The sequence below is a fragment of the Paenibacillus sp. SER-28 genome (assembly GCF_052906305.1).
The window spans coordinates 1-115343 of sequence record NZ_JBRECM010000012.1 but is presented as its reverse complement, the minus strand read 5'-3'; the positions used below and the strand labels follow the sequence as shown (position 1 = coordinate 115343).

Genomic DNA, 115343 nt, shown 5'->3' with positions numbered 1-115343 from the left:
TCCCCGTGCCGGAAAATGGCGAGATCGTAAACCTGTCTGTAGGTCAGGCTGCTAATAAGCTGGATGAAGCAGATCGCAGCGTACGTAAAGACGTGTTTGCACGTTGGGAAGAGGCATGGACTCAGGTAGAGGACTATTGCGCGGATACATTGAATCATTTGGCAGGCTTTCGTCTGAAGCTATATGAAAAACGAGGCTGGACAGATGTGCTTAAGGAACCGTTGGAAATCAGCCGTATGTCTGCACAAACGCTAGATACGATGTGGCAGGTTATTAATGAAACAAAGCCTATTGTAGTCAAATACTTGGAGCGGAAAGCAAAGCTGCTGGGCTTAGAGAAGCTATCCTGGCATGACATTGAAGCTCCGCTGGGGACGTCAACTACTAAAATCCCTTACGACGATGCTGCTGTAACGATTGTTGAGCAATTCGGTAAATTTAGCTCGAGAATGGCTGACTTTGCCCAAATGGCTTTTGAGAAAAGCTGGATCGAAGCAGAGGATCGTCCAGGCAAACGTCCGGGTGGTTTCTGTACATCTCTGCGTCTGAGCAAAGAGACCCGTATTTTTATGACCTATGCCGGATCACCATCCAACGTTTCGACACTGGCCCATGAGCTCGGACACGGTTATCATCAGCATGTGATGAATGAATTGCACCCATTGAATCAAAACTATGCCATGAACGTAGCTGAGACGGCATCGACGCTGGCAGAACTAATTGTATCAGATGCTTTGCTGGAAGCTGCTGAGGGTCAGGAGAAGGTCGCTTTGTTGGAGGATAAAATTCAGCGTGGTGTAGCCTTCTTTATGAACATTCATGCTCGTTTCCTGTTTGAAACCCGTTTTTACGAGCTACGGAAAAAAGGAGTTGTAGGAGCGCAACAATTAAGCGAGTTGATGGAACAAGCGCAGCGTGAAGCGTTTAGTGGTGTCCTGGATGAGGCTCATCCTCATTTTTGGGCATCCAAGCTACATTTCTATATTACGAACACTCCTTTCTACAACTTCCCGTACACGTTCGGGTATATGTTCAGTGCAGGAATTTACGCTTTTGCGAAGGAAAATCCTGACGGCTTCGCCGACCAATATGATGCCTTGCTGCGTGATACGGGGCGCATGACAGTCGAAGAATTGGCTTCCAAGCACTTAGGTACCGATTTAACACAGGCTGACTTCTGGCGTAATGCTGCGCAAGTTACTGTTCAGGATATTGAGCAATTTTTACAAATGACAAAATAACGATTTACACTTTTGAAAGGTCTCCCATAAGGGAGGCCTTTTTTGTGATTTTTGCAGAAGATGATGAACAAAGTCGCAAAATGTCGAAGTGTAATTAACATTACCTTTTGGCGAAATTTAAAATGATGGATATACTTAGAAAATAGTTATAAATACCCAATTATGTTGGTTTTGATTGTAAGGTTAAAAATCTTCGCATATAATTGAGCCGTAAGACCTATTAAATATTTCTTGATAAGGTATATAGGAGGGTTTTTGTAATGGACGAAGTAGGTCAATTGTCGTTAGCAAGGCAGATGGATATCGTTTTAAAAGAACTGGATAATGAACTGGCGGGTTTGTCGTCAGGTATCGTATTTGTACAAATACGTAACAATGTAGTTGGGAAATTTGGGATTCGTCATAACCCACTTGCAGGTAAAGGGGGCACATTTGCAGCAGTAGAACCGGGGTTATCAGCAAAGCATCGGGAGGATTTTCGGCGTATGGCTCTAGAAACGCTAAATCATAAGCGTAGCTGGACTCATGGTGAGATTGCTTTCGATTTTGCCATTAGACAAGGAACGATTTTGGTAGATGCAACACTGGAGTCCAACTACAACATGGCGAATCTCATGATCCGCTACAACAAGCCTACATACCGAGCGGCTAATTCCGAATAATTCAATTAAAAAAAGTAAAGAAAAGGCGGCCTTCCTAAGGAAGACCGCCTTTGTTATATACCCGTTATAACACATTTTGGTAAATTACGATGAACGGAATGCTCATGTGGAATAATGACGCTTATTGACCTGAACGACCTGATAATTGCTGTTCGGCCAGCTGTACCAAGCGTTTAGTGATATAGCCTCCCAGAGAACCAGCTTCACGGGATGGCATGTCACCGTAGTAACCATCTGCCGGAATGGTGATGCCCAGCTCTTGTGCAGCTTCATATTTCAATTGTTGCAATGCGTTGTTGGCTTGAGGAACAACTAGGTTGTTACTGCGACGGCTTCTGCCTTGATTAGCTTCATTCATGTGTAGTCACCTCCTTCGGCTGTGATGAGGTTAGTATGCGACAGAGTTATGAAAATATGCGCCGAAGGAAGAAAAGTGACTAGAGGAAAATTACGGATATATGATATGAATTTGAGTTTTGAGATCGATGGATTGCTGAGGCTCCAAACGGATCAGTCCGGCTTCCCCGACAGGATCAGGTGAATTGGGCGCATCAGGCAGACATGTATAAGGCTCAATGCAAAGATACTGGTCGCATTCACCTTTGGTATATAAAACCCAATACTTATAATATTGCTCATCTGCTGTGTAGCGGATTTGATAACCGTCGTCACGAGTCAAAAGAGCTTCAGCAGGGCCTTCCGTTGCCCGCAGCAGAGTGTCTAGATTTGTTCCTTTCAGAGAAAGTCCCGAAGAGAGCTGTTCCAAGTCATCTAACGAAGTAATGATACCTGTAGGTAGCTGTTCAGCATCCTGCTCATATACGCCGTTCACAGGTAGCTGTAGGTGCCAGCGCTCAGGTTCTCCGTCCACCATAAACCAAGTGTGATATCCCAAGCCAAATGGGGCTGCTTTTTCACCCAAATTCGTTACGCGCAGCGTTTGACTTAATACAGCACCCTGCAAGCGATACGTCATCTCCAAACGTAAAGGAATGGGGAATTGTTCCATCCAGTGCGGATCACTTTCTGTTAAAAGCTCGGTAGTAACACTGCAACCTTCTTCATCCTCTTCAATATCACTGCAGCGCCAGGATTGATTACGATGCAGACCGTGTATATGATTGTCATTGGCTGTATTTCGATCGAACTGATATGGAACACCGTCAAACTCAAATTGTCCCTTGCGAATTCGGCCTGGAGGAATCAAAATGGGCAAGCCAAAATGATAAGGCTTTTGTAAATAGAAGGCCAATTCTTCCTCACCGGGCCGACGTACGATATCCCGGTCGAGCTTCAGATCACGCACTGAAATAATATTATTCCCGAGGCGAGGGATCATCGTAACTTCCAGTTCACCACTATGTAAAACATACGTGTCGTAACCGTTCCAGTGTTCTTTGGTCACTTGTTTCATATCCATGCTCCTTTGTCCACTATAATCGGTTGAAGCTTCGTGTCATTATGATAACAGATTTTTGGTCGTAGGGCACAATCGTCATTTGACAATAACATTATGCGGAATTATCATTAATGTAGTTTAGAAAGTAATGACATGGATAACGCGATGATGAGGACAAGTAAGCTTTCGCATAAGCTCTTCAGAAAGCCGGTGGTGGATGGGAACCGGTGAGCCTGCACTGCTGAATGGACCTTGGAGTGCCGTACAGAACAGGAATTTACTGTCCTCAGTATGACGGCCGATTGCTCCCCGTTAACGGAGCTTTAAGATTGCAGGCAGCCACGGAGCATAGCTCCGACAAGTAATAGGCTGACGGCAATGAATAAGGGTGGTACCACGGTCTCGCGTCCCTTGAGGATGCGGGGCCTTTTTGCGTTCTAATTTTGAAATACTGAGGAGGAAGAATATGAAAACTGTACTTTCAGGTATTCAGCCTAGCGGACAACTTACTTTGGGCAATTACATTGGTGCCATGAAAAACTTTGTCAAATTGCAAGAGGATCATCAATGTTACTTTATGGTCGTAGACCTTCATGCAATTACCGTACCACAGGAACCGGCTCAATTACGTGAGCAGTCGGAGGCGGTAGCAGCATTATTTATCGCAGCAGGTATTAACCCGGAGAAATCCAATGTCTTTTTACAATCCCATGTTCCTCAGCACGCTGAGTTGGGATGGTTGATGACAACACTGACGAATATGGGCGAGTTGGAACGTATGACTCAGTTTAAGGACAAAGCAGCAGGCAAGGACTCTGTAGGAGCAGGGCTGTTCGTATATCCATCGTTGATGGCAGCTGACATTTTGCTCTACAACGCGGATCTCGTCCCGGTAGGCGACGATCAGAAACAGCATCTGGAGCTGACACGCGATTTGGCGGGTCGCTTTAATCACCGTTATGGAGATTATTTTACTGTTCCTGAACCGTATATCCCTGAAGTAGGGGCGAGAATTATGTCCCTGGATGATGTGTCCAAAAAAATGAGCAAGAGCAATCCGAATGCAGGCAGCTTTATTGCGCTACTAGACGAACCGAAAGTCATACGCAAGAAAATCAGCCGCGCTACTACTGATTCCGGCAGTGAGGTTAGATATGATCCGGCCAATAAACCGGAAATTAGTAATCTGATGGGCATCTACAGCCAGTGTTCCGGTTTGTCACTCCAAGAAGTGCAGGATCGCTATGAAGGTCAAATGTACGGAACATTTAAAAAAGAACTGGCAGAGACCGTTGTAGCTATGCTTGAACCGATTCAGCAACGCTATCGCGACATCCGGGAATCCGGTGAGATTGGACGTATTTTGGCCCAATCCGCAGAGCGCGCACAAGAAGCGGCTGAAGTCACGTTGTCTGCGGTCAAAGAGCGCATGGGCTTTCTGCCACGTGTACGCTAAAGCATATTGAGACGAAACGGATTAGGCCTTTTAAAGGATTGGATTAGGAGCGGCGTTGTCGGGCTTTGACCACGAAACCCCAGCCGATATTGCCGACAGATAATAGTCCCAGTAGAATGGCAAGCCATGCGGAATAACTGATGGATATTGCGGCTGCGGTCAGCAGGACAATGGATGAAACGGCGAACCATAGGGATAAACCTTTGCTCATTGGTAAAAACCTCCAGTGTTCGAATGTTGAATTTCAGGAATAAGTAGTTGTAAGCGAGCCATAATAATCTTGCAAGCTTGCAATGAACCTCACTCACAAAGAACTGAAAGGAGATTCAAATATGAGCAGACGTCGTTCAAACAACCTGCAAGTACCGCAGGCCAACGCCGCTTTACAACAATTAAAATATGAGGCAGCTCAAGAACTTGGCATCACGATCCCTCAGGACGGTTACTTCGGTAATGTTGTTTCCCGCGAAACAGGTTCTCTTGGGGGATATATCACGAAAAAGCTGGTCCAACAAGCAGAACAATCCTTGTCGGGCAGCAGCCGTTTGCAGTAATACACATAAACACTCCATCTTGGAAGCTGTATTATGAGCAACTGTGATGAAGAAAATCCGGAGCGATCATGCTCCGGATTTTTTTACGCATGGCTTATCACCATTGTGAATCACGCAAGTCCGCTTCGTCAAGAGGGCGCTTTCATGAGATGTGATTTATTACACGAATGGCCAAAAAAACAGCAAGCTCCAGATGAAGGGAGACTTGCTGTCTGTTGTTCATACGGCTTGTTGTTAGCTTGTAGGCAGGTTTTAATTCGTATGCAGGGAAAGGCGTTTTTGCATCTTTTCGTCACTGAGCCATCCAATATAGCTGTTGATCAGTCCGAACTGCTTATCCATCGCGACCACAGCCACGAATGGATATTGTCTCCGGTGTCGATACCTGACGTCTCCCCATCGCACAATGTAGCCCCATTCCAGTTCTTCCACCTCGGCAACGGCAAAGGAGGAAAAATAGCGAAATGCCTGCACATCGCGATAGGATTTGGATGCTTCCACGGCAGGATGTGTGGATGGAATCGCATGTTTCGTCCAAAATAAATGTTTGCCATTTAATCCGCCAATGTCATAACTTCCATTCTGGTGGGCTTTTACCACATGCCATCGGTTCCATGATACGGTGGGAATGATATAATAGGTATCGCCCTCCTGGCGCTCGTCGTCCATATCACGTACCGCTTTTTTGGTCATGAAATGACTCCAGGTTCGCCAAATGTAATATAGACCAATAATAATGTACAGCGTAATAAATAAGGGAGCGGGTAGAATCAATCCGGTGACCCACAGCATAATCGCAGCAACATGGGTGCCAAAAATAAAGGGATCGAAAATATGGATGATATTCCAAGATATCCACTTGCTTGTAAACGGCCGGAATGCCTGTGTTCCGTACGTATTAAATAAATCTGTAAATACATGCAGGCAGACGGCAATTGTTACCCATAGTGCTACATGACCCGGGGGCACATCCCTGAAAATTAGGCAAATCAGACCCGTTATGGACAAGATCCATATCAACCAGAAGGGAATTGAATGCGACAGTCCACGGTGATTGCGAATGTAGGCTGCATTATTTTTCAACCGAAGCAAGGTGTCAAAATCCGGAGCTTGTGATCCTACGACTGTAGCGAGCAGTACGACTGCGGCCAACTTTGGATCTCCGGCGACGACAGGATCAGTGTAGGCCAGCCCGGCCAATCCGATTCCCATGACAAAGTGTGTGGCTGTATCCATATCTGTCGCTCCTTTTGTATTGTTTCCTGTACTTATTACTACCCAAATTTACTGTAAACGATCAGCAGGGGCAATTTGCCATCGGAATTGTGAACGTTTTGTGCGTTTTCTGTCAAACTTTTTAGGGTAGGTATATGATAAAATTTATATCGGAGTTCAACTTACTCCCGAATTCATACATCTCTAAGGGGGAGTTACTCACAATGGATAATATAAGTTATAAGACTTCTTCGGATGCGGCTACCTATTCTGTAAAATCTAAACCACCCGGCAAAGCGGGCACTTGGAAAGATTTTATTACAGTTACCAAGCCAGGCATCCTTCGTACCAATCTGGTTGCAGCCTTTGGTGGTTTTTGGTTAGCATCGCAATGGGACGTTGATTATATAAAGCTAATTCTTACACTTTTAGGTACAATGCTGGTTATGGCGTCTTCTTGTGTTTTTAATAACTATTTTGACCGTGAGCTGGATTTGAAAATGGAACGTACACGTAATCGCTCACTGCCAACAGGGCGTCTGACCCCTACAACGGTGTTGTCATACGCTATTATTTTGGGTGTTGTCGGGTTAGCTGTTCTATTCTTCTTCTCTGGTGTAAAGGCAGGATTACTGGGATTACTTGGTATGTTCGTTTACGTCGGTATTTATACACTTTGGTTAAAACGTTCGTCTACATGGAGCACATCCATCGGCGGTATTTCTGGTGCAATGCCTCCTGTGATTGGTTATGTGGCCGCTTCGGGTCGTATTGATATGGGCGCTTGGCTCTTATTCGCTCTCCTGTTCTTATGGCAGCCGCCTCACTTTTGGGCACTTGCTATTCGCAGAGTTGAGGAATATCGCGCAGCAGGATTTCCGTTGTTGCCAGTCGTAAAAGGTATCCATCGGACCAAGATTCAGATGATTCCTTATATTGTATTGCTGATTCCGGTACCCATCCTTATGTATGCTTATGGATATGCCGGTATAATTTTTATGATCGTGTCCGTGTTACTGTCCGTGCTGTGGGCATTCTATGCCTTTAAAGGTTTTACGATTAAGGAAGAAGAAACGGATTCCTGGGCAAAAAAAGTATTTTTCTTTTCCATTAACCATCTGACACTCAGCTTCTTGCTGATGATCGTCGATACGGTTCATAAGTTCTAATATTATTTTAGAGGCATTTTATAGTGCACCATATAGCTGTCCAACAGGCATGCAAGCGGCCTGAGGACAGCTTTTTTGTTATTTTCAAGACTAAAGAACAGGTGGCGGGTATATAATGTATTCTTCCAACCCTGCTTTTTCCAATTGAGCGATCACATATTCGTCTGGAGTGCCTTCTACGCCAGCGTATCCTTTGCGGGTATACATATGGCAGGCATCCGGAAAAGAGTCTGCAAGCACACCCCTTATTTTCTTCCCTGAGCTGTCATTGTCCATAAATAAATATATTTCGTCGTGCTTGGCCCGCTTGTGGAGGGATTCCAGTTTTATAGAGTTGAGTGTACCGAAGGTGCATAAAATGTGAACCTCCGGGTCAAGTAATCGGCGAAGTTTGCTGCGGTCATTTTTCCCTTCAACAATCACGGTTATCGCCATTTAAGCTCACCCCTTGTCTGATACATATGCTCGAAATTCCCCGGGAAATGAAGAATATGTGTATAGTGTAGCTCCAAATAGGGTTCTCATGCAAAAAATAACAAAACAGCCTGCCAGAAGTGGCAGGCATGGGTACAAGGGGCAACATGTTAGGGCAATTCAGACATTAAAACCAGCAAGTACGGAGAATGATGACGAGCAGAATATAAAGAACAAGAATGATGCCAGTTGAAGTTCCAAAAACAGAACAAGGGTTTACAGGATGACAGTGGCTCACAGGCTGCACCTCCCTTTGTTAGTGAATGTTCAGTCAAAATAGTCTATGTGGATAGGGGGATAGTGTACTGTGCATTTGCCCTCTGAAACGACATTTTGGGCTTTAAAGGTAGCATATTAGCATACCACTGCCCTCAGACTAGCTAGGAATGATAAGGTCCTGAGGCAGACAGTGGCGGCGTCGGAGATAATCGCTTAATAGGAACGAATAGCAGGCCAGCCATAAGAATTAGAAATGCGATGAAAAAAGGAGAAATGTGATCGGGTAGCTGACCTGCCAGTACAGGTCCGGCAAAGGAGCCGATAGATGTTGCAATAGACTGTAGTGCAAAGGTTTTGCCCAGTCGCGCTCCTCCAATTCGTATGAAAAGGGAGGCCAGCGCTGGGAAAATGATACCTTTGGCAGTTCCCAAAATAAAAAGTATAATGCCAATCGCCGCTTCGGGCGTGGTGGCGAGTGCGTAAAAACTTAGAGACATCAAAATAATGCCACAAAGTAGTCGCACCATTGGTGAATATTTGTTCAGAAACAGCAAGCTGAGCGTACAAAGTGCTCCCAAACTGATGATGGAAAAGAGCAATCCGGTGGACATCATGGAAGCAGAACCGTTATTCCGTAATGGAATTTCGTAAAATAAAATGCCTTGTGCACACGCTAAAACAAAAGGCAGGAGCAGGTAACGCCAATTGAATGGTAAGCGAGTCTTTTGTGCTCCGGATAGCGGAGTAGGTGTCGCATGACCATCAGATAATTGGGCCTGTGGAGCGGGTGCTGTTTTGGGCAAGGTGAAATAAGCCATAAGCCCCGTGACTACGAGAATGATGCCAAGGGAACTAAACGTCTCACTAAAGCCGAAACTGGCTACGATAAAAGCGCCGGCGGCTGGAGACAGGACAGAGGCCAACGTATGAACGACACCATGTCCCGACATATATTTGCCCTGCGTAACTGGATGATCGGATAGCTGTGCCAACATGGCTAGACAGGCCGGAGATAAAAAGGCTAACACAAAACCGCTAATCGCCCGAAGAAAAAGTAATTCCCACGGTGTGTGAATGTATGATTGAATGACAAGAATGATGCCTGCGGCTGTTAGGCTGAACATAATATATCGGCGGCTGCCGTGTTTGTCGACCTTGGGGCCGGCCATCAAATTACCAGGCAGATGAGTTAGGGAGTAAATTCCCATCATCCAGCCAATAAAAGTAGGTGCCGCACCCAAGGAGATAGCGAATGGTGTCAAAATAGGATATTGTGCATGCAGATCGAAAAAAGCAATGAATAAAAAGAGATACAGCCAGAGGGCTGTTTTCATGGGATGACCCCCTTCCCTAATGTAAACTTTCATGTTGCACGACGTATTGGCCCTTCCTAAGTTGTACGCTGGAGTGGACGAACATAGACCACTTTGTATGGACAAGAATTGAATAACAAGGTATGTACAAGAGCTAAGCTGACAGGGCATCACGTAATCATGTATAATTACAGAGACAATTTTGTGATTTGAATGATGTAGTTGAAAACGGGAGTGTAGCGAAATGGATAAGGGCGTCTGGACAGAGTTTTTGGAACATAATTGGCAGATCGTTCAGGATAACTGGCTGTATATATTAATTGGGCTTGTCCTACTGTTAGTCATATTAAAGATTGTAAGAACTCTCGTAAAATGGCTGATTGTCATTGTCGTCATTGCAGGCTTGCTTATCTACAGTGGCATTTCCTTTGAACAGGTCGGCAAGGTCGTTACTCAGGCAAAGGATGATGCGATTAACAAGGTTCAGAGCGAGGCTTTGAACATGATGATCAAAGAGGGACGGGATGCCCAATACACATCCAACGCGGATGGTACGTTTTCGGTAACCAGCTCCAACCTGGAAGTGAAAGGTCCATTTGATGGTGACAAGGTCAAGGTATGGTTTCAGGGGATGTCGCTGGGCGAGTGGAGTATGGGCGATACCGTCAAGAAATATATCGAAGGTGCGAAAGGCTCGGCTGTAACACAGTCGCCACAGTCGCCGTAGAGACAGGAGGAACACAATGAAACCATCCTGGCTGGAGCCTATTCTTCATTGGAATGGCGTGACGGTGTTTTTGATTGTCATTGTACTGCTGTCGTTGATTCAGGGCTGGAGACGAGGAGCTTCCAGATCTGTAGGGGCGCTGTTCAGTCTTATTGTGGATGGCATACTGACTGTGGCGGGTATTTTGTGCTCGCTCGGATTAGCCATGTGGCTTTCACCGAAGGTACAACAATGGCTGGCGGCTTACATGGAACATTTGCCTCAGCGAGAACTAAGTGGGATTGAGCAATTTTATTATACGTTGGTGGCGGGGTTAGAGGGGTTTCCGCTGCTACGGTTTGCCGTATTGTTCATGCTTAGTTATGCGATCGCCCAATTTGTACTACGTGCAATTTATGTGTTGATGGTAGGTGGCAAGTCAGATTCTTCTTTCCATGAGCATGAAAAAAAATCAGGCTTTTTCAGCAGGGTGGCAGGGGCTGGAATAGGTACTCTTATTGGTGGAGCACGCGCTATCATGGTTATAGCCCTGCTATTCATCGGCGTAAGTCTGTATCCAGACAGCGGGTTTAGCAGCTACGTCCAAGCTTCACCGATTTATAAGCAGGGAGCGCAATCGGTCATTGAGCCGTTATCCGGTACACTGATTAAGGATAAATTGCCCGTATTTACGCAGGCCGTTACCAAGGAATTAAACGGTATCCTGCAGCGTAAATACGAAATGATTGACCGGGAAATTCCGAACGATATCGTTCAGGCAGCGGCCAAGATTACAGAAGGGGCTAGCGGTGACGAGCAAAAAGCTAGAGCGTTGTATGAATGGGTAGGCACCCGTATTAGCTATGATTACAGTAAGGTGGAAGCCTATGAGCAACGTGGTGACTGGCATGAACAGACTCCTAGAGATACGTTTGATACACGTAAAGGAGTGTGCATTGATTATGCCCGCCTGTATGCGATGATGGCTCGTTCGCAGGGGCTACAGGTCAAGGTTGTAACAGGCCTTGGATACAACGGACAGGGAGGATACGGGTCCCATGCCTGGAATGAGGTATATTTGAGCGGACAGAATCAGTGGGTACCGCTAGACCCGACCTGGGCGCAAAGTGGGGACTGGTTTAATCCGCCTGGTTTTGCCCAAACACATATCAAGGATAAAGTGATTTAATAAGGAGTGGAAAAGGGCACATGAGAAAGATAGACAACGAGCAGGGAAAAGACAATGAGACGTCTGATCGAAAAAGATTCAGCTTTCGGATCAATTTGTTCTTTTTCAGCTCGTTCATTATATTTACGGTCATTATTGTAAGACTGGCGATACTTCAATTTGTAGATGGACCTCAGCTTAAGCAGCAGGAGGCCAGTAATGTTACCAAAAATGTACCGCTTACGCCGATTCGCGGAACGATTTACGATTCCACCGGGCAGAACAGACTGGCGTATTCTACACCTGTACAATCGCTGTATATCACGCTCTCCAAGAACTATAGTGACGGCATGGAGCAGTTGCGTAAGCCTGATAAAAAGCTGTTGCCTGAGCTGGAAAACATGACACAAAAGCTGGCAAATCGATTTGCCCAATATGGTAATAAAGATGAGCCCAAAATGACGGCAGAACAAATTATGGACGCTATGGATCGGAACTATCAGCGATTTAGCGGTTTTACGCCGCGTTTGATTAAAACGAATCTTAACAAAGATGAAGTTGCCTATTTTATGCAGCATAAAAGTGAGTTTCCGGGCGTAGATGTCGTAGAGGAAACGGTACGTCATTATGATCCTGATACGGTAGCTGTTCAAACGGTTGGCTACATTAAAAGCTATAAAAGTGCGCGTGAAACGTTGACTAAGTATAAGAATATTCAAAAATCTATGTCATCTGAAAATGATCCGGGTCTCATTTATATGGATAACGAATCTGTTGGCTTTGATGGACTGGAATTTCAATATCAGGAACAGTTACGAGGGAAAAATGGCTATAAAACAGTGCCGATTGATCCACGCAACATGCCAGAGGGGGTAGATTCTGTTACTCCTCCGCAAAAAGGAAATAATGTCTATTCTACGATTAACAAAGAAATTCAGGTTAAGACTGAAAATGCCATTATGGATCAATTGAGATGGCTCCATTCACACGCTGTATCTGGCAGGACTCATCCTTATGCAAAAACAGGCTTTGCTGTCGCGATGGAAGTGGATACTGGTAATGTGGTAGCCATGGCGAGCATGCCGGATTATGATGCGAATTACTGGCAAACGGGTACAATTTCCACAGATAAATATAAAGAGATTGAACATGTGTATCAAAACGCCACAATTAAGAACGTTGGCTCTGGCCAATCTGGACAGCACCCTGATTCTACTGTACTTCTCGGATCAACTATTAAACCGCTGTCCGTTCTTATTGGATTGGAAGAAGGACTGTTTACAACAAATACGTACTATCAAGATACAGGAGCGGCTTATTTCGGACGTAACAACTCCTCACGGGTACGCAACTCATCTGGTCATGTGTACGGTTCAATGGACCCGGCAACCGCTATTCGCCATTCCTCCAATGCCTTTATGGTCGATATGGTTGGCAAACGCTTATATAACAAATACATCAACAATGCCGCAGAAGACCAGGGTGTTAACGTATGGGATCGTTATATGAAGGAGTTTGGATTAGGTGTTTCTACTGGAGTAGACTTGCCCGGTGAGTTCCGGGGTTGGCGGGAGTACACGAGTAAATCAGAGTCAGCACTTTCTAAATTGGCATATGCATCCTTTGGTCAACAAGGTAAATATACACCTATGCAACTTGCCCAATACACAACGATGATTGCTACCAAGGGCAAACGGATGGAGCCGCATTTGGTCAGTCAAATTAAAGATACCAACGGTAATGTAGTTCAAACAATTAAGCCGAAGGTACTGAATGAAGTGAAATTTCCGGATGCTTATTGGAATGAAGTTATACGCGGGATGTCAACAGATGTCAGCGCATTTAAAGGTTTCCCTTACGACTTTGCTCGCAAAACGGGGACATCGCAGCAAAGTGTGGGCAGAGAACTAAAAGATAACGGGGTATTTATCGCCTTTGCACCACGCCAGAATCCCAAGCTGGCTGTAGCCGTTGTCATTCCTGAAGGAGGCTTCGGGGCTTGGAGTGCTGGACCTGTAGCACGCAAAATCTTTGATGCTTACGATGAAGTGTACGGTCTGGACGGTGTTCCAAAGAAAAAGGATGAAACAGCAACCGATCCTAATGCAATCAAACAGCCATAATCCTTTTATACGATGTCATTTCATGAAAGCTTCCCTTAGCCTTTGGGCTGAGGGAAGCTTTTTTATGTTTTTTCTACGTTTTCTTACAAAATTGTCATCTTAGAATTCATCGTTTATTGTTTTAGATATGGTAGGATCAGGGAATATGAAACCTATTGGAAGGAGTAATGCAGCTAATATGGACAGAAGAAGTTTAGATAAAAAGTTTTCATTCAAAAAGAAAAATCAAGAAGAGGATGAAGAGTCACGAAAAAAACGGACGGTTTTACGAACCAACCTACTGTTTTTTAGTGCTTTTGTGCTGTTTGCCCTGATCATTACCAGACTAGCTGTATTGCAGTTTGTACAATCGGACGAGCTGAAGAGTCAGCAGCAATCCGTAAATACGAAAAATGTCCCGTTAGTTCCGAGTCGCGGCACGATTTATGACTCCACAGGTACGGTTAAGCTGGCGTATTCGACTTCAGTACAGTCCTTGTATGTAACTTTATCTAAGGATTATAGCAAGCGTACGGAGAAAGATCGCAAGCCGGGGGAAAAGCTGCTCCCTGAGCTCAATGCATTTGCTGCCAAGCTTGCTGCCAAATTAAACGAACTGGGTCGTACCGAAGGAGAGCAGCTTAATGCAGAGGAAATAAAAAAGAGACTGGACCCGGACTATAATCAATATAGGGGATTTACCCCACGTTTGGTCAAATCCGACCTGAGTCGGGAGGAAATCGCTTATTTTCTGGAGCATCGGACAGAGTTCCCTGGTGTAGAGGTTGTAGAAGAAAGTGTTCGCCATTATGACCCGGATCGGGTGGCGGTACAAACGATTGGATATATGTACAAGTTCAAAGGAGCTCGAACGAACCGGCCCAAATATAAAGAGCTCTATGAAGCGAATTCGGAGGTTTTAAAACCGGCACAGGTTTATTCGGAAAGTGAAACGGTCGGATATGATGGCTTGGAGCTTCAGTACCAGGACGAGCTGAGAGGGAAAAACGGATATAAAACGTTAGAGGTCAATCCTCGCAGCATGCCGGAGGGCATTGAATCCATTACTCCTCCTGAAAAAGGACATCATTTATATTCCACCATCAACAAGGAAATTCAGCAGAAAACCGAACAGGCCATTATGGATCAGCTTCGCTGGCTTCATACTCATGCCGTATCGGGGAAGCTTCATCAAGACGCAACCACTGGCTTCGCTGTAGCGATGGAGGTAGAGACCGGAAATATCGTGGCAATGGCCAGTATGCCGGATTATGACTCTAATGTATGGAAAAGTGGAAGTACCTCACCTTCGATATATGACGAAATTCAGCATAAAATGGGAAATGGAACCATTAAATCCGTCCCTAGCGGTAAAGCAGGTCCACATCCAGAATCCTCGGTGCTTTTGGGTTCAACCATTAAACCGCTAACCGTGCTGATCGGGTTGAAGGAAAACCTGTTTTCTCCCGGACAAACTTATCTGGATACGGGAAGTGCGTACTACGGCAAAAATCGCTCCAGCCGGGTCGGGAATTCTAGCGGACATGTGTATGGTTCTTTGACACCTAGCAGGGCAATTGAGGTCTCGTCGAATACGTTTATGGTAGATATGATCGGCAAGCCAATGTATGACAAATACGGAAGTAATGCAGGGGTGCATCAGGGAATTGACGTATGGGACAAGTATATGAAGGAATTTGGATTAGGCGTACCGACAGAAGTAGATCTGCCGGGCGAGTGGGCAGGCAGACTTGAGTATACGAGCAAGCATGAAAGTGCGCTGACACGTTTGGTGCAGGCATCCTTTGGTCAGCAGGGAAAGTATACGGCGATGCAGTTAGCCCAGTATACAACTGTGCTGGCAACAAAGGGCAAGCGTATGCAGCCTCATTTGGTCAGCAAAATTGTAGATGATCAGGGGAATCTTGTACGTGAATTTAAGCCGAAGGTGCTGAATGAGGTCGCTTTTTCAGATACGCACTGGAATACAGTGATTCGAGGTATGGCTACGGATGTTAAAGCCTTTAATGGATTTCCTTATGATTATGCCCGTAAAACGGGGACTTCCGAGCAGGTGGTGGGACGTACGGTTAAAGATAACGGGGTGTTCATCGCTTTTGCTCCCCGTCAAAATCCGAAGCTGGCAGTAGCGGTCATCATTCCTGAAGGGGGCTTTGGTGCGACGAGCGCGGGACCGGTTGCGCGTAAAATATTTGATGCGTATGACGAAGTTTACGGGCTAGATGGTACTCCTAAAAAGCCTCTGGCAGCAAAGTGAGGACTTGAATTTTTTTGTGGGCTTCTCTTTTTCATGGTAAAATGTCGTTGGACATAAGGGACATACAGGAGGAAGAGAGACTATGGGAGAAAACCAATATAAATACAAACTGCTTGCGCTCGATATGGATGGAACTTTACTGAATGATAATCATGAAATTTCCTTGGAAACGATTAACTGGATTAACAAGGCGATTCAGGAAGGGATCCATGTATGCTTATCTACTGGACGTGCAGCGATGCATGCTCTGCCGTACGGTCAGCAACTCGGCCTGGAGACGCCAATGGTAACCGTAAACGGCAGTGAGGTGTGGAAATCACCCCACGAGTTGTGGCGCCGTTATTTACTTGATAAGGAGCTCGTTCGCAAGATGCACCAGATTGCTGTAGAAACAGGCTCCTGGTTCTGGGCGTACTCAACAGAGGAATTATATAACAGGGATCGTTGGCCGGATACATTGGACACACAGGAGTGGCTCAAATTCGGTTATAATACGGAAAATGACGAAATTCGCCACCAAATTTTGCTTAAACTTCAGGACATGGGTGGACTTGAAATTTCCAATTCTTCGATGACAAATCTGGAAATTAACCCGGCTGGTATATCCAAAGCCAGTGGAATCGCTGAAGTGTGCGATCTGCTTGGCATTACTCTGGAGCAGGTGGTTGCCGTTGGCGACAGTCTGAATGATCTGGCAGTGATTCAAGCGGTTGGACTGGGCGTAGCAATGGGGAATGCTCAGGATACGGTTAAAGAAGCCGCTGATGTGGTCGTGGCTTCAAACAATGACGACGGCATTGTAGAAGTGATCCGTGATTATGTGCTTGTGTAATGAAACGAATGATGCAGCAAGCAAGATGAATGAACGAGAAGGAGGAGGCCCATGGACGTTGTAGGCTGGATTGTTGTCATTGTGCTGTTCATTGTGGGCATGGCTGGGGCGGTATATCCCGTATTGCCGGGGGCGCTCGCCATCTATTTTGCATTTTTTGTATACGGCTGGTTTTTCTCGTTTGCTCCATACAATGCATTGTTTTGGATTATACAAACACTAATCGTTGTTGCGCTTTTTGTTGCAGATTATGCTGTGAATGCCTGGGGAGTCAAGCGATTTGGCGGCTCGCGTCTGTCGGCGATCCTCAGCACTGTCGGGATTATTATTGGTCCCTTCGTTATTCCGGCATTTGGTCTGATTTTGGGACCATTTATCGGCGCTGTGCTGGGTGAGTTAATTGGCAAAGCCCCGCTGGACCGAGCTATTAAAGTGGGCTTTGGCTCCGTATTAGGCCTTTTTACCAGCACCGTGATGAAAGTGATCTTGCAGCTTGCCATGATTATTGTATTCTTGATTTGGGTGTTATGACCCGAGATTCGTTTTCGTTTATTATGATTTGCAGAGACAGAATCGACATGCGGCTCCGCACCGGTGATGGCTCAGGCCATGACTGTTTGTGCGGGGCTTTTGCATGCGTGTGAACAGCAAGAAAGAAGGGAACGCATTTTGTCCAATAAAGAAACATTCCTTAAAGGTACGCTTATTTTAGCCGCTGCTGCCTTGGTGGCCAGAGTGCTTGGTCTGGTACAGCGTGTTCCATTGGAGCATCTGCTTGGTTCCGTTGGGAACGCCTCGTTTACCATTGCGAACAACGCTTATTTGATGCTGCTCACAGTGGCTACGGCCGGTATTCCAAGTACATTGAGCAAAATGGTTTCAGAACGTTATGCACTGGATCGGCCTTCGGAAGCACGACGTGTGTATCGTGCGGCTTTGATATTCGCGGCCGCAGCAGGCATTATCATTACAGCGCTACTGTATTTTGGAGCACCTTACTTTGCCGAGCATGTAGCAGGGGTTCCACAATCCGCTTTGGCCATTCAGGCTTTGGCACCAGCATTACTGCTGTTCCCTGCCATTGCCATGATGCGTGGATACTTCCAAGGGCGCGGTAATATGACCGCAGGCGGTATTTCACAAATTGTGGAGCAGGTTGCACGGGTAGCGACTGCTATTGTACTCGCTTTTATTATTTTGAAGCTGGGTTATGGAGATCGCGAGGTTGCGGCCGGGGCCTCCTTTGGAGGTGTCATGGGAAGTCTTGGCGCTCTAGCGGTCATGTTGTACTACACGGTGAAATTGCGCCGCCAGGATCGACAGGACCGCCAAGATCAATTCCAAGAGGAAAGCTCCGCGCTACCGATGATGCGCATTTACAAAGATATTTTCAAGCTTTCCATTCCCATTGTATTGTCGTCTCTGACAGTTCCGGCGGTCAACTTTATTGATACGTCGATTGTGGTGAGACTGCTATCAGGTCAAGTGGGATTGGATCAGGCGACTACTCAGTTGGGTTATCTAGGCTCTCGGGCACAGAGTGTGGCGGGAATTCCGCCGATTTTGGCCATTGCGCTCAGCCAATCGCTCATTCCGATCATTTCAGCGGCATTTGCCCGTAAGGATGAGCAGCATTTACAAAATCAGATGACGCTGGCCTTGCGTATCTCTATTTTGACTGGAATGCCAATTGTGCTAGCTTTATGTGTAACCGCCTATTCTATTAATGGTTTACTGTTTAGCTCGCTTGGAGGCAGCGGTATTATCGCTGTTCTGACACTCGGAACGATATTCCAGATTACGATGATGACTTCTAATTCGATATTGATCGGTATGGGCAAGCCACGTATTTCAATGGTTAATGTCATGGTCGGTATCGTCGTCAAGTTTGCAGCGAGCTGGCTGCTGGCTGGTTGGCTTGGGATTTACGGGATCATTGCCGCAACCGGATTATGTTTCCTCGTGATCACGTTGCTGAATTTACGTGTGCTTAAAGGGATCGTCTCCTTTTCCATCATGGGCCGTCGCTGGGCAGGGTTCTTAACCGCAGTCGTCGTCTCGGGAGCTATCGGATACGGTGTAAATGAAGCCTGTATTCTACTGGTGCATTTGATGCCTGCGCGTGTGGCCTTCTTGATCGCGTGCTGCATTGCAGGGGCAGCTGTACTGGTATGCTACTTGCTGTTGCTGGTTGTACTGCGCGTATTGCGCAGGGACGAGCTGGGCAACTACCCACGTATGTTGCAAAAGGTACTGCGTCCGTTAATGCGTCTACAGCGTGAGTCTACAGGACAACAAGGCTAAAGAGTCCTCCAGTCTATCAGTGGAAAGGTTGCAAGCTGTTATGGGCAACGTGGGCCATTGCTGTTTTTTGGATGCCATGGCGATGCTCATGGCGCATGGCAAATAACAGCGGTCGCCTTGGTTCGCTGAGATGCCCGAGTGTGGAGCCGTCCTGAAACCAGTCATAACGGGGGATTGGATCATAAGCTGTATCGGACCAGACGGCGTTCAGCTTCGGGCTGTACAGACGTTGTCCTGGCGGTAGCCATTCATGTGCTAAAAGCGTTGCACTTTCATCTGGAGAGTGCAGCGCTTTTTGTTCATTCGGGGTGAACAATCCGGGCCAATAGTCGCTGCGTGAACCCGTATGTGGCACACTGTTAGCGAATGCTGATACCTGGTCCAGCACCTGCTGATGGCCGAAGAGCATAGCATAGAGACTTTTGCCAAAGCCAATCCGCTCGTCCAAATGGCCGAAACGCTCCATCACTAGTCCAGCAAGTCCACCGTTCAGCCCAAGTGGAAATATAACCTGATTAAGTTGGAGCCAGTCATGCAAATAAAAGCCCGGCTTGTGTGTCACAAATTTTTGAAAATACGGATCTTTTATCACACGTCCTTCAATATAGTTTTGTTCATTAATGATGAGCGCCACAGTCAACAGAGAGCTATCCCGCCAAGCCCAAAAACGTTCCCAAAAGGGCTTCATGAATGGCGAAACGTGAAAATAAGGCAACAAATGAAAGCAACTCCGACCCAAATGACGGCTGTGCATGTAAAGTTGCAACTGCGGGTAAGCATCTTGAAAAATAAGGGCATTACAGCGCTCCAGTAGCCGATACAGCCATTCCTTTTCCTGTTCGCCAAACAGGTTGCCAATTAGTCCCCCTTTCAGATCGGTCATATTATAGCCGCCATTACGAGAAACCAGGTGGGCCAGTAATGCCCAGTGTAACTCCGGGTAGCCACGATAGCATTCAAGGTAAGCGGCCGTGCGGGTGACGTTGCTGCGATTCTCCTGTGCTGTATCATTTTTGATCCGCTCCAGCAGCTCACAGTCTGTTTCGCATAAGGGCATATTCAGAGAAGATGGACGCGTAGCGGGTCCGTTCACCAGCATTAACGCTTCAGCTTCATTCATAGCGGCCTGTGCTGTATGATAATCCCACGCTAGTTCACGCAAGGGGTAGCGTAATTTGTGGGATTCGGTCCAAGCCGCCCGTTTGCCCTCCCAAGCTTCCTCTGCAACACGGGGAACGGAACCCAGTAACTTTAGCCCTCCTTGAAGCTGTCGAGATGCTGTATGGAGCCATTCGGTAAAAGACATGACTAAATAACCTCCTTTCCAATTGCAAGCATCCCCGTATCCTGCCAAGTATGTTGGGTATGCTGTTAGGATGTCTTCGCTTATGTGGATTCTTAAGTATATCTTTAGTATGCCTCAATGAGAGGGCTTCCAATCGGCATGTGAGCAGAATGGGGGAGTGTGCAAAAGCTTCACTTGGCGTTACAATAGAAAGTGCAATCTTTTCAGCATAAAAAGAATTTAAGGAGGAATCATCCATGCAAAAAATCGTCTCTCATGAAGACTTTAATAAGGCAATATCTACTCCCGGCGTAACGGTGGCTGTATTTAAGGCGGACTGGTGTGGGGATTGTCATTTCATTGATCCGTTCATGCCTGATGTGGAACAACAATATGCAGATAAGCTTACATTAATTGAGATTGATGTAGAACAGGCCGAAAGCGTCAGTCAAGAGCAGAATGTATTGGGTATTCCTAGCTTTATCGCTTACAGTGAAGGCAGAGAACTGGTACGTCTGGTGAACAGACTGCGCAAATCCCGCGAGGAGATTGAGCAATTTTTGGATCGGGCTGTTGAAGTCCATGCGAGCTTGGCAAAATAATGAATGCTGTACATGCATGAAGGTTACAAAGTGAATTTTAAACATCAAGACATTCAGAAAGCCGCTTCCTTCTAAGGGGGCGGCTTTCTCACGGACACGTTCACATTTTGTCAACAAAGCTCGTATGTCAAGGAACGATATATCAGTTATAATTACTTTAAGTGATCATTTCACAACATATAAAGTGAATAAATATTATATTTGGAAGGATACGGGTGAATTTGAATAACAAAATTAGAATATTAAAATGGCTGGCACTCGTAACATGTATTGTCATGTTTTTGGCTACCTTCGGTGGAGGTGTCGTGACACGGACGGATTCAGGTCTTGGCTGTGGCCGGGAATTCCCGCTTTGCAATGGCAAGCTGGTTCCGGCACATACGATCGCATCCCTTATTGAGTTCTCTCATCGTTCCGTTAGTGCCATGGCCGGGATTCTTTCTATCGCCTCATTTGTTGGCTTTTTGCTGTTTATGAAGCATCGGAAGGATTTACAGCTATTCTCGCTGCTCACGCTCTTGTTTGTCATCATACAAGGTGCCATGGGGGCGTTGGCTGTCATTTTCTCCCAATCGGCTGCTGTCATGGGACTGCATTTTGGCTTTGCGCTTATCGCCTTTGCCAGTGCAACTATGATGACGCTGGGGGCCTGGCAGGAGCACGCGGACTCACGCCACACTCCGCGTCTGATTCCTGGGCGTGTCAGTCGGGGCTATCGCAACTTTATATGGCTATCGACGATCTATACCTATATTGCTGTCTATTCAGGGGCGTTGCTTAGTCACTCGGTCATCCAGAAGGTTGTAAATATTGGGGGCTTCATATCTCCACTGCTGCTTCATCAGATTTCAGCCGGTCTGCTGTTCGTCATTATCTTGGCTGTGGGTCACTACTCATACCGTTATCACCCGAATCACCGAGATATCCGTATATTGGGTGTCGTGTCGGTCTTGTTAATTTTGCTTCAAGTGGTGATTGGAATTATCTTGTTGTACGTCAACAGACCTGAAATCTATATGTTTATCGTGCTGGGACATATGCTGGTGATTGCATCGTTGTTCTCCGTTTTGGCTTATCTGAGCTATCGTGTATGGCAATTGTCACCGGACCGCAAGCTTGTTCCGACCCAAGCACAACGTACCTAAGCATTTCATAGATCATAGTGAAGCGGATTTTTGCCCAAGAGGCGTTTAAACACGTATAATAGCATATAAGAAACAAACCAGGCCCACGAGTTTCTCGAGGGCTTGATTTGCTTAGGAGGAGTCGTCCAGTTGATCTACCAGAATTTGCGCCAATTTATTGAAGCGCTGCGTAAAGAAAATCATCTTAAAATTATAGAGGCACCTGTCGATCCTTACTTGGAGCTGGCTGAGATTCATCGAAGAGTCATTGAGGAAGAAGGGCCGGCACTGCTGTTCACGAATGTAAAAGGAACCCCGTTTCCTGTAGCCAGTAATCTGTTTGGCACGAATCGCCGTGTAGATATGGCTTTTGGCCCGCGACCTGAGCAACTGATGGATGCGATTGTCGGAGCCACCAAAACATTGTTTCCACCTACACCCAAAGCATTGTGGAATGAACGTGGCCTGATTAAGGACATGCTAAAAGTAGGGCTAAAAACAGTATCTCACAGCGAGGCCCCTGTATTGGGAGTTCGCCGTACAGAGGCTCCGTTAGCGCCACTGCCTAAAGTGACCAGTTGGCATGAGGATGGAGGGCCGTTTATTACGCTTCCACTCGTGTATACCGAGAAGCCAGGTCAGCCCAAGGATCATAATCTGGGGATGTACCGCATTCAGATTTATGATGATCAGACGACGGGCATTCACTGGCAAATTCATAAAGGCGGCGGTTTCCATTATCATGAAGCGGAGCTGCGTAATGAGCCATTGCCTACGACGATTATCATTGGTGGCCCGCCTGCCCTGATTGCGTCTGCCATTGCTCCAGCACCGGAAAACTTGCCTGAGCTGCTGCTGGCTTCGCTTATTATGGGAGGCAAGCTGCCCATGACAGAAGATCCGCTTGGGGGTCACCGGATTCCAGCAGAAGCAGAATTTGCAATCAGCGGTTATGTGCCGCCTCATGAACGCCGTCCGGAAGGCCCGTTTGGTGATCATTTTGGATATTATTCATTACAGCATGATTTCCCTGTACTTCATGTCAAACATATGCATCACCGCAAGGATGCCATTTATCCGGCAACCATTGTAGGTAAGCCTCGGCAAGAAGACTACTATCTCGGTGAGTTTTTGCAACGTCTGCTGTCGCCTGCCTATCCGCTTGTGATGCCTTCCGTCAAGTCCCTGTGGGCATATGCGGAAACGGGCGTACATGCGCTGGCAGCGGCAGTCGTACGTGAAAGCTACTCCCGTGAAGCGCTTGTATCCGGTTTTACTATTTTGGGTCAAGGTCAATTATCGTTGACCAAGTTCCTGATGCTGACGGATCGAGTAATTGATTTATCTGACTTTAACCTGCTGCTGGAAACCATTCTGGAGCGATTTAATCCAGCAACGGATTTATTTATTTTCAATCACACGTCACACGATACACTCGATTACACAGGCCGCAAGCTGAATCATGGTAGTAAGGCGATCCTGATGGGGATAGGTGAGCCTGTACGTGAATTGCCTCGTGCTTATGAGGGAGGCGATCTGCCGGGAATTCGTGAAATTAAGCCCTATTGCGGAGGATGCCTCGTCGTATCGGGTGCGTCTTTTGAGCAGGAACCTGAGCTGGCGGCACGTGTTTTGGAGCGACTAGCAGCGGGTGAGCAAGAGTGGCCGCTCGTCTTTATTGTGGACGATGCCAAAGAAGTTGTTCGCTCTCAAGCCTCGTTCCTGTGGACGGTGTTCACACGCTTTAACCCGGCTACGGATATGTACGCGGACAGCGAAGTGCGTTTGCATCATCTGAACTATAAGCTGCCGATTGTAGTGGATGCGCGTATGAAGCCGGGGTATCCGGATGAGGTGTTACCGCGTGAGGATATTGTTAAGCTTGTAGATCAACGATGGACGAGTTATTTCGCTTGACGCCCTAATGAAACCTACAGCCGGATTTTACATTTATAAGGAGGCGTAAGCATGATACGCAAGCTACTGGGTGAGCCGCCACGTGTGAACAAGGGCATCTTGCTGGATGCCATGAATAGCATGTCAGATATGTTGAGCTTGCTGGAGCGGCAAATTCAGGCTGGTGGAGATCCGACCCACGATTTTCGGAAGGCGGATATTTTGACACGCGGTCTAATGTCATCTCTGGATGAACTGGAGCAGAGCCATCATGCTGCCGCCTTTTTCCGTATGAAAGTGAAAGCCGGATATGCTGAAGATATGAGCGAGGATGAAAAATCCGACTATGCATTATATGTTTTCTTTTATAAGGATGGGTTTGTGAGGGTATTCTCCATTTTAGATAAGCTGGGTAACTGGCTGAATGATCTGTGTGATTTAAAAACAGGGCAGTATAAGGCTCATTATTCGTATTTTACCGTGTTGCGGCAGCTCAAGTATCTCAAAATGCATCCTGTATTGACCGATAATTTAATTGATATCAAGGACACATACAACGATGCCATCAATCGGCTGCGTAAGCGTCGGAATACGGAGATACACTATATGAATACGGAAATGCAGGATGATCTCTGGCAACGACACCGAGCTTTGTATGGAAAAATCCAACTGGAGGACCTCGATCACCATTTGGAAGATTTGCAGCAGGGCTTGGAAATGGTGTGTCGGTCGCTGTCAAACGCCTTTACTTATACTGCGAAACAATGGGAGAACCGGGCAGTACGCCCAAAAATATGATAGAAAATATCCTTTGACAAAGCTATGTAAACTATCTATACTGAAACCTAGTTTCAGAAAAATGCTTGAATTATATTTTTTTATATAAACTTAACGGACAGCTAAAGCTGGAGTTTAACATATTTTTCTTATCCAGAGAGGTGGAGGGACTGGCCCGATGAAGCCCGGCAACCCGTTCTTTCCCGGTGTAATACACTGGGAGGGAACATGATGGTGCTAATTCCTACAAAACCGCTAGAGTTATAGCGATTTTGGCAGATGAGAAAAGGTTCGCAAGGTGGGGCCCTTTTCATTCTGTGAAAGGGGCTCTTTTTTGTATAAATAAATAGCGATTTTATACAATCCTGAGAGATGACAACTGGTTAAAAGGGTAAGGAAGAAGTGAAGGGGGTCGCAGCACGTTGATAGAGCTTAAGCAGTTAACCAAGCATTATGGCAAAGGTAACCGACGCGTTAATGCGCTGTCTGGGTTGAATCTTTCTATAAAGCGTGGAGAAATATTCGGGGTGATTGGTCACTCCGGGGCGGGGAAAAGTACATTGATCCGCTGTATTAATTTATTGGAACGCCCTACTTCAGGTGAAGTATGGGTAGACGGGGTAAACCTCACCACTGTGAGTCAATCCCAATTACAAATGCAGCGCCGAAAAATCGGAATGATTTTTCAGCATTTTAATTTGTTGTCCTCGGCGACGGTGTATGACAATATTGCATTTCCATTGCGGCTGGTAAACACGCCCAAGCAGAAGCTGGACAAGAAGGTTCGTGAACTGCTGGAATTGGTGGGTCTCGAAGAACACAGTGGAAAATATCCGTCACAGCTCTCAGGTGGACAGAAGCAACGGGTAGGAATTGCACGGGCGCTGGCTAGTGATCCTCATGTATTGCTGTGTGACGAAGCGACTTCAGCGCTTGATCCGCAGACGACGGGGTCTATCCTGAAATTGCTGCTGGATATTAATCAGCGCTTTAATTTAACCATCGTACTGATTACACATGAAATGCATGTCATTCAAAGCATCTGTGATAAAGTTGGCGTCATTCATCAGGGCGACATCGTGGAGCAAGGTCCGGTAGCGGAAGTATTTTTGAAGCCGCAGCACCAGGTAACCAAGGACTTTATTCAACGGGAGTCAGAACATCCCGAAGAGTTACAAGCAGCGATTGCGGCAGCAGGTGGCGGCGAGTCAGCGCAGGTGGTGCGTATCTCCTTCTTGGGCAGCAAAACATATGATGCGATTCTGTCGCGTACGGCTCGAAGTACTGGTGTTGATTTTGCGATCTTGCAGGGAACCATATCTACGATTAAAAATGTACCCTATGGACAGCTAATCGTTCGTTTTGAAGGAAATCATGAGGATATAGAGCATACGCTGCGCGAAGTGTCCGGGCAAGGACTTGATGTGGAGGTGATTGGACAATGAGCGAACTTGATTTTTCACAAGTGAGTTGGGAAGAGCTAGGGAATTCTACGCTGGAAACCCTTCAGATGCTTGGGGCATCGGCATTGTTCACCCTCATTATTGGTTTGCCGCTCGGCATATTATTGTTTCTGGCGAGTCGCTCCTCGTTAACTTTGATGAAGGTGATATACATTGTATTATCATTCATCGTTAACATTTTACGTTCCGTACCCTTTATCATTTTGATCGTTGCACTTATTCCTTTTACACGATCGCTGGTAGGTACCTCGACCGGGGTGTTGGGAACCATCCCACCTTTGGTTATCGGGGCTGCTCCATTCTTCGCACGTCTTGTCGAAACGTCTCTGCGTGAAGTGGACAAGGGCGTCATCGAAGCCGCACAAGCGATGGGTGCCTCGACAGGACAAATTATCCGGCGGGTGCTGTTACGTGAGGCACTTCCGGGTCTGCTCGCTGCATTAACCATTACCGTCGTTACACTCGTATCCTACACGGCAATGTCCGGGATGATCGGGGGCGGTGGACTAGGTACACTGGCTATCAACTACGGCTATTATCGTTATGAAACGGCTGTCATGATCGTTGCGGTCGTGCTGATGGTCGTATTGGTACAATTGCTGCAAATGGCGGGAGATCGCCTCGTGCGGCATTATACTCGAAAATAGGGAAAATATATAGATATCCTTATTGATCAGGACGTCTGCTCCTGAATATTACAAATTATTGGAGGGGTAATAACATGAAGAAATGGGTATTGGCTGTATTAAGCTTGACATTAATTGCGGTGCTGGCGGCTTGCGGTACAAAGAGCACAACATCGGATACAAACAATGCGAACCAAAATACAGGCGGATCACCACGTGAAGTGGAACTGAAAGTTGGAGCTTCTCCTGTGCCGCATGCGGAAATTTTGGAAGCGATCAAACCTCAGTTGGAAAAAGAAGGGGTTCGTCTCCAAGTCGTTCAGTTTAATGACTATGTACAGCCGAACGTACAATTGTTTGACAAGCAACTGGATGCTAACTTCTTTCAACATGTACCTTACTTGGATGTGATGAACAAAGAGCGCAAAATGGATCTGGTTTCTGTGGGCGCAGTTCATTTGGAGCCATTCGGTATCTACTCCCAAAAATATAAAAAGCTTGATGAAATCCCAGATGGCGCAACTGTAGCCATTCCGAACGATGCGACAAACGGAGGCCGTGCTTTGCTGTTGTTGGAGAAACAAGGTCTGATCAAGCTGAAAGACGCAAGCAACATTGAAGCTACGGTAAAAGATATTACTGAAAATAAGAAAAACCTGAAATTCAAGGAGCTGGAAGCGGCTATGCTGCCACGTCAGTTGCCTGAAGTGGATATTGCGTTGATCAACACGAACTACGCTTTGGAAGCGAAGCTGAACCCTACGAAGGATGCACTGGCACTGGAAGACAAGGATTCTCCATATGCTAACGTTCTGGTAGCACGTCCTGATAATAAAGATTCCGAAGCGATTCAGAAGTTGCATAAAGCTTTGCAATCTCCAGAAACTAAAAAATTCATCGAAGATAAATACCAAGGCGCAATTATCCCGGCATTTTAAGTAGGGAACGAGAACGCATTGCACGCAACCCCCAGATTCTCTTGAACAAGAGGACTGGGGGTTTCTTTTTGGATGGAGTTGTAGGGGAAGCTTAAATATTTTATACTTGGGGGTGACCGTTCTCTGTGAAGAGGAGGAAAACTGTTGAGAGACAAAGTCGCACTCATAACGGGCAGTGCCAAAGGTTTAGGTAAAACGACCGCTCTGCGTCTGGCTGATGAAGGCTGTGATATTGCACTAAATTATGTGCATAGCCAAGCTGAAGCCGAAGCGCTTAAGCAGGTGATTGAGTCCAAGGGAGTACGCTGCCTGTCTTTACAAGGGGATATCTCTGTTCAGGAAGATATCACGAGGCTGATTGGTGAAGTACAGGATCGGCTAGGCGGAGTCGATATTATGGTGAATAATGCCGGACCGTTCATCCGGGAACGCCGTCTGTTTGCGGATTACAGTGTAGCTGAGATTCATGCCATGATACAAGGGAATCTGGTCGGTACCATGTTGCTGGATCATTTGGTATTACCCCACATGCGTAGCCAGCAATGGGGACGTATTATTCATTTTGGCTTTGGTCATGCTGGAGAAGCAAGGGCTTGGCCGCATCGCGCCGTCTACGCAGCCGCCAAGGTGGGACTGGTGTCTTTTACGAAATCACTGGCTGTGGAGGAAGCTCCTTATGGTATTACGGTCAATATGATCTGTCCAGGGGATATTCGAGGAGCAAATAAGGAAATGTCAATCGCCGATGTCATCGGCATGCAGGATAAAGAGACACCGCGTGGACGTCCGGGGAGCGGAGAGGACATTGCGCGAGTGATCGCCTATTTGTGTGAGGAGCATTCGGATTTTATAACAGGTAATATTATGGATGTATCGGGAGGATTAGACCCTATTCGGCCAACCATATAAGCTTGAGTGCTCCCTCAGACGCTGTAACACAAAAAAGAGTCTTGAGCTTCGTTACCGAAGTCAAGACTCTCATGATCATTATGCATCAAGCATTAGAATACTTGTACCACTTCTTGGACGCCGTCGACTTCTTCGAGAAGAGCACGTTCAATCCCGGCTTTCAGCGTGATTGTGGAACTTGGGCAACTGCCGCAAGCGCCTACCAGCTTCAGCTTAACGATGCCGTCTTCAACGTCAACCAGCTCAACGTCGCCACCATCGCGTTGCAGGAACGGACGGAGCTTATCCAGTACATCAGCTACTTCATCATACATTTGAACGCTTTGTGTTTCGCTCATTAGAATTCAACTCCTTTCCTATACCTTTATTATTATATTACAAAGCGGGCCAAATTAAAATGCCCGTCATCCAAAGCAGGTGAAAAAATGTTAAGACCTATTATTGAGTTTTGCACCAGTAATATGCATTGGGGTACCGATGAAATCATGTCCAAGCTGGAACAGAATCCGGATTATGATGTGATTGAATACGGCTGCCTAAGCAATTGCGGTCAGTGCAACGCCGAACCCTATGCGATGGTCAACGGTGAGATTGTATCCGCGGATTCAGCAGAACTTCTGTATGAAGTGATTATGAACAAAATTAAGGAAGCTGAAGCATGGGATAACCTAGATTTGGATTGAAATATAATGCTCTGTTAGCCAGCTCCTTTTTGTAGAGAAATATACATCATGCAAACACTCAAGAAACAAAGAAGACCTGCTCTGAGAGCGGGTCTTCTTTGTTTGTTTAGCATACGTTTATCCAAAATGGCGTTTGGACTTCCAGAGCACACCGCTTTTAAGCAGGCGTGGTACTCGTCCGCGCAATGAGGTACTACCCATAAAGCCATAGCCGAACCCGGCCTTCTTGCCAAGTGCGCCTAATGTACCGCGCAGCTTTAAAGGATGCGGATGAGGCGTTTGACCCTTCCACAGGTCGCGTACAATGTGTGCGATCTGCTCCCCTTGCACTTCTGCCGCTTGAGCGCTTGGAGAGTAGGGAAGGCTCGCACAGTCTCCGACCACATACACCTCAGGATGGTCCGGTATTTGATAATATTCGTTGAGCACGATGCGGCCCTGAGGGTCTTTAGGGACGGCTAAATCCTGCACGATTTTTACCGGCTGAATCCCCGCTGTCCATACCACTGCATCCGTTACAATTTGCTCGTCACGGTTATAAATAGCCCCCGGCTCAATACGGGAAACCGCAACATGATTCAGGGCATTAACCTGATGCTCCTTGAACCAAGCATGTACATAGGCAGACAAACGTTGCGGGAATGCCGACAGCACCCGCTCGCCCCGATCCATAATGGTAATATTCAAATCCGTACGGCTTTCACGTAACTCCGCAGCAATCTCAACACCGCTCAGACCGCCGCCTACAATATGGACATGTCCATATGGCTTGATTTCGTTCAAGCGCAGATAGGTTTGGCGGGTATGGTTAAACGACTGGATCGTACAGCTGTGTTCTTCAGCCCCCGGTGTATTGTGAAAGCGGTCGGTACAACCCAACGCAATGACAAGCTGGTCATAGGGCAAGGGTTCACCTTCTTGAAAATGGACTATTTTATTCTCCAGATCCATCGAGGTGACCTCTCCATATTTGCGAATAAGACGTTGTTCATCTGGAAAATGCACCCGCAAATCAAAATCAGAAACCGTACCTGCCGCTAGGGCATAATACTCTGTTTTCAATCCCTGAAAGGGCATTCGATCCACTAAAATAACTTGAACATCGTCGGGAATGTGTTTATCCAGCAATTCTTTGGCAATGGTAAGGCCGCCATAGCCGCCCCCCAGAATAACGAAATTTTTCATCAAAATCCGCCGTCCTTTCGCTACCGTGTCCCCGGCAAATGGTCTGGTGTCTCGTCGATCTAACACAAGTTTTTGTTGTTATAAAACCCGAGAATCGGGCCTGCCTTTGGCTGGCAGACCAGCGTATTCCGAGGCAGCATGATGCTGCATGGTGTGAGTAATGGGGATGAAATGCTCGCGGGAAATCTGAATCCGATATTACATTTATTCGAAAACTTCGATTTCGTTATAGAAGGTGTCCCGTTCAACAGGTATGCGTCCGGCACCTTTGACCAGCCAGATTAGCTCTTTGCGGGTCAATCCGGCAGGGGTCAACGCACCTGCGGCATGGCTGATCTGCTCACGCACAATCGTGCCATGCACGTCTGATGCGCCAAAGGTGAGAGCGACCTGCGTCAATTGCGGGCCAATATTAATGAAGTAAGCTTTGACATGGTCGATATTATCCAGCATCAGGCGGCTGATCGCAATGGTTTTGAGATCCTCGTAAGCGGAGTTCCGGCGCATGATGTTGGCGTTTTTGCTTTTCGGCTGCATGGACAGTGGAATAAATACCATAAATCCGTTCGTTTCGTCCTGCAATTCACGAATTTGCAGCATATGTTCAATACGATCCTGATACGATTCGACCGAACCGTACAGCATGGTTGTATGAGTTTTCATGCCGAGATTGTGGGCCGTGCGATGTACTTCGAGATAGCGATCCACGTTGGCTTTCGTAACACGCATCTTCTTCCGATATTCGTCGGACAAGATTTCTGCGCCACCACCAGTCAGGGATTGAAGTCCAGCCTTTTGCAGCTCCTGAAGCACTTCTTTAATACTCAAGCCGCTTATGCGTGTGAAAAAGTCAATTTCCGCTGCTGTGTAAGCTTTCAGTGTAACGTGGGGATATTTTTCATTCAGAGCCTTCAATGAGTCTACATAGTATTGGAAAGGCACATGATTATTATGACCACCGACGATATGGAATTCTCTTACTCCCGGATGGATGTGTTGCTCTACATAATCAATCATTTCCTGCCCGGACAACGTATAAGAGCCGTCCTCCCCCTGATCCTTGCGGAAATTGCAGAACGCGCAGCGCGCTTCGCATACATTGGTGAAGTACAGGCTCATGTTTTCGATAAAATAAACCTTTTTTCCGTTCTTGCGTAAATTAGCTTCGTTAGCCAACTGACCCAGTGTGAGAATGTCGTCAGTTTCATACAAATATATACCGTCTTCAAGGTTCAAACGAATACCGTTCTGTACCTTTTCTACAATTTCCGCCATTCTGCGGTCTGTAAAGGGTGTAACTAATGTGGACATGCCTATTCCTCCTTCAAGTTGCTCTGTGCGAGGCTGTCCGCCAAATCAGCGACACAAGCGCTTGGATGCGCACAGGATGTCCCGTTCCGTCGGTGAGAATCCGGCAGCGCGGATATACGATATGTGAAAAATGTTACAATGCCAGGCTACAATGACGGATGTCTCCAAACATCGCCTTTGAAATGACAAATTTCCGACAGTTTCTTTTACACACTCTTCACCTATTATAAACCTCACACCACCGGTGTTCAATACAAACGAATAGAAAAACAGGTCTTTAAGCCTGTAAGGGAAGGACATTCCATGACTTGAGCACCTGCAAATAGTGGAGTATACTGAAGGAGAACATGAAGTAAAAGAGGAGGATGGAGCTATGATTAACATCACCGATTCCGCTGCTGAGCGTTTGAAGGATATGCTGGAGCAGCAGGAAACGCCGAATATGTTTTTACGTCTGGGTGTTACGCCGGGCGGTTGCACCGGATTTTCGTATGCAATGGGCTTTGACGACAACGAGACGGATCAGGATATATATATGAACGTACAGGATATGAAGATTGTAGTGGAAAAGGAAAGCATCCGCTACCTGGACGGTCTGGAAATCGACTTTGAAGAGTCTGGAATGTCAGGCGGCTTCACGATTCATAATCCGAATGCTGTAGCTACATGCGGCTGCGGTTCAAGCTTCCGTACGGCTACGGATGCCGGAAAACCGAACGAAGAGCCTTGTTAAGATAGTTTAAAAGGGTACAATGAAAATGAATTGTCTGCAAACCTTCATGATGGGGCGTTAAGAATTCGAAAATGTAAATCAAGACCTCCAGAACGGTATAGTCACGTACTATATTCGTCCTGGAGGTCTTTTTAATGTGTAAAGATTACTTTACTTAAGATCATTATCACTACGTATGGATTGGACCAATTTACTCAGGGCATTAAAAAACGCGAATACAACTGTAAAAAGTAAGAGAACTACGGGTTTAATTTCAATCTCCGAAAAAACACTATATAGAACTAAAAATGCAAAAAAGAGTACTGAGCTATTTACGTTTTGTTTTGTGTAAATAGATTTTATAAAATCCATCGTATCACGCTCCATTTTAATTATAAGAATTCAAAACATATACTATGAGTACCTCATTAATATAATAGAAGTTAACTTGGTATATATACCATTTTGCGGATGATTTTTGAGAGAGAATATATGCGGATGTATTTAATGAACGACTTCTTATACATAAATTACAGTATTGCATACAAACCTCCAGGACTTGTCGAATAAAAAGTTCACATTATTTAAATTAGAGTTTTACTTCACTAAAATTTCAAGTATAGGAACTTACAATTGAATTCTGAGGGGGTGAAGGTATACATGAGCAATCCAGTTGGCTTAAAAAGAGTTACCATGACATATGGACCTGATGATGATCCTCATATGTATGAATTATTTGAGGGAGTTCTGTATGATCGTAGCTATTTCTTTTATCTTGAACATGGGATATTGTGTCTGCGACATATACGAAAGGTAGAACAACCGGATCATCCACATCTTTATGTGGATGGGGAAAGTGGCGGCCTCCAACTAGCAAAGAATATACAGCGTGAGATTATGGAAGTCGTTACAGAACTGATCGAGCGTTTGCGTAGTAAGGATGGACTGGCGTTTTTACTGGATGAACTGCTATGGCTACATGGTCGAAGTCATATTGAACTTAACCTCGTAACAAATAAAGGATGATATATTTCTATTGAAAACCAACAACCTGTAGCTACATTATGCTTCTTTTGAGAAAGAATCTGTTAATATGGTTGCTGTGTACAGCTGTGATCAGTGACGCTATTTATCAATCATTTCATTTTTCCATCAACATGATTTGTAACCTTCCCCCACGGAGTTGGCACTTAAGAATAAGAACACGAAAGAAAAGAGGCTAGGGACGTATGAGGGAGTGGGTTGAAAAGGCGTGGCTAGGGGATGCGGAAGCGTTTGGGCAGCTGATGCTGCATTTTCGCGGAATGGCATATGCCGTGTCCTATGACATGCTGAAGGATGTCCATCTCGCGGAAGATGCCGTGCAGGATGCGTTCATAGAGGCTTATCAGAATCTGGAGAAGCTGCAGACCCCGTCCGCTTTTCCAGGCTGGTTCAAGACCATTGTCGTAAGACAGTGCCAGCGGACGCTGCGGCGCAAGCATCATTCGATGCTTCCTCTGGATGAGGCTGTGCAGGTATCGGGAGGAGTACCGGGTTTGGTAGAAATTGCAGAGCGTAGGGAGGAGAGCCAAGTTCTGCAGCAATCGGTGAAGGCACTGTCTGCCAAGCTGCGCGTGCCTCTGCGGCTGTTTTATTTTTACGGTTACTCTCTTCAGGAAATTTCCGATTATCTGGGCACTCCGGTCCCGACGCTTAAGAAGCGGCTGCACGATGCCCGCCGAAAGTTGAAAGGTACACTCCCGGTGGCCGACCTCGTCTCCGTGTTCAATCATTTGTATGAGGGAGGGCAAAACATGCTACATATTGTTAACGGTGATGTTGTAGGTGACATGTTGAAGCAGGGTGTTGTACAAGGTGACGTGCTTGTATGGAGAGAGGTATATCCGGCAGGACCGATATTTGCAAATCCAGCGGGGGCGGAAGAACGGGCACTACGGGGCCGGGTCCTGGAGGAAACGATAGGTATTCCGGCCAGCGAATTTATTACGGCATGTGAGGAACAAGAGCAGAAACTTCGTGAATTTATCAAGTATGATGAAGTCGTGTTGTGGTTTGAACATGACCTGTTTGATCAGAGCATGCTCGCCTATCTGCTCCACTGGTTCAAGAAACAGAAACTGGGCCGCACAAAGCTGAGCCTGCTCTGTATTGGGGAGTTTCCGGGAATCGAACGATTTCATGGTCTGGGACAGCTCACTCCGGCACAGCTTCAGACATTATCCGGGACCTGGCGAACTATTGAACGGCAAGAGATGGAGCTCGGAAGCGAGCTTTGGCAGGCGTATGCTTCTCCTGATCCTGCTCAAATGGCTAATCTGCTGGAAGACAAGAAGGCAGAACTGGCAGCATCTGGCCTACCTTTTGCCTATGAAGCCTTCACAGCACATCTCAAGCGGTTGCCCTCGGAGCGGAATGGTCTTGGCATTGTGGAACAGACCACGCTTCAGACCGTTCATAATGGAGTGGATACGCCATTGGAATTATTTCGTCAGGTAACAGACGTTCTGCATGTGCTCGGCATGGGTGATCTCGAATACTGGAAATTTATTCGTGCTTTGGTGCAAGGTGAACATCCTTTGCTGATGATTGACGGGGATGAGGCTGGCTTGGATTACAGACAAATTCCGGATTTTCTGAACCGAAAGGTAATTCTGACAGAGTTGGGTAAAGAGGTACTGAATGGATCAGTGGACCGCATTGCAGTTCAAGGAATCGACGAGTGGTTTGGGGGGCTGCATCTCCATGGACATGAGGTTTCTTGGCGATGGGATGATTTGGCTGGTGGATTGGTCCGACATTGAAGAAAGTACAGAAGCAGATTGTTTAAAGTGCGAAAGAGTTTTCCGTTTATGGAAAACTCCTTTTTATTTTTTAAGTACACCATATTAAGACAAGAAAAGTATTTAGGAAACATTATACACCTGCCAAAATCTCGTTACCGATGCTTCTACTGTTTCGAATCCGTAAATAGCTCCTGCACGGTTCGCACAAATAACTGTACAGCAAGTGAAGCATTATGCAGGGATGGTACAGCGATACCGATTTGGCGTGTGATCAGAGGTGAAGTCTCCTTGACGGTCAGATCATGGGGGAACGTGGACAAGGCGAGTGAAGAGACAATACCCATACCTAGTCCCTGTCGAACCATGCTGACCAAGGTGCTGATATTATGAGTAATGAACTGTGCCTGCAACTGACTTTGCTCGCGTTCAAAACCTTCCATAATGGCGACCTCATGTCCACCTTTACAAAAGATCATATCCTGCTGATTCAAGTCTCGAATGGCGATTTTATTGTGCGATTGTAGAGGGTGACCGTCTGGCAGGAGAATAACCATGTCATCCTGACATAAAGGGATGACATCTACCTGAGGGTCTGGTAACAGGATGATACCCGCTTCGATTTCTCTGGTATGAACCCACTCCTTGACCTCATTCGTGGAGCCTTCATGTAGGTCGAAAACAAGGTTCGGATAATGCTGACGAATATGATGAATAATCGGGGGCAGAAAATAGGCTGAGGCAGAAGGAAAGGCCCCGATCGTGATCGTGCCCACGTCTAGACCTTTTTCAGCAGCCACCTGCTGCTGTACCTTTTCCATGCTTTGCAGCATCATGCGGAATTGCAGCAGTACCTTGTGCCCGATATCGGTCAGCAGCACTCCTTTTTTTCGGTCGCGCAGCAATAGCTGAACATCCAGCTCGTTTTCGATGCTTGCGATGGCATGGCTAACCGCGGGCTGCGTCATATGCAGCTCATGGGCAGTTTGGGTGAAGTTTAGCGTTTCAGCTACACGAACGAAGATCATAATTTGAGTAATGGTCATAAGTGAAAAGTTATCTCCCTCATTGAAAACATTCATTTTATTTATTAGTGACCACAGTATACGCTAGTAAAGCAAAACTTTGCAAACGGCTATTCATATTTTAGTCGTAAGCAATGAACGATGAAAATCTAAGGGAGAGAAGATATCTATGAAAAAATTAACACCTAAAGCCACGCTGTGGCTTGTCTTGATATTAGTAATGGTATGGGGGATCAACTGGCCGTTGACCAAGCTGGCTTTGCCAGATACGCCGCCGATATTTTTTTCAGGACTCCGTACCCTACTGGGTGGTGTGATTCTGCTGTTGTTCGCTATGCGTCATCGGGAAACCTTACGCTTTAGACAGAATGGGTGGACTTATCTGGTGCTGGCCATATTTAATATTGCAGGCTACTATGGCTTGCAGACGGTAGGGTTGCGTTATTTGCCTGCTGGGTTGTTTTCCACTTTAGTATTCCTTCAGCCGATCCTGTTAGGATTATTCTCCTGGATGTGGTTGGGGGAGCGTATGTTTCCCCTGAAGGTCATTGGACTGGTGCTGGGTTTTGGCGGGGTGATTGTGATTAGCTCTGGTGGAATGGCAGGGCATTTATCGGTACTGGGCATTGTGTTGGGGCTAGCTTCAGGACTGTGCTGGGCGCTCGGAACGATTTATATGAAGAAAAAAAGCCAACAGTTGGATTCCATTTGGGCGGTGACGATGCAGCTCGTTTTGGGAGGGATTATACTTAATGGGATTGGATTTACGACCGAGAAATGGAGCGATATTCACTGGACGACCTCCTTTATCGCGATTTTATTGTTTATTTCGATATTCGTGATTGCGATGGGCTGGATGATTTATTTTAAACTAATCGACAACGGAGATGCGGGAACCGTCGGCTCCTATACGTTTATGATTCCGGTGTTGTCCACGGTCTTTAGTATGGTAATGCTCAAGGAATCACTTACTTTGACGTTTGTTGTGGGGCTGGTGCTGATCGCAGGCAGTGTGTATCTGGTAAATACAGCATCTCCCGGAAAACGAAAGAACCGAAGCTCAAAGGCTGATGAAACGAATTCCTGTACAAATGCATAGTAATATTGAATTAGGAAAAATATACTAGATTATCAGAGAGGGGAATAGTAAAATATGACTATATAAGTAGAGAGGAAGTTTGGTATGGGAGAATTAAGCAGTCATACTCAGTCTGTGGAGCCGCAACCACATTCTGTTCGTAAGCTCGCAGTTGTAGCAACAGTCATTTCAGGAGTAGCAGTACTAGGATGTATAGCCTTGGGGGGATGGAATTATAATCTGAATACGAAGGTAAATACTTTAACTAGTGCGAACGCTTCACTAAATAAGACAACACAAGCATTAACGAAGCAACAAAACGATACAGCGGCGCTACTGGAACGAGTTAGATTAACAGCAAACCTGTCAGCCATAACGCATATGTTAGAGCAGACATCTGTCGTCACCGATGATTTTGTATTGGAAAAAGTGACTTTTGATGTAACAGAAGATGGCACGTTGAAGGGTGTGCTACTGAATGTGAACAATCAACCTAATCTCGGTTTTGGCGGTGCTTATCAAGGTTATGGTAAATATAATATGTCCTCTGCTGCATTGACGAAGAAGGCGGAGGAAGTTATAAACATAGCTATGAAAGGGTACGGTACATCTGACAAGCTTCCGGTGTGGGATAAGAACACGAAGGTGGAAATGACGGTTCAAAATTATCCGCTTGGTAAGCGGGAAGGTGGCACTTTCAAACTTACCGGTCAGCAATAGGAGGAACCTATGAAGGATTTTGACGTAACCAAAGCCAAGTATGATCCAAAACAGGAAGAACAGGTGAAAAAGGGATTTTTCAACAAGGTGAAGTCCACGGCTGGAAAAGTTCCCTTTGTGAAGGATGCGGTGGCTATGTACTATTGTGCGATAGATCCTGAAACGCCTCTGTATGCCAAAGGGGTAGCATTCGGAGCCTTGGCGTATTTTATTTCTCCATTAGATGCCATATCAGATGTTATTCCGATGTTGGGCTTTACAGATGATGCTGGGGTTGTGCTAGCAGCCTTAAAAGTGTTGGACATGCATATCAAGCCTGTCCATCGGGAGAAGGCGAGCGAATTTTTGTCTTAAGGAATGCAAGTGGAGCGGGGGAGAAGGAATGGACAGATATACACCTACAGCGAGGGAGCGCTGGCAGATGAAACAGAGCGAGTCGCAGCCGCAGGGCTGGGTGCTCGCTCTATTTGGCTGGATTTTTGCAGGTTTGGGGTTCATATTTAGTTTTTTTGTCTTTGGAGGATTGTTGGGTGTCTTAGGTTTGGTTTTCGGAATTTTAACGAAACGAATGGAGCAAAGAAACACGCAGGGCATTTTCATTATTGTAATCAGCTCCGTTGCTATTGGCATCGGCCTATTGATTTTTATGATTTTTTTTGCGCAAGGTTTTGTAGAGGGTCTGAGAGAAGGGTATAATGAGCATTATTAGGTCAGGGAGGTAACAGCATTGAGCGTCATTATTTCACAGCAGATCTCGGCAACGGGCGTGAAGGAATATACGAAGGTGATGAAAACATTTGATTCCCAGTTTACACCTTTGGTTGGACAGAAAATCAGGGATACGGCATTTGGCGATATGCAATATTACGATGTCGAGGACGTATTTATTGATTTAGCGGAGAATGAATATTGGGTAATTCTACCTGCCGTTTTGCTGCATTCTGATGATATTGAGGATATACGAGACGCTGTGCGTGAGTATCGTTCACATGGTTGGGAATGTACGAAGCCTCTGTAAATGCATACCACTTGGGCCTCTATACGGAAACGTCTTTCTTTTGCGAGATAGGCGTTTTTTTGTGTATTTGTGTATAAACTATTCCTAATGATTGGCATGAAAAGAAAGAATTTATGCTGAAAATGCGCAAATTGTATCATTTTTTATCATAAAACGACAAGTTGGGAAATGAAAACGGCCTTAATGTGTTATACTTAGTATATCAAAGGACAAGAGTCTAAAACGACCGGTAAGGCCCTTTCTTTGAAGAGCCTCTGAAAGGTTCAACGTTTATCCAAAATAAATGGTCAAAAGGAAAAGGGGAAATGCTAACGTGAGAGTGAATTTGAAATTTACTAACAAAGGGCAAGTTGCAGTTGAGAAGTTCAACAATGAGGAGCTTATCGAAATCTTTACCCGCTACATTAAAACGTTAAGCAAGAAGTATGATATCTCGGTTACCGTACCGGAGGATCTGAATGAGCAGATCTTGGCAGAGGGCACCGTGAAGGTCGTGTTGGATAAGATTAATTGTGACATGGATGCTTTTTTCAAGGAGCTGAGCCGGGATATCAAGGTGCCGCTGGTCAAAAGATTGGGTACCAAACTGGATAACGTATTTAAGACCGAGGTTGTGGAGCAGGAACAGAACTAAGAATAAGGATCAAGCGAGCCCGAATGAGGATTCGCCATATGAAATGATAAAACCTCCCGAATGGGGCGCACGGCTAGGCCATGTGCTCGTTCGGGAGGTTTTATATGTTTAAACTACTCTATTCAGCAGGAAAACATGCATGGCTTGTCTGTCCCTTTTAACGTGTTGTTGTGGAATTAGGGCGCAGTTGGGCTAAATCAAACGAAGGTACCAGCCCTTCCTGCGCAGCGCGACCAAGCAAAGCTTCGATGGCGGCATATCCGCTGTCGCCCAAATTGGCGGTAAAATCGTTAACATACAGGTCGATATGAGATTGGGCGACATCGGGTGAAAGCTCCTGCGCATGAGACAATACATATTCACGCGAAGCTTCTGGATGCTTCCAAGCGTATTCGACAGAGGCGCGTATCCAGTTTGTGATCGCATCCAAATCCAGCGTACGTCGGGCAATAATGGCTCCGAGCGGGATTGGGAGCCCTGTATCTTCTTCCCACCAGTTCCCCAGATCGACTTGCTTACTAAGTCCGTAGGACGGATACGTGAACCGTGCTTCATGAATGACTAGCCCGGCATCTATCTCCCCGTCACGGACAGCAGGCATGATTTGGTCGAACGGCATCACGACGATCTCGCCGACACCCCCAGGCACATGCTTGGCTGCCCACAGGCGGAACAGCAGATAGGCAGTGGAACGTTCACTCGGAACGGCTACACGCTTGCCGGATAGGGCTTCCGGGCCTTCGACGGTGGAACCTTCCTTGGTCAGCACGAGCGGACCACACCCCCGGCCCAGTGCGCCTCCGCAAGGCAGCAGGGCGTATTCATCCAGCACCCAAGGGAGTGCAGCATACGAAATTTTCATGATATCCAGTCCGTCTGGTGTGATCGCCAGATTGTTGGTGATGTCGATATCGGCAAATGTAATGTCCAGCGCGGGTGCGCCCGGAATCAATCCATGCGCCAGGGCATGGAAGACAAAAGTGTCGTTGGGACAAGGTGAAAAAGCAATTTGCATCTATATAACCTCCGTTAATGTAGAAAATGCGGCTTCCAACGCTTGCAAAGCCTCTTTGATCCGCCAGGCTGCACGGTCACGTGGACCGACAGCATTGGAAATCGTGCGGATTTCCATCGTCGGTAGTTCCAGCCTATTTGCCGCCACGGCTACGCCGTAGCCTTCCATCGCTTCGGCAGCAGCTCCGGGAACGCGCTTGGCCAGCCGTTCCGCTGTTGCCGCCGTACCGGTGGCCGTGGAGACGGTCAGGATCGGCCCCGCGACAGCCGTCTGTCCAGCAGCGCGCAGCGCCTGAACGAATCGCTGCGCGGTGGCAACGTTCACGGCAATTCGGCTTGAGCCGAAACCCAGCTCGTCCACGCTGCTGAAGCCCTCTGCCGTCTCGGCTCCTAGGTCGGCGGCAATGATCGCGTCAGCAACAACGACGCTTTCCAGTGCAGCGACCTCCACGAAGCCGCCACCAATTCCGGCGCTGATGACCAGATGGTAGTCACCAGCTGCCGCTAGTGCTAGCGCGGTTGAAGCCGCTGCGGACGGTGCGCCCACGCCAGCCAGCTCGACCACAAAACGGGTATCGCCTTGCAGGCCCCGCAGTACAGCTTCACGTTCGGCTTCAACCGCGGTCATAACCAGGATGCGCCCATCTGATGTTGTATGCTCCATCGGTTAATTCCCCTTTAAATTTAGGTAATATGCTCCCTTATCATACTGCTTTTCGAAACGATGTTCAAAAAAAGTCGACAAAAAAAGCGCTCTGAGGCGCTTTTTGGAAAAACTGCAAGATTCAGCAGATATGAAAATCGGTAGTTGTAAACATTAAACAATTCTAATCTGGAAGAACAGCGCAGGCATAGCATATAATAATTATATCGGCTGATCCTTCGTGATCAACTGAAACATGGTGATATTGCGGTCATAATGGCTTGGGGTTCCATCTTGATTGCGCACCCGAATCATCTCGCTACTGAATAACTCGATATATCCACAGCCAATCTCACAGTATACACCTGTAGGGTCCTCTTGCCAGACCGAAACGAGGTGTTGAGATAGCGCCGCGGTGAAAAATTCGATGTTTTTTTGCAGTACGCGTGGCGTTTTCTTGGGTTCCATAACGTAAATCCTCCCTATATCATGCCATTTGAAAATCAGCAATTGAACGTGACTTCTAAGTGGTTATTACACATCATAATGAACATAAACAACTGAAAAAGGAACGGTTCGTCAATCTACTCTATGAAACAGACGTAAACACTGTACCGCTTAATGCTATTTTTGTAAAGCGTCCGATTGACCTTTTCATACATCCAGTTTGTGTTTACACACATTTTACATTGCGTTTACACTGCTGTGATGCTAGTGCGTTTCATCTAATAGTACAATAAAGGGATACTATACTGCATGAATTGATGGAGGCCATATGTTGATAGAGAGTCAGAATAAGGATAAAGCCGGGTCAGAACGTTACTTTAATCGAGATTTAAGCTGGATTGAATTTAATCGCCGTGTGCTTCAGGAAGCTCAGGATGCAGATACACCGTTGCTGGAGAGAGCCAAATTTTTGGCGATTGTATCTAGCAATTTGGATGAGTTTATGGCTGTTCGTGTTGCAGAGACGCGCGAGAAGATCAAGGCGGGTTTTATGCAAAAGGATTTTACGGGATATACCCCTTCCGGTTTGTACAAACGCCTGATCAAGCGTACCGTCTCGATGGTATCGGAACAATACCGGACCTATCGTGATATTTCTCGCCTCTTGACGAAAAAAGGTCTTTTACTGCTCGAATATGAAGACTTAAATACAACACAGCGCAAGTCGCTGGATGCATATTTTCATGAAATTATATTTCCGGTACTCACGCCGATGGCGGTCGATCAGAGCCGTCCTTTTCCACTGGTTCATAATAAATACGTATATTTAGCGGTCGTCTTGAGACGTCCCGGGGATACGGAGGAGGATAAACCGCTTTTTGCCATTGTGCAGGTGCCTTCGAATATTCCACGTGTTGTTACGGTGCCTTTGCGGTCGAACAGCAAGAAGAAATCATTTATTTTAATTGAGGAACTAATCAAGCATCACATCCAAACGCTGTTCACTGGATATGTTCCGGAGGCGGTTCATGCCTTTCGTGTTACGCGTAACTCCGATTTATCCATTAATGAAGAAGAGATCGAAGATTTGCTCGAAGAGATTGAAAAAGAGCTGCGTCGAAGACGCCGGGGGGCGCCGGTTAGACTGGAAGTAGAAAAAGGGATCCATCCCTATGCCCTGATGGAGCTTCAACGCGAATTCAAGCTGTTCGATCATGTGTTTGAGATGGACGGGCCGTTGGATCTGACGTTTTTGTCGTCTTTTGCCGATCATTTGGAGGGGTATTCGCATTTGAAATTTCCGGCAATCAAACCACTGTATCCGGAAGAACTGCCCCCACAAGAGGATATTTTCAACGTACTTCGCAAACGGGACGTGCTCGTGTACCATCCATATGAATCATTCGATGCGGTAACTGATTTTATCATTGAGGCATCAGAGGACCCGGATGTGATGGCAATCAAAATGACCCTGTACCGTGTCAACGGGGAATCGAAACTGATTCCGGCATTGGCACGTGCGGCCGAATCGGGCAAGCAGGTAACGGTGGTGGTAGAGCTGAAAGCCCGTTTTGACGAGGAACGTAATATTGCCTGGGCGCGTAAGCTTGAAAAAGCAGGCTGTCATGTAGTGTATGGGTTGGTTGGCTTGAAGACGCACGCCAAAATCATTCTTGTCATACGTCATGAGCGTAACGCGCTCAAACGATATGTGCACGTAGGCACAGGCAATTATAATGAAAGCACGGCGCGCGTGTATACGGATATCGGATTGTTTACGTCGGATCCGGTACTTGGAGAGGATGCCTCCGAACTGTTTAATGAAATCACGGGATTCTCTGCGCTCAAGACTTTGCAAGCTTTTACGGTGGCTCCAACAGGAATGAAGAACAAGCTGTTTGAACTCATCCGTAGGGAAGCTGAGCAAGCATTGGCAGGTAAGCCCGCCCGGATTATTGCCAAGATCAACTCCTTATCCAATCAAGAGATGATCGATGAACTATATGCGGCTTCCCAGGCAGGTGTGAAGATTGATCTTATCATTAGAGGGGTTTGTTGTTTGCGTCCCGGTGTGGAAGGATTCAGCGAGAACATACGTGTCATCAGTATTGTAGACCGCTTCCTGGAGCATTCCAGATTGTTTTATTTTGAAAATGGAGGCAAGTCCGAGTTATTTCTGTCCAGTGCAGATTGGATGACGCGCAATTTGACCCGCCGAATTGAACTAATGTGTCCGATTTATGATGACGGGATCAAAGAAATGCTGGCAGATATTCTGCATTTATCGTTAAGGGATAATGTGAAGGCGCGCCAGCTTTTGCCTAACGGCAGCTATCAATTTGTGTCCAGAAACGACAAAGAGGCTCCTATTAGGAGCCAATCTGAAGCGATGAAGGTTAGAAATTGGAAGAAGGTAGAATGGACCACGACAATGTAAGGTTCCAAGCCTTTTGAAAATCCTTGGCAACCGATTCTAGCTCCCGTTGTTCTAATATGGGTTCACTCTTGCTTTCCAGACGAAGATGCAGTGCGTCATCCCCTGTAGAGGGATCGATGCTGGTAATCATTCCTGACTCACTCCGATCCATGCCAATCGCGAGCTGGAGCAGCGAGCCGAGCCGATGTACACGTTCCTCGTCGGAAGGCTCCAAAATATCGGCATGTGTGCGTAGCAAACGAGGAGTCCGGTTCTTGGGATGGTAATCCGCGATCAACGCGGCTAGTACCGTTTCCCTATGGGACAGACCGCCAATGCCTGCATGTAAAATCCAGAATACGGAATTCTGGCGGAAATGATAGTAATTCAAGGCAGCCCCCGTTTTGTAAAGAGTTGCTGCGGTCAGTAACAAGCGCTTGTCCATAGCAGCTGAGGTTCCGTTAGCCAATGTGTCATAAAGACGGACGGCGTACTCGTTAACCCGCTTGACATGCGCTTCGCTAACCGGGACAGCAAACGAAAGGATATTGCGAATGGATGTGATAAGCGGATTAGCTACCACGGGCTGTTCAGCGTTGACCAGCTCATGAAATAGGCCGTCTCGCAGACCCGCTCCACTGACCAAATACGCGGAGCCTTGAGCAGCTTCAAATATCGTTTTCAATATAATAAGACCCGGTACAATGATGTCGGCTCTGTCCTTGGACAGGCCGGCTGTTTTTTTGCGTTTTTCATAGGGAAGATGGGGCAGACTGCCATAGAAGTAATCGACATCTTCTATCGTCATTTCGTAATGGTGCGTCACAGGAAGTGAGTAATCCTGTCGCTTCTGATTGATTTTAGCCAAAGTACGCAGGGTTCCGCCCAGCCCGATGAATGGCAGACCCGGATTGGAGAAGATCCAATCATGATTTTGCAGTGAAGAACGGACAAAGCTCTCCATTTCCTCAATCTGCTGAGGAGACCATTCGCCATTCTTAACCTTACGTCCAAAGCGCCAATTCATATTGACGGCGCCAAAGGGAAATGACACCGTATGCAGTCGCTTTCGATCGCGGAACAGCGTAATTTCGGTACTGCCACCCCCGATGTCAATAATGATTCCGTCACTCACATTCATAGTGTTCACTACGCCCAGAAAACCGGCATAGCCTTCTTGCTCCCCGCTCAGTATTTCCAGTGTTAAATTTGTCTCCTCCGCGATCCATTGGACGATTTCGTCCGAATTCGTGGCATTGCGGATGGCTGCTGTTGCTGCTGCACGCATACGGACCACCCCGTGCATATGGCATACCGCCATAAATTGGCGCAGCAATGGAGCGATGCTTCGAATCGCCTCCCGTTCCATACGGCCGTTGGCCCCAACCTTTTCGCTCAGTCGGGCAGCTTCTTTGCATTCCTGCACAATTCGATAGGCCCCTGTCTCTGTCATTTCATAGATCACCAGACGAATGGAGTTTGAGCCAATGTCCATGATGCCAATTTTGCTATTCATGAGTTGACCTCCTTGTTGAAAAAACGATTTGCCGGTAATTTCCGTTGCTCCGTGCAAATGGTAGTAGATTATTGTCATTGTACCAGTGATGTTCGGTGCATGCTACCGTTCGCCATGATCTTGTCGAAATAGGCACATGCCGCGGACAATCATCCAAGAATAGAACATTCCTGTTGAGTATGTATAAGTATAACTGACGGCGAAAGGAGAGGGTTAGATGAGACAACTTGCAAGCAAATGGCTAAAGACGAAGGCGCTGCTCCACCATCCACATACCGCCGTTTATATACCGGAAACCTGTCTATATAGTGAAGAACAATTGCGCATGATGCTGCGGCGGCATGCTTTTGTATTTATAAAACCTGTGAAAGGAGGCGGAGGAGTCGGAGTCATGCGTGTGGCAAAGGAGCGTAGGGGATACACCTGTACGCGTATGGAGCACACGCACCGGTTCAGTCATTTTAGAGCGCTTGTAATCGGAATCCATAAGCTCCGAATCCAACGTCCATATCTCATTCAACAAGGCATCCAACTGGCAAGTATTCAAGGTAGACCTGTCGACTATCGAGTCAAAGTTGTGAAGGAAGGGCAGAGGTGGGATTTTCGTGCGGTGGTTGCACGTCATGCTCGGCCTGGGCTGGTCATTACGAATCTGTGCAAGGGGGGCACTTTGCTGAAGGGAACAGAGGCACTTCGGATGATATATCCCCGGCGGCTTGCTATTCAAAAGCGGCGAGAGATCATTGAACTTACACAACGCTGTATTCCTGTACTGGAAAGGAGATTTCCCGGGATCGGACAACTGGGATTTGATTACGGGCTTGATCAGAATGGACGCGTATGGATTTTAGAGGTTAATACAAGACCTCAATAATTTCTGTTTTCTTCAATAAAATTCCAATTTAATCTATTAACAAGACGCTAAATATAATATATTTGTATAAATAATAAAAATATTTTTTTTGTGTTCGAGCGTCAAAATTCTGTGTATAAATATTGTCCACATTATCCCCTGTCACATATATGGGTTAACGACACTTACCAACAATTTATACACAGGATTTCCACAATTGACTGTGGATAACAGAACGCTTGTTCCGATTTTGGTATTTTGATAGAATAGATTTTGAAATAAAAGGAAAGGTTGTGTCGAGGATGGCTATGCTGACGGATGAAATGCTTTTGGATTCCTATCAGATGGCAATCGAGCTTAAACTTGAATGTGACTTCATTGCACTGTTGCTGGCTGAGATTCACAAAAGAAATCTAGAGATGAATACAGCCGTAGTCCTTCATTAGACCGGACAAGCTCTCGTACTGCGACTGTAAAGTCATTCAGGGTTCGAATGACTTTACAGACAATCACTGCAACGAATAGGCACACCGTAAAAAAGGGTATTTCACTCCAAAGATTCAAATTTGGAGTAAAATACCCTTTTTTGTCATAGTCTAAACTAGACTACAATTTCATGTTACTGCTGTGGCCGGGAGACAACTTGGCATCTGGATCTACATAGACCTTGGCGTTGTTGACTGCCGTAGGAGCTTCACCAAAGCCGACCGCAATCAGCTTGAGCTTGCCTGGATAGGTCGTAATGTCCCCTGCGGCGAAAATGCCCGGAATATTTGTTTCCTGGCGAGAATCGACCACGATAGAGTTACTTTCGATTTCAATTCCCCATTCAGCAATCGGGCCAAGTGTGGATACAAATCCAAAGTTAACGATCACATCGTCCACTTCAATTTCCTGTGTTTCTTTGGTTTTTACATGAGCAAGAGTGACTTTTGTAATCGTGTCTTCTCCATGCAATTCTGTAATTTCCGTTGGTGTAATAACGTTTACTTTGGAAGCGAGGAGGTTTTCGACACTGTGTTCATGCGCACGGAATTTGTCACGGCGGTGAATCAATGTAACCTGTTCTGCAATCGGTTCTAGCATAAGTGCCCAGTCTACAGCAGAGTCACCACCACCACTGATAAGCACTTTTCGGCCTGCAAATTTGCTCAGGTCGCTGACAAAGTAATGCAGGTTCGTTTTTTCAAAACGCTCGGCACCTGGAAGCTCCAGTCTGCGCGGCTCGAAAGCACCAACACCAGCGGTAATAATAACCGCTTTACCATGATACTCGCCACCTTTGTCTGTTTTTACAATGAAGTGGCGTTCTTCCTTTTTCTCTAACGATACGACTTTCTCTTCTAGCTGCACCTCTGGATTAAAGTGGTTCATTTGTTGAACCAAATTGTTAACCAGTTCTTGTGCAGTCACTTTAGGAAAGCCAGCAACGTCATAAATATATTTTTCAGGATAAAGGGCTGCAAGCTGGCCGCCCAGTTGGGGCATACTTTCAATTAAGGTGACGGATGCCTGACGCATTCCTCCGTAAAAAGCGGCGAAAATACCGGCTGGACCGCCTCCGATAATAATCAGATCGCGGATCTCCGCACCTGTGGATTGAGCTGTCACTCTAAAAACACCTCCGAAAGGGATAGTATGGGATTTGTAGATATTGAATCAGCCGCATAGAGGTTCAGATAGCCGCCGAACGCATGATTCACTGTTTATCATTATAAACTGCTGGGTTCCGCTTGCAAAGTTAAAGCGATTAATATTTGATGAAGACTTTTCTGTGAGTATCAATTAACCGTTTTGAGAGAACAGCTGTGAACAATTAATGATTATGTATATCGGAAGGGGTAGAAGCATGAGCAGTATTCCCAAAATTGTCATTGTGGGCGCCGGATATGGCGGTATATTGACGGCACAGCAATTGCAAAAGGAGCTCAAGCACAATGAGGCGGATGTCACGCTGATCAACCGTCATGATTACCACTATATTACGACACATCTTCATATGCCTGCGGCAGGTACAGATACGATTGAACATTCAAGGATTCCGATTGCGCAGCTAATCGATGAGTTCAAGGTGGATTTAGTCAAAGGAACGGTTAAGGAAATCATACCAAAGGAGAAAAAAATCGTGCTGGAGGATGGCTCGCTGTCCTACGATTATTTGGTCATCGGACTAGGCGGGGAGCCCGAAACATTCGGTATTCAGGGGATGGATAAGTTCGCGCTGACGATTCGCAGTATTAACTCCGTTCGCCTGATTCGTGAGCATATTGAATACCAGCTGGCCTTGTATAAAAATGACGGTAAGCCAGGTCGCCTCAATTTTGTCGTTGGGGGCGCTGGTTTCAGCGGCATTGAGTTTGTAGCGGAGTTGGCGGATCGTTTGCCGCAGCTGGCAAAAGCTTACGACATCGATTTTAACCGGATTCAAATCATTAACGTTGAAGCTGCTCCTACAGCGTTACCAGGATTTGATCCTGAACTGGTGGAGTATGCGATGGATGTCCTTAAGCGTAAAGGAGTTACCTTCCGCATTGGAATTCCGATTAAAGAATGCCTGCAGGATGGTGTAATCGTTGGTGAGGGGGAGAAAATCGAAGCCTGCACGGTGGTCTGGACGGGAGGAATCCGTGGGAACGGATTAATTGAGAAAGCCGGATTCGAAGTGATGCGCGGAAGGGTGAAAATTGACGATTTTCTACGTGCACCAGGCCACGATGATATTTTTATTATCGGGGACAGCTCCCTGATGTTTAATCCCGAAGGGCGCCCCTACCCACCGACTGCCCAAATTGCGATGCAGCAAGGGGTGCTCTGTGCCAAGAATCTGGCCGCTACTCTTCGCAAAAAGGAGCTGCACAAGTTCGTATTTTCCAACAAAGGGACGGTTGCTTCGCTTGGAAAAGGTGAAGCCGTCGCCGTGGTGGGCAAACGCAAAATAAAAGGTTGGGTGGCCGCACAATTGAAAAAAATTGTGGATCTCCGCTATCTGTTCATCATTGGCGGAATTCCACTGGTACTGAAAAAAGGGCGGTTTTTCTAACCTCAGACGAGTAGTCAACATGCAAAAACAATACGAGCAGAAAAAGGTTTCCACAGCTCTTATACAGGAGCTCGGAGGCCTTTTTTTTCATTGTTCTTGTTTTCTATTATAGTTTTAGGTCTTAAAAAAAGGATTCCGTCGTCCCGAAAGTGGGAGTTCACGAAATCCTCGGTTTTATTCAGTAAGAGTTGATGTCTGCGTCTTACAGCTTCAACATGTCTTCAAATGTCTCTTCATTCAACACGCTGCCGACATAGAAGGAGCCGAATTCACCGTAACGGGCACTGACTTCATCAAAACGCATTTCGTAGATTAGCTTCTTGAACTGAAGTGCGTCATCGGAGAACAGTGTTACGCCCCATTCCCAATCGTCAAAGCCGACGGAACCGGAAATAATTTGCTTTACTTTGCCAGCATAGCTGCGTCCAATTAAACCGTGGCTGCGCATCAAGGTGCGACGCTCGTCCATCGAAAGCATATACCAGTTGTCGTCCAGGTCACGTTTTTTGTTCATTGGATAGAAGCAAATATAACGCGCCTTGTTTAATACGGGCTTCAAGCGTGCGACGATTTGTGGATTTTGCATTGGATCTTCATCTTTGCTCAAATAATTACTTAGTTCCACCACACTCACATAAGAATAGGTTTTGGTTGTATATTTGGCGAAGGTTGTTTTGTTAAAGTCATTTTCCAGTTTATTGAGGTCTTCCAGCGTTTCGCGCAGGTGCATCATGACAAAATCAGCCTTTTGTCCGACTACAGTATAGACAGCTGAGCTGCCCAGACCCGCTTCCTCTGTAACGTTCCATTCCTTCATAAACTCTTGAAGCTCGTCCAGTGCTCCGGCGCGCTCTTCATCGTCTGCGGTCTTCCATGCTGTCCAGTTGATGGACCGGAAATCGTGAAGCGCATACCAGCCTTCCAGTGTGGAGGCTACTTCGTTGGGTGTTGCTGGGGTTTGTTGTGGTTGATGTTGACTCACGATCTACACTCCTTTACGATCTGTAAATGATAATCGGCTTAGCCGAAATATGTGTACTTCCTTATATCTTCCTGTATCCAAATACGTGATGCTTACCATTATATTGTAGCTCAAAGTAAAGCTTTTCACCAATGAAAGAAGTGTGAAGAATTTTATTTTTACCATGATGCAGGTCACAAAGTCATAAAATAGTTAGTATTCTCGAAAAAAGTAGAACTCAGACGAATATGGCTGCCAAAAAGGAGAACAATTGCCCTTATTTTGTTGGTCCCACGAGAAGGCAAGTATGATAGAATAGAAAAACATCTTGGAGACCGTTATGTCAGGAAAGGAAGAATGTTGGAATGCGGATGAAAAACCTGCTGCACTATACTGAGAACCACCGCTATTGCGTTTATCGGGAATTTGGCTTGAGCGCACTGGATGAATTGATGCTGGGAAGCGTCTATCAGCCGATGGTAGGCGCATTTGCGGTCAGTCTGTATCGACTGTTGTTCCAGCATGTGCCAGTTGGACAAATCGGTTATTCGCCGTTGGAACAGCAGCGTCGCCTTTTTCTGACACTGGGACTGGAGCCGAGTGAGAAGGGACGCAAGTATTTGATTGAACAGACTTCCAAGCTGGAGGCCGTCGGTCTGTTACAGACGTCCAGGCTGTATGCACCCGAAACGGACGACTATATGTACGAATATGAGATGCAGCCACCGCTTGCACCTGCTGAATTTTTCAGAACACAGCATCTCACCCTTTTGTTGAGAGACAAAATCGGTAAGTTTGCAGTGCTTTCTCTGAGAGAATCGTTGTGGAGCAGGGAATCTAGCGAATGGTCGCATTCTTCCTATAATAAAGAGAATATTTCGATTCCTTTCTACGAGTTATTTGAACTGAATACCCATGTTATAGATTATGAACTGGAGCAGGCGCTGTCCGAGGTGTCCACTAGTCGTCAGACTGGAGCACTAGCGTCAGAATCGGAGGAAGCATTGAATTATGCAGATATTATTCTCCGTTTTCCGCGTGAATCTGCCAATCGTAAGCACGTGGAACGTCTTCGGTTTGAGCACGAGCAGTTAGGCATGGTCAATTACGTTGTTCGCAAATTTGACCTTTCTGTACAGGATATCAGTCGCTTGCTGGATGAGGATGGTATTTTTACCGAAGCAGGCGATTTGTTGCTTGACGAGCTTCAGCTTCGGGCTAGTCAGCACTCCAGACAGGATCGGAAGCGTCAGGAGGAACAGCAGGTACAGGCCGCCAAAGTGGTCGCCTTGCGCCAGAGGGAAACTTCCACATCTGAAGAGCCGCCTGCAGAACAGGCTGTGGAAATGGAATTTTATGTGGAGGTTCCACCACAATTCACAGCCAAATGTGACATTCACCAGTATAATATGATGTTGCGCAACGAGCCTTATCGCCGGTTGCTGCAAACCTTTTTCCCTGGCACGGTTCCCGGTAACCTGCTGGATATATTCGAGAAAATTGATATCAGCTATAAGCTGCCCGGTGAAGTCATCAACGTGCTGATCCATTATTTAATGTCACTGCTCGTATCGGGGAGCGATCAGCGGATTAACCGCAACTTTGTCGAGGCCGTTGCTTCCAACATGCTGCTTAAGCAGGTAAACACTTACGAAAAAGCCGTTCAATATATAAGGGATCAAGCCAAGGTAAAAGGAAAACAGTCCTCTGCTTCTCCTTCTGGCGGTCGATCCCGTGCATATGCCAAAAATAACGGGCCAGCCAAGCCATCCATTCCAATCGTTCAGGATCATCCTTCCGAGGAGTCTGTATCTGAGGAAGAATTGGATGAACTGCTGCGTCTGGCCGAACGAATGCAATCTGGAAAACAGAAAAAGGTGTAGATAGATTTTAAGGTGTCTATAACTCTGCACATTTTAAGAAAGGAGGAGCGTTCTTGGAATCACTGGGCGATTTGCTACAGCAGATGCAGAACCCTTCGTTTCGCCAGCGCACTCGCAATGTAGCCGATCAAGTTCTAAATGATCCGCTCGTGCAGGAGTTTTGTGCTGCTCATCCTGATGTGGACGAAACACAATTGCGACTCAACATGAGCATGCTCTTTCAGTATGCCCGGGATCGTCGAAATTGCGACAATTGTCCGGGGCTGGAACGATGTCCTAACGATTTTCAGGGCCACTTTTGCAAGCTGGGCGTGGAATATCCGAATGGAACAGCCGAAATCGTGGACATTCGGACCCCATGTGCGAAGTTGGTTGCTTCCCAACATGAACAACGGGTTCGTCAGCGAATTAAAAGCTTTTATGTGGATGAACGCGCCCTTCTGGAGGGATATAACGCTCTTGAAATTGCGCGCAAAGATTCACAACGTATGCCTGCCGTCACACAGCTATTCCGTTACATTGAAGAGACGAAAAGTCAGGGTCTATCCAAAAAAGGACTGTATCTGGAAGGTACATTTGGTACGGGTAAAACTTTTTTGATGGGCTATCTATTGCACGAGCTGGCCCTGTCGGGTCTGAACGGTGTGATCGTGTATATGCCTGATTTTGTGGAGGACTTAAAGTCCATGATTCAGGACGGGCAGAAGCTGAAGGAAACGACCGAAATGCTCAAAAATTGTGATCTGCTCGTATTTGACGATATTGGTGCCGAAAATTTAAGCCCGTGGGTACGGGACCATGTGATGGGCTCCATACTGAATTACCGAATGAATCGCAAACCGACCTTTTATACTTCCAATTACTCATTGCAAGGGCTGGAGAAGCATCTCAGCTTTACGAGCAAGGACGGAGAGGAAATGTACAAAGGACAACGCTTGATGGACCGGATTCGTCCTTTTGTAGATGTCATTACCGTAAAGGGAAAAAATCAGCGGGGGTAAGCGTTTTTCCGTCTGCTATTTTGATATCTTACAATTAAAAGACTATTGTGATATAATTAAAAGGTGTCGAAACAGACATTACAGGTTATAATAATCTTGACTTTTCTATAAAGGAGGAACATACAATGGCAATTGTTAACGTGTCCGATCAATCCTTCAACGCAGAAGTCGAAGGCACAGGAACCGTTTTGGTTGATTTTTGGGCGCCATGGTGCGGTCCTTGCAAAATGATCGCTCCTATTCTGGAGGATCTGTCCACAGAAGTTGGCGACAGCGTCAAAATCGCGAAGGTGAACGTGGATGAAAATCCAGAGTCTGCTTCCCGTTTTGGCGTGATGAGTATTCCTACCCTGATCGTCTTCAAAGACGGACAGCCTGTTGATAAAGTGGTAGGTCTGAACTCTAAAGAAGCGCTGAAAAGCATGCTTACTAAACACCAATAATCATCGCATGTGACCCATGCTCCCGCGGGGGCTTGGTGGAGCGGCCATGAAAGGTCAATGCCTCCGGTTGTAAATACCGGGGGCGTTTTTGTGTATTATTCCTATATATTATAAATAGTTAGTTGAGTAATCATTAAGAATGGAAGGAGGAACCGGGCGAATGAAACCTTATGCGGAGGACTTGCAGAATCAGGAAAAGGCGCTGGAGAACATACGGCACAAATTAGCGTTACTGCCGGATGCATCAGGCTGTTACCTGATGAAGAATAGCGAAGGCACCATTATTTATGTCGGCAAGGCCAAAGTGTTGAAAAACCGGGTCCGTTCCTATTTTACAGGTAGCCATAACGGCAAGACGCAGCGACTGGTTTCCGATATCCGTGATTTTGAATATATCGTTACAGGCAGTAATATGGAGGCGCTCATCTTGGAGTGCAACCTCATTAAAAAGTACCAGCCGCGTTATAACGTGCTATTGAAGGATGATAAAACCTTTCCGTATTTGAAAATTACGAACGAGGCACACCCCAAGCTGGAGGTGACCCGTCGCGTTCTGAAAGATAAAGCAAAATATTTTGGACCGTACCCCAATTCCTACGCGGCACATCAGACGAAGAAGCTGCTGGATCGTATGTATCCGTTACGCAAGTGTGGTGTAATGCCCAAGGAAGTGTGTCTGTATTATCACATGCATCAATGTTTGGGGCCTTGTGTGAAAGAGGTCGAGAAGGAAACGTATGACCAGATTGGTCAGGAGATTGGTTCCTTTTTGAGCGGGGGACATGAGGAAATTAAAAAGGATCTTCAGCGTAAAATGCAGGAGGCCGCAGAGGAATTGTATTTTGAGCGGGCCAAGGAGCTGCGAGATCAGATTATCAGCATCGACGCGATGATGGAAAAGCAGAAAATCACCACATCGGATGCGAAGGATCGAGATGTATTTGGTTTTTCAGTAGATAAGGGCTGGATGTGTGTACAAATCCTATATGTCCGCAAAGGTAAAATGATCGAGCGCCATATGTCGACTTTTCCTTTCTACGGTGAGGCTTACAGTGATTTTATGTCCTATGTGACGCAATATTATAGTGACAACCCGGCAGTGCCGCAAGAAATATTGCTTCCAGATTCTCCTAAGCTGATGCAGGCCGAACAGGTCAATGTCGATCAACCGGTTGCGGCAGAAACTGTACTCCACAGTGCAGCTACAACCGATGCTACCGGACAGACAGATGAGAAAGCGATACAAACGGAGACAGAGCCTTCTGCTGACTCATTGCTGGTGGCTGAAGAACGGGCAACTTATGCAGGAGCAACAAATCAAGACCAAGTTGGTGACCAAGATACCGGAGTAAAGGAAACAGAAACCCAACTATCCGGTGGACTGGAGGACCCGAGTACGGCGGCTCTCGCTCTGGCTGAATGGTTGGATGTAAAGGTACTTGTACCGCAGCGTGGACTGAAAAAGCAAATGACAGGCATGGCGACGGAAAATGCACGTGTTGCTTTGGATGAGAAGTTTAAGCTGATCGAGCGGGATGAGGAACGGACATCCAAAGCTGCAAGCAATCTCGGACGTGCCATTGGACTGGATAGCTTGCACCGGGTGGAGGCGTTTGATAACTCCAACATCCAGGGTTCCGATCCAGTCTCAGCCATGATCGTGTTTATTGATGGCAAGCCTGCCAAGAAGGAGTATCGAAAATATAAAATCCGTTCTGTGCAGGGACCCGATGATTATGAAACAATGCGTGAGGTAATCCGACGTAGATATGAACGTGTGCTTAAGGAAAATTTGGAACGTCCCGACTTGATCGTTGTCGATGGTGGACGTGGACAAATTAAGGCGGCGACCGATGTATTGCAAAATGAGCTGGGTTTGTTCATTCCTGTGTGTGGTCTGGTGAAGGATGCCAAACATAGAACTTCCCAACTATTAGTGGGAGAGTCCTCTGAGGCCGTGACACTTGCACGCAATAGCGAAGAATTTTATCTGCTGCAACGGATTCAGGACGAGGTTCACCGTTTTGCCATCACGTTCCACCGCGAGCAACGCGGCAAATCTATGGTAACTTCCCGGCTGGATTCTATTCCAGGCATCGGCGAGAAACGGCGTAAGTTACTGCTTAAGCATTTTGGATCGCTCAAAAAAATAAGAGAGGCCAGTGTCGAAGACTTCCGGCCTCTCTCTATTGGGGATAAGCTTGCGCGTCAGATTATAGCTGCCCTTCGGGAGGAGGAGTCGTAGAATACGGCTCCTCTTTTTTTATAGGTTCAAACATAATTCGATTTGGCTTTTTAGGACTAAACCAATAAATGATGTAACCCACGATGGCTGGAAGTAAGATCCAGAATAGACCAGCGCTCACATTCACAGTGTCTCCCAGACTCATCACACTAAGTCCCATTAGAATGCTGTCAAAAATAACGTGGCTGAACATGGCGGCAATAAAGCCGTAACGCAGAAACACAAAACTGAACAGCAAACCAAGAAAAGTCAGCTCAATAGGTCTGGAAATCACCGGATAGATCGGATAAAGTGTATGCCCCAGTGCCCAAATCAGCGTGGTGATCAGACAAGCAACAAAAGTGTTTTTCACTATTTTTTTGACCATCGGAATACCAAACAGACGGTAGACAGTCTCTTCTCCAATACCTGCCATCCACGCCATAATCGGCAGTAGCCATGGATAAGCCATATTGTAAGGGGATTGTGTGGCATCTGTGGTGGAGAATGTATTAAATGTGCGCTCCAGTATAAAGAATAAGATGGATTGTACCCCGAGTAAAATAAAGGCCCACAAGTAGCCAACATACATACTGCGAAGCACATACAACCCGTAGCCCGGCTCTTTTGCACGCGGCCATGCATTCAGTCCAACCTGACGCATAAGCCCATCACCGCCGACCAAGGAGAAGTAGAGCGCTACAGCCATGAAAAAGGTAACACCAATCTGGAAAACCATAAGAAATATAAGCATGCCCTTACCGCCTGCTTCTGCTTGCAATAAAGGCAGCATGTTCATGGTCCCAGCTATACTAGCAATAAAGTATACAACGGATAGAACAATGCCGCGTACAAATGAAGTATGTCGTCGGGTGAGTGACGCATACACAATAGCAAGTACACCCAGTACAAAGCTAAATAGGGCATAACCCGCATAGGTCATCAAATTCGCCCAAAATGTTTGCTTTTCGATATAATCGGTATAGGACGACGGGGCCGAAAAGCTTTGGGTGAAGGAGCGAACATCACCGTCTTCAAAAGTAAAAGCCAGTGTAAGTACCGAGGCGCCGATTTTTTTATCGTCTACGGTATACTTTAATCCGCCTTCTTGTTCAGTGGTCGCAAGCTTCAAATCCGACGGCTTAAAGCCAAAGCGCTTGACCCATACTGCGGCCGCCTGCTCCTTGGCTTCGAGCGTCATGCCGTCCTCAGCCACACGTACAAGCCTGTTACGTGCTTGTTCATCCGTAGAAATATCAGCCTGTGTGTAATTGGTGCTGGAGGTGATCCGTTTAAAGCTAACGACCTTGCCAGTGGATAAATCCACATGAATTTGCAGTTTACTCTTCGCTGAGGATTCAGGCAGATCGACCCGAAAGGTTTCGTAAGGGTAACTTTTTTTCCATGTACGGTCGTACTGTTGAAGTAGTTTTTCTCTAGATAAATAACCGTACAAATCTGTTTCGGCCTGATAGGTCACGACAGGCTCCTCAGGCTGTGATTCAGTATAGCCCAGCTCGGAGCGGGCGAAGTCCAATGCGTGTATGACCGCTTCTTGTTTGCTGATGACCTTTGCGTTCATTACTGATTCTGGACTCGGATTGCTAAGCGAGGGAATAAGCAATTGAAAGATAAAAAAGCAAATCAGGCCAATCCCGCCCAGCAAGCCTAATTTTTTGAAGTTGGCCGTGAGCACGACCGGTTTCCCGATAGGATTCATGAGTTTCCTCCTTAATCTGTAAATAAGAACATCCATTAAAGATATCATACTGCACAGGTTCCCGCCAACAGACAAGCGATATTCATGAAAATAGAGTGAAAGCACTTTAAAGTTCCAATAAAATTAGATAAGCTGCGATTAAACGATGCCCATTCGCAAAATAAAGCCAATTTCACGTTTTTTCGGCGAAATCGGTTTTGTGATCTGGATATAGAAGGATTATAATCTTGAGGCAATGCCTATGAAATACATAGGTAATGATATACAGTTGAGCCGAATTTCTATGGGAAAACGGGGGAACCATGTTACTGGGGTGAATTTTACAACCGATCCTGCTGGATCGGAAGTGTAAATAGGGCATACTGTGCTGCCCGAATCCGTCAGCTAACCTCGTAGGCTATGAGCAGGAACCAAGTCAGGCACTCGGTTTTCCGGTGTCTTTTTTTGTGCGTATAAAAGTGTTTGGATTGGTTAGACCGCTGCGGGTGCAGATTGCTCTTCCGATTGCTGTTATCCCCGGATTTTTTGATTGTATACCCCCTTTAATGGTTAAAATCCGGAGATAAAGGCAAACGCTTCGCTTCTTCAGAACAATTCTGCCCCCTTCGCTACTGCCCGCCAATAGCACAGGAGCCGAGTAGTGCTTGACATGCATTCTTCCTGTATTCAGGGAATGCTAATTACAGTTAACTAAGGTTTGGAAAAATCAAAAAATTCAGGGGCAACGACGATCGAAAGATCAAATGGAACGCGTAGCGAGCTTACACCGTATTAAATCACTGATTTATAGTTTTAAGGATTAGGAGAGAAGTGATGAATAGATGAATCCCAATGCAAGCTGGCTCCGGCTTTCTCCACCGCAGATATTCGTTGCGGGCTTTGCCATTATCATTCTAATAGGTAGTTTATTGTTAATGCTGCCGATCTCCAATACAACAGGAAAGTCACTTGCGTTTATAGACGCTTTGTTTACTGCCGCCTCTGCGACCTGTGTTACAGGGCTTGTCGTTAAGGATACAGGGACCTTTTTTACAACCTTTGGTCAAGTTGTTATCGCCGCGCTCATTCAGATCGGCGGCCTGGGCTTTATGACCATGGCTACCTTAATCGCGCTGGTGTTCAAGCGTCGGATTTCCTTGCGGGAGCGTCTCATTTTGCAGGAAGCGATGAATCAGACTTCTGTAGAGGGAATTGTCGGGTTAATCCGTAAGGTATTACTGTACTCACTGGTTATTGAAGGCGTATGCGCTACGATATTCTCGGTTCGCTGGTCCTTTGATATGCCCGTAGGCAGGGCGATTTATTTTGGAATCTGGCATGCCATCTCCATGTTTAACAATGCTGGTTTTGATTTATTCGGTGAATTTCGCAGCTTGACAGGTTATGTATATGATCCGATTGTTAATTTTACCGCAATGTTTCTAATTATTTCTGGCGGCATTGGTTTTGTAGTGATGTCAGACCTGGCAGAATATCGCAAGCGCAAGAGACTGTCCTTGCATACCAAGGTGGTACTCAGCATGACGGGCGCTATGATTGTAGTCGGCACGCTCGTGATTTTTGTATTTGAGTTTACGAATCCAAAGACTCTTGGCTCGCTTGATTGGGGTGGTAAGCTACTGGGATCTTTATTCCAGTCCGTTACTCCCCGTACCGCAGGTGCCAATACGCTGGACATCGCAGGCTTGCGGCAGGCTACGCAGTTTTTTATCATCATACTCATGTTTATTGGGGCTTCCCCTGGCTCTACTGGAGGCGGGATTAAGACCACAACATTCGCCCTGCTCATTGGAGCAGTGATTTCGATGCTGCGGGGGCGGGAAGATATTGTACTGTTCAAGTACCGACTTGCGCAGGGACGAATTTACAAGGCTTTGACCATCACACTGCTGGGGTTGCTGTTCGTGATCGGGGTGACCATGATTTTGTCGGCAACCGAAGATCATCATTTTCTGATGATCTTGTTTGAGACGGTGTCTGCGTTTGGTACGGTGGGGCTGTCGATGGGGCTTACACCTGATTTGACAGTCATAGGCAAGCTGGTGATTACCCTGACGATGTTTGCAGGTAGACTGGGGCCACTCACGCTAGCTTATGCACTGGGGCCGAAAAAGGGTAAAGAATTGTATCGTCATCCGGAAGGCAAAATGATTATAGGATGAATCATTTCATATACATTTCGTTGGTTTAATCATTTCAGGATTTTGCAAAATTCGATACCAGTCGCTTCGAAGTCAAGATATAGACGAACTAAACCATTTCGTTCTATATCTTCTTCATTGGAAGTCGCTTATGGGATTTGTGCAAAATCCTCATTTATGAAATTGATTCAGATAAGGGAGTTTTCGAGTAGATATGAAAACGCAGCAGTTTGTAGTTATTGGCTTGGGGCGGTTTGGCTCAAGCCTGGCTTTGCAATTGGTGGATATGGGGTGCGAAGTGCTAGGCATTGACCGGAATGAGGATGTTGTGGACAGTATGAGTGAGATGTTGACACATACTGTCGTGGCGGACGCTACCGATGAAGACTCGTTGCGATCACTGGGCATCCGTAATTTCGATTGTGGCATTGTTGCTATTGGTGATGACATTCAGGTAAGCATCCTCACCGCCATTTTGCTGAAGGAGCTGGGTGTGAAAAAAGTTGTAGCCAAAGCCATATCTGTGCTGCACGGGCGTGCGTTAGAAAAGCTCGGTGTGGACCGGATTATTTATCCAGAACGGGATATGGGTATCCGGGTGGCTCACCAGCTAGTCACGCCTAATTTGCTCGATTATTTGGAGTTGTCTAAGGAATACAGTATTGTGGAACTCAATGTACCTGCATGTCTGAATGGCAAAACGCTAGCAGAGCTAAATGCCCGTACCCGCTTTGGTTGTAGCGTTGTGGCGCTTCATACGGCGAACGGTATCCTGATCGCACCGACGGCTATGGATCGGCTAAAAGCAGATGATATTATGGTCATCATCGGTTCGAATGACAATATCGGTCGCTTTGAGGATGAGGTTGTTAATGTTAATGAAGAGGATTAAACCCTCTACACCATACGGTAACCTGCAAACGACGCCCGTGTCTCGCTAATCCAGCGTCGTGCTGTCGGACCGAGATCGGTCGTCTCCGAGTAAATGAGGGAGGTCGTTCGGCGTGTCTCCTTCAAATCGGGCAAGTACAATGCAGTGAGTCCATTATCCCGTAATAGTTCGCTGCGCAAATAGGATTTGGGTAGCAAGGCAGAAGCCTTACAGGTTGGAAGCAGGCGTACAATTGCCTCGAAGGAGTCGATTTCCATGCGGATATCCGGCATGATGCCGCTGCGCTGGAATAAGTCATCCGTCAGACTGCGGTACCAGGTTCCTTTGGAGAAAATAATCATCGGCAATCCTTGCAGATCTTTCATCGAGGCCGTTCCTGTCTTGACGGTTAATTCATGTCCAATGGGAACAACGAGCTCCAAATGATCATCAAATAGCGGAATGCAACGCAGTCCGGCTTCATGAATGGCAGACCCGACAATACCGGCGTCTGCTTTTTTGTCACGTACAAAGGCGACGATTTCATGGGTTTTACCGGTGAGCAGCTTTAGCTCGGTTTGAGGATGCTTGCTCATGAAAGCTTCGACGAGGGTAGGCAGCGTCGTTTGGAGTGTCGTGAGACTAGCCCCGAGTGTAAGCATACTCTGGGCTTCATTTTTGTGCTGGGACAGCTTTTGTAAGAAGCGAAGCTGTCGTTGCCGTTGCTCTAGCGCGAATGTATAAACAAATCGGCCAGTGGACGTAATTTCGAGCCGTTTGCCCCGACGATCAAAGAGATTCACACCCAGCTCTTCCTCCAGCTTCGCAATTTTGCGAGACAGGGCAGGTTGGGACAGATTCAGCAGTTTGGAGGCTTTATTCAGGCTGGACTGCTCGACAATGACGGCAAAAGCGTTCAAATCCTCAAACAAATCATCCACTTCCTCTCTATATGCAAAAAAGACATAATAATTAATACGTATATTGCAATTCCATTATAAGCCGAAAAGGAGTAACATGAAAGCGACACAAGATGTTCACACTTTTGTTTTTCCTTATAAGGGACACCTTGTTGGACATTTCCTGTCGGAAACTGTCAATTTATATGTTATATTACTATTGAAAACGCTATTATTGGGAGAAGGGAGCATGACCTAGATGAGAGGATTTTATTCCAGAAAGCTGCATTCGCTTCTTGGCGTCATTCCGCTGGCTCTATTTTTTGTTGAGCATTTGGTGACGAACTTCACAGCGGTGGAGGGCGGCAAGGAAGGATTTAATCGCAGCGTGGCCTTCCTGAATGGTTTGCCACTGGTTATTGTGCTAGAAACGTTATTCATCTACTTGCCATTACTGTTCCACGGAATTTATGGCTTGTATATTGCTTATCAGGCTGACCCGAATGTCAAAAGATTCGGCTATTCACGTAACTGGCGCTTTCTGTTCCAGCGTATTTCCGGCGTCATTACGTTTGTATTTATTATCTGGCACGTATACGACACGCGCTTTCAGGTGGCTCTGGGTAATGTAACCCATGAGGAGCTAGGCGGAGTCATGCATGGCATCGTGACGAACCCGGTTTATTTCATTTTGTATTTAATCAGTGTCGTTTCGGCATCCTTTCACTTTGCTAACGGACTGTGGGCATTTATGGTTAGTTGGGGGATTACCGTGGGACCACGTGCGCAAAAAGTATCTTCTTATATCTGTATGACCCTGTTCGTGGTGGTGTCTATCGGCTTCATCGCTTCCCTGCTTGCATTCCGCAGCGCGGAATTTCAGGAAACGGCAACTGCCTTGGTGCAATGCGGCGCTTTTAAACAGCTACTATAAACGACTCATATCAATTATATATCGTGTTGAGATTCTATTTTCAAACGTAAAAGGGGATTTGGTTAAAATCCTAAAAAAAAGGAGTGAGCAGAAATGGCAGCATCCAACATTATTGTCGTGGGCGGCGGTCTGGCAGGTCTAATGGCTACGATCAAGGCGGCAGAGGCGGGAGTTCACGTTCATTTATTTTCTTTGGTTCCGGTCAAAAGGTCCCACTCCGTTTGTGCTCAAGGCGGCATCAACGGTGCGGTAAATACCAAGGGTGAGGGAGACTCACCCTGGATTCACTTTGATGATTCAGTCTATGGCGGGGACTTTCTGGCCAACCAGCCTCCGGTAAAAGCGATGTGCGAAGCGGCTCCGGGGATCATTCATCTCATGGACCGCATGGGCGTCATGTTTAACCGGACACCGGAAGGACTGCTGGACTTCCGCCGCTTCGGCGGTACCCAGCATCATCGGACCGCTTTTGCCGGTGCGACGACAGGACAGCAGCTTCTGTACGCTCTCGATGAGCAGGTACGGCGCTGGGAATCTGCGGGTTTGGTGACCAAGTACGAGAACTGGGAGTTTTTACAGGCTGTACTGGATGATGAAGGCATCTGTCGAGGGATTTGCGGGCAGGATTTGCGTACGATGGAAGTGAAGACTTTTGCGGCGGATGCAGTTATTTTGGCGTCTGGTGGCCCCGGGATTATTTTCGGTAAAACCACGAATTCCGTCATTAATACGGGCACAGCTGCCGGTGCGGTGTATCAGCAAGGCGTACGCTATGCGAACGGTGAGTTTATCCAGATTCATCCGACGGCTATACCAGGTGATGACAAGCTGCGTCTGATGTCCGAGTCGGCACGGGGAGAGGGCGGTCGTATTTGGACGTATAAGGACGGCAAGCCATGGTATTTCCTCGAAGAAAAGTATCCGGCTTACGGAAATCTGGTCCCTCGCGATATTGCGACACGTGAAATATTCAGTGTATGCGTTGATGATGGACTGGGTATTAATGGCGAGAACATGGTCTACCTCGATCTGTCCCACAAGGACCCGAAAGAACTGGATGTAAAGCTGGGCGGCATTATTGAAATTTATGAAAAATTCGTCGGTGACGATCCGCGCAAAATCCCGATGAAAATATTCCCGGCTGTTCATTATTCAATGGGCGGTATGTGGGTCGATTACAATCAGATGACGAATATACCGGGCTTGTTCGCGGCTGGTGAGTGTGAATTCCAATATCACGGTGCGAACCGTTTGGGTGCGAACTCGTTGCTGTCAGCCATTTACGGCGGGATGGTGGCTGGACCTAAGGCTGTGGAATACATCAAGGGCTTGAAAAAATCTGCACAGGATATAGCTACCTCCGTATTTGATGCGGCAGTTCATCAGCAGACGGAGAAATATGAGCGTATTTTGCATATGGACGGAAAAGAAAATGCTTATGTTCTTCATAAAGAGCTGGGCGAGTGGATGACGAACAACATGACTGTGGTTCGTTATAATGACAAGCTGGAAGCTACGATCCACAAGATCAAGGAGCTGAAGGAGCGTTACTCTAACATTAACATCAATGACGCTTCGCGCTGGAACAATGCGGGTGCGGCGTTTACACGGCAACTGTGGAATATGATGGAGCTGGCTGAAGCGATGACCAAAGGTGCGCTACTGCGCAACGAAAGCCGCGGGGCCCATTACAAACCAGACTTCCCGGATCGCAACGATGAGGATTTCCTGAAAACAACGATTGCGGATTGGACACCGGAAGGACCACAAATCTCGTATGAAGCGGTGGATGTTTCGCTGATCAAGCCGCGTATTCGGGATTATTCCAAGAACAAATAACGGAAGGGAGTGTATTTAGATGTCGGAGCAAGCAGTGAAGTCGAATAAAACAGTGAAGTTCGTTGTGACCCGTCAAGCTGATCCTAAAGCCAGTCCCTATACGGAAGAATTCGAATTGGCTTATCGTCCGGGGATGAATGTGATTAGCGCGCTGATGGAAATTCAGCGTAACCCGGTGGACAGCCACGGTAAAGAGACGGCCCCGGTATGCTGGGAGTCGAATTGCCTGGAGGAAGTATGCGGAGCATGCTCCATGGTGATTAACGGCAAGCCGCGTCAGGCCTGTGCAGCGCTCGTCGATAAGCTGGAACAGCCGATTACGATCGCGCCGATGAGCACGTTTCCGGTAGTTCGGGATTTGGTCATCGACCGTAGCCGGATGTTTAACGCGCTCAAGAAGGTCAAAGCGTGGATTCCGATTGACGGTACCTACGATCTGGGCCCTGGTCCTAGAATGGCAGAGAAAAAGCGTCAGTGGGCGTATGAGCTGTCCAAGTGCATGACCTGCGGTGTCTGTCTGGAAGCTTGCCCGAACGTCAACGAGAAGACGACGTTCATCGGACCTGCGGCGATATCTCAGGTTCGCCTGTTTAACAGCCATCCGACAGGGGAAATGAATCAAGAAGAGCGGCTGGAGGCGTTGATGACGGACGATGGGCTGGAAGGATGCGGGAACTCGCAAAACTGCGTACGTTCTTGCCCGAAAGGCATTCCGTTGACAACTTCTATTGCCGAAATGAATAAGGAAACGACCAAGCATATGTTCAAGAGCTGGCTGACTGTATAGCACTAGACAGCGAATAGGTTTGCCCAAACAGGCTTTTTCTCAAACTGGAGAAAGCCTGTTTTTTTGCGCTCAGAAAAGATGGAGGGTAACATGGAGGAAGGAGCGCGGATAGCAGTTATGGTATAATTATGGTATTGTGTATCGTTTTTGGAGAAAAGGAGGCTGGACAGGTGACTGTGCAACCGATAACGAATCGACCTGTCACTAGGTCGGATGTCATGAAGGGATTAAAGGAGCTGGGAGTTCGGAGCGGCATGACATTGCTTGTTCACTCGTCGATGCGCAGCTTTGGGCGCTTTGTTCCAGGCGGAGCCTCGGCCATTCTTGCCGCGCTAACCGAAGCGGTTGGCCCGGAAGGGACGCTGGTGATGCCGACACAGTCTCATGACTTGACTGATCCTTCGACCTGGATGAACCCGCCTCTGGATGAGTCATGGTGGGAACTGGTACGCGAGGAAATGCCCGCTTATAATCCGGCCTGGACGCTGACCGGGGGGATGGGCATCATTGTAGAAACGTTCCGTGGCCTGCCGGGAACCAAGCGCAGCGGGCATCCGCATGTTTCTCTGGCGGCACGTGGACCTGCTGCTTTGGGATTACTGACAGATCATCAGCTCGACTATGGGCTGGGTGAGCATTCGCCCTTGGCAAAGCTGTATGAGGCAGATGCCTATGTGCTGCTGTTGGGCTGCGGACATGACAGCAACACGTCCTTGCATTTGGCGGAATATCGAACAGCCTATAATGGACGAGAAGTGATCACGCATCAAGCTCCTATGATGGTGGATGGAGCAAAAGCGTGGGTATCTTTTCAGGATTTTAATATTACCTCAGATGACTTTGAGAAGCTGGGACTTGATTTTGAACGGGACTGTCCCTCAGCCTTTACGCGAGTGAACATTGGAGAGGCTTCATGTTTTTTCGCGAGGCAACGTGATTTGGTAGACTATGCGGAGCAGTGGTTGTCCACCCATCGCTAAAGCTTCTGGACAGTAAGAATTTCTAAAAAGTGAGATCAAGGAATAGATCGCAAGGGGGAACGCATATGGAGAAGACGCCGCACACCCGCCGCGAGAGTCAGGATGGCCCGCATCAGGGGGCCGCTATCCCTCCCGGTTCTTCGCGGCGTTCCATTTCAAATGAACCAGCCAATCCTTCGCGCCGTCATTTTTTGAAAAAGGCGGCTTTAGCCACAGCCGGAACCGCGCTTCTGGCTGGAGGATATGCTTCCTTATGGGAGCCTAATCATTTGGAAATTACACGCTTCAACTTGACTCTCCCTCGTCTTCCGTCTGCTTTTGACGGAATCAGGGTCGTACATTTCAGTGATGTGCACTTGGGTTTTCATATGGATGAGCAGGATCTGCGCGAGCTTGCGGACCGTATAGCAGGTCTGAAGCCAGATTTGCTCTGTTTTACAGGCGATATTGTAGATGACTATGCAGTATCCATGAAGGCTGCTGTTCCAGTTATGGCTTCGATGCACGCCACACTTGGCAAATTTGCTATTCTGGGCAATCATGATTATAGAGGCTTACCAGCCGGAGTTCAGGAATTATACCCTAAAACCGGATTTACACTGCTGAGAAACGAGCATGCGATTGTAGAGCTTGCGGGACAGCGTGTAGCCATGGTCGGTTTAGAGGATAACATCATGGGCAAGCCCAATCCGCAGCGTGCCATTCACGGGCTACCTGATGAGATGTGCAAGCTGCTGCTGATGCATGAGCCGGACTATGCAGATGTAGCGGCGCAAATGTCCTTTGATCTTCAACTGTCGGGGCATACGCATGGAGGACAGGTACGCTTGCCGGTCATTGGAGCACCAATGCCGCCTCCGGGTGGACGCAAGTACATCCAGGGGTTATTTCATGTGGGAACAGAGAGAATGCCGCTGTATGTCAGCCGAGGCATTGGCATGACACATTTGCCGATTCGCGTGCTGTGCAGACCAGAGCTTAGTGTCATTACGCTAAAATCCGGCCAATAGGCCATGATCTTTTTTTCATCTTTATCATATATGTTGGAACTACATAAAGATGGCTTGAATGTAGTGTAGAGATGTAGTCGTTTTGGACAAAGGAGTGAGGTTCAGATGGATCGTATTGCTGTCATTTCAGATATTCATGGCAATTGGCCTGCCTGTGAGGCGGTGCTGGAGGATATTGCTTCCCGAGGCATTAGCCGTGTGTTTTGTTTGGGGGATCTGATCGGCAAAGGGCCTAGCCCGTGCGAGGTTCTGGATGCTGTCCGTCAACGTTGTGAAGTGGTCGTGCGGGGGAATTGGGATGAGCTGGTTAGTATTACGGATGATCTCAATTTTAGCTGGCAAGCCGAGCGCTTGGGGGCAGAACGAGTGCAGTATTTGGCACAGTTACCGTTTCATTATGATTTCAGAATGAGCGGACGCCGTATCCGTCTGGTGCATGCCTCGCCGCAAAGTGTATATCACCGTGTGCAGCCGTGGGATGAGCCGGAAAAACGGCTTGCCATGTTCGATCCGTTAGCAGAAGAAAATGGAAAAGTTGCTTTTGCTCCAGATGTTGTGGGATATGGTGATGTGCACAATGCTTTTATCCAGCATTTTCAGGGAAAAACCCTTTTTAACGTCGGCAGTGTCGGGAATCCGTTGGATGTTACGCAGGCTTCCTACTGCATTTTAGAGGGCGAGATGGGAGAGGAGCAGCCTACGTCCTTCTCCATTCATTTTGTACGTGTACCTTATGATATAGAACTGGCGGTAAAACAAGCGGAGGAAGCTGCTGTGCCTTCTTTGCCGTATTATATTCGAGAGCTGCGCACAGGAATTTACCGCGGGATTCAGGACCTGGATTAAGTATGGAAACATTCATTTCTAAAAGCCAATCCATCCGCAGGGGGGAACATTGTGCTGACCAGAGAAATGCTTCGTCTTGGGCTACCGGAGCTTTACACCCGCCGAGTCCGATTGCGCCAGCTAAGAACGGAGGATTATCCCGCGCTGGAACGGATTCTATCCGATCCATTGGTGATCCAATATGTGAATCGAATTCGCAAACCAGTCAATACACGAATGCGGCGTCTGGTTGCGCAAATTAAAATATCTGCTGATTCACTAGATTCCCTGCATTTTGCGGTGGAATGGCATCAGAGAAATACAGGAGAAAGCAATCTACTTGGTGAATCCAATGAGCTTACCTCCTCACCGTTGCTCGGTATCGTCTCTTTTCAGCAATGGAATGAAAGAACGGGTGAGGCACAACTGGGCTATATTCTGGATCGTCCTTTTTGGGGACAGGGGCTGGCTACAGAAGTGGTTGGAGAAATGCTGAATTTTGGTTTCGGATCTTTGAAGCTCAAGCGGATCGAAAGTCGTTGCCAAGAGGATAATCAGGCTTCCATGCGCGTACTTATTAAGAATAAGATGCGCCTGCTGCGTACAATTGGTGCTTATGATCCCTCAGGAGAGGTGCCGAGTGTATTGGTATTTTCGATGACCCAAGGGGATTATGCCTAGAAATGGAAGTGGAATATTTTGTTACAAAGATGAAATATAACTGCAAAACAACTCTAACACAGGACGGGTACAATACAGGCATGACCCCCTTTTGAATAATAAATGTTGCTGGGACCCGATGATTCGGGTCCTCTTTTTTTGTTATTCTATAGTTAGGACTGAACAGGAAAGAAGGGCTGATATTGGCTTTGAATATATGGAGTGCAGACATTCATCATTTATTTGACCAATTCACGGAGCTTGTGGATGGTCGTATTCATCATAAAAAATGGGAGCAACAACTCACGCTTCCCCCGCATATGGGCAAGGGAAGCATGACACGCACACAGATTCGCCCAGGTATGGAAATCGTGGTCACGGATCTTACCTTTGAACAGAATATGAAGCTTCATATTCAGGAGGCTTGTCCGCTCTTTGAACTCAGCTATTGCTTAAACGGTGAAATATACTGTGAATGGAACGGCAAAGAAAGTCATACCAATCGTTTGACCGGGAATGTTTTATATTTAGAGGATGAACTGGTTTATGAGGAAAAGAAGGCAGGAGTTCGCCATCAAATGCTGGAAATACGATGTTCTCCACAAGAGCTTTTTCATTATGCCGGAGATATCGCAGAAAAGCATAGCATGGAAACATGGTTACAGCGTTACAAGGGGAATATCGACTCTTATGCGGATACGCCAGCCATGCATAAGTGTGTTTTTGACATGATACATTGCAACTACAATGGGACGATGAAACGGTTATACATGGAAAGCAAGGCAATGGAGTTTATTGCATTATTTGGGGAGATGGATGGACATGAAATAAGGGGTACAAGCCATTTTATAAGTCGTGAAGATATATCCAAGCTCCAAAAGGCTCGTGAATTCGTCATTCTTCATTTTGAACATCCCCTGTCTATTCAAGCGCTGGCCCGAAAGGTTGGGCTTAATGAATTCAAGCTAAAGAAGGGATTCCCCCATTTATTCGGAATGACTATTTTTGAAATGGTGCGTAAGCAAAGAATGGAAAAAGCACTCTGGTACTTGGAAGTTGAACAATTAAACATTGGAGAGACTGCCTTTTCAATTGGGTACAGCAACGCCAGCAATTTTACGACAACCTTTCGAAAGTATTATGGTTGTAATCCTAGCGAATATATCAAGAAAATACGTAACCCAGATACATTTTCGAATAAATCTTAATGAAACCAATCCTTCAAGCATGTCCATCATGTTTGGAGGATTTTGCATTTGTGCTCCTTCTATAGGGATAGAAAATACCTCCGTAGGTAGAGCCTCCTTCCTTTATAGATGATAATGGTTATCAAGTTGAGATGAGAAATGAAAAGATCAAAGATAACCATTATAGAGTTGGAGGAACTACCATGAAAGATCGTTTTGCCATATCCATGACTAATCCTCAAGCAGTACAGCAGGTAGACTCGCGTCGCTGGTACGCATTAGCTCTTATTTTACTTCCCACTTTGTTGATTTCATTGAATACCTATATGATGCAGGTTGCCCTTCCGATGATGCAGGCGGACCTGCACGCCAGCTTTTCGGAGGCACAGCTCATATTTACGGGCTATTCTCTGGGATTGGCTGTGGCCTTGATATTGGGTGGCAAACTAGGAGATATGTATGGTAGAAGACGCATGTTATGCATCGGGGTGTTGGGTTTTACATTAATGGCTTTGTTAGGAGGGATCGTATCGCACCCTACATTAGTCATTATGATCCGTGTGCTTCAAGGGATATCAGCTGCCATGATTCAACCTCAGGTTCTATCTATCATGCAAAGCAGCTTTCTTCCCAGAGAGAAAGGGCTGGTATTTGCGATTTATGGAGCTATCATTGGGGTTGGGTTTACACTTGGTTTAATTCTGGGTGGATTTTTGGTAGACTGGAACCTTTTTGGCCTGGGCTGGCGTATTATTTTCTTTTTTAATGTTCCCTTTGGGCTGTTAGTGTTACTCTTTTGTCCTATTATTTCGGAATCCTATGGCAGATCCGTGCCAAACATGGATTGGGCAGGGGCCTTTCTGTTGCTTCTTGGTTTATTGTTGTTTGTCTATCCGTTGACAACCGGACAAAAGCAGGGCTGGGCTTCATGGACATGGGGTTGTCTGCTGTTGTCCATTCTGGTTTTGGTTGCTTTTATAATTACGCAAATGGGAAAAGAAAAGAAGGGAGGCTCGCCTTTTATTCGTCTATCTATATTTAGAAAGAGTTCATTCGGCGCAGGGATATTGACGGTAATTGTCATCTATCTTAGTATGTTTTCGTTCTTCTTTATTTTGAATTATTATGTACAATCCGGTTTGAAATACAGTGTTCGATCCACAAGTATGGTCTTTTTACCGCTAGGTGTTGGCTTTTTTCTTACCTCATTATGGTCGTCCAGGCTGGTTAAGAGGTGGGGGAGCAAGGTGCTGAAATCAGGTATGCTAATCATGGGGATTTGTAGCTTTCTGCTCATTGGATCGTTACATCTAGATGCGTTCCACCTATTTCATATTCAAAATATCATGATACTAGGTGTATATGGTTTGGGTCTCGGGATGGCCACAACGCCACTGGCTCATGTCGTCCTAGGTGCTGTATCGGCTGAAGAGGCAGGAACGGGCTCAGGCTTGTTCACGACCTTTATGTACTTGGCTAATTCGTTGGGAGTCGCTTTGATTGGGTTCTTGTTCTCTTCCTCGCTTCATCACACGCTTTCAGAAGCTAAATTGTCAGATTATATCAGGGCATTCTCTATCTCTGTGGCGGCGAGTGGCCTTCTTGCCTTGGCTGGGCTCATTTGTATTTCAGTTTGTTACAAAAATGAAACATAAATGCAAAGTTACTTTAACATAGAGTGGGTACAACATAGACATGACCCCCTTTGAATTATATATATATTGCTGGGACCCGAAGCTTCGGGTCCTCTTTTTTTATGATTTATAAGAACGGTGCAGGCTGGTTACCAGTTCTGGAAGCCATTCATGTAGGGAGAGAAATGAGTACCCCTCTGACTGGGCTTTGGACGTATCCATGTACCACGATTGTGTAATACCAAATGGAGACATGTGCTCGTCTGCTGTTTTTTCTTTCATCACAGCTTGTTTTCCCGTTACCTGCTCAATGATCGAAATGATCTCTCCAATCCTCACTGTACCGTCGGAGCAAGCATTTACAGGCCCTGTTAAAGGAGTGTGACCAAGCCAAAACAGAAAATCTGCGGCTTCATCGGAACGAATAAATGAGATTTGTGCTGCGGAATTAGGGACTCCGATTTCTATTCCTTCACGAACATGTTCGATATGAAAATGAAGTCTTTTCGTATAATCGTCTGTCCCCAATACAATCGGAAAACGAACAGCAACTACAGGGAATGTAGCTTGCTGCATAAAAACTGCTTCTGCCTGCCGTTTAGCCTCCTGATATGTAAAATCGTCCTTCCCGCCCTTGCGAACCGGGTAAGCCTGAGGGTCAAAGATGCTCTCTGTCAGCACTTCCGGGCTCGAATCATAGACGGATAGGCTGGAGGTCACAATATACCTCTTAGCTTTAGCATCAAAAATGCGGCAGGCTTCGCTGGCTTCATCTGGAGAAAAGCAAATATTATCATAAACAACGTCCCACACTTGCTCACCTACCGCCTCAGCGAGCGCTTGCCGATCGGTACGGTCTGCATAGATTCGCTTAACGCGGTCACCAAACGAATCGCTTGCTTGGCCCCGTGTGAGGATGGTAACGGAGTTCTCGGAACTCTCCAGCAGACGTTCCACCAGTCTCCTGCCAAAAAAGCGCGTTCCACCCAAAACAAGTATCTTTTTCATACTTACATCACTCCTTATAAGTTTGTTTTTATTAAGGTAGACGAAATAATGACTGTTAAGGATACAGGGCGAATGAAAAGAGTTTGATGAAGTGCTCTTAGTTACATAGTTCATCTAACAATTAAGTAAAAAGAGGAGGATCATAGGCTGTAGTGGAGTCGCATGACCTGAGGGGTCAGATGAATTTGAACAGGAGTGTAGAATTTGAATCTGGAGAAGCGCAGGCGTTCGCCTTAGCAATGGGATTCTACCCTTTAAAGGGCTTATACCATCCAGTGAATCCCGTTGCAACAGCGATCATAAGATCAAATCATTCGCATAGTGGTGGAGCACCGCCTAATCTTACTCTCCTAGAAGCTTCAAGAAATTGGCCGGCACCGTAATTTGCTGATTATTAATCATAATCTTCCGAAGCTCCTCTATGGAGTCCTCTTCACCTCTAGCGTCTTTAATCTCCTTAATTTCACGATGCAGTCGCTCCATTTGAAGATCGAGAGCATTAGCGGAATCTGCTGCGTTCTTTAATTCACGTGTCAGGTTTTCGGGCACAGACTGGTTGTATTTATAAAAGATTTTATGCTCTAGGCTGGCCCAGAAATCCATCGCAATGGTTCGAATTTGCACTTCTACGCAGACTAGCTCCTCACAATCCGACATGAATACAGGAACTTGAACCAGCAAATGCAGGCTCTGGTAACCGTTCGGCTTGGGATTCTTGATGTAATCCTTAATTTCCAGTACCTTCAAGTCACTTTGTCTCTGAAGCATGTTACTGACATCATAAATGTCAGAAATAAAAGAGCAAGTAATACGCAAACCTGCGATATCCTTAATATGATCTTTGATAGCATCCAGCGATAACTCGCTATTTTTACGAATCATTTTATTCATGATGCTCTCAGGAGATTTAAGGCGTGATTTGGTATGCTCAATAGGGCTGTAATCGTGCAATGCTTGAAATTCCTGCTTTAATATTTCAATCTTGGTTTCCATTTCGTCGAGCGCAAATTTATAGATGAGCATAAATCGCGTGATGTCATGCTTTAGCTTTTTAAGCTTGCCCATAGGATCTTCCAAGTGCATATGTAATTCTCCTCACACATAGATGTCATAATCTTGCTAAGCGTTCGCCTTTGCAATGGAATTATCACCTTATAAATTATAATCCCCAACAATCCCATTGCAGCAGCGTTCGTAAGATCAAATGATTTGCGGAGCGGCGATCCCCAACTTAAACAAATTTTAAAGCGCCACAGGAATTTTACGTTTTTCTTTAAAATAGACCCATTCCCGGAAGCCGATATCCTTCAGCATTGCCTTTACTTCTTCCCAGTCATCGCCTACCCGCGAAGGCTTATGGGCATCCGAACCAAAAGTAACCTCCACACCAAAATGGTGCGCTCTTTCTAAAATAGAAGCAGACGGGTACCATCCACCACTCAGCTTGGTTTTACCCGAAGTGTTAATTTCAATCGCCACATTGGATTCCGCAATTACCTGCAAGGTTTCATCAATGGCTTCATCGGCAGGAATGTCTGAAAAGGCAGGAAAGTTTCCCTTCATTGCGTCAATATGACCCAAAATTTGAAACATGCCGCTTCGCGCAGATTCCTGAATGAGCGCATAGTAGGCTTGTTTGACCTCGATTTTACGAGCGTCGCTTAATTTGTTCCAACGGTTACGGTTAAAAATGCTGTTCCCTTCGACATTGTGAATCGACCCAATGAGGTAATCAAATGGATAAGGAGCCAGAGTGGAACGATATAATTCAGCAAAATCAGGAAAATAATCCGTTTCCAATCCGAGGAGCACGTCAATACGGCCTTCGTATTCCTTTTTAAGCTGTTGTACCTCTTCAACGTATTCAGCAAGCTGTGACTTAGCCATATAAATTTTAGGAAAAGCCTGATCCTGTTCGCTGCCCAGGAAAGGGGAATGGTCCGAAATACCAATCGCTTGTAAGCCCGACTGAATGCCTGCTTCAATGTAATCTCGAATGTTTCCGTCTGCATGACCGCAGCGGAAATGATGGGTGTGCAGATCAAATTTCATAGCCTGTCTTCCTTTCGTAATCAGGGTTTATATTTCGTATGGTGTTCATAGCGAATTACGTTATTCAGAACTGGTGAAATTCGTCTCCGGCATCCCCTTCAGATCACTTAAAAATTGCTGCATGGCTGAGTTTAGATATCGGCCGGATTTATAAATCACTCCTACCGGATGACTAACTTCCAGCTCGGGAATATGGATCATTTTTAATGTGCCTGCACGCAGTTCAGAAGTGACCGACAGTCTGGAAATAATGGCAGCACCGAGATTAATTTCGACCATCCGTTTGACTTCCTCACTGCTGGACAACTCGATCACGACATGAGGTACGATTTGGTGCTTTTTAAATACATCATCCACGAATTTTCGTCCCACCGTATCGGGAGAGAGCAGAATCAGCGGAATTTCCCGAAGGGCTTCAATGGTAGCATGTGGTTGTGAGGCCAGTGGATGAGTAGGAGACACGACTAGTTCAAAGGAATCGTAGTACAGAACCGAAGTGCTTAAATTGGGATTACGTTCAATCAGATAACCGATGCCAACATCAATAAGTCCGTTCTCCACCTGCTGATAAATCATTGAGGAAGCCATGGATTGAATGGAGGTTTTGATGAGAGGGAACTGATCCTGAAAGTAGGAAAGCACGCGCGGTAAAATTTGAATAGCGATGGATGTTGTGGTGCCCAGCGCAATGTGGCCCTGCGGTGTTTCGTTTAGATCGTATAATTTTTGTCTTAATTCCTCAACAACCTCTAATATGCGCTCGGCGTGTTCCAAAAAAACAGCTCCCCTGTCGGTCAGGGTGACAGGCTGGTTGCGGTCAATCAGAATGGTTTTGAACTCATCCTCTAGACTTTTAATTTGAGCGGACACCGCCGGCTGCGTCAAATTGAGAAGTTCTCCGGCTTTGCGGAAGCTCATCGTTTTGGAAATCATGATAAGTGTTTCAAGTTGACTGATGTTCATGAAGTTCCTCCTCTCTTTTCTTAATCTTGTCGCAGCTGTATAGAATGAATATTTTTAGCCAATCCATAGGTTCATATGTAAAACCGTTGTTATGCTTTATTTCATTAAATTATAGGTTATTCGAGCAGGAAGGGCAATGAATCGAAGCAGAGCACCTTAAAGTGTGGTATATTGGGAAATAAAGACTAAAGTCCTGATATCCTTCAAAAATAATCAATCTAAAACCGGTAAGAAGTAAAGATATAGGACATTATTCACATTTTTTTGTGATTTAGCTATAAAAAATTACCGGGTAGCTGTCGATAAGTGATATAGAGAGCATTTTATTGAGGATCGATTCGTTTTACAGTAATATTTAATTAAAAAATTCTAATTTAAATGGGACTTTTGTTGTGTGTCTAAAAGCCCATCGTAAAGGGGCGCTTTGATCGTGAAGGCAGAAGTGATAAATCCTTTTTTGGAGTCGGCGCGACGGGTCATTGAACAATTGATCCAAGTATCTCCTTCACCCGGAAATCTTGGTGTGAAAAATGTCGAGCTGGTGGACGACCACATCTGGATTATGATCGGGATGACCGGACAGCTTAGCGGAAATATTGTGTTCGGCCTGAATGAACAGGTGGCGCTACGTATGGTATCAGCGATGATGGGCGGATTTGTGTTGACTGAAATTGATGAGATGGGAAAAAGCGCAATTTCAGAATTGGGCAATATGATTAGTGGGAATGCCAGTACGATTTTGTCCAGTCAGGGAATTGTTGTGGATATTACGCCTCCGCAGGTCATGAAATCAGAAAACTTGACCACTTTTGTGCCTCAGCGTGCCCTTTATATTCCGCTTACGGTGGAAGGAATCGGTGAGCTGGATATTCAGGTGATGATCTCTTAATATTAAAGGAGCAAGTTTCTTTAATGCGGAGGGATGACCGTGAGTATACTACAGGACAAGATAGTTGTGATTACAGGTGCATCTAGTGGGATTGGCGCCCTTTGCGCTCAGTTGTTAAGCGAAAAGGGCGCGATTCCTATTTTAACAGCACGCTCGCAGGAGCGACTGAAGCAAGTATCTGCGGGAATCAGCGGCAGACATGAGCTTATCCAACTGGACGTCACCCACCAGGAGCAGGTAGAGGCTGTTGCTGCACGAGTATTGGAACAGTACGGACGGGTCGATATATTGCTTAACAATGCGGGCTACGGAAAGTTCGAGTATTTTAATGAAACCGATCTGACGGAGTTTGAACAAATGATGGACGTGAACTACATGGGTGTTGTTCGCTGCATCAAGGCGTTTCTGCCGCAAATGACAGAGCGGGGCCATGGACAGATTGTCAATGTAGCATCAATGGCCGGGAAAATCGGGACAGCCAAATCGTCTTCTTACACGGCGACGAAGCATGCGTTGCTCGGTTTCAGCAATGCGCTCCGGCAAGAGTTGCGCGGGAGTGGAGTGACTATAACGACGATTAATCCGGGGCCGATTGACACACCCTTTTTTGAGCTGGCAGATCCTTCAGGAGGATATGTTCGAAATGTAAGCTGGTTTATGCTACAACCAGATAAGGTAGCACGGCATATCGTAAGAGCGATGGAGCTTCGCAAGGAGGAGGTTAATCTGCCACGGTGGGTATCTCCTTTTCTCAAGCTGTATCAGTTAGCTCCCAGACTGACCGATAGGCTGGGTCATGGTGTGATGAATAAGAAATAAAAGATGTCCCGTAAGCCATTAGCTATGGTGAGGGACATCTTTTATTTTTGTGATTTGGTAACAGGGCTATTTTCGCATATAATGGAGAGTAACGAATTTACGTATAGGGGTTGGACCTTTTCATGACATTGAATTTTGAATCGCTCGGCGTTGAACAAGATCTGTTGGACAAACTGACTGAGCATGAAATTACACAGCCTTCGCCAGTTCAGGCAGAGGCTATACCGGAAATAATGAAGGGAAAGCATGTATTGGCACGCTCGCAAACTGGCACAGGTAAGACATTGGCTTATTTGTTGCCGCTGTTGCAAGCGATTGATCCACAGAAAAAGGCTACGCAAAAGCTGATACTAGCTCCAAGCCAGGAGCTCGCTATGCAAATTGTACGTGAGGGTCAGCGCTACGGAGAGCATCGCGGAATCCGTGTACTCGGTCTGATTGGTGGGGCGGCTATCAAACGTCAAATCGAAAAGCTCAAGGATCATCCACAGCTTGTCGTGGGTACACCAGGACGTGTACGGGAACTCATCGCTTCGAAAAAGCTGAAAATGCACAATATTACAGCCATCGTCATCGATGAGGTGGATCAGATGTTCCAGCTCGGTGGAGCAGGCGATGTAACCAACATATTGGGCACCGCCCAACGTGATCGTCAATTGGTATTCCTGTCCGCAACGCTGAACGATGAGATTCAGTTGCTGGCAAAACGGGAGATGCGTGAATACGTAGAAATTGGGATTGATCCCGACCAGAAGACGGCCAGTGGACTGGAACACTATTACTTTGTATCTGAAGAACGGGATAAGGTGGATATGCTGCGCCGTCTGGTGCGTCATTTTAATCCGAGAAAAGCGCTGGTGTTCGTGAATACGACCAATGCCATCGGGGAGATTGAAGCCAAGCTCAAGCATATGGGGCTGACTACGGCGTCCTTGTATGGAGATGCGGATAAAGTTACGCGTAGCAACGTGTTGGCCAAATTCCGCGAGGACAAGCTCAAAGTACTGGTCGCTTCGGATGTGGCAGCTCGTGGTCTGGATATTGAGGGACTTGAAATGGTCATTCATTTTGACCCGGCTACGGATAGTCAAGCTTATGTTCACCGTGCAGGACGGACAGGACGGATGGGACGCAAAGGATTAGTGGCATCGGTTGTCACCGACCGTGAAACGTTCATCATGCGCAAGTTCTCCCGTGAACTGGGCATTGACATCGCAGAGCGTGCGTTGCATGGAGGTCGAGTAGTTGTGCCGCGTCCGGCGGATGCCAAGCGTGCACCTGTAAGACCATCCGAGGCTAGATCCTTATCTAATGGAGCATCGGCGGAGAACCGTAAGGCACCTGTTCGTGCCGAAAACGGACGTCCTGGCAGAAATTCCGCGAACGGTTCAGCTCTAGGCAAGAGCAAAGGAGCAGCCTTGTCCAAAGCAGGAAAAGCACAGCGCGAGCGTGATCGCAAAAACAAGGGTGCACCAAGATGGCTGAAGGAAAAAGGATCAAAACCGAACGAGTAAGGGAGAAGAGGGGAAGCCATGGAACAACAGCCTGTGTTGCAAATTAACGGACTGACCGGCGGATATAGCGCCAAGCGCCCGGTGCTGCATCAGATTTCGCTGGATGTGAAACCGGGCGAAATGGTAGGACTGATCGGTCTGAACGGTGCCGGGAAAAGTACGACCATGAAGCATATTTTGGGCCTGATGACACCGCAGGCCGGAGAAATTCGTGTGCAGGGGCATAAGCAGGATGAGAATCCCGAGGAATATCAGGGAGCCATTGCTTTTGTACCTGAATCTCCAGAGCTGTATCCTGAAATGACGGTGATGGAGCATATGGAATTCACGGCCAGAGCGTACGGAGTTAGCGAAGCAGATTTCCGCACGCGCAGTGATCAAATGCTGGACTTGTTCCGTATGCGGGATAAAAGTGGGAGTATGTCGATGCATCTGTCTAAAGGGATGCGCCAGAAAGTGATGATTATGTGCGCATTTTTAGCGGGACCGCCGTTGTATGTCATAGATGAACCTTTTTTGGGTTTGGACCCGCTGGGTATTCGTTCCCTGCTTGACTTTATGTTAGAGATGAAGCGTTCGGGTTCGTCCATTCTGCTCAGTTCTCATATTTTGTCCACGATTGAAAATTATTGTGATCGTTTCATTGTACTTCATCAGGGTGCCATTATTGCACAGGGTACGCTGGACGAAGTGACAGCACAGGCGGGTAAGCCGGGCATGCCGCTGGAAGATGCATTTTATGAGCTGGTACAGGGCAGGGAATGAGCATGGATTTGCAACGTTTGCATAAAGAAAGACGTGTAGCGTTCTGGGGACAGGTGCTGCCCTATCTGGGCTATGTCATTCAAAGCGGTCTGGCGGTGGTCTTCGGCTTTGCGCTGATTGCCTTTGCCGCATGGTACACGTCGCTACTAATGCATACTCCACCGGATTTGCCCATCCGCTGGATCATGCTTATTGTGGCTATTCCGATTGCTCATGCGAGCTTTCGTACGTATTTAAACGCAGCGGATATTGTTTTCCTCCGTCCACAGGAGCACGCGATGCACCATTATTTTAAGGCCAGCCGGATTCGGGGTGTGGTGTATAAAATATTCGGTTTGCTATTGCTGTCTATTATCGTGTGGCCGCTGTATATTCGCAGTGATGCGGCGCCTAAGCCGTTGCTACTGACCCTGCTACTGTTTGTGCTGTTAAAGCTGCTATTCAGTTACGGCGGCTGGCAAGAGCTTCGCATGGTATCGATTGGCGGGAGTGTAGGCTATCGTCTGCTTCGGTGGGTGTTGGCTGTGCTGATGGTAGCCGCATGGCTATGGCAGCCTCCACTACACAGCGTGCCATTTATCATATTGGTCGGTGTGGTGTACGTGCTTGTTCTGCGTTTTCCGGTCAAGCTGCTAGTGGCTTGGGAAAAGCTGATTCGTACAGAGGGTATGCAGGCTGCTCGGGTGATGCGCACTTTGGGCTGGTTTGTCGATGTGCCCGCCCTTACGCAGAGAGTGACGCCACGTCGTTGGCTGTCCTGGTTGGGAGGTAACATACCTTGGAACAGAAGGGGAGCGTATCGTTACCTGCTGTTTAAGACATTCCTGCGTACAGAGCCAGCAGGTATTGTCATTCGGCTTGGAATTCTGGGGTTGTTAATTATATATATCACCCATGCTAGCTGGATTGGGATTGCAGTATATTTATTTTTCATATTCCTCATTGGTGTACAGGTTACTTCACTAAAGCAGTATCACAAGGATTCGTTGTGGCTTCAGTTATATCCGATTCCTGCGCATAGTCGTCGTGCGTCTTTTCTCGACTTTGTTGTTCGGTTGACGTTGCCGGCTGCTGTGGTTCTGTGGCTTCCTTTTCTGGCAAAAGGAACGGAAGATCTACTGTCTACACTGCTCACGCTGCTTGGGGGAGTTGCAGTAGTGTTCTTGTTACGAGGCGCTCAAGCCAAAAAATGGCGTTTGGACGGTCAGGATGAGGAAGAAGTGTAATTTGTATCTATGTGAATAAAGTAAAGGCTAATTCGCAAGCAGCAAGAGCTGTCTGCGAATTAGCCTTTTTTGTACGCTCGCTGTTATCGTAGCCGTGGGTGCAGATTTCCGCCTGCTTATATAAAGAGCGTTTTGCTGATGATAACTAATAAAATGAACAGTACCAGAATTGTTCCTGTGCTTGTGAATGCGCCGTAACCACCGTAACCGCCTCTTGTTTCTTCTGCTCCCATGCTCATTCTCCTCTCGGTCATTGTGATAAAGGATACATCGTATCTTATGAATTGGATTTTCAGATTGCGTGGGCCAATGCTCAGGTATGTTGCTGAATCGCCTTATATTTTTCATCAGATGTAGGGGAGGATAGAGGAAAAGACACGTATTATCGAGAATAGAAGAAGTACGTAGTCATTATCACTTGGAAAGTGGGAAAGACGAGATGCTGGTAGATAAGCTGCTCGTGAACATATTTCTTGTGTTTGTACCGTTATTGGTATATAGCGCTTTGTCAGATCATCGGCATAGGAAACATACCCCGTTGCTTATGGGAGGGGTTCTGGGTGTGTCTTCTGTGCTTTGCATTATGTTTTCGTACATTTGGTATGGATTATATTGGGACCTTCGATATGTTCCTCTGATCCTTTCTGTTTTATATTTTGGTCCAAAGGCAGGGCTTCTGAATATAACGCTGATGGTGATGGCTCGTATGTATATAGATCCAGAGTCTATGGTGGTGAGCTTTCCCAGCATGATGTTGTGTTATTTGGGGCCTCTCTTGGTGAGAAGAAAGTTTATGCAGCTCAATAGTATGTTGCTTCGGGTGGGCATGAATATGCTAATGAGTATATGGACCAATATTGCCATGCTTATATTTTTGTTAATACATTCCTGGGCCAATGGCAGGCTGGATAAGGATGAGGTCGAGCTGATCCGGGCAATACTCTGGTTCGGTGTGATTCAATTCCTAAGCATTGGAGCCTCCTCTTTCTGGATGGAGTTTAGTTTGGAACGGGAAGAAATGAGAAGAAAGATTAAATATGCTGAGCATCTGAATACCTTAGGTGAACTGGCTGCCTCTATGGCTCATGAAGTAAGGAATCCGTTGACCGTGGTTAAAGGGTTCCTGCAAATGGTTCAGTCAGGGCTAGAAGGGAAAAATCGCAGATATATTGCTTTGGCACTAGCAGAGGTCGATCGGGCTGAAAGAATTATTAGCGACTATCTGAACTTATCCAGACCACAGATTGGGAACACAGAGCTGATGGATTTGTCTGGCATGGTTCAACAGATTGTTTTGCTTTTGAAACCGATGGCGACCAAGCAAGGCGTAAGACTGTATACTGAGCTAAGGAATGAAATATACGTACATATGGATCGTAATCAGCTGTTACAGGCGTTAATACATGTGACGAAAAATGCGATCGAAGCTGCGGATGATGGGGGCAGGGTATACATAAAGCTGGCGATTCAGGAAGAAAAGGCATGTCTGCATATTAGGGATACGGGAAAAGGCATGAGTCAGGAGCATCTGGAGCGAGTGGGTACTTTGTTTTTTTCAACCAAAGAGGTAGGAACGGGACTGGGAACGGTCGTCTCCTTTCGAATCATTGAAGCTATGAACGGAAGTATACACTATGAGAGTGAGCCGGGAGTCGGAACCGAGGTAGTCATCCTGCTGCCACTCGCACAGAAATCTTTGCTCGCTGCTGAAGGATAGTTTGTTGCGAAGTGTGACTTACAATGGTTCAGCTCATTAAAAAGCGGTATGCCGCAACATCCGGCATACCGCTAATGATGTATATTTAATCTGTCACATATTAGGCGTTCAACAAATCTTGTGCGCCACGGTAAACAATGTCATACAGGTCTTCCAGATACTCTTCCTCGATACATGAGAATGCGATTCGGAGATCATATTCACCCAGCGCAATCGTCCCTACCCCATATTGTTCCAGCAAATGTGTGCGCAGTCGTTCAGCGGACAAGCCGTTCAGCTTGAGGCACATAAAATAACCCGAATTGAAAGGATAGTAGCTCCATACATCTCCGTATTTTCCACTATCGAGTAACGCTTTGACTTTATTAGCCCGACCCTTCATAATCTGGAACTTTTCTTTCTTCTGTTGTTCAAAGTCCGTTGACTTGAGGGCATCCAGGACGAAGGTTTGAGATGGGTGAGGACCGCTCGAAATCGTTGCCCGGATAATCCCTAATGTTTTTTGTTCCAGTGCGCTCAGTACATCCTGATGTTCCGAAGCAAAGGTAATAAATCCGACACGGAAGCCCCAAACGAATTCTTCTTTGGTAGCTCCGTCAATTTTGACTGGTAGAATTCTCGGATGAAGTCCAGCTAACTGACCGAATAGTGATTCATGCAGGGAGTCCTCGAAGAACAGACCAAAATAAGCGTCATCCGTCACAACTACGACATTGATGCCTGCTTCCGCGGCTTCCTGGATAGCAGCAACAATCGCTTTACCCTCTTCGACTCCCGGTGTGTAGCCTGTCGGGTTATTCGGGAAGTTCAGCACAACGATCGCTTTGCCGTATTCTTTCTGTGCCAGTAGCGCGTCGCGTAATCCTTCACTATTAAAACGTTGATCCTCTGTGAACAACGGGAAATTCACCAAACGTCCATGACGGCGAATACCGAAAGTCAGCTCATAGTTTTCCCAGTTTTTGTCTGGGTAAATAACAGCATCCCCTTCATCCGTGAACAGGTCGGCAACGATGCTCAAACCGTGGGTCAGCGCGTTCGTCACTACGGGAAGGCCGTAACTTTTTCCAGCCAACGAAGGGTTTTCCTTCAGCATTTTGTCGCGCCATACACTACGTAGTTCAGGTTTGCCCGCAGGGGGAGCGTAAGGGTATAGATCCTTGGGATTGTAAGCGGACAGCTTTTCCTGAATGACCTCCAAATGCATAGGACCATTGCCTTCTGTAGCAATGCCAATCGTAGCGTTGTACTTTTTAGCAAGCTTCCCTGCTTCTGCGGATTGACTCAAAATCCCTTCTTTTGGGAAATAAATTTCTTTCCCTAAAAGAGAAAGCATTTGATATACATGCTCGTTGCCTGTCTGAATGTTTTGGTTTAACTGCGCTGCCAGTGGATTCATTCCCGTTTCATCCTTCCAAGTCATTTTGATTACATATTATAGCATTACACACGGTAAGCGTCACGCAAAAGCATCTGGAACATAAAAGCGCATTTTTTTGCTTAATGACGGCGCTGAGCTTATATTATAAATTAACGGGATAGAGGACAACCAAAGATTAACAAAAGGAGGTGCAGATTTTGCTGGATACATCTGCGTCATCGTTTATCCTGTTGTCGGCTTTCGCCAAAATTGTGTGCGAGCCGGGCTGGAAGTGGCAGGTACGCGAGAAGCCGATACCAAACTATGATTTATTTTATGTATGGAGCGGAGAAGGAACAGTGGTCTTAAACGGGACGTCGTATCCGGTGAGCAAGGGGAGTTGCTTCCTGTTCAAGCCGGGGGATGATACCCGTGCCACGCATAACCCGCAAAAGCCGCTCATACTTACCTATATTCATTTTGATCTTATCGAACAACCAAAGCTAATTCCTGCAAGCTACCGTATGTTGGAGGAAACGTTCGAAGTAGAGCATATGCTTGCCAGATACGTTAGACTACGCCTAGAGCGTGCTTACGGAGCTGACGAGGAAGGCAAGCTGATCCTGAAACAACTGATGATTCATCTACTGCGTGCGGACCGCAAGGAGCCTCAGGAGCAACAAGCCAGTAACCAGCTCACCGAGGTCATCCGAGAAACGGCCAACTACGTGCGTCAGCATCCGGGACTTCCTCATCGCGTCGAGGATTTGGCTGCACGAGCGGGGCTGTCACCGCGTTATTTTTCGATTAAATTCAAGGAGCTGCTGGGTGTTTCCGCGCAATCTCATATTATCAGCATGCGGATTGAGCGCGCACAGCATCTATTACTACATGCCGGAATGAATGTGACCGAGGTGGCAGAGGCTTTGGGGTACCGTGACATCTTTTTTTTCAGCCGCCAATTCAAGCAGTACACGGGGAAAAGTCCGTCTGAGATCCGGTAATGCTATGGACGGTGGACAAGCTGTTTCGGATTTAGGCGTGAAGAATATAATGGATAAATTCCAAAAAAGGACCCGGGCAGTTACGCCGGGTCCTTTTTTATATGAGCAATTTAACATCATCCGATCCCAATGCTCATATGTGTAGCTATAATCCTGTTATGATAAATTCACTTATGCTTTGGGATCATGTCGAAAGCAACCCAGACGTTGTCCCATTTTCACCGCATCCCCCAGCTTCAATGCGGGGTCTGGCTCAAACGTGCCGTTTTCAGTTAGCAAAACGACAGTTGATCCAAATTCGAAATAGGCGAGATCGTCTCCTTTTGTCCATGAGACGGCCTTATCATCCGTATATTTGATGCTACTCACATTCATTGCGCCAACCTTGACGACCGCCACCTCACCATATTCGTGGGCAATGTACGTAATCTGTCGTTCATTGCGGCTAAGAACTGCTCGCATATGTTGCAAGCCGAAGTCATTCACTGGGTATACCTTGCCGCGCAGATGCTCTTTTTCTACCAGCGTACCGGATACTGGTGCATGAATGCGATGATAATCCGTCGGGCTGAGATAGAGCACAAAAGCATAGCCGTGTGTGTATTTTTCAAGACGCGGAGAGCGGTTAAGAAGCTCTTCCAGCGTATAGTCCTGCCCTTTGACATTTAAAAGAGTGCCGGACGTAATTGGGCCAGTGAAAGTAATCCGTGCATCCACCGGACTGGTCATCACCTCGGCGTTCGTATCAATCGGGCGCATGCCCGCTTTTAATTTGCGTGTAAAATAGGCGTTTAGAGAACGGTATTCCTTCCATTCCTGTTCCGCCTCATGCGTCTGGATCTGGTACGTACGTATAAAGGTGGGGATAAAAAGTCGGCTTGCACCGCTTTGCGCGAAGGAGCCTACAATCCGGCACACCCACTTGCGCGATGATAGCTCCGTCATGAGCCGCAGCCACTGTTTTGCCATTACAGATCCCCCTTGTTCATTTCCGAGCCGTCTTGGCCGGAACCTGTCCGGCCGCTCTGAACTATATTGACACAGAATGTGACGTAAATCAATACAGTGGACGGCCTGGTGAACGTTCGGTGTCTGACGAAGGCATCCGTTCGAGAAGCCAACGAGCGTAAGCCATCGGCTGAGAGTATGTTTCTTTCCAGACATTGTGCATGCCCGCCTGGCTGAAGCCATAGCGCTGGTCACGACCGTTGCATTCAATAAAAACAATCTTGCCTTCATGGGTAATTCCCAGATCCAGACCGACGTCGGCGAGACGGGGAAGGGTTTGTGCCAGTCGGTGCACGATTTGTAATGAGAGTCGCTCCAGTTCATTCATCAGCCGAACTACGTTCGAAGTCTGAACCGTCTCTGTTTGTGATAACACTTCTAGTAAGGAACGGGCCGTACCGCCCTGTGCCACATTGGAGACGAAGGTGTGGGAAGGAGCAATTTTAGCATACATGCCTGTCACACCCCAGATACCGCCATATCCGCGCTGAACCGACACACGGACATCAAACGGACGATTGTTGTACAAAGCAAGCGGTATGGTTTCCTGTACGATATGAGGCACCTGCAGCAGTCGCTTGTGCAGAAATATTGGGAGTTCTCCGACATTCAAACGTAGGGTGGACCAACGCTCAGGTATAGCCGGATGAGCGCATTGCAAAGTCCAGCCTCCGCGGGAATGCCGCAGACGCATAATTCCTCTACCCACGCTACCGCTACTGGGTTTAATTACAACATCTCCGGTTTCTTCCATCAAGGTATGGATGTAGGAAAGGTTGCCTTGCAATGTTTTGGGGAGATGGATGCGTAGCAAAGGGTCTTCCTGCAGAATTGCATGTATATGGTCTTTGTGGAAACGGTTTTGTTCATTAAAAATATAGAACCCCTTTTGTACAAGCTTGCTGATATCTCTAGCATTTTCATTTTGCCGATAGAGAGTCCGATTGTGGATGACCGGCGGCAACGGAAGAATCATCTGCCGATACTCGTTGCCGTGTTTAACATAAGCCCGGCATGTTCCGGTCGCTATATGAATATCCTCCAGACGAAGAAAGCAGGGGATGAGCTCGTAGCTTAACCCGGCGTCCTCGTAATTGGCGATAGATTCATATCGCGTCCTCATGGCGGGGATGCCCCGGTAGGTTGCCGGGTTGAGCATGACGCCGACATGCAACATGAGTATGTCCGCCCTCCTTGTAGTCACTCCAACTGATCATACTGTGATTCTAGTCCATCATATGTATCAAAGATCGGCCAGGCATGGACGCTTGCCTTGCGGTAAGCCCAAAGTTAGAAGCGAGGCACATTTCAGCGAGGCAGACGATATGATACAAGATGAGTGTTGAAGAGTGTTGGAATAAGGTCAGAAAGTAGGTGAGGTGATGCAGAGGCCGAAGGTAGCAGTCGTTACACCGGGCTCCTTTGTTATACCTTCGCCCCGCAGCAGTTCTGTGGAGCGGGTAATTGCCCGCATGGTACCGCTGGCTAGTCATGAGCTTCAAGCGCAGATCTATGGCATAAAGGGAGAAGAGGCACCGGATCATGGCGATGTCGACGGAATTCCCTGCATGCGTTATACGCGGGGAGCAGGTTATATTTCTGAGGTGATTGCTGATTTAAAGAGATGGTTACCAGCGGTAGTAGATGTACACAACCGCCCGGCAGTTGCGTATGCAATTCGCGAGGCTTTACCCGATAGCCGAGTTGTGTTGACTTTGCATTCGACCACGTTCATCCGGGAGCCTTACCTCAAACGGAAGGATATGGGCAGGCTGCTGTTGTCGATGGATCGCATTATCGTGAACAGTGCGTATTTGGGGGCAATCGTAGCTTCTGACTGTCCCGAGGCCGTTAGAGAGCGCATCGTCATAAACAAGCTGGGTATCCATCCCGGCGATTTCCTGCCACGGTGGACTCCAGCAGCAGAAGCAGCCAGATCGGCGCGATTGGACGATTTCGGCTGGTCAGGCCGCCAAATCATGTTATTCGCGGGCAGACTGATGCCAGGGAAGGGCGTTCACCGGCTGCTGAAGGCCCTGCGGCATGTGGTCCGCGCCTGCCCGGACGTACTGCTGCTCATTGCAGGTAGTCCCTATTACGGGCATGACCGCCTCACGCCATACACGGCGTCGTTGCATCGGCAGATGCGTAAACTAAGGTTGGGGAAGCATGTGCAATTCCTGGACTATGTTCCGCATCCAGCATTGGCCTCGCTATATCAGCTAGCCGATGTGACCGTTGTTCCTTCAGTGAAGGATGAGGCCTTCGGGCTGGTCAATCTGGAAGCCATGGCGGCAGGAGTGCCTGTGGTCGCTTCACGAATCGGCGGTATTCCAGAGGTTGTACAACACGGCGAGACAGGCTGGCTTGTGTATCCGTCTCACGGTGAGCAGGAAATGGCCGATGCCATCATCAGGCTGCTCCAGCAACCAAGCTTGCGACGACAGATGGGAGAAGCCGGGCTTGGCGAGGTACGGAGACGATTTTTATGGCAACACTCAGCACAACGATGGGCACAAATCATAACGGACTGTGTAGCGGAGTGACGTAGGCGCTGTTACGCGCATAGGCTATCTTATAGGCATTAGCCATGATTCCCAGCCGGGTGAATGAAGCGGAGCGACCGCTGGTTCACTCCTGTGCCAAAGGAGCGGTCACCATGAACCATCGTACGAACCATAGCCCTAAGGATAAAAGAACAGCACGGCGTAACCTTTCCCATGCGGTTCCCTCCCCCCGTGTTAACAAAGAGAAAGCGGCTTCGACTTCCGGCAGTCATAAATCGAACCAGCGTGGAACGGCAACGGTCCCTGCCCCCGTAGAGAAGGACACATCGGTTCAAGCTATAGAGGAAGCGGCATGGAAGAAGCATAAGCTCCCCAAAACGCTAGAGGAAGCGATGCAGATGAATCGAGCATCTGTACTGCTGTTGTCTGTGCCTGAGTCAGATACGGAATACAGGACGGATAACAACATATCGTCTATTACGACGGAAGGTCAGGCAGAGCAAGATTCGTTACTGGATTGTTCCATAACCAGTATTCACATTGCTGAAGGAAGACCACGCCCAAAGCAACGCGTGGTCTTGTCTGAGCAAGATATCGATCAAGCTTTCGATACGGAGAAAGAATTAAACCTGAATGTCATTCACGACGGATCAGCGACCAGTGACGAGGCTTCTGACGATCATATAGCTTCACCTCAATATGGGAGCATTTCTTTTCACCTCCCCGCACAAGCGGATAGGGGTGAAGTGAGCGTTGTATTTGAGAAGCCTTTTATAGATACACAGTATGTAATCACTGCCAATGCGAGTATACCGGGAGTGATGGTATCCGTCACACAACGTCAGAGGTATTCAGCAGTACTTACTGTGGAACGCATATACTCAGGTCCGCTATGTGAAGGGTTGGTTCTTTGGATTGCGATGGGGCAATAATAAGAAGCCGGAAATATAATTACCAATAATCAACTTTATACTAGAAAAAAGGCGTCCCATAGTGGGACGCCGTATACATAAGAGACAAGGGGGGGAGACTTGTAATACCGGGGAAATTTATATTATTTCACTTATCTCACACCTACAGCGTCAAAAGACTTCATAGCAGAGGTTACGGCTATTGAATTTTCACCATAACTATCTTTGGCCGCTTGGATCACAGCGGCTCGCGCGGTGGAGAAGTTAGACGTGGAAGTCAGATAATTGGTGAAGGCATTATAATAAATATATACGGCTGCATCACGTCCGATTCCATCTACCTTGACACCATGGAAAGTGCCTCCTTGTGCCAGTAGATAGTAGGCTTTATTAATAATACCGCTATTAATGTGGGCTCCACCATAATCCTCGTTGTTAGGATCAGGATAGAGATTGCTGTAGTGATCGACTTGACCGTATTTGACAGGATCGGAAAGGGAGCGAATGGCGTCGCCCTTAATATTAGGGGTATAAGCGACTTTGCCGAAATCCCAATTGGTGCGCTCAATGTCGTTGCCTATAATATCTGAGATGGCTTCACTTAATGCACCGGATTCAGCGAAATACACGAGCCCTGATGAATGCTCGGTTACACCGTGTGTCAGCTCATGGGCAACAATTTCAAGGTCGCTGCTAAAAGGGGCAAATAACGTGCCGTCTCCGTCTCCATAAAGCATATGAGTACCGCCCCAGTGGGCATTATTGTAGTTCTTTGCGCCGTAATGGACTGCCGAAGCGATGGCCATGCCATGCCCGTCAATGCTGTCGCGTCCAAATCTATCCTTGTAATAATCGTAAGTGCGGATAGCGTAAGCGTGGGCATCCACCGCAGCCGGATCTTCCCATACGTTATCGGAATCTGTATACAGGGTGCCGGGGAGCGTCTCGGTGTTGTGGACGTTATAAGTTAGGATTCCTTTACCACGAGTCGTATCTTTTAGTTGATACTTCTTACCCGAAGCTGTTGTGTCAAATGTTTTGGTATCACCGAATACACCGCGCCCTGTGCCGATCACTTCGTTAAGAATGTCATACTTGAATACGATTTTTCCGTCATTAGCGTCAATAAAGTAACGTGTGCGCAGCAGAGCGGGCTGTAAAGTATTAACTTCGGTTACATAGACGAGACGTGTTGAGTCTCCATCGGGATAGATGTACAGTTCTGCTTTAGGGTCTACACTTGGTTCCAGATTGGCAATCTTGGGGATAGAGGATGCAGGCTCTACCATTTCCAATTCACTGTTCTCCAGTTCAACTGCTTTATCCAAATCCAAGGAGTCCTTATCAGTAGAAATTGATAATTCATTGTTAGATGCTTTTTCGTAAGTGTCTTTACTTACACTACTTGTATCCTCGTAAGGTTCAGGAACGATTTGAACGGAGGAGGAGAGAGATTGAACCCGTATAGCTGCATCTTCATATGCGGTATATACAGCCTCAGTAGCACTGATTTTTGGAGTTGTATTTTCTTTGGCATTGGCTTGTTGATCTTCCGAAATGACCGCTCCCAAATAAGAGGTGATTTGGCCAGACTTGTTCACATGGATGGTCTGTTCGGCTCCAAATACGGGAATTCCGTTTACATATTGTTTTAACCGATAATGCTTTGTACCAAATTTGTCACTGGTGCGATCCACGATACGAAATTGCTCGCGCACAAGGGAACCGATGTGGGTATCGTCCAGACTCAATAATGTTTTTTGTTGTCGATTTAAAAAGCTCCAGACCAAATTGTCGCCGGTTACCGTTGAAGGAGACTTCCAGTTCACCGTTTGGAATGTTGGTGTAAACTGAGTCGGATCGGGAACAGAATTTTCAGCTGCGGAGGCCCCGGGCGCTATAGATCCTAATAACATAGCTCCTCCTAGAAGTGAAACCCATACTTTTTTCAATTCATACTCACTCTCCCTAGTTAATGTTGAGGTAAAAAAACACCCTGTTTGAAGAAGTCTTGCGTCATATATGTAAGTCTTGTTGCTCTTTTGAAACGTGAAGAAGCTGGATAAAAATGACCTTATGTAAAATATTAAGGTTTATTTTTTTGCAATTTCATCGTCTCGGCTCTGATATTAGCACAGAGGTTGTCGAACGAGAAGATTAATTTTACAAAATACCCCAAAATGAATCTTTAGTCCCTGATTTACTGTTTATTTGTCTTATTTAGTCGAAAATGATCGAGAGGGACTCAATGAACAAGAAAAGGGCGCCCCTTTGAGGGGACGCCATAAATAAGGGGGGAAGGGGCGCAGACTTGTACACTGCACCCCTATTTTTTCGTCCATTATGAGCAGGCCTAAGTGACAGTTGCACAACGGCAAAGGTCTATGGACGGGATATGAGGATTATAGCGTATATGATTTAGTTTACGCCTACAGCGTCAAAAGATTTGGCAGCTGCAGTTGCTTGTGCTGAGTTCGCACCGTACAGATCATTTGCTGCTTGGATCACAGCAGCGCGTGCGTTGGAGAAATCGGAAGAAGAAGTCAGGTAGTTCGTAAAGGCACTATAGTAAATTTGGACCGCTGCATCGCGGCCAATTCCATTTACTGCTACACCATGGAAAGTACCACCTTGTGCTAACAGATAGTAGGCTTTATTGATAATGCCGCTGTTCGTATGAACGCCACCGTTATCGGAGCTGCCTGTATACAAGTCGGAATAGTGATCTGGTTGATCATACAGCGTAGGATTGGACATAGAGCGCAGAGCATCGCCTGCAATGTTTGGCGTATAAATATCATCGCCTACAAGCCAGTTTTTACGCTGAATGTCATTGCCGATGATGTCCGAGAAAGCCTCATTCAATGCACCAGACTCTCCGTAATATTCCAAATTAGAAGTATACTCTGTGACACCGTGAGTAAGTTCATGACCTACCACATCGGGGTCCCCACTGAATGCGATAAATGTGCTACCGTCCCCATCTCCATAAGTCATTTGGGAGCCATTCCAGAAGGCGTTGTTGTAGCGGCTACCGTAATGGACTGTCGAACGGAGTTGCAGCCCGCGTCCGTCAATGCTGTTGCGTCCGAATTTGGACTTATAGTAATCATATGTTTTGGCAGCATACGCATGGGCGTCCACGCCGGCTGGATCATTCCATACATTATCGGCATCGGTCAGAAGGGTACCTGGAATGCTTTGACGGTTGGAGGCCGTGTAGGTCACAATACCATTACCGCGTGTTGTATCTTTTAACTGGTAGCTACTACCGGAAGCCGTCGTGGTGAATGATTTGCTATCACCAAGCACACCTTTACCTGTGCCTGTCGCTTCATTAATGATGTCATACTGGAATACGATGCTGCCATCATTGGCATCAATAATGTAGCGAGTACGCAGTGGAGCAGGTTCTAAAACATTGACTTCTGTTACATAAACCAGCTGCAGGTCATCCCCTTTAGGATAGAAGTACAGATCAGCTTTAGGATCTACTTCTGGCTGCAGATTAGCGATTTTGGCAATGGAACTTTTTTCTGTCTCCACCGCCTCAATTTTGCTATCTTTCAGGGCAGATGCTTTATCAAGACTCAGCTCGTCCTTATCAGTGGATAGCGTTTTTTCGTTGTTAGCTGCTTCGGCGTAAGTGTCTTTGCTTACACTGCTTTGTTCCTCAACATCTTTAGAAATCGTATCGTCGGAGGTAGGGAGGGCTTCAATCCGTGCAGCTGCTTCTTTATATGCAGTGTAGACTGCTTCAGAAGCGCTGATTTTTGGAGTTGTACCTTGCGTAGCTTCAGCTTGCTGATCCTCAGTAACCACCGCTCCTAAGTAAGAGGTGACCTCACCAGATTTGCCCACATGAATAGTCTGTTCAGCTCCATATACGGGAATCCCGTTTACATACTGTTTCAGCCGATAATGGCTCACACCGGACTTGTCGCTTGTGCGATCAACGATTCGGAATTGTTCACGTACACTAGAGTTGTCCGCACCCAGCAACGATTTCTTTTGCCGATTCAAATAGCTCCATACAATGTCGTCCCCGGATACCGAGGAAGGGGCTTTCCATTGCTCGGCGTGAAAGGTCGGTGTAAGCTGAGTTGGCCCCGAAACGGAACTCTCCGCTGATGCACCAGACGCGACAGACCCTAATAACATAGCTCCTCCAAGAAGCGAAACCCATACTTTTTTCATTAAAAATTCACTCTCCTCGATTATTGTCAGGATGAATCATCCTGTCTTGAATAAGGCATTGCGCCATTTATGTAGGTCGTGTTGTCGTCTGGAATAGAAGAAAATGGAACATGAAGAGAAATACCGAAGTGTTATTCATGAAGCGTACGTGAAAAGAGGGTACTGCAGTATGAAGCATGTAGCTTAAAAAGGTGACAAACTCCTCCTTTCCTGTCGTATAAAAAGAAAATAGAAAAATGGTGGATAATGGAAAAATATTGACTTATGCAAAAAAAACAAATGTTGATTTTTTGAACTCCCATCATCTGGCTCTGATATTAGCACAGAGAATGACGAACGAGAAGATCTATGTCACAAATTTATCCAAAATGATTCTTTAGACCCTAATAACTCATTTATTTAATAGGATTAATAAGTTATGTAAAATAAAGTCGAAAATTGTTGTGTCGAAAAGACTCCACGATTGCCGTTACACACGGCTTTTGGACCGCATAGGTTATGTTGAACTGTCCTAATCATGCTGTCCATCTATACAGCAGGAAGGGAGGTGAGACGGGAGCATGAAGAAACAGGGAAGAGCTGGATACAAGATCAAACGGAGGCGGCATTCCGGCGCTTACTATCATTCTAAGATGTGGCTGCCGTTACGAATGCCGAACATGCATAAGAATCCGGTAGCCCCTACCATGAGGGAGGTACTCGACACGGAGAGAGGGGCACAGATCGGCGAAGAGCGACCATCTGAACCGTCATCAGTGGGAAAGTTTTTCGTATCTGTCATTATTCCGGCCATGAATGAGCAAAAAACAATCGGAGCTGTGATTCGCGAAGCGCGCCGTGTCCATCCACAAACAGAGGTTATCGTCGTTGAGAACGGATCACACGATAGAACGGCGAAGGTGGCAGCAGCGGCGGGAGCTCGTGTGCTTTCCTTTCCGGAACCGCTCGGACATGATGTTGGCCGTCGTATTGGAGCGGAGGCGGCATCCGGACAGATCCTGCTTTTCCTGGATGGGGATATCGTCATTCCCTACGTTAGACTCCGGCCGTTTATACATGCCATATGTGCAGGGGCGGATGTGGTGCTGAATGATTACCATGGACCTGTGAATCGTACGCCCGTACACCCTGTAGTGGAGGCAAAGCATGTATTGAATATCTTGTCGAATCGTGCTGATTTAGGGGGGGCATCTATGACTGGCATTCCACACGCCATAAGTCAAAAGGCTCTAAAGAAAATAGGTCTAAAGCCCTTGGAGAAGCCTCCTTTATTTCAAGCTATGTCCATCGCCTCCGGGTTACGAGTGGTGACTGTATATGGAATAGCTGTCGGTAAAATAAATGCGACACGTAAAAAACAGAACGGCAAGGACCCGCTGGCAGGTGTAATTGTTCAGGATCATCTGGATGCCATTGCCTGGCTAACATCGCGTCTGGGAACGCGTGCGGGATATACGGATTTGGAGCGCAAACGGATCAGAGACGAGGTGAAACTATGAGTAGACCGTATCGCAGAGGGAAGCGTGAAGAACCGAGCTGGGGGATCAGACGTGTTCAGCGAAAACGAGGAACGACGACTTCAATGCATAGCCGTAGGGTGAGAAAGCCCACGCCTCGGGCGAAAGGAATGACCGAAGTGACTCCGTCTGTGGAACGCGAAGTACCGGGAGATATTGTGTTACAGGGAACGGCAGCGGCCGTGGTCAGCGCCTGTAATGAAGAGTCAACGATTGACCGGGTACTGGGCGAGTTGGAAAAACTTCCGCTTACGGAGATCATTGTCGTATTGAACGGCTGCACAGACGGCACGCGCTCCACCGTAGCCAAACATCATCCCAGTGTGACTCTTGTCAACGTGCCGGATCGACTGGGGCATGATGTTGGCCGGGCGGTAGGCGCGCGTATGACGCAGGCTGATATTGTGCTGTTCGTGGACGGAGATTTGCCGATTCCAGCATCTGATTTGCTGCCTTTTCTCCACGCGGTGGATCAGGGAACGGATGTTGCGCTTAATGATCTGGGCAGACATTTGCCGCCCTATGCCCAGCAGGACAGCGTGACACGGTGCAAAGCATTCCTGAATCGTGTACTGCGCAGGCCGGATTTGGGAGCAAGCTCATTGACCGCCGTACCGCATGCATTATCTCGGCGTTTACTGGATCAGCTTGGCTCAGCCGTGCTTGCCGTACCGCCAAAAGCCCACGCCATGGCAATTCTGCATGGCATGATCGTGGCGGCAGTACATGCTGTCGACGTCATTAAAACAAACCGTAAGCGGACCTTCAATGTTGGCAAAGGGAACGCTATGGAACAGTTGATCGTCGGTGATCATGCAGAGGCACTGACGACGGTGTTTCAGGTAGCCGGGTATTCCCCGCTCGGGCCTGTTCCAACACGGGTAGACGTTGCCAAAGGGAGGAATGCACAATGAGTCTGACGAGCATCATTATTCCGACTTATAACGGCCTCCATCTGTTAAAGCCGTGTATTGAGGCGATTCGGACACATACGATAGATGTACCGTATGAGATCATTGTTGTGGACAACGCTTCGAATGACGGAACGGATGACTTTTGCGCATCCGAGCGGCTGATCAGCATACGTCTTCCTGAAAACAGGGGCTTTCCAGCAGCTTGTAATATGGGGCTCCGGCTGGCTTCAGGTGATCAGTTCGTTATTTTAAACAATGATGTGACGGTTACGCGGGGATGGCTATCGATTATGTTGGCTGCATTGCAGAGCGAAAGCATGGTGGGATTGGTGGGACCGGTGACGAATTACGTCAGCGGTATTCAGCAGATACACGGATTGGAAGGAGATTTGGCCAGTTGTCTGAGATATGCGGAGCAGAATAATGCAAGTAATCCCTCCAGATGGCAGGAGGTCAAGCGGTTGGTAGGGTTTTGTTTGCTGTTCCGGCGCGATCTGATGGAACGGATCGGATTGCTGGATGAACGGTTCAGCCCCGGACATTATGAGGATGACGATTATTGTCTGCGCGCACGCGTGCATGGCTACAAGCTGCTCATGTGCAACGACTGTTTTGTCTATCACGAGGGGAATGCGAGCTTCTCACGCTCGGAGACTTCCTGGATTGAAGAGCTGATCGAGCGGAACTATCGTTTGTTTATAGAGAAATGGAGCATAGATCCCAGAATGTTCATCGAAACTGGGAACACTGGGGTTGCATGCACTGAACATGCTGTCGAAGGAGGAAGGAAGATATGAAAGGGGTTATTCTCGCAGGAGGAACCGGATCGCGCCTTCATCCGTTGACTACATTACTCAACAAGCATCTGCTTCCGGTCGGCAAGTATCCCATGATCGTATATGGTATCGAGAGGCTACGACAGGCTGGAATCACCGATATGCTTATTATTATTGGTAAACAATCGGCCGGGCTGTATACCGATTTTTTGGGCAGTGGCAGTAATTATGGTGTCCAACTGACATACCGGATTCAAGAAAAGGCGGGCGGCATTGCGGAAGCACTCGAACTGGCAAGAAGCTATATGCAATCAGAAGAGAAATTCACTGTTTTGTTAGGTGATAATTTGTTCAAGGAAGACTTGGGACCTGTGATCGAACGGTTCAAGCAACAGCCCTCGGGGAGCGCCAGAGTGTTGTTGAAAAAGGTGGCAGATGCTCGTCGTTACGGGGTACCCGTATTTGATCCTGAGCGCCCGGAGAGCATTACACGGATTGAAGAAAAGCCGCAGCACCCCCAATCCAAATATTGCGTTACGGGTATCTATATGTACGATACTGCCGTGTTCGATAAGATCCGGCAAATTACACCTTCGGCACGCGGTGAGCTTGAGATCACGGATGTTAACAACTGTTATGCTGCTGAAGGCAAGCTGGAATATGATATTTTACGGCGCTATTGGAGCGACGCAGGAACCTTCGATTCCCTTCAGGAAGCTGGAGTGAAAATGAAAGGACTTCTACCCTGATCTCAACGAAACACCATCCGGCCGGGCCAGGCATATAGTATAGGCATAATGCCACCCGGAGGAGTGAACGGCATGAAACGCCTGAGTATGCAAAGGAAACACAGCAAGCGGCTCGGAAAGAAAGGCTATTGGTCAGGATATAAAAGGGGCCAGGAGCAGGGCAACAGGTTGGGCCAGGCTTCGTTCGGCAAGGTTTTTGAAGGTGTCAGTATTATCATTCCGTCCTACAATCAGCTTCAACAACTCCGTGCATGCATTCACCGTATTGAGGAGAATACGAGCCATCCTCACGAAATTATTGTGGTGGACTGCGGATCGACGGACGGGACATCCACCTATTTGCTCCGTAAAAGCATCGCTGTGCGTTATGCGCTGTTAAAAAAAGATGTTCAAATGATAGGCAGTCTGAATCAGGGGCTGATGATGGCAAAAGGTACAACTATTGTGGTACTGGATCAAAACTCTATGGTGACCCCCGGCTGGTTGGATCGGTTATTAGGGTGTTTATACAGCGATCCGCGTATTGGTGTTGTTGGGCCTGTAACGAATGGTCCATTCAAAGAACAGCAGATTGAGGTTCCTTATATGAACGAAAATGGAGCCCGTCCATTTGCCATGACCTTCAATATTCCCAATCCGGATGCATGGCGGGAGACCGAAAGCTTAGCCGGATTTTGTTTATTGCTGCGCAGAGAGACATTGGAAAAAACGGGCTACTGGGACGAAGGCTGCCACAGTACTGAGGAAGCCCATGCAGATTGGCTATTGCGTGTGCGTTTGTTGGGGATACGTATGGCAATTGCCGGAGATGCTTTTATCCATTATGAAGAAAGAGATCGGGATACGGTGTATGGTTTTCCTCAAACGACCGAAAAAAGCGGTTCAATGGAGGAAAGCAGCCGGAACCGATCCTTTTTTGTACAAAAGTGGGGAGACGCGGATAAGCTGTTCCGCAATCTGGAATTCAGTACAGCGGAGACGGACGGCCAGATATCAACAGGTAAGGAAACACACGTATCAGCGGCAAGCTTTTATCCCATCGGAGCGGTTGTTCAGGGACCGTCCGGTGCAGTATTTCGGTTAGAGCCGGGAAGAAGGCGGGATCTGCATGGAGTCAGTGCTGCGGGAGGTGAAAATGTGCGCCCTGTTAGAGTGTCTCAGCTGGATTTGTTGGTGCTTCCCTTGGTAGGGAAGCCGGAGGCCACAGTTTCCGGCAGCATTGATGCACCTACAGCTGAGCTGCCAGAGGAGCCCATTCCTGTACTGGCGGCTCCCGATCTGGAGAACATGTCTATGCTGCCCACACTGAATATACCGGCTCAACGCAAGCGATGGATCGAGGTATTGTATGCTGAGGGCGGGCAACTGTATCAAATCGGTAACGGCTGGAAAAGGCCGTTCCTTACTCTGTACGCTGCGATGAGCTGGCGGGCAGAGGACTACCGAATTCAGTTTTTGTCTCCCGGAGATTTGTCGGCTTTGGTGGAGAAGCAGCCTATTATTGCTCCACCAGTGCTGCACGGGCATCTGTAATGATCTGGATAGGCGCTTTTAGGCGGAACCGACTACTCGCTGCGGCATACGCTGTAGTAGCGGAAAGCCCGTAGGTAATTCGTGCGTTCCGCACGGCGGAGCACATAAAGGAGGGGCTTATGCATAACGAGTTAGATGATTTGCTGATCCACATTTCGCACTCGCAGCAACAGATGTCAAGGTTGTTGGATGCGGAACGGCAGGTGGTTGTGCGCATGGCGCAGATCATACATGAACTGCCAGATGAGGAGCCGCGTTTTGACGGAATTCCGGGCATTCTCGACAGCTCGGGACAAGTAAACAAAAGCATTGTGGCCTACTTGAACGGTATTGCCGATCTTCAGGAAGCAATGGCTGAAATGCTCGTTCGTGTCGTGAAAGAGACGGCATACCCGGAAGAGGAGTAACGTACCAACCGAGGGCAGGGAGTGAACACATGAGTAGGGAACAAGCAATGATTCACATGCTGGACGCAGCCTCCAAAATGCAGCGGAATGTGTCTATGATCCTGGAGGCCAAGGCGGTCGAAGCAGAAAAAGTGCGTAATTGGGCGTTGAACCATCTGGCCCCCCACGCATTTGACACCGATGAAGAGCAGTTGGGACGGCCTTTGGAAATTCACGAGCAGATGGTGGAAATGTTGGAGGGATTAACGCGGCTTCAGACTGGACTTTGCAGCAATCTCAAAGCATTGCTGGATCAGGATGAGCAGCAGGGTGGCGGCATGGAAGGGATGATGGGAGGAATGGGCTCGGGGGATATGAACTAATGAGCATGAGGCGTGAACGTGAGATCAAGCTGGATATGATGGAGTCTATTGCTGCCAGCCAGCACGCCGTTGCTCGGATGCTGACCAGTCTTGCGGACTTGACGCCCCATGCGGATATGTCGGCTACCCGTCTGGAAGAAACCATCCGTATACTCAGCAACTACCAGGGAGAAATCACGCAAATGTTAGCGGGTATTCCATTAAGACGGCAGGTATATGGAAAACCGACTAAGCCGTGGCTCCATGTGCCTGTTCAGAAAAATGAAACCACCACGAGAAAGCAAAGGAGGAATGAAAATGAGTACAAGGTGGGAACGCGCCACTCGGGACAAAGCCCGCAAAAGACGTAAAGATGCCCGGCGTTCCAGCATTCGCAGATTAAAACGGAGAAGAAGACGTCTGCTTGCTCTAAGACGCCGTAAAAGGGGACTTTATTCTGCACGTAGAAGACATCCTCATTTGCGGCGGCGGAAAAAACCTCAAGCTAACCCGGTGGCAGCCCCTTCTGCGGAGAATCCACAGCCCGGGACTGTTGCATTGGAGCATGATCCGCAGGCATTTCAGCAGGGATATGATGCAGCTTACAACGAGGGTTTCAATTCAGGTTTTGCCAAAGGTTATGAAGATGGACACCAGCTCGCTTACAAAGCTCAGTAAACTGGGCAAATCATTCTATTACTGTTCACCCCCGAAGCTAACAGCTTTGGGGTTATTTGCGGTTCGGCAGTTGGACGGGCAAACGCCAATTTTGTCCGGGCAGTGGCAGTCGTCCATGATGCGTTTGACCCCTCCGCATATAGTTTAGGAGTGACAGAAGTTTATCCTACAACAGGACAGGGTGAAGGATGTGAACGATCAACAAAGCGGAAATGAACGCGAAGCGTACCGATGCGGCTATCGGGAAGGACGCAGAATGGGCGGTTGCACGGCTGCTCTGTCACAGGTCGTGGCAATACAGCCTGCTGTTCGTCATTTGAAAGTGTTGTATATTCCGCAAGGTTTCGCAGCTATAGACACAGGTGTGCAAGAGGCATTAGGCCAAATATGCAGCTCTTGCGTCATCGGTACGCCTGCTACGATGCTAGCTGACGCCGAGGCTCAACGTCCAGACCTCGTGCTGGTCATGAACGGGCTGCATGTTTTTCCGGCGGATCATTTGGAGCAGGTGCAGCAAATACGAGCCCTAGGCATTCGGACGGCCATATGGTTTGTAGATGATCCTTACTTTACGGAGGATACGGCGTTGATCTGTCAATCCTACGATGTCGTATTTACGCACGAAATTTCTTGCCTGCCGTTTTATCGCGATCAGGGTGTAACGAGGGTTCACTATTTGCCGCTGGCTGCGTCAGCTCGTATCTTTTATCCCCGAAGGGTAGAGCGGGAGCATCAGCATGATATTTGCTTCATTGGAAATGCCTTCTGGAACCGTGTGAAGCTGTTCGACCACCTTGCTCCCTTCTTGGCGGACAAAAGAGTGCTGATCGTAGGTGGACACTGGGATCGGCTGACCCGGCGGGATGTGCTGGAACGCTTTATCCGTCCGGGTTTTATGGAGCCGGAAGAGACCGCTCAATATTATAACGGCTCCAAAATTGTCATCAATATGCACCGCCCGACAGACCCCGGACTGGATAATCGGAATACACACCAGCTTTCAGCGGAGTCCATCAATCCTCGGACATACGAAATTTCTGCTTGCGGCACGCTTCAAATGACGGATGTTCGGAAGGATTTGAGCCGTTATTACCGACCAGGCTATGACATTGAAACCTTCTCTGGAGCAGAGGAACTGAAAGTGAAGCTGGACTACTATCTCAAGCATGACTGGGAACGCGAACGCATGGCCTGGCGCGCATTGTACACGACTATGCAAAAGCATATGTACTCCAATCGCATGGAAGAACTGCTGGACAAGGCGATGGCCTAAAGTAAACACCATAAACAGTGAGGAGTGAAAGTGATGACGATATCTACGACAGGACCGTATGACCCGGCTGTTCACCAGACGGCGGCAGCCTCCTGGGAAAGGGGGAGAATTGCGGGAGTGCATGACGGATACGACGAAGGATATCTGCGCGGACGTGCTAACGCAATTGTTGCGCGGATGAAAGCAGTTTTCCCTTTTCGACAAGTCCATGTACTGTATGTCGTCTCAGGCAAAGGCCTTCCGTATTCTCCGCTGGATGAGGCGGTCATTACCACGTTGCAAAGCATGACGGCTCAGGTTACCGTAACAGACCCACGTCAGCCGGTAGGAGATATTGCCGCTCAGCTCCGTCCGAATCTGATGCTGGCACTGGATGGAATGGATCTTCCGTTGGAGCAGGTTACTGCGGTACGTCAGTTGGGCATCCCCACCGCCATCTGGCTAACGGATGATCCATATTACACCGATACGACGACCAAAATTGTTACGAATTATGATTATGTGTTCACGTTAGAAATGAACTGCATGGAGCTGTACCGTCAGTTAGGTTGCACGTCTGTGCACTATTTGCCCTTTGGAGCATTTCTGACTCACTATTTCCCACTCAGCTCGCCCGCTTCGGTACGACGTGAGATTGGGTTTACAGGCTCAGCCTACTGGAACCGCATCTATTTCTTTAATCCGATTATGCCGCAGCTCATGGCTCGTAACATTAAAATCAACGGAATCTGGTGGGATCGTCTCCCGGATTATCAGTCGTATGGTGACAAAATTGAGCTGGGTCGCTGGATGTCTCCGGCCGAAACCAATGATTCGTATAACGGCAGCAAAATCGTAATTAATCTTCATCGTTCCCATCAGGATGATTCGGTGAACAACAACTCATTGAAAATTCCGGGGGCTTCGCCCAATCCGCGCACGTTTGAAATTTCTGCCAGTGGCACGTTGCAACTGACAGATACAAGAGATGATCTGGCTCGTTTTTATAAGCCGGGGGAAGAGATAGAGACCTACAGCTCTCAGCAGGAATTGCTGGAGAAGGTTGAGTTTTATTTGACGCATGAAAAAGAGCGCCATGAAATTGCCCTACGTGCTCTGGAACGAACCCTGCGGGAGCACACGTATGGTCACCGGATTGACCAACTATTGTCGGTCATATTTCCATAAGGTGATTCACACGTCCGATGGTTGCTATTTTAAAGGAGGTGAACTCCGATCAAGCCGAAAATGATGCTATTCAGCCATGTTAGCAACGTCCGCAGTATTACGGGGGCAGAGAAGCTGCTATTGCAATTTTGTCTAGACATGCGTACGTACTTCGATTGTATTCTCGTAACGCCTGGTGAAGGGCGGCTGACCTCAATGGCCCGCAAGCGCGGAATCACCGTTCTGACACAGAACCTGTTCATGCTGCATGGCATGTATACCCCATATGAGGGATTGGCGCAGGATGCGGAGAATTTGCGGACCCATGTGGCGTATGCACCGTTGTTCCAGATGCTTCGGCATGCTCGACCTGATGTGGTGCTGGTCAATACCTGTGTGAACGTCATGCCTGCAATGGCTGCCCAAGAGCTTAATATTCCGGTGATCTGGAAAATAACCGAGGTCATTAACCAGAATGCGTATACGCCAGTTTCTGTTTCTATCATTGAGCGCTATAGCCAATGGGTCATCGGCATTTCGCAAGCAGTAATGCGTCCTTTGCATGGTGGGGGACTGACACGTCCGCATACGGTGTTGTCTCCCTGCCGGGATATGGATATGCCATCTCCCAAAGAGCATGTGCTGGAACGGAAAAGGAAACGTGAAAAACTGGGGCTGCGGGATTTCCATATTTGCATTGGTTATATTTCTTCCTTTATTTACGAAGCCAAAGGGCTGTTGCCTTTTGTCCAAATGGCTCTAAAGCTGTGCGAAACCAATTCACGGTGTCGTTTCTGGATCATCGGCAGCTCGGTGGACTCGGAATATTACGTAAAATGTGTCTCTTTAATCCGCCAATCTCGTTATAGCCGCCGCTTCCAGTTCAATTCATTCGAGGAATCCGTATCAACGGCCTATAGCGCAATGGATATTGTTGTAATCCCAAGTATGGTGGAGGAAGGCTTTGGCCTGACCGCCCTGGAAGGGCTGGTTTACGGTAAGCCCGTGGTAGCCTTTGCGCAGGGTGGACTTGTGGAGTTGATGGAGGCGACCGGAAATACAGATTTTTTGGTAGAGCCGGGGAACAGCGACATGCTGGCGCAAAAAGTGGGCTATCTGCTCGATCATCCCGAAGAAGTGGAACGGATTGGTGTGCGTAACAACAGTGCGGCTACACGTGTATACGGACCTGATTCCTACCGAGGTAGTTTACACCTCATGGTCAGTCAATGGGTATGTCATCATCCGCATTGGTTCCCATTGATTCAGCAGCCGGGTGGACCTGTATGGACGAGGGAAGGCGAAGGGTTGCGTCAGGTCACCGCTATACCGGAGGGATATACCAGCACGATTCGAGAATTTCCCGAATCGGTGGTGTGTCAACTGCCTGTGCTGGGCCTGCCGCCAATCGAATATGCAGCTATTCAAGGCTTGCCACAACCAGTATCCCCTTTACCTGACTTACCACCCGAATTGCCCCGCGGCAAGCGTAGTATTCGGGCGAGATGGCCAAAGGGCCGCAAGCGTACCCGACTGCGGAATCGCAGGTATAAGAGAAGCGGCGGCAAGAGTCGCCTCAAGAAAATTCACGGGTCCCCGTTGTCGAAGGGACTTTATCCGAAAACCAAGTCCAGACAGAAACTCAAGCGGAAATTCAAGCACCGGTCACGGCGACACAATACGCACAAGCAGAAGCGAGTTACGCTCAAGGCTGGACAGCATACAAAACAACGGTCCGGGTGAATCTACGCCGGACCGTTGAGATGAACGTTAAGCTGGAGCACAGCCAGTCTGCTGGATGGCTATCCTTCATTGAACGCCACAATTCAATGAAACAACGACAGCAAAGGTGGGTTCCAAAACCATGAAAATATTGACCGTGCTCGGCACAAGACCAGAGATTATACGGCTCAGCCTGATCATTCCGAAGCTGGACCGCCATGCAGATGAACATGTGCTTGTGCATACGGGCCAAAATTACACCGAAAGCCTGAGTGGGCAGTTCTTTCGCGAGCTGGGACTGCGTGCCCCGGATTATGTACTTCAGGAGAAAGCGGGGACACTGGGCAAACAGTTGTCCGCCATGTACTCGCAGATGGAGGATATTTTAAACAAGGAACGCCCCGATCATGTGCTATTGCTCGGTGATACGAACAGCGCTTTATGTGCCTTACTTGCGGAACGTATGGGTTATCCGGTCGTGCATATGGAGGCGGGGAACCGCTGTTATGATCTGGATGTGCCGGAGGAGAAAAACCGGCGTGTCATTGATGCGATATCTACCATTAATATGCCTTATACGGAGCAAAGCAAGCAGCACCTACTACGCGAAGGCTTCCCAAGCCAACGAATTATACTGACTGGAAATCCGATCTACGAAGTGATGCAGCACTATAAGAAAGAGATATCGAGCAGTGGGATTTTGAAAAAGTTGGGACTGTCGCCGGGAGAATATTTCCTGGTCACTGCCCACAGAGCTGAAAATGTGGACCATCCACCGCATTTGCTGGCTATTTTAGATGGTCTTAACCGGGTAGCCCAGCAGTTCGGGCAGCGGGTCATTTGCAGTATTCATCCCCGCACTGCCGCCCGAATCGCAAGCCACCCGCCGATCCAGCTTGATCCGCTAGTGGAATTTCACGAACCGTTCGGTTTTTTTGACTTCGTTCTGCTGGAGCGGCATGCCCGCTGCGCTTTGACGGACAGTGGTACCGTACAGGAAGAATGCTGTGTCATGGGGGTGCCGACGGTTACGATGCGCCGGACGACCGAACGGCCGGAAACGGTAGATTGCGGCAGCAATATCGTGTCTGGTCTTGATGGCGAGGTTATAGCAAACGCAGTAGCCATAATGACCGGGATGACCCATAAGTGGCAATGTCCCGCGGGCTATCTGGCGGAAGATGTGTCGGATAAGGTAGTTAAATTTCTGCTTGGAGGGAAACGGCATGTTTGAAAACCAACGTATCTTGGTTACCGGCGGTACCGGCTCCTGGGGGCATGAGCTGGTTACCCAGTTACTGCCGCGTAACCCCAAAGAGGTCATTATCTTTTCACGCGGAGAATCCAGCCAGGTTGCAATGAATAGGCAGTTTGAGGATGAACGGCTCAGCTTCTGTATTGGCGATATTCGGGATAAGGATGCGCTGACTACCGCTTGTCAAGGAGTGGACTATGTATTTCATTTGGCAGCGCTCAAACACGTTCCCGTCTGTGAAGATCAGCCCTACGAGGCACTCAAAACCAATGTCGTAGGCACCCAAAACGTGATCGAGGCCGCTGTGGCCAATCAGGTAAAGAAAGTCATTTATATATCGACTGACAAGGCAGCGAATCCGTCCAATTTTTACGGCATGACGAAGGCGATTGGAGAAAAACTGATGGTTTACGCCAATCTGCTGAATAGCGATACACGTTTCGTGACGGTGCGCGGCGGTAATGTTTTGGGCACCAACGGAAGCGTGGTGCATCTGTTCCAAAGCCAGATTCGCCAAAAGGGCAAGGTTTCGATCACAGATATGAACATGACCCGCTTCTTCCTGACCTTGCGTGATGCGATCAGTCTCCTGTTCAAAGCCTCGGTAGAAAGTGTCGGCGGGGAAATTTTTATCATGACCATGCCAACCTGCCGTATTTTGGACTTGGCTGAGGTGCTCATTGAGGATTCAGGTGTGGAAAACGTAGAAATTGTAGAAAAAGGTGTGCGTCCCGGCGAGAAAATTCATGAGATTTTGATGAGTGACTTTGAAAGCCTGACGACGGTAGTCTATGACGAACAATATTTGGTCATTCTCCCAACGCTGAATATTCCTCAATTAAAGGACCGCTATAATCAGTGCCCTCCCGTGTCATTCAGCAGCTTTAGTTCGGAGTTTAATTTGATGTCGAAAGAGGAGATTCGCAGCATTCTCCAAAGCGGGGGGTTCATCAAATGAAGCTGCTTATTTTGGGTGGTAACGGCATGGCGGGCCATGTTCTGGTTAAGTATTTCCAAAACCAGAGCGGGTATAACGTGTTCTACACCACCCGTGATCCCGAAAATAAAGGCGGTCTGCTGCTGGATGTAAAGGACAGCTTTATGGTGGAGCAACTGGTACGGAGTGTACGGCCAGACGTTATGATTAACGCGGTAGGCGTACTGAATCAGCATGCCGGGGAGGATCAGATGGCAGCATACCAAATCAATGGCTTGCTGCCACATCTTCTCCGGCGGATAGCGGACAGTATTGGTGCCCGATTGATTCATATCAGCACGGATTGCGTATTCGAAGGAAATCGGGTACCTGGTTTATATAAGGAGACGGATCAACCCGATGGGACAAGTGCCTATGCTTTGACGAAAATACTCGGAGAAGTAAAGGCCGCAGGGCATCTGACTATCCGTACCTCCATTATCGGGCCGGAAATTCGGCCGGGAGGCATTGGTCTGCTGCACTGGTTCTTGCAGCAGAGCGGAGACGTTAACGGGTATCGCCGAGTCTTTTGGAACGGGGTTACGACGTTGGAATTAGCGAAGGCGATACAGGTGCAGATGAATGAGCCGCTGGACGGACTCATTCATCTGGTTCACCCTGAACCGATCAGCAAGCATGATTTGCTGCTGCTGTTCAAAGACATCTGGAAAAGGGAGGATATTCGGATCGTGCCGAAAGATGAGCCGGTGCAGGACCGGACGCTTCGTTCTACCCGGGCCGATCTGCTCTACGATGTTCCTCACTACAGCATCATGCTGAAGGAGCTGCTGGAATGGACGGAAGCACAGCGGAACAACGTCGGCCTGTCATAGTCATTACCGGAGCGGCGGGCTATACCGGGATGCATGCCTGCCGCCATTTTGCAAAGCTCGGTTGGGAGGTAGCGGCGCTGACTCGCACTGCCGCTTCCGTCCCAGAACTGATCTTACTGGCTCACGATGATGAAAATAACAGCCCAGAGGCGGAGACCCGTAGCTGTATTACGCCTTATGTGTGTGACTTGCTCGACAAGAATCGTCTAGGCGAAGTCATTAGACAGATTGCTCCAGATTACGTGCTTCACCTAGGTGGTAAAAATTCCGTCCCTGAATCTTGGCAAAGCCCCCTGCTATACATGGAATCCAATGTACTGTCCACTCTGTATCTGCTCGATGTACTGCGACCTTTCCCCAAAGCCAGAATTGTTGTGGCGGGTTCTCGGCTAAAGACGGCTTTGCAAGCACCGTATCATCCAACGCATCCATACAGCCTTAGCAAAAGCCTTCAAGAGGCAGTCGCGCTCTCGTGGGGCGCGCTGTTCGAACAATCCGTCATGCTGGCAGAGCCTTGCAACTTGATCGGTCCGGGTCCATCTACCGGATTTTGTGCATTACTCGCGGGGTATATCGTTCAGACGGAACGTCTGGAGGGGCAGTCCGTAACTGAAATTGCCCCGTTCCGGGTATCTTCCCGACATGCGCAACGTGATTTCCTCGACGTTCGTGATGCCGTTCGCGCATACGGTGTGCTATTGGAACAGGGTGTGCCAGGCCGAGTTTACTCGGTCTGCACAGGCCGCATTGTGGAACTGGGCAATATCGTAGAACGTATGGTTGGGCTGGCCAAAACATCTATTCCCATACAATGGGGGGATGTGGCAGAGTCAGCATCCACCGAGGCATACCGTGCGAAAGAGCTGGAGGACATGGGCTGGAAGCCGACCATACAGCTGGGGCAATCGCTGGAGGATATGATTCAATACCGCCGAGCTGGAAAGGAAGGAACGATATGAGACCGAAAGTAACGATCGTCATTCCCTTTTATAACTGTGCATATGTGGATCAGGCTTTGCAAAGTGCACTAGAGCAAACTTATGGGCCCCTCGAGATTATTGTCGTCGATGACGGGTCCACGGAACATGTTGATATGCTTCAGCCCTATCGTCCATATATACATTATTTGGGCAAATCCAACGGTGGAACAGCCAGCGCCCTGAATCATGGTATCCGACATGCCAGCGGGGAATATATTGCCTGGCTCAGCTCCGACGATACCTATCATAGGGACAAAATTAATAATCAGGTTTCTTTTATGGTGGAAAACGGTGCGTACATCTCCCATACCAATTTCAATTTCATCAATCAATACAGCCAAGTCACAAGTTACCAGGCAGCCGCCGTGTTTCCGTCTATGACGGAGTTTTACCGTTTTTTTCAGCAAGGAAATCCGGTGAATGGATGCACGGTTATGTTTAAAAAGGAGCTGTTTGCACATATCGGTTTGTTTGATGAACTGCTGCCGTACACACATGATCTGGATATGTGGTACCGAGTGATGCTGGCGGGATATCCATTTCCTTTTCTGAACGAGTCCTTGGTTAACTACCGCTGGCATGATGAAATGGGAACCAAAAAACATTGGCCCGCTGTGGAGCGGGAGTACAACATCACCCAAGCACGTTATCGAGATCGCTTCAGTCAGGTGTTGAGTGGTTTATCCTCATGAAGCCGAAAGTCTGTCAGGGGGGATTGATATGGTAGATACGGGGATTGTTATGCCACTGTACAAACAGGATATCGGCTATCTGCAAGCCGCGATCTCATCCGTACTAGCCCAGAGCTACAGGGCATTTCGCTTCATCATTGTTATTGACGGAGCGCCGGAAATGGTGGGACCAGCGCTCCACGCAGCAATGGGAGACCCGCGCGTTCAGTTGGTTACGCTCCCTCAGAACAAAGGAGTATCCCATGCCCTTAACTGGGGATTCGATGAGTTGTTTAAAGATCCAGCGATCAAGTATGTGACCTGGGTATCCAGCGACAATGTTTATAATTCTTCCTTTATTGAACGATTGCGGCAGGAGCTGGAGCAGGGGCCGGACTCACTCGGCCTTGTGTTCTCTACCTTCCGCCAGGTTGATGCATATGGGAACCCGTTGTATGACGAGCAGCATCAACAAGCTTTGATCCGGTACCAAGGCCAGCCGCATCATGAACTGCTGAATGCCAGCATTGTCGGGGTTTCATTTATGTACAAAAGCAAATATGCCCGCCAGATTGGCGGCTATCGGCTGCAACCAGTTGAGGATTATGATTACTGGCTGCGGCTAACCGAGACGTGCAGCATGAAATTCATCCCGGAGATCCTGATGGATTACCGGGTGAATTCCACATTTAGTGTATCGGCTGGTTTGCACAGCCAGAAGGAGCACCGACGCTGGCGGAGCGCATTCCAAATCGCCAAGTATGAGGCAAGAGCACGCCGGGGCATCCCACTTGAAATGACGGTTTTAATGCCTGTCACGGATATGGCTCAAGCTGAATCATTGCTGGATAATCTGCTGGAGCAGCACTACAGCAATTGCGTGGTACGGTTGCTGGATTTAACGCCAGAACAGGGAGCCAGCGCTTTCCTGTCGATGATGCTCGATCCTCGGTTAATCGTAACGCCACGTCAGCATTATTCGGTCCAAGAAGCACTGGTTCAGGCTATTGGTGAAACAACGACCCGCTTTGTTGTATGCTTCGGTGTCAAACCTTATATTGCCGTGACGGATCTACTGTATCTCACGGATTTGTTGCGCCCATTACAGGATACACATGCCTTTTCCTACTACACAGATGACCACTCAACCATCGGCAGCGGCCGAGGGGTTCAGTCTGTACCACCGGAATGGAATTACGTGTATTACACCCACAGATTGCATCAAGCACTGGAACAGGGCAGCTTTTAAATAACAGGAGACAGCGCCGGGATTGTGGTCAGTTCCGACTGAAGAACACGGTGTTCCTGTACAACATTACCAAACTGATCCAGTCCAAAGTTGGAGAGCACAACATTCGCTGGAGCAGCGGAGGCCACGTTGTATTGTACCTCATAGGCAAGAACCCCTTGTATAAAGAAGGTACGGCGGGCAATGGAGTTTGCAGGTAAGTTAACCGATGTCACATACAGTGGTGTCTTGGTATCCGGTACAAGCGAGAAAAAAATTTGGATGGTCACGGTTGCCGCGTTCACTGTATCCTCGTTGACCAAATTTACAACGACATTGGAGCAGGCAGTACCAAAATCTCTAGTGTTGGTCATATATCCGGTTGTAAAAGCCAATCGAATCATCCTCTCAAAAAACAGAATATTGGAAAACCCCTGAAGGGATGCTTCTATACTATGAATCTATCGAAAAGAAAGCTTGTATGGTTGTCTGTAGGCTGTGCTGAAAAAAGTACATTTTAATAGAAATACTTCAGGCATGTCCATTTATATAATGAAGGGAATGCTCGCGATGCCTTTGAATTTTCAGGTGACACCCAGCGGGTTGCCCAAATTTGAGCCCAGTGTCGCCGTTAATTTGTTGAATCCGAATATTGTTGTGGCTGTCGCTGTTGACTTTAGCAGCGGGCCCCCGCTGATTGGACTGTATCGTTCCTTGGACGCTGGGGCGAACTGGACTGATACTTTACTGCCCATTCCACCGGGATATACAGGAGCTGAGGCAGGAATGGTAGCTTATCTGTTCCCGAATATTTTCATCATATCCGCACATGTGTTTCCGGGAAATGAGAACGGGGCTGTCGTGATCTATCGCTCTACGGACGATGGAGCCACCTTTGATCCCCCAGTGGTCATTAATCCGGGCTATGGAGATTACATTAATAATGACTGGACCAATATCACGACGGATAACGCCGGGGCAAGTCCCTATCTCGGGCATGTCTATGTCACGTATAACCGTCAATATAATGTGGATTTTAATGCTCGTTCTGCGGCGTTCTACCAGCGTTCCACCGATGGAGGACTAACTTGGGATCGACCGTTATTGCTTTCGAATATCCAATCTTCTACAGAACGACCTGAACCTGCGGTCGACAAATTTGGCAGTGTGTATGTCAGTTGGATTCGTACGGGGCCACAAACACCGGCTTTTTTTATTCGGAGATCCTTTGATGGAGGGGCAACTTTCAGCGGAGATATTCTTGTGTCCAATATAACGCTGGTGCCCAATCCTTTACCCGTCCCCGGTTATGACTTTCGGATATTGAACTTCCCCAGCTTGGCCGCAGACTGCTCGGGTGTGCCTTCCACAACAAATACGCTATATGCCGTTTGGCAGGATTTTGGTCAGGGATACAGTAATATTTTGTTGTCCAAATCAAGCGATTTCGGCGGTACCTGGAGTGCTCCGATCATTGTGACAGACAGCCCGCCTGGCTCGCAAAATTTCTTTCCTGCGATTTCGGTGTCGCCTAAGACGGGACTGGTCGTTGTCGTGTACTATACTAATCGCCTGGACGGCTTTAATCTGGATGTGTTCGCCGCCCAATCGTCAGATGGAGGCAACACCTTTACGAACAGCCGTCTCACGACGACCTCCTTTAATCCGAATGTCGGTGGAGGCGAATCAGAGCTGATCGGTGACTATATCGATGTCGCCATCGTACCGCCGAATAGTTACATTTCCGTCTGGACGGATACGCGCACAGGCAGTTTGACGATTTTTGCCGGTGTACCGGGAGGGGGGGACTGATGCCGAACGTACAGCTTACGCCTAACGGCAGGCTGGCGCAGGAGCCTAGTGTTGCTTTCAACCTGCTCGACGGTACTATTGTGTCTGCGGCTATCGATTTTACCACGGGACCGCCGTTGACGGCAGTCTACCGTTCAGGCAACGGCGGTGTATCCTTCACACAGCAAATTCTACCGCTGCCAGCCGGCTATGTAGGGGCGGAATCCCATAGTGTTAGTTACGGTTTTCCCAATTTGTTCATCATAGCCTGTCACGTATTTACCGCCGACGGCTTGAGCGGTACCATCGCCACCTATGTGTCGAGAGACAACGGCAATACATTTGATCCGCCAGTGATCGCCCAGCGAGGATATGGGTCATTTGTCAATAATGTTGAGGTCGGCGTGAAATTTGATACTTCTCAGGTCAGCTCCTATACCGGAAACATCTATTTATGTTATACGCATCAATACAATCCTGACTTTTTTGGCGGATCAGTAATGTTTTTCCAGCGTTCGCAGGATGGAGGGATCACGTGGGATTCACCCGTGGTGCTCACCGCTGGCTCTAATCAGATCACGCGGGGGGAAATCACCGTGAGTATTACTGGGGTGATTTATGTCGGGTACATTGTAACGAATCCGGTTAACCAATATCAGGTCATTGTGTCCTTCAATGGGGGGATAGCATTCAGTTCTTCGCTGCCTGTGTCTTCTGTTGTCCCGGTTCCAAGTCCGTTGCCCGTGGCCGGTTTTGGCTTCAATATGCTGCCGATGGCCAACATTGCGGTGGATCGCTCTACTAGCCCGAATCAGGGAACACTTTATGCGGTCTGGCAGGATAATCGGGCAGGATATGCGGATGTACTACTTGCCCGGTCGGTGGATGGTGGATTAAGCTGGACTGCACCGCAATCGGTGACAGGAGCCAGTGCCGGGGCACAGCATTTTTTCCCGGCTATTGATGTTTCGCCTGTGACCGGCGTGATTAAGATCGTATATTATACCAATCAAATAACGACCTCTTTATTAGACGTATTTGTGGCCGAATCAACGAACGGAGGGAATACATTTACGAACCTCAGAATAACAGACAGCTCCTTTAATCCTAACGGGATTAGTCCGGTTCCCGTCGTTACGATCGGTAATTTTATTGATGTAACGATCGTGCCGAATAATGGATTTTTTGCGGTCTGGACAGATGCGTTATCGGGTTTCCAGCAAATTTACGGAAGTAACGGAATGTAGCTCAGCGTACGAGACAGAGGAGGTGAGGCTGTTTTGAAAATTTTGTTGGCTACGTACTGGCCGATTCCTCATTTGGGTGGCGTATGGCCCTTTATGCTGCAAATTAAACGGAGACTGGAGCTACTGGGTCACACGGTAGACTTGATGGGGAACGGACCGGATACACCTAAATACCATATTGTTTTTGAAGATAGGGAGCTACTGAAGGATCAACTGCTGCCCCTGTTGCATACGAAGCTGAATGAATCGGCTGTCCCTGTATTACATCTGGATTCATGGGTGCAGACGGTGGAAAAGGATCGATACTGTATGGAACTGGCAGCGGCGTATTTCGGGGTTGAGCAGTATGATGTTATTCACACGCAAGATGTTATTGCGACGCGTGCTCTAAGTCGGGTCAAACGTAAGGACAGTGCATTGGTAGCGAATATTCATGGCTCGCTGGCTCGTGAAGTCATGATGGCTCTGGAGCGGGATCATGAGGAGGGTTACCGTGAGACGCTGATGTGGAAATATTATTGGGCCCTGGAGCACTATGGCGCTCTATCCGCGGATATTACCATTACGTCTACAGAATGGATGAAACAGACGCTCGTGCGTGAGTTCGAAGTGCCTGAGCAGCAGATTGCTACTTTCCAATACGGATTGGATACCGAGCACTTCTGGGAAGTCCACGCCCGGGGAACGGACGTAGTACGACCTGAGGGGAAAAAAGTTATAATTTGTCCTTCACGGCTGGTCTATATCAAAGGGCTGCATTATTTAATAAGCGCTCTTGGCTTACTGAAAGCAAGTCGTACGGATTGGGTTTGCTGGATTGTCGGGGAGGGAGATAAAAGGGAAGAGCTTCAAACACAGGCGAAGGAGCTAGGGCTGAAGGAAGATGTGGTTTTTTTGGGGCATCGTGAAGATGTACCTGCTCTTTTACAACTGGCGGACCTTTTTGTTCATCCGAGCATACAGGACAATCAGCCGTTTTCGGTCATGGAGGCGCAGATTTTGGGGCTTCCGGCAGTGGTATCGGATGCGGGCGGACTGCCGGAAATGGTGAAGCATGAACACACCGGACTGGTCTCCCCGGTTGGCGATGTGGAGGCACTGGCAGCTCATTTGCAGCATTTGCTGGCTCAGGATGAAGTGCGGATAGCTATGGGGAAACGTGCCAAAGCATGGGGGACCGCGCATTGGTCTCTGGATGTTATGATTGAGCGGCTCGTGAATATTTATGGGCAAGCGCTGAATCAAGTACGTTGAATACGTTGATTCTTATAGTTAGGAGGGAGAGCATGACTTTTCCTGTCGTTGGAGACTTGTACAACCGTATTTTTGAAATCCAGCAGTCGCACCCGGATATGAAGGTCGATTACGCAATATGGAACCGAATTAACACCTCGTTGCCGGAAGATTATAAGCTGCCAGACGCTGACATTTTGGAACGTCTGAGACAATCCGCACCATGAGGGCACAGACCCTATAAAAAGGCAGGTCGGGCTTAAAACTCTGAACTGCACCCCATTTGTTAGACACGACTAACAATGGAGGTGCAGTTTTTTGCCTAAATTCAGTTTAGATGAGAA

The 115343-nt window shown here is 47.4% G+C and carries 111 protein-coding genes, 2 riboswitches and 1 other annotated feature (1 of these 114 running past the window's edge); of the genes, 80 read left to right on the top strand and 31 right to left on the bottom strand.

The annotated features are described in order from the left end of the window. Nucleotides 1-1241 carry the 3' portion of a M3 family oligoendopeptidase gene (locus ACUYLD_RS22110; RefSeq protein ID WP_446675994.1) on the top strand. 547 nt of this gene lie to the left of the window's left edge, so the window shows 1241 of its 1788 coding nt (coding positions 548-1788); the start codon falls outside the window, past its left edge; the stop codon is at nt 1239-1241. Between the two features lie 260 nt (nt 1242-1501). After that, nucleotides 1502-1903: a hypothetical protein gene (locus tag ACUYLD_RS22105; protein WP_013311862.1), complete on the top strand. Its 402-nt coding sequence runs from the start codon at nt 1502-1504 to the stop codon at nt 1901-1903. 121 nt (nt 1904-2024) lie between these two features. On the opposite strand, the gene ACUYLD_RS22100 is transcribed toward ACUYLD_RS22105, so the two are convergent. Continuing rightward, nucleotides 2025-2261, bottom strand: a complete 237-nt coding sequence (locus tag ACUYLD_RS22100) for an alpha/beta-type small acid-soluble spore protein (protein ID WP_013311861.1) — start codon at nt 2259-2261, stop codon at nt 2025-2027. A gap of 90 nt (nt 2262-2351) precedes the next feature. After that, nucleotides 2352-3317 carry an aldose 1-epimerase gene (locus ACUYLD_RS22095; protein WP_250260460.1) on the bottom strand — a complete coding sequence of 322 codons (966 nt, stop codon included), beginning with the start codon at nt 3315-3317 and terminating at the stop codon, nt 2352-2354. 141 nt (nt 3318-3458) lie between these two features. Further along, nucleotides 3459-3717, top strand: a binding site (T-box leader). Nucleotides 3718-3768: 51 nt separating this feature from the next. On the opposite strand from ACUYLD_RS22095, the gene trpS reads away from it, so the two are divergent. Next, a complete protein-coding gene (gene trpS, locus ACUYLD_RS22090) occupies nt 3769-4758 on the top strand; it encodes a tryptophan--tRNA ligase (RefSeq protein ID WP_061829859.1) in 990 nt (329 codons plus the stop codon). Between the two features lie 43 nt (nt 4759-4801). On the opposite strand, the gene ACUYLD_RS22085 is transcribed toward trpS, so the two are convergent. Next, a complete protein-coding gene (locus ACUYLD_RS22085) occupies nt 4802-4969 on the bottom strand; it encodes a hypothetical protein (protein ID WP_007431986.1) in 168 nt (55 codons plus the stop codon). Nucleotides 4970-5090: 121 nt separating this feature from the next. Here ACUYLD_RS22085 and ACUYLD_RS22080 point away from each other — a divergent pair, with 121 nt between their 5' ends. Next, the gene (locus ACUYLD_RS22080) at nt 5091-5312 is read left to right on the top strand and encodes an alpha/beta-type small acid-soluble spore protein (protein WP_013311857.1); all 222 of its coding nucleotides are present in this window, start codon (nt 5091-5093) and stop codon (nt 5310-5312) included. 252 nt (nt 5313-5564) lie between these two features. Here ACUYLD_RS22080 and ACUYLD_RS22075 read toward each other — a convergent pair whose 3' ends face one another. After that, a complete protein-coding gene (locus ACUYLD_RS22075; protein WP_446675993.1) occupies nt 5565-6548 on the bottom strand; it encodes a metal-dependent hydrolase in 984 nt (327 codons plus the stop codon). Nucleotides 6549-6751: 203 nt separating this feature from the next. On the opposite strand from ACUYLD_RS22075, the gene cyoE reads away from it, so the two are divergent. After that, the gene (gene cyoE, locus ACUYLD_RS22070) at nt 6752-7696 is read left to right on the top strand and encodes a heme o synthase (protein ID WP_446675992.1); all 945 of its coding nucleotides are present in this window, start codon (nt 6752-6754) and stop codon (nt 7694-7696) included. 90 nt (nt 7697-7786) lie between these two features. Here the strand turns inward: cyoE and ACUYLD_RS22065 are convergent, their stop codons facing one another. The 3 genes from ACUYLD_RS22065 to ACUYLD_RS22055 all read right to left on the bottom strand — a co-directional run bounded on the left by ACUYLD_RS22065 (nt 7787) and on the right by ACUYLD_RS22055 (nt 9723). Beyond that, entirely contained in the window at nt 7787-8131 is a 345-nt protein-coding gene (locus tag ACUYLD_RS22065) for a toprim domain-containing protein (RefSeq protein ID WP_061829857.1), read from the bottom strand. Nucleotides 8132-8297: 166 nt separating this feature from the next. Beyond that, on the bottom strand, nt 8298-8408 hold the full coding sequence (locus ACUYLD_RS22060; RefSeq protein ID WP_250240291.1) for a YjcZ family sporulation protein: 111 nt from the start codon (nt 8406-8408) through the stop codon (nt 8298-8300). A 142-nt stretch (nt 8409-8550) separates the two neighbouring features. Then, the gene (locus tag ACUYLD_RS22055) at nt 8551-9723 is read right to left on the bottom strand and encodes an MFS transporter (RefSeq protein ID WP_235308412.1); all 1173 of its coding nucleotides are present in this window, start codon (nt 9721-9723) and stop codon (nt 8551-8553) included. 223 nt (nt 9724-9946) lie between these two features. Here ACUYLD_RS22055 and ACUYLD_RS22050 point away from each other — a divergent pair, with 223 nt between their 5' ends. The 7 genes from ACUYLD_RS22050 (at nt 9947) to ACUYLD_RS22020 (ending at nt 19092) form a co-directional block, all read left to right on the top strand. Beyond that, nucleotides 9947-10429: a hypothetical protein gene (locus ACUYLD_RS22050; protein WP_061829855.1), complete on the top strand. Its 483-nt coding sequence runs from the start codon at nt 9947-9949 to the stop codon at nt 10427-10429. Between the two features lie 16 nt (nt 10430-10445). Further along, complete coding sequence (locus ACUYLD_RS22045) at nt 10446-11597, top strand: transglutaminase domain-containing protein (RefSeq protein ID WP_446675991.1); 1152 nt, start codon at nt 10446-10448, stop codon at nt 11595-11597. 20 nt (nt 11598-11617) lie between these two features. Next, nucleotides 11618-13699 carry a peptidoglycan D,D-transpeptidase FtsI family protein gene (locus ACUYLD_RS22040; protein ID WP_446675990.1) on the top strand — a complete coding sequence of 694 codons (2082 nt, stop codon included), beginning with the start codon at nt 11618-11620 and terminating at the stop codon, nt 13697-13699. Between the two features lie 178 nt (nt 13700-13877). Then, nucleotides 13878-15956, top strand: coding sequence for a peptidoglycan D,D-transpeptidase FtsI family protein (locus tag ACUYLD_RS22035; protein WP_446675989.1), 2079 nt, complete (start codon nt 13878-13880; stop codon nt 15954-15956). A gap of 82 nt (nt 15957-16038) precedes the next feature. After that, the gene (locus ACUYLD_RS22030; RefSeq protein ID WP_061829851.1) at nt 16039-16788 is read left to right on the top strand and encodes a Cof-type HAD-IIB family hydrolase; all 750 of its coding nucleotides are present in this window, start codon (nt 16039-16041) and stop codon (nt 16786-16788) included. A 51-nt stretch (nt 16789-16839) separates the two neighbouring features. After that, nucleotides 16840-17319 carry a DUF456 domain-containing protein gene (locus tag ACUYLD_RS22025; RefSeq protein WP_061829850.1) on the top strand — a complete coding sequence of 160 codons (480 nt, stop codon included), beginning with the start codon at nt 16840-16842 and terminating at the stop codon, nt 17317-17319. Between the two features lie 138 nt (nt 17320-17457). Beyond that, complete coding sequence (locus ACUYLD_RS22020; RefSeq protein WP_235308418.1) at nt 17458-19092, top strand: polysaccharide biosynthesis protein; 1635 nt, start codon at nt 17458-17460, stop codon at nt 19090-19092. Nucleotides 19093-19108: 16 nt separating this feature from the next. On the opposite strand, the gene ACUYLD_RS22015 is transcribed toward ACUYLD_RS22020, so the two are convergent. After that, nucleotides 19109-20398 carry a DUF2515 family protein gene (locus tag ACUYLD_RS22015; RefSeq protein ID WP_446675988.1) on the bottom strand — a complete coding sequence of 430 codons (1290 nt, stop codon included), beginning with the start codon at nt 20396-20398 and terminating at the stop codon, nt 19109-19111. A 236-nt stretch (nt 20399-20634) separates the two neighbouring features. Between ACUYLD_RS22015 and ACUYLD_RS22010 the strand changes: the two genes are divergently transcribed. From ACUYLD_RS22010 to ACUYLD_RS21975, 8 genes are all read left to right on the top strand, one after another. Beyond that, complete coding sequence (locus ACUYLD_RS22010; RefSeq protein ID WP_025723593.1) at nt 20635-20979, top strand: thioredoxin family protein; 345 nt, start codon at nt 20635-20637, stop codon at nt 20977-20979. A gap of 275 nt (nt 20980-21254) precedes the next feature. Further along, nucleotides 21255-22124, top strand: coding sequence for a COX15/CtaA family protein (locus ACUYLD_RS22005; protein WP_237166381.1), 870 nt, complete (start codon nt 21255-21257; stop codon nt 22122-22124). Nucleotides 22125-22253: 129 nt separating this feature from the next. Beyond that, on the top strand, nt 22254-24020 hold the full coding sequence (locus tag ACUYLD_RS22000; protein WP_446675987.1) for a UbiD family decarboxylase: 1767 nt from the start codon (nt 22254-22256) through the stop codon (nt 24018-24020). A 51-nt stretch (nt 24021-24071) separates the two neighbouring features. Continuing rightward, nucleotides 24072-24797, top strand: a complete 726-nt coding sequence (locus ACUYLD_RS21995) for a Cthe_2314 family HEPN domain-containing protein (protein WP_250266622.1) — start codon at nt 24072-24074, stop codon at nt 24795-24797. A gap of 125 nt (nt 24798-24922) precedes the next feature. Continuing rightward, a riboswitch (SAM riboswitch) is annotated at nt 24923-25062 on the top strand. Nucleotides 25063-25198: 136 nt separating this feature from the next. Next, entirely contained in the window at nt 25199-26221 is a 1023-nt protein-coding gene (locus ACUYLD_RS21990) for a methionine ABC transporter ATP-binding protein (RefSeq protein WP_165148501.1), read from the top strand. Continuing rightward, on the top strand, nt 26218-26886 hold the full coding sequence (locus ACUYLD_RS21985; protein WP_025723588.1) for a methionine ABC transporter permease: 669 nt from the start codon (nt 26218-26220) through the stop codon (nt 26884-26886). The genes ACUYLD_RS21990 and ACUYLD_RS21985 overlap by 4 nt, the downstream gene beginning before the upstream one ends. Nucleotides 26887-26960: 74 nt before the next feature. After that, the gene (locus tag ACUYLD_RS21980; RefSeq protein ID WP_446675986.1) at nt 26961-27803 is read left to right on the top strand and encodes a MetQ/NlpA family ABC transporter substrate-binding protein; all 843 of its coding nucleotides are present in this window, start codon (nt 26961-26963) and stop codon (nt 27801-27803) included. A 144-nt stretch (nt 27804-27947) separates the two neighbouring features. Then, nucleotides 27948-28712 (top strand): SDR family oxidoreductase, encoded by a 765-nt coding sequence (locus ACUYLD_RS21975; protein ID WP_446675985.1) that lies wholly within the window; start codon nt 27948-27950, stop codon nt 28710-28712. 92 nt (nt 28713-28804) lie between these two features. On the opposite strand, the gene ACUYLD_RS21970 is transcribed toward ACUYLD_RS21975, so the two are convergent. After that, the gene (locus ACUYLD_RS21970; protein ID WP_013311836.1) at nt 28805-29050 is read right to left on the bottom strand and encodes a NifU family protein; all 246 of its coding nucleotides are present in this window, start codon (nt 29048-29050) and stop codon (nt 28805-28807) included. 87 nt (nt 29051-29137) lie between these two features. Between ACUYLD_RS21970 and ACUYLD_RS21965 the strand changes: the two genes are divergently transcribed. Continuing rightward, nucleotides 29138-29395 carry a YuzB family protein gene (locus tag ACUYLD_RS21965; protein ID WP_023990179.1) on the top strand — a complete coding sequence of 86 codons (258 nt, stop codon included), beginning with the start codon at nt 29138-29140 and terminating at the stop codon, nt 29393-29395. Nucleotides 29396-29512: 117 nt separating this feature from the next. Here ACUYLD_RS21965 and ACUYLD_RS21960 read toward each other — a convergent pair whose 3' ends face one another. Both ACUYLD_RS21960 and mqnE read right to left on the bottom strand, forming a co-directional pair. Next, complete coding sequence (locus tag ACUYLD_RS21960; RefSeq protein WP_254350152.1) at nt 29513-30580, bottom strand: NAD(P)/FAD-dependent oxidoreductase; 1068 nt, start codon at nt 30578-30580, stop codon at nt 29513-29515. A gap of 204 nt (nt 30581-30784) precedes the next feature. After that, nucleotides 30785-31891: an aminofutalosine synthase MqnE gene (gene mqnE, locus ACUYLD_RS21955; protein WP_023990177.1), complete on the bottom strand. Its 1107-nt coding sequence runs from the start codon at nt 31889-31891 to the stop codon at nt 30785-30787. Between the two features lie 373 nt (nt 31892-32264). On the opposite strand from mqnE, the gene ACUYLD_RS21950 reads away from it, so the two are divergent. From ACUYLD_RS21950 to ACUYLD_RS21940, 3 genes are all read left to right on the top strand, one after another. Continuing rightward, entirely contained in the window at nt 32265-32624 is a 360-nt protein-coding gene (locus ACUYLD_RS21950; protein ID WP_013311832.1) for a HesB/IscA family protein, read from the top strand. A 639-nt stretch (nt 32625-33263) separates the two neighbouring features. Then, nucleotides 33264-33629 (top strand): hypothetical protein, encoded by a 366-nt coding sequence (locus tag ACUYLD_RS21945; RefSeq protein ID WP_446675984.1) that lies wholly within the window; start codon nt 33264-33266, stop codon nt 33627-33629. A gap of 203 nt (nt 33630-33832) precedes the next feature. Beyond that, complete coding sequence (locus tag ACUYLD_RS21940; protein WP_446675983.1) at nt 33833-35407, top strand: sigma-70 family RNA polymerase sigma factor; 1575 nt, start codon at nt 33833-33835, stop codon at nt 35405-35407. A gap of 146 nt (nt 35408-35553) precedes the next feature. Here ACUYLD_RS21940 and ACUYLD_RS21935 read toward each other — a convergent pair whose 3' ends face one another. Further along, entirely contained in the window at nt 35554-36432 is an 879-nt protein-coding gene (locus ACUYLD_RS21935; protein WP_446675982.1) for a LysR family transcriptional regulator, read from the bottom strand. Nucleotides 36433-36580: 148 nt separating this feature from the next. Between ACUYLD_RS21935 and ACUYLD_RS21930 the strand changes: the two genes are divergently transcribed. From ACUYLD_RS21930 to ACUYLD_RS21905, 6 genes are all read left to right on the top strand, one after another. Next, nucleotides 36581-37510: a DMT family transporter gene (locus tag ACUYLD_RS21930; RefSeq protein WP_069290330.1), complete on the top strand. Its 930-nt coding sequence runs from the start codon at nt 36581-36583 to the stop codon at nt 37508-37510. An 84-nt stretch (nt 37511-37594) separates the two neighbouring features. Continuing rightward, nucleotides 37595-38209: a hypothetical protein gene (locus tag ACUYLD_RS21925; RefSeq protein ID WP_069290329.1), complete on the top strand. Its 615-nt coding sequence runs from the start codon at nt 37595-37597 to the stop codon at nt 38207-38209. Nucleotides 38210-38218: 9 nt separating this feature from the next. Continuing rightward, the gene (locus ACUYLD_RS21920) at nt 38219-38563 is read left to right on the top strand and encodes a YkvA family protein (protein WP_013311822.1); all 345 of its coding nucleotides are present in this window, start codon (nt 38219-38221) and stop codon (nt 38561-38563) included. A 28-nt stretch (nt 38564-38591) separates the two neighbouring features. Then, on the top strand, nt 38592-38918 hold the full coding sequence (locus ACUYLD_RS21915) for a hypothetical protein (protein ID WP_061829831.1): 327 nt from the start codon (nt 38592-38594) through the stop codon (nt 38916-38918). A gap of 18 nt (nt 38919-38936) precedes the next feature. After that, complete coding sequence (locus ACUYLD_RS21910) at nt 38937-39227, top strand: hypothetical protein (protein WP_013311821.1); 291 nt, start codon at nt 38937-38939, stop codon at nt 39225-39227. A 313-nt stretch (nt 39228-39540) separates the two neighbouring features. After that, nucleotides 39541-39861 (top strand): hypothetical protein, encoded by a 321-nt coding sequence (locus ACUYLD_RS21905; protein ID WP_014277849.1) that lies wholly within the window; start codon nt 39541-39543, stop codon nt 39859-39861. Nucleotides 39862-40018: 157 nt separating this feature from the next. Here ACUYLD_RS21905 and ACUYLD_RS21900 read toward each other — a convergent pair whose 3' ends face one another. The 3 genes from ACUYLD_RS21900 to ACUYLD_RS21890 all read right to left on the bottom strand — a co-directional run bounded on the left by ACUYLD_RS21900 (nt 40019) and on the right by ACUYLD_RS21890 (nt 41986). Next, nucleotides 40019-40876 (bottom strand): 1,4-dihydroxy-6-naphthoate synthase, encoded by an 858-nt coding sequence (locus ACUYLD_RS21900; RefSeq protein ID WP_069290327.1) that lies wholly within the window; start codon nt 40874-40876, stop codon nt 40019-40021. After that, nucleotides 40877-41539, bottom strand: coding sequence for a futalosine hydrolase (locus ACUYLD_RS21895; protein ID WP_069290326.1), 663 nt, complete (start codon nt 41537-41539; stop codon nt 40877-40879). 201 nt (nt 41540-41740) lie between these two features. Continuing rightward, nucleotides 41741-41986, bottom strand: coding sequence for a hypothetical protein (locus ACUYLD_RS21890; RefSeq protein WP_007431922.1), 246 nt, complete (start codon nt 41984-41986; stop codon nt 41741-41743). 307 nt (nt 41987-42293) lie between these two features. Here ACUYLD_RS21890 and ppk1 point away from each other — a divergent pair, with 307 nt between their 5' ends. Then, entirely contained in the window at nt 42294-44402 is a 2109-nt protein-coding gene (ppk1, locus tag ACUYLD_RS21885) for a polyphosphate kinase 1 (RefSeq protein WP_446675981.1), read from the top strand. On the opposite strand, the gene ACUYLD_RS21880 is transcribed toward ppk1, so the two are convergent. Continuing rightward, nucleotides 44362-45897: a Ppx/GppA phosphatase family protein gene (locus tag ACUYLD_RS21880; protein WP_446675980.1), complete on the bottom strand. Its 1536-nt coding sequence runs from the start codon at nt 45895-45897 to the stop codon at nt 44362-44364. The genes ppk1 and ACUYLD_RS21880 overlap by 41 nt on opposite strands. 217 nt (nt 45898-46114) lie before the next feature. Between ACUYLD_RS21880 and ACUYLD_RS21875 the strand changes: the two genes are divergently transcribed. Together ACUYLD_RS21875 and sda are read left to right on the top strand one after the other, a co-directional pair. After that, complete coding sequence (locus ACUYLD_RS21875) at nt 46115-46771, top strand: YheC/YheD family protein (protein ID WP_235308433.1); 657 nt, start codon at nt 46115-46117, stop codon at nt 46769-46771. Nucleotides 46772-47052: 281 nt separating this feature from the next. After that, the gene (gene sda / locus ACUYLD_RS21870; protein ID WP_007431918.1) at nt 47053-47196 is read left to right on the top strand and encodes a sporulation histidine kinase inhibitor Sda; all 144 of its coding nucleotides are present in this window, start codon (nt 47053-47055) and stop codon (nt 47194-47196) included. A 160-nt stretch (nt 47197-47356) separates the two neighbouring features. Here the strand turns inward: sda and ACUYLD_RS21865 are convergent, their stop codons facing one another. Then, nucleotides 47357-48361: an NAD(P)/FAD-dependent oxidoreductase gene (locus tag ACUYLD_RS21865; protein ID WP_023990157.1), complete on the bottom strand. Its 1005-nt coding sequence runs from the start codon at nt 48359-48361 to the stop codon at nt 47357-47359. Nucleotides 48362-48599: 238 nt separating this feature from the next. Here ACUYLD_RS21865 and ACUYLD_RS21860 point away from each other — a divergent pair, with 238 nt between their 5' ends. After that, nucleotides 48600-49790, top strand: a complete 1191-nt coding sequence (locus ACUYLD_RS21860; RefSeq protein ID WP_061830117.1) for an NAD(P)/FAD-dependent oxidoreductase — start codon at nt 48600-48602, stop codon at nt 49788-49790. 202 nt (nt 49791-49992) lie between these two features. On the opposite strand, the gene hemQ is transcribed toward ACUYLD_RS21860, so the two are convergent. Beyond that, a complete protein-coding gene (hemQ, locus tag ACUYLD_RS21855) occupies nt 49993-50772 on the bottom strand; it encodes a hydrogen peroxide-dependent heme synthase (RefSeq protein WP_023990152.1) in 780 nt (259 codons plus the stop codon). Between the two features lie 344 nt (nt 50773-51116). Here hemQ and ACUYLD_RS21850 point away from each other — a divergent pair, with 344 nt between their 5' ends. The 4 genes from ACUYLD_RS21850 to uvrC all read left to right on the top strand — a co-directional run bounded on the left by ACUYLD_RS21850 (nt 51117) and on the right by uvrC (nt 56323). Then, the gene (locus ACUYLD_RS21850) at nt 51117-52634 is read left to right on the top strand and encodes a helicase DnaB (RefSeq protein ID WP_446675979.1); all 1518 of its coding nucleotides are present in this window, start codon (nt 51117-51119) and stop codon (nt 52632-52634) included. 53 nt (nt 52635-52687) lie between these two features. Next, a complete protein-coding gene (gene dnaI / locus ACUYLD_RS21845) occupies nt 52688-53635 on the top strand; it encodes a primosomal protein DnaI (protein ID WP_025724035.1) in 948 nt (315 codons plus the stop codon). Nucleotides 53636-53760: 125 nt separating this feature from the next. Next, the gene (gene trxA, locus ACUYLD_RS21840; RefSeq protein ID WP_010347861.1) at nt 53761-54078 is read left to right on the top strand and encodes a thioredoxin; all 318 of its coding nucleotides are present in this window, start codon (nt 53761-53763) and stop codon (nt 54076-54078) included. 160 nt (nt 54079-54238) lie between these two features. Beyond that, a complete protein-coding gene (gene uvrC / locus ACUYLD_RS21835) occupies nt 54239-56323 on the top strand; it encodes an excinuclease ABC subunit UvrC (RefSeq protein WP_446675978.1) in 2085 nt (694 codons plus the stop codon). Here the strand turns inward: uvrC and ACUYLD_RS21830 are convergent. Next, nucleotides 56292-58022, bottom strand: a complete 1731-nt coding sequence (locus ACUYLD_RS21830; RefSeq protein ID WP_061830112.1) for a CPBP family intramembrane glutamic endopeptidase — start codon at nt 58020-58022, stop codon at nt 56292-56294. The genes uvrC and ACUYLD_RS21830 overlap by 32 nt on opposite strands. 261 nt (nt 58023-58283) lie before the next feature. Further along, nucleotides 58284-58436, top strand: a riboswitch (cyclic di-AMP (ydaO/yuaA leader). Nucleotides 58437-58843: 407 nt separating this feature from the next. On the opposite strand from ACUYLD_RS21830, the gene ACUYLD_RS21825 reads away from it, so the two are divergent. Together ACUYLD_RS21825 and ACUYLD_RS21820 are read left to right on the top strand one after the other, a co-directional pair. Continuing rightward, nucleotides 58844-60184 carry a TrkH family potassium uptake protein gene (locus ACUYLD_RS21825; protein WP_254350164.1) on the top strand — a complete coding sequence of 447 codons (1341 nt, stop codon included), beginning with the start codon at nt 58844-58846 and terminating at the stop codon, nt 60182-60184. Nucleotides 60185-60377: 193 nt separating this feature from the next. Next, entirely contained in the window at nt 60378-61055 is a 678-nt protein-coding gene (locus tag ACUYLD_RS21820; protein ID WP_028541455.1) for a potassium channel family protein, read from the top strand. Between the two features lie 5 nt (nt 61056-61060). Here the strand turns inward: ACUYLD_RS21820 and ACUYLD_RS21815 are convergent, their stop codons facing one another. Next, nucleotides 61061-61966, bottom strand: coding sequence for a LysR family transcriptional regulator (locus ACUYLD_RS21815; protein ID WP_028541456.1), 906 nt, complete (start codon nt 61964-61966; stop codon nt 61061-61063). Between the two features lie 226 nt (nt 61967-62192). On the opposite strand from ACUYLD_RS21815, the gene ACUYLD_RS21810 reads away from it, so the two are divergent. The 9 genes from ACUYLD_RS21810 to ACUYLD_RS21770 all read left to right on the top strand — a co-directional run bounded on the left by ACUYLD_RS21810 (nt 62193) and on the right by ACUYLD_RS21770 (nt 71810). Further along, entirely contained in the window at nt 62193-62867 is a 675-nt protein-coding gene (locus ACUYLD_RS21810) for a succinate dehydrogenase cytochrome b558 subunit (RefSeq protein WP_061830110.1), read from the top strand. Between the two features lie 93 nt (nt 62868-62960). Beyond that, a complete protein-coding gene (sdhA, locus tag ACUYLD_RS21805) occupies nt 62961-64706 on the top strand; it encodes a succinate dehydrogenase flavoprotein subunit (protein WP_061830109.1) in 1746 nt (581 codons plus the stop codon). 19 nt (nt 64707-64725) lie between these two features. Continuing rightward, nucleotides 64726-65493 (top strand): succinate dehydrogenase iron-sulfur subunit, encoded by a 768-nt coding sequence (gene sdhB, locus ACUYLD_RS21800; protein ID WP_446675977.1) that lies wholly within the window; start codon nt 64726-64728, stop codon nt 65491-65493. A gap of 170 nt (nt 65494-65663) precedes the next feature. Next, the gene (locus tag ACUYLD_RS21795) at nt 65664-66473 is read left to right on the top strand and encodes an aminoglycoside N(3)-acetyltransferase (protein ID WP_061830127.1); all 810 of its coding nucleotides are present in this window, start codon (nt 65664-65666) and stop codon (nt 66471-66473) included. Between the two features lie 65 nt (nt 66474-66538). Further along, nucleotides 66539-67483 carry a metallophosphoesterase gene (locus tag ACUYLD_RS21790; RefSeq protein ID WP_069290317.1) on the top strand — a complete coding sequence of 315 codons (945 nt, stop codon included), beginning with the start codon at nt 66539-66541 and terminating at the stop codon, nt 67481-67483. 105 nt (nt 67484-67588) lie between these two features. After that, a complete protein-coding gene (locus tag ACUYLD_RS21785; protein WP_025724028.1) occupies nt 67589-68329 on the top strand; it encodes a metallophosphoesterase family protein in 741 nt (246 codons plus the stop codon). Between the two features lie 51 nt (nt 68330-68380). Next, nucleotides 68381-68989 carry a GNAT family N-acetyltransferase gene (locus ACUYLD_RS21780; protein ID WP_446675976.1) on the top strand — a complete coding sequence of 203 codons (609 nt, stop codon included), beginning with the start codon at nt 68381-68383 and terminating at the stop codon, nt 68987-68989. A 182-nt stretch (nt 68990-69171) separates the two neighbouring features. Next, complete coding sequence (locus ACUYLD_RS21775) at nt 69172-70176, top strand: helix-turn-helix transcriptional regulator (protein WP_235308443.1); 1005 nt, start codon at nt 69172-69174, stop codon at nt 70174-70176. Nucleotides 70177-70358: 182 nt separating this feature from the next. Next, complete coding sequence (locus ACUYLD_RS21770) at nt 70359-71810, top strand: MFS transporter (RefSeq protein ID WP_446675975.1); 1452 nt, start codon at nt 70359-70361, stop codon at nt 71808-71810. Between the two features lie 99 nt (nt 71811-71909). Here ACUYLD_RS21770 and ACUYLD_RS21765 read toward each other — a convergent pair whose 3' ends face one another. From ACUYLD_RS21765 to ACUYLD_RS21750, 4 genes are all read right to left on the bottom strand, one after another. Continuing rightward, nucleotides 71910-72797, bottom strand: coding sequence for an NAD-dependent epimerase/dehydratase family protein (locus ACUYLD_RS21765; RefSeq protein WP_446675974.1), 888 nt, complete (start codon nt 72795-72797; stop codon nt 71910-71912). A gap of 342 nt (nt 72798-73139) precedes the next feature. Beyond that, nucleotides 73140-73880: a GTP pyrophosphokinase gene (locus ACUYLD_RS21760; RefSeq protein ID WP_322160344.1), complete on the bottom strand. Its 741-nt coding sequence runs from the start codon at nt 73878-73880 to the stop codon at nt 73140-73142. Nucleotides 73881-74039: 159 nt separating this feature from the next. Next, the gene (locus ACUYLD_RS21755) at nt 74040-74849 is read right to left on the bottom strand and encodes a histidinol-phosphatase (RefSeq protein ID WP_235308446.1); all 810 of its coding nucleotides are present in this window, start codon (nt 74847-74849) and stop codon (nt 74040-74042) included. A gap of 60 nt (nt 74850-74909) precedes the next feature. Further along, the gene (locus ACUYLD_RS21750; protein ID WP_023990132.1) at nt 74910-75812 is read right to left on the bottom strand and encodes a LysR family transcriptional regulator; all 903 of its coding nucleotides are present in this window, start codon (nt 75810-75812) and stop codon (nt 74910-74912) included. A 430-nt stretch (nt 75813-76242) separates the two neighbouring features. Between ACUYLD_RS21750 and ACUYLD_RS21745 the strand changes: the two genes are divergently transcribed. The 5 genes from ACUYLD_RS21745 to ACUYLD_RS21725 all read left to right on the top strand — a co-directional run bounded on the left by ACUYLD_RS21745 (nt 76243) and on the right by ACUYLD_RS21725 (nt 81025). Then, on the top strand, nt 76243-76701 hold the full coding sequence (locus tag ACUYLD_RS21745; protein WP_061830098.1) for a chemotaxis protein CheX: 459 nt from the start codon (nt 76243-76245) through the stop codon (nt 76699-76701). Nucleotides 76702-76740: 39 nt separating this feature from the next. Next, nucleotides 76741-77520 carry an SDR family NAD(P)-dependent oxidoreductase gene (locus ACUYLD_RS21740; protein ID WP_446675973.1) on the top strand — a complete coding sequence of 260 codons (780 nt, stop codon included), beginning with the start codon at nt 76741-76743 and terminating at the stop codon, nt 77518-77520. 122 nt (nt 77521-77642) lie between these two features. Further along, the gene (locus ACUYLD_RS21735; RefSeq protein WP_446675972.1) at nt 77643-79034 is read left to right on the top strand and encodes a DEAD/DEAH box helicase; all 1392 of its coding nucleotides are present in this window, start codon (nt 77643-77645) and stop codon (nt 79032-79034) included. An 18-nt stretch (nt 79035-79052) separates the two neighbouring features. Next, nucleotides 79053-79799 carry an ABC transporter ATP-binding protein gene (locus ACUYLD_RS21730; protein ID WP_013311782.1) on the top strand — a complete coding sequence of 249 codons (747 nt, stop codon included), beginning with the start codon at nt 79053-79055 and terminating at the stop codon, nt 79797-79799. 2 nt (nt 79800-79801) lie between these two features. Next, nucleotides 79802-81025, top strand: coding sequence for an ABC transporter permease (locus tag ACUYLD_RS21725; protein WP_061830125.1), 1224 nt, complete (start codon nt 79802-79804; stop codon nt 81023-81025). Nucleotides 81026-81141: 116 nt separating this feature from the next. On the opposite strand, the gene ACUYLD_RS21720 is transcribed toward ACUYLD_RS21725, so the two are convergent. Beyond that, entirely contained in the window at nt 81142-81258 is a 117-nt protein-coding gene (locus tag ACUYLD_RS21720; RefSeq protein WP_216637468.1) for a YjcZ family sporulation protein, read from the bottom strand. A 206-nt stretch (nt 81259-81464) separates the two neighbouring features. Here ACUYLD_RS21720 and ACUYLD_RS21715 point away from each other — a divergent pair, with 206 nt between their 5' ends. Beyond that, the gene (locus tag ACUYLD_RS21715) at nt 81465-82742 is read left to right on the top strand and encodes a sensor histidine kinase (protein ID WP_061830091.1); all 1278 of its coding nucleotides are present in this window, start codon (nt 81465-81467) and stop codon (nt 82740-82742) included. Nucleotides 82743-82842: 100 nt separating this feature from the next. Here the strand turns inward: ACUYLD_RS21715 and ACUYLD_RS21710 are convergent, their stop codons facing one another. Continuing rightward, nucleotides 82843-84141 carry an aminotransferase class I/II-fold pyridoxal phosphate-dependent enzyme gene (locus tag ACUYLD_RS21710; RefSeq protein ID WP_061830089.1) on the bottom strand — a complete coding sequence of 433 codons (1299 nt, stop codon included), beginning with the start codon at nt 84139-84141 and terminating at the stop codon, nt 82843-82845. A 179-nt stretch (nt 84142-84320) separates the two neighbouring features. On the opposite strand from ACUYLD_RS21710, the gene ACUYLD_RS21705 reads away from it, so the two are divergent. Next, nucleotides 84321-85106: a helix-turn-helix domain-containing protein gene (locus ACUYLD_RS21705; protein ID WP_446675971.1), complete on the top strand. Its 786-nt coding sequence runs from the start codon at nt 84321-84323 to the stop codon at nt 85104-85106. Between the two features lie 171 nt (nt 85107-85277). Here ACUYLD_RS21705 and asd read toward each other — a convergent pair whose 3' ends face one another. Together asd and ACUYLD_RS21695 are read right to left on the bottom strand one after the other, a co-directional pair. Further along, nucleotides 85278-86075 (bottom strand): archaetidylserine decarboxylase, encoded by a 798-nt coding sequence (asd, locus tag ACUYLD_RS21700; protein WP_061830087.1) that lies wholly within the window; start codon nt 86073-86075, stop codon nt 85278-85280. An 88-nt stretch (nt 86076-86163) separates the two neighbouring features. After that, nucleotides 86164-87291: a YheC/YheD family endospore coat-associated protein gene (locus tag ACUYLD_RS21695; RefSeq protein WP_254326731.1), complete on the bottom strand. Its 1128-nt coding sequence runs from the start codon at nt 87289-87291 to the stop codon at nt 86164-86166. 205 nt (nt 87292-87496) lie between these two features. Between ACUYLD_RS21695 and ACUYLD_RS21690 the strand changes: the two genes are divergently transcribed. Together ACUYLD_RS21690 and ACUYLD_RS21685 are read left to right on the top strand one after the other, a co-directional pair. Then, a complete protein-coding gene (locus tag ACUYLD_RS21690; RefSeq protein ID WP_446675970.1) occupies nt 87497-88660 on the top strand; it encodes a glycosyltransferase family 4 protein in 1164 nt (387 codons plus the stop codon). 113 nt (nt 88661-88773) lie between these two features. Continuing rightward, nucleotides 88774-89553: a WIAG-tail domain gene (locus tag ACUYLD_RS21685; protein ID WP_254326733.1), complete on the top strand. Its 780-nt coding sequence runs from the start codon at nt 88774-88776 to the stop codon at nt 89551-89553. Between the two features lie 131 nt (nt 89554-89684). On the opposite strand, the gene ACUYLD_RS21680 is transcribed toward ACUYLD_RS21685, so the two are convergent. Further along, nucleotides 89685-91484, bottom strand: coding sequence for a M4 family metallopeptidase (locus ACUYLD_RS21680; protein ID WP_446675969.1), 1800 nt, complete (start codon nt 91482-91484; stop codon nt 89685-89687). A 466-nt stretch (nt 91485-91950) separates the two neighbouring features. Continuing rightward, nucleotides 91951-93729, bottom strand: a complete 1779-nt coding sequence (locus tag ACUYLD_RS21675; RefSeq protein ID WP_446675968.1) for a M4 family metallopeptidase — start codon at nt 93727-93729, stop codon at nt 91951-91953. Between the two features lie 560 nt (nt 93730-94289). Between ACUYLD_RS21675 and ACUYLD_RS21670 the strand changes: the two genes are divergently transcribed. The 18 genes from ACUYLD_RS21670 to ACUYLD_RS21585 all read left to right on the top strand — a co-directional run bounded on the left by ACUYLD_RS21670 (nt 94290) and on the right by ACUYLD_RS21585 (nt 110749). Beyond that, nucleotides 94290-95228 (top strand): glycosyltransferase family 2 protein, encoded by a 939-nt coding sequence (locus tag ACUYLD_RS21670; protein ID WP_446675967.1) that lies wholly within the window; start codon nt 94290-94292, stop codon nt 95226-95228. Further along, nucleotides 95225-96160 carry a glycosyltransferase family 2 protein gene (locus tag ACUYLD_RS21665; protein ID WP_446675966.1) on the top strand — a complete coding sequence of 312 codons (936 nt, stop codon included), beginning with the start codon at nt 95225-95227 and terminating at the stop codon, nt 96158-96160. The genes ACUYLD_RS21670 and ACUYLD_RS21665 overlap by 4 nt, the downstream gene beginning before the upstream one ends. Then, nucleotides 96157-96957, top strand: a complete 801-nt coding sequence (locus ACUYLD_RS21660; protein ID WP_322160328.1) for a glycosyltransferase family 2 protein — start codon at nt 96157-96159, stop codon at nt 96955-96957. Before ACUYLD_RS21665 ends, ACUYLD_RS21660 begins: the two co-directional genes overlap by 4 nt. Then, the gene (locus ACUYLD_RS21655; protein WP_235308456.1) at nt 96954-97685 is read left to right on the top strand and encodes a sugar phosphate nucleotidyltransferase; all 732 of its coding nucleotides are present in this window, start codon (nt 96954-96956) and stop codon (nt 97683-97685) included. The genes ACUYLD_RS21660 and ACUYLD_RS21655 overlap by 4 nt, the downstream gene beginning before the upstream one ends. Nucleotides 97686-97757: 72 nt before the next feature. After that, on the top strand, nt 97758-99218 hold the full coding sequence (locus ACUYLD_RS21650) for a glycosyltransferase family 2 protein (protein ID WP_446675965.1): 1461 nt from the start codon (nt 97758-97760) through the stop codon (nt 99216-99218). A 119-nt stretch (nt 99219-99337) separates the two neighbouring features. Then, entirely contained in the window at nt 99338-99625 is a 288-nt protein-coding gene (locus tag ACUYLD_RS21645; protein ID WP_013311765.1) for a hypothetical protein, read from the top strand. A gap of 29 nt (nt 99626-99654) precedes the next feature. Then, nucleotides 99655-99987 (top strand): hypothetical protein, encoded by a 333-nt coding sequence (locus ACUYLD_RS21640; protein ID WP_029518277.1) that lies wholly within the window; start codon nt 99655-99657, stop codon nt 99985-99987. Next, the gene (locus ACUYLD_RS21635; protein WP_013311763.1) at nt 99987-100337 is read left to right on the top strand and encodes a hypothetical protein; all 351 of its coding nucleotides are present in this window, start codon (nt 99987-99989) and stop codon (nt 100335-100337) included. The genes ACUYLD_RS21640 and ACUYLD_RS21635 overlap by 1 nt, the downstream gene beginning before the upstream one ends. Further along, the gene (locus ACUYLD_RS21630; protein WP_061830076.1) at nt 100285-100644 is read left to right on the top strand and encodes a hypothetical protein; all 360 of its coding nucleotides are present in this window, start codon (nt 100285-100287) and stop codon (nt 100642-100644) included. The genes ACUYLD_RS21635 and ACUYLD_RS21630 overlap by 53 nt, the downstream gene beginning before the upstream one ends. A 181-nt stretch (nt 100645-100825) precedes the next feature. Beyond that, nucleotides 100826-101917 carry a CgeB family protein gene (locus ACUYLD_RS21625; protein WP_061830075.1) on the top strand — a complete coding sequence of 364 codons (1092 nt, stop codon included), beginning with the start codon at nt 100826-100828 and terminating at the stop codon, nt 101915-101917. A gap of 33 nt (nt 101918-101950) precedes the next feature. Further along, a complete protein-coding gene (locus tag ACUYLD_RS21620) occupies nt 101951-103084 on the top strand; it encodes a CgeB family protein (RefSeq protein WP_446675964.1) in 1134 nt (377 codons plus the stop codon). A gap of 60 nt (nt 103085-103144) precedes the next feature. Next, nucleotides 103145-104806: a glycosyltransferase gene (locus tag ACUYLD_RS21615; RefSeq protein ID WP_061830073.1), complete on the top strand. Its 1662-nt coding sequence runs from the start codon at nt 103145-103147 to the stop codon at nt 104804-104806. 121 nt (nt 104807-104927) lie between these two features. Beyond that, nucleotides 104928-106019: a non-hydrolyzing UDP-N-acetylglucosamine 2-epimerase gene (gene wecB, locus ACUYLD_RS21610; protein ID WP_165179119.1), complete on the top strand. Its 1092-nt coding sequence runs from the start codon at nt 104928-104930 to the stop codon at nt 106017-106019. Continuing rightward, on the top strand, nt 106012-106998 hold the full coding sequence (locus tag ACUYLD_RS21605; protein ID WP_061830071.1) for a polysaccharide biosynthesis protein: 987 nt from the start codon (nt 106012-106014) through the stop codon (nt 106996-106998). The genes wecB and ACUYLD_RS21605 overlap by 8 nt, the downstream gene beginning before the upstream one ends. Further along, nucleotides 106995-107849 (top strand): dTDP-4-dehydrorhamnose reductase family protein, encoded by an 855-nt coding sequence (locus tag ACUYLD_RS21600; protein WP_446675963.1) that lies wholly within the window; start codon nt 106995-106997, stop codon nt 107847-107849. Before ACUYLD_RS21605 ends, ACUYLD_RS21600 begins: the two co-directional genes overlap by 4 nt. Further along, entirely contained in the window at nt 107810-108808 is a 999-nt protein-coding gene (locus tag ACUYLD_RS21595) for an NAD-dependent epimerase/dehydratase family protein (protein ID WP_250260501.1), read from the top strand. Before ACUYLD_RS21600 ends, ACUYLD_RS21595 begins: the two co-directional genes overlap by 40 nt. After that, nucleotides 108805-109521, top strand: coding sequence for a glycosyltransferase (locus ACUYLD_RS21590; RefSeq protein ID WP_061830068.1), 717 nt, complete (start codon nt 108805-108807; stop codon nt 109519-109521). Before ACUYLD_RS21595 ends, ACUYLD_RS21590 begins: the two co-directional genes overlap by 4 nt. 28 nt (nt 109522-109549) lie before the next feature. Then, entirely contained in the window at nt 109550-110749 is a 1200-nt protein-coding gene (locus ACUYLD_RS21585; RefSeq protein WP_446675962.1) for a glycosyltransferase family 2 protein, read from the top strand. On the opposite strand, the gene ACUYLD_RS21580 is transcribed toward ACUYLD_RS21585, so the two are convergent. Then, entirely contained in the window at nt 110746-111132 is a 387-nt protein-coding gene (locus ACUYLD_RS21580) for a hypothetical protein (protein WP_231109445.1), read from the bottom strand. The genes ACUYLD_RS21585 and ACUYLD_RS21580 overlap by 4 nt on opposite strands. A 133-nt stretch (nt 111133-111265) precedes the next feature. On the opposite strand from ACUYLD_RS21580, the gene ACUYLD_RS21575 reads away from it, so the two are divergent. From ACUYLD_RS21575 to ACUYLD_RS21560, 4 genes are read left to right on the top strand one after another with little or no spacing between them, the layout of a single operon-like run. After that, nucleotides 111266-112540 (top strand): sialidase family protein, encoded by a 1275-nt coding sequence (locus ACUYLD_RS21575; protein ID WP_446675961.1) that lies wholly within the window; start codon nt 111266-111268, stop codon nt 112538-112540. Then, nucleotides 112540-113766 carry a sialidase family protein gene (locus tag ACUYLD_RS21570; protein WP_446675960.1) on the top strand — a complete coding sequence of 409 codons (1227 nt, stop codon included), beginning with the start codon at nt 112540-112542 and terminating at the stop codon, nt 113764-113766. The genes ACUYLD_RS21575 and ACUYLD_RS21570 overlap by 1 nt, the downstream gene beginning before the upstream one ends. Before the next feature lie 33 nt (nt 113767-113799). Next, nucleotides 113800-115020 carry a glycosyltransferase family 4 protein gene (locus ACUYLD_RS21565; protein WP_446675959.1) on the top strand — a complete coding sequence of 407 codons (1221 nt, stop codon included), beginning with the start codon at nt 113800-113802 and terminating at the stop codon, nt 115018-115020. A 32-nt stretch (nt 115021-115052) separates the two neighbouring features. After that, the gene (locus ACUYLD_RS21560; protein ID WP_172828270.1) at nt 115053-115226 is read left to right on the top strand and encodes a hypothetical protein; all 174 of its coding nucleotides are present in this window, start codon (nt 115053-115055) and stop codon (nt 115224-115226) included. Nucleotides 115227-115343: the final 117 nt, after the last annotated feature.

Coding starts and splice junctions, on each gene's coding strand:
- ACUYLD_RS22105 (WP_013311862.1), top strand. CDS start 1,502: ATGGACGAAGTAGGTCAATTGTCGTTAGCAAGGCAGATGGATATCGTT.
- ACUYLD_RS22100 (WP_013311861.1), bottom strand. CDS start 2,261: ATGAATGAAGCTAATCAAGGCAGAAGCCGTCGCAGTAACAACCTAGTT.
- ACUYLD_RS22095 (WP_250260460.1), bottom strand. CDS start 3,317: ATGAAACAAGTGACCAAAGAACACTGGAACGGTTACGACACGTATGTT.
- trpS (WP_061829859.1), top strand. CDS start 3,769: ATGAAAACTGTACTTTCAGGTATTCAGCCTAGCGGACAACTTACTTTG.
- ACUYLD_RS22085 (WP_007431986.1), bottom strand. CDS start 4,969: ATGAGCAAAGGTTTATCCCTATGGTTCGCCGTTTCATCCATTGTCCTG.
- ACUYLD_RS22080 (WP_013311857.1), top strand. CDS start 5,091: ATGAGCAGACGTCGTTCAAACAACCTGCAAGTACCGCAGGCCAACGCC.
- ACUYLD_RS22075 (WP_446675993.1), bottom strand. CDS start 6,548: ATGGATACAGCCACACACTTTGTCATGGGAATCGGATTGGCCGGGCTG.
- cyoE (WP_446675992.1), top strand. CDS start 6,752: ATGGATAATATAAGTTATAAGACTTCTTCGGATGCGGCTACCTATTCT.
- ACUYLD_RS22065 (WP_061829857.1), bottom strand. CDS start 8,131: ATGGCGATAACCGTGATTGTTGAAGGGAAAAATGACCGCAGCAAACTT.
- ACUYLD_RS22055 (WP_235308412.1), bottom strand. CDS start 9,723: ATGAAAACAGCCCTCTGGCTGTATCTCTTTTTATTCATTGCTTTTTTC.
- ACUYLD_RS22050 (WP_061829855.1), top strand. CDS start 9,947: ATGGATAAGGGCGTCTGGACAGAGTTTTTGGAACATAATTGGCAGATC.
- ACUYLD_RS22045 (WP_446675991.1), top strand. CDS start 10,446: ATGAAACCATCCTGGCTGGAGCCTATTCTTCATTGGAATGGCGTGACG.
- ACUYLD_RS22040 (WP_446675990.1), top strand. CDS start 11,618: ATGAGAAAGATAGACAACGAGCAGGGAAAAGACAATGAGACGTCTGAT.
- ACUYLD_RS22035 (WP_446675989.1), top strand. CDS start 13,878: ATGGACAGAAGAAGTTTAGATAAAAAGTTTTCATTCAAAAAGAAAAAT.
- ACUYLD_RS22030 (WP_061829851.1), top strand. CDS start 16,039: ATGGGAGAAAACCAATATAAATACAAACTGCTTGCGCTCGATATGGAT.
- ACUYLD_RS22025 (WP_061829850.1), top strand. CDS start 16,840: ATGGACGTTGTAGGCTGGATTGTTGTCATTGTGCTGTTCATTGTGGGC.
- ACUYLD_RS22015 (WP_446675988.1), bottom strand. CDS start 20,398: ATGTCTTTTACCGAATGGCTCCATACAGCATCTCGACAGCTTCAAGGA.
- ACUYLD_RS22010 (WP_025723593.1), top strand. CDS start 20,635: ATGCAAAAAATCGTCTCTCATGAAGACTTTAATAAGGCAATATCTACT.
- ACUYLD_RS22005 (WP_237166381.1), top strand. CDS start 21,255: ATGTTTTTGGCTACCTTCGGTGGAGGTGTCGTGACACGGACGGATTCA.
- ACUYLD_RS21995 (WP_250266622.1), top strand. CDS start 24,072: ATGATACGCAAGCTACTGGGTGAGCCGCCACGTGTGAACAAGGGCATC.
- ACUYLD_RS21985 (WP_025723588.1), top strand. CDS start 26,218: ATGAGCGAACTTGATTTTTCACAAGTGAGTTGGGAAGAGCTAGGGAAT.
- ACUYLD_RS21980 (WP_446675986.1), top strand. CDS start 26,961: ATGAAGAAATGGGTATTGGCTGTATTAAGCTTGACATTAATTGCGGTG.
- ACUYLD_RS21970 (WP_013311836.1), bottom strand. CDS start 29,050: ATGAGCGAAACACAAAGCGTTCAAATGTATGATGAAGTAGCTGATGTA.
- ACUYLD_RS21965 (WP_023990179.1), top strand. CDS start 29,138: ATGTTAAGACCTATTATTGAGTTTTGCACCAGTAATATGCATTGGGGT.
- ACUYLD_RS21960 (WP_254350152.1), bottom strand. CDS start 30,580: ATGAAAAATTTCGTTATTCTGGGGGGCGGCTATGGCGGCCTTACCATT.
- mqnE (WP_023990177.1), bottom strand. CDS start 31,891: ATGTCCACATTAGTTACACCCTTTACAGACCGCAGAATGGCGGAAATT.
- ACUYLD_RS21950 (WP_013311832.1), top strand. CDS start 32,265: ATGATTAACATCACCGATTCCGCTGCTGAGCGTTTGAAGGATATGCTG.
- ACUYLD_RS21945 (WP_446675984.1), top strand. CDS start 33,264: ATGAGCAATCCAGTTGGCTTAAAAAGAGTTACCATGACATATGGACCT.
- ACUYLD_RS21940 (WP_446675983.1), top strand. CDS start 33,833: ATGAGGGAGTGGGTTGAAAAGGCGTGGCTAGGGGATGCGGAAGCGTTT.
- ACUYLD_RS21935 (WP_446675982.1), bottom strand. CDS start 36,432: ATGACCATTACTCAAATTATGATCTTCGTTCGTGTAGCTGAAACGCTA.
- ACUYLD_RS21930 (WP_069290330.1), top strand. CDS start 36,581: ATGAAAAAATTAACACCTAAAGCCACGCTGTGGCTTGTCTTGATATTA.
- ACUYLD_RS21925 (WP_069290329.1), top strand. CDS start 37,595: ATGGGAGAATTAAGCAGTCATACTCAGTCTGTGGAGCCGCAACCACAT.
- ACUYLD_RS21920 (WP_013311822.1), top strand. CDS start 38,219: ATGAAGGATTTTGACGTAACCAAAGCCAAGTATGATCCAAAACAGGAA.
- ACUYLD_RS21915 (WP_061829831.1), top strand. CDS start 38,592: ATGGACAGATATACACCTACAGCGAGGGAGCGCTGGCAGATGAAACAG.
- ACUYLD_RS21900 (WP_069290327.1), bottom strand. CDS start 40,876: ATGCAAATTGCTTTTTCACCTTGTCCCAACGACACTTTTGTCTTCCAT.
- ACUYLD_RS21895 (WP_069290326.1), bottom strand. CDS start 41,539: ATGGAGCATACAACATCAGATGGGCGCATCCTGGTTATGACCGCGGTT.
- ACUYLD_RS21890 (WP_007431922.1), bottom strand. CDS start 41,986: ATGGAACCCAAGAAAACGCCACGCGTACTGCAAAAAAACATCGAATTT.
- ppk1 (WP_446675981.1), top strand. CDS start 42,294: ATGTTGATAGAGAGTCAGAATAAGGATAAAGCCGGGTCAGAACGTTAC.
- ACUYLD_RS21880 (WP_446675980.1), bottom strand. CDS start 45,897: ATGAATAGCAAAATTGGCATCATGGACATTGGCTCAAACTCCATTCGT.
- ACUYLD_RS21875 (WP_235308433.1), top strand. CDS start 46,115: ATGAGACAACTTGCAAGCAAATGGCTAAAGACGAAGGCGCTGCTCCAC.
- sda (WP_007431918.1), top strand. CDS start 47,053: ATGGCTATGCTGACGGATGAAATGCTTTTGGATTCCTATCAGATGGCA.
- ACUYLD_RS21860 (WP_061830117.1), top strand. CDS start 48,600: ATGAGCAGTATTCCCAAAATTGTCATTGTGGGCGCCGGATATGGCGGT.
- ACUYLD_RS21850 (WP_446675979.1), top strand. CDS start 51,117: ATGCGGATGAAAAACCTGCTGCACTATACTGAGAACCACCGCTATTGC.
- trxA (WP_010347861.1), top strand. CDS start 53,761: ATGGCAATTGTTAACGTGTCCGATCAATCCTTCAACGCAGAAGTCGAA.
- uvrC (WP_446675978.1), top strand. CDS start 54,239: ATGAAACCTTATGCGGAGGACTTGCAGAATCAGGAAAAGGCGCTGGAG.
- ACUYLD_RS21830 (WP_061830112.1), bottom strand. CDS start 58,022: ATGAATCCTATCGGGAAACCGGTCGTGCTCACGGCCAACTTCAAAAAA.
- ACUYLD_RS21825 (WP_254350164.1), top strand. CDS start 58,844: ATGAATCCCAATGCAAGCTGGCTCCGGCTTTCTCCACCGCAGATATTC.
- ACUYLD_RS21820 (WP_028541455.1), top strand. CDS start 60,378: ATGAAAACGCAGCAGTTTGTAGTTATTGGCTTGGGGCGGTTTGGCTCA.
- ACUYLD_RS21810 (WP_061830110.1), top strand. CDS start 62,193: ATGAGAGGATTTTATTCCAGAAAGCTGCATTCGCTTCTTGGCGTCATT.
- sdhA (WP_061830109.1), top strand. CDS start 62,961: ATGGCAGCATCCAACATTATTGTCGTGGGCGGCGGTCTGGCAGGTCTA.
- sdhB (WP_446675977.1), top strand. CDS start 64,726: ATGTCGGAGCAAGCAGTGAAGTCGAATAAAACAGTGAAGTTCGTTGTG.
- ACUYLD_RS21790 (WP_069290317.1), top strand. CDS start 66,539: ATGGAGAAGACGCCGCACACCCGCCGCGAGAGTCAGGATGGCCCGCAT.
- ACUYLD_RS21785 (WP_025724028.1), top strand. CDS start 67,589: ATGGATCGTATTGCTGTCATTTCAGATATTCATGGCAATTGGCCTGCC.
- ACUYLD_RS21770 (WP_446675975.1), top strand. CDS start 70,359: ATGAAAGATCGTTTTGCCATATCCATGACTAATCCTCAAGCAGTACAG.
- ACUYLD_RS21765 (WP_446675974.1), bottom strand. CDS start 72,797: ATGAAAAAGATACTTGTTTTGGGTGGAACGCGCTTTTTTGGCAGGAGA.
- ACUYLD_RS21760 (WP_322160344.1), bottom strand. CDS start 73,880: ATGCACTTGGAAGATCCTATGGGCAAGCTTAAAAAGCTAAAGCATGAC.
- ACUYLD_RS21755 (WP_235308446.1), bottom strand. CDS start 74,849: ATGAAATTTGATCTGCACACCCATCATTTCCGCTGCGGTCATGCAGAC.
- ACUYLD_RS21750 (WP_023990132.1), bottom strand. CDS start 75,812: ATGAACATCAGTCAACTTGAAACACTTATCATGATTTCCAAAACGATG.
- ACUYLD_RS21735 (WP_446675972.1), top strand. CDS start 77,643: ATGACATTGAATTTTGAATCGCTCGGCGTTGAACAAGATCTGTTGGAC.
- ACUYLD_RS21730 (WP_013311782.1), top strand. CDS start 79,053: ATGGAACAACAGCCTGTGTTGCAAATTAACGGACTGACCGGCGGATAT.
- ACUYLD_RS21725 (WP_061830125.1), top strand. CDS start 79,802: ATGGATTTGCAACGTTTGCATAAAGAAAGACGTGTAGCGTTCTGGGGA.
- ACUYLD_RS21720 (WP_216637468.1), bottom strand. CDS start 81,258: ATGGGAGCAGAAGAAACAAGAGGCGGTTACGGTGGTTACGGCGCATTC.
- ACUYLD_RS21715 (WP_061830091.1), top strand. CDS start 81,465: ATGCTGGTAGATAAGCTGCTCGTGAACATATTTCTTGTGTTTGTACCG.
- ACUYLD_RS21710 (WP_061830089.1), bottom strand. CDS start 84,141: ATGAATCCACTGGCAGCGCAGTTAAACCAAAACATTCAGACAGGCAAC.
- asd (WP_061830087.1), bottom strand. CDS start 86,075: ATGGCAAAACAGTGGCTGCGGCTCATGACGGAGCTATCATCGCGCAAG.
- ACUYLD_RS21695 (WP_254326731.1), bottom strand. CDS start 87,291: ATGTTGCATGTCGGCGTCATGCTCAACCCGGCAACCTACCGGGGCATC.
- ACUYLD_RS21690 (WP_446675970.1), top strand. CDS start 87,497: ATGCAGAGGCCGAAGGTAGCAGTCGTTACACCGGGCTCCTTTGTTATA.
- ACUYLD_RS21685 (WP_254326733.1), top strand. CDS start 88,774: ATGAACCATCGTACGAACCATAGCCCTAAGGATAAAAGAACAGCACGG.
- ACUYLD_RS21675 (WP_446675968.1), bottom strand. CDS start 93,729: ATGAAAAAAGTATGGGTTTCGCTTCTTGGAGGAGCTATGTTATTAGGG.
- ACUYLD_RS21670 (WP_446675967.1), top strand. CDS start 94,290: ATGAAGAAACAGGGAAGAGCTGGATACAAGATCAAACGGAGGCGGCAT.
- ACUYLD_RS21665 (WP_446675966.1), top strand. CDS start 95,225: ATGAGTAGACCGTATCGCAGAGGGAAGCGTGAAGAACCGAGCTGGGGG.
- ACUYLD_RS21660 (WP_322160328.1), top strand. CDS start 96,157: ATGAGTCTGACGAGCATCATTATTCCGACTTATAACGGCCTCCATCTG.
- ACUYLD_RS21655 (WP_235308456.1), top strand. CDS start 96,954: ATGAAAGGGGTTATTCTCGCAGGAGGAACCGGATCGCGCCTTCATCCG.
- ACUYLD_RS21650 (WP_446675965.1), top strand. CDS start 97,758: ATGAAACGCCTGAGTATGCAAAGGAAACACAGCAAGCGGCTCGGAAAG.
- ACUYLD_RS21645 (WP_013311765.1), top strand. CDS start 99,338: ATGCATAACGAGTTAGATGATTTGCTGATCCACATTTCGCACTCGCAG.
- ACUYLD_RS21640 (WP_029518277.1), top strand. CDS start 99,655: ATGAGTAGGGAACAAGCAATGATTCACATGCTGGACGCAGCCTCCAAA.
- ACUYLD_RS21635 (WP_013311763.1), top strand. CDS start 99,987: ATGAGCATGAGGCGTGAACGTGAGATCAAGCTGGATATGATGGAGTCT.
- ACUYLD_RS21630 (WP_061830076.1), top strand. CDS start 100,285: ATGAGTACAAGGTGGGAACGCGCCACTCGGGACAAAGCCCGCAAAAGA.
- ACUYLD_RS21620 (WP_446675964.1), top strand. CDS start 101,951: ATGACGATATCTACGACAGGACCGTATGACCCGGCTGTTCACCAGACG.
- ACUYLD_RS21615 (WP_061830073.1), top strand. CDS start 103,145: ATGATGCTATTCAGCCATGTTAGCAACGTCCGCAGTATTACGGGGGCA.
- wecB (WP_165179119.1), top strand. CDS start 104,928: ATGAAAATATTGACCGTGCTCGGCACAAGACCAGAGATTATACGGCTC.
- ACUYLD_RS21605 (WP_061830071.1), top strand. CDS start 106,012: ATGTTTGAAAACCAACGTATCTTGGTTACCGGCGGTACCGGCTCCTGG.
- ACUYLD_RS21600 (WP_446675963.1), top strand. CDS start 106,995: ATGAAGCTGCTTATTTTGGGTGGTAACGGCATGGCGGGCCATGTTCTG.
- ACUYLD_RS21595 (WP_250260501.1), top strand. CDS start 107,810: ATGGACGGAAGCACAGCGGAACAACGTCGGCCTGTCATAGTCATTACC.
- ACUYLD_RS21590 (WP_061830068.1), top strand. CDS start 108,805: ATGAGACCGAAAGTAACGATCGTCATTCCCTTTTATAACTGTGCATAT.
- ACUYLD_RS21585 (WP_446675962.1), top strand. CDS start 109,550: ATGGTAGATACGGGGATTGTTATGCCACTGTACAAACAGGATATCGGC.
- ACUYLD_RS21580 (WP_231109445.1), bottom strand. CDS start 111,132: ATGATTCGATTGGCTTTTACAACCGGATATATGACCAACACTAGAGAT.
- ACUYLD_RS21575 (WP_446675961.1), top strand. CDS start 111,266: ATGTCCATTTATATAATGAAGGGAATGCTCGCGATGCCTTTGAATTTT.
- ACUYLD_RS21570 (WP_446675960.1), top strand. CDS start 112,540: ATGCCGAACGTACAGCTTACGCCTAACGGCAGGCTGGCGCAGGAGCCT.
- ACUYLD_RS21560 (WP_172828270.1), top strand. CDS start 115,053: ATGACTTTTCCTGTCGTTGGAGACTTGTACAACCGTATTTTTGAAATC.